The organism is Kluyvera chengduensis (assembly GCF_044197065.1).
GTDB lineage: Bacteria > Pseudomonadota > Gammaproteobacteria > Enterobacterales > Enterobacteriaceae > Kluyvera > Kluyvera ascorbata_C.
Genome location: NZ_JBIQOI010000001.1, coordinates 1,031,657 through 1,145,374 on the forward strand (window position 1 = coordinate 1,031,657; position 113,718 = coordinate 1,145,374).

Annotated in this window: 107 protein-coding genes, 1 tRNA gene and 2 pseudogenes (1 of these 110 running past the window's edge); 65 read left to right on the plus strand and 45 right to left on the minus strand. The window is 53.9% G+C overall.

Annotation, left to right across the window (positions count from 1 at the left end):
• Positions 1–113: 113 nt before the first annotated feature.
• Positions 114–998, minus strand: a complete 885-nt coding sequence (locus ACH1XZ_RS04770; RefSeq protein WP_395594531.1) for a LysR family transcriptional regulator — start codon at positions 996–998, stop codon at positions 114–116.
• A 99-nt stretch (positions 999–1,097) separates the two neighbouring features.
• Between ACH1XZ_RS04770 and ACH1XZ_RS04775 the strand changes: the two genes are divergently transcribed.
• Positions 1,098–1,823 (plus strand): SDR family oxidoreductase, encoded by a 726-nt coding sequence (locus ACH1XZ_RS04775; protein WP_395594532.1) that lies wholly within the window; start codon positions 1,098–1,100, stop codon positions 1,821–1,823.
• Between the two features lie 249 nt (positions 1,824–2,072).
• On the opposite strand, the gene ACH1XZ_RS04780 is transcribed toward ACH1XZ_RS04775, so the two are convergent.
• The gene (locus ACH1XZ_RS04780) at positions 2,073–2,789 is read right to left on the minus strand and encodes a YebC/PmpR family DNA-binding transcriptional regulator (RefSeq protein ID WP_395594533.1); all 717 of its coding nucleotides are present in this window, start codon (positions 2,787–2,789) and stop codon (positions 2,073–2,075) included.
• Between the two features lie 385 nt (positions 2,790–3,174).
• Here ACH1XZ_RS04780 and ACH1XZ_RS04785 point away from each other — a divergent pair, with 385 nt between their 5' ends.
• Positions 3,175–3,942 (plus strand): AraC family transcriptional regulator, encoded by a 768-nt coding sequence (locus ACH1XZ_RS04785; RefSeq protein WP_395594534.1) that lies wholly within the window; start codon positions 3,175–3,177, stop codon positions 3,940–3,942.
• Here the strand turns inward: ACH1XZ_RS04785 and leuA are convergent.
• On the minus strand, positions 3,927–5,597 hold the full coding sequence (leuA, locus tag ACH1XZ_RS04790) for a 2-isopropylmalate synthase (RefSeq protein ID WP_395594535.1): 1,671 nt from the start codon (positions 5,595–5,597) through the stop codon (positions 3,927–3,929). The genes ACH1XZ_RS04785 and leuA overlap by 16 nt on opposite strands.
• A gap of 336 nt (positions 5,598–5,933) precedes the next feature.
• Between leuA and ACH1XZ_RS04795 the strand changes: the two genes are divergently transcribed.
• Positions 5,934–6,644 (plus strand): YnfC family lipoprotein, encoded by a 711-nt coding sequence (locus ACH1XZ_RS04795; protein WP_395594536.1) that lies wholly within the window; start codon positions 5,934–5,936, stop codon positions 6,642–6,644.
• 52 nt (positions 6,645–6,696) lie between these two features.
• Here the strand turns inward: ACH1XZ_RS04795 and ACH1XZ_RS04800 are convergent, their stop codons facing one another.
• Positions 6,697–7,035 carry a DUF1283 family protein gene (locus ACH1XZ_RS04800; protein WP_395594537.1) on the minus strand — a complete coding sequence of 113 codons (339 nt, stop codon included), beginning with the start codon at positions 7,033–7,035 and terminating at the stop codon, positions 6,697–6,699.
• Between the two features lie 149 nt (positions 7,036–7,184).
• Between ACH1XZ_RS04800 and ACH1XZ_RS04805 the strand changes: the two genes are divergently transcribed.
• From ACH1XZ_RS04805 to ACH1XZ_RS04845, 9 genes are all read left to right on the plus strand, one after another.
• Positions 7,185–7,511 (plus strand): YnfA family protein, encoded by a 327-nt coding sequence (locus ACH1XZ_RS04805; protein WP_395594538.1) that lies wholly within the window; start codon positions 7,185–7,187, stop codon positions 7,509–7,511.
• 184 nt (positions 7,512–7,695) lie between these two features.
• Complete coding sequence (gene rspA / locus ACH1XZ_RS04810) at positions 7,696–8,910, plus strand: starvation-sensing protein RspA (protein WP_035894546.1); 1,215 nt, start codon at positions 7,696–7,698, stop codon at positions 8,908–8,910.
• 13 nt (positions 8,911–8,923) lie between these two features.
• The gene (locus ACH1XZ_RS04815) at positions 8,924–9,943 is read left to right on the plus strand and encodes a Zn-dependent oxidoreductase (RefSeq protein ID WP_395594539.1); all 1,020 of its coding nucleotides are present in this window, start codon (positions 8,924–8,926) and stop codon (positions 9,941–9,943) included.
• Positions 9,944–9,993: 50 nt separating this feature from the next.
• Positions 9,994–11,370 carry an MFS transporter gene (locus ACH1XZ_RS04820; RefSeq protein ID WP_395594540.1) on the plus strand — a complete coding sequence of 459 codons (1,377 nt, stop codon included), beginning with the start codon at positions 9,994–9,996 and terminating at the stop codon, positions 11,368–11,370.
• Between the two features lie 85 nt (positions 11,371–11,455).
• Positions 11,456–12,862: a glucuronate isomerase gene (gene uxaC, locus ACH1XZ_RS04825; protein WP_395594541.1), complete on the plus strand. Its 1,407-nt coding sequence runs from the start codon at positions 11,456–11,458 to the stop codon at positions 12,860–12,862.
• 26 nt (positions 12,863–12,888) lie between these two features.
• A complete protein-coding gene (locus ACH1XZ_RS04830) occupies positions 12,889–14,430 on the plus strand; it encodes an MFS transporter (protein ID WP_395594542.1) in 1,542 nt (513 codons plus the stop codon).
• Between the two features lie 170 nt (positions 14,431–14,600).
• Complete coding sequence (locus tag ACH1XZ_RS04835; protein ID WP_395594543.1) at positions 14,601–16,058, plus strand: mannitol dehydrogenase family protein; 1,458 nt, start codon at positions 14,601–14,603, stop codon at positions 16,056–16,058.
• A gap of 213 nt (positions 16,059–16,271) precedes the next feature.
• Positions 16,272–17,297, plus strand: coding sequence for a 3-dehydro-L-gulonate 2-dehydrogenase (gene yiaK / locus ACH1XZ_RS04840; RefSeq protein ID WP_395594544.1), 1,026 nt, complete (start codon positions 16,272–16,274; stop codon positions 17,295–17,297).
• Between the two features lie 256 nt (positions 17,298–17,553).
• The gene (locus ACH1XZ_RS04845) at positions 17,554–17,982 is read left to right on the plus strand and encodes a universal stress protein (RefSeq protein WP_395594545.1); all 429 of its coding nucleotides are present in this window, start codon (positions 17,554–17,556) and stop codon (positions 17,980–17,982) included.
• Between the two features lie 34 nt (positions 17,983–18,016).
• On the opposite strand, the gene ACH1XZ_RS04850 is transcribed toward ACH1XZ_RS04845, so the two are convergent.
• On the minus strand, positions 18,017–18,703 hold the full coding sequence (locus ACH1XZ_RS04850; RefSeq protein WP_035897123.1) for a GntR family transcriptional regulator: 687 nt from the start codon (positions 18,701–18,703) through the stop codon (positions 18,017–18,019).
• A 92-nt stretch (positions 18,704–18,795) separates the two neighbouring features.
• Positions 18,796–19,545: a bifunctional NADP-dependent 3-hydroxy acid dehydrogenase/3-hydroxypropionate dehydrogenase YdfG gene (ydfG, locus tag ACH1XZ_RS04855; RefSeq protein ID WP_035897125.1), complete on the minus strand. Its 750-nt coding sequence runs from the start codon at positions 19,543–19,545 to the stop codon at positions 18,796–18,798.
• Positions 19,546–20,073: 528 nt separating this feature from the next.
• Here ydfG and ACH1XZ_RS04860 point away from each other — a divergent pair.
• From ACH1XZ_RS04860 to ACH1XZ_RS04875, 4 genes are all read left to right on the plus strand, one after another.
• Positions 20,074–20,149, plus strand: a tRNA-Thr gene (locus tag ACH1XZ_RS04860).
• 425 nt (positions 20,150–20,574) lie between these two features.
• Entirely contained in the window at positions 20,575–21,075 is a 501-nt protein-coding gene (locus ACH1XZ_RS04865) for a C40 family peptidase (protein WP_395594703.1), read from the plus strand.
• 1,024 nt (positions 21,076–22,099) lie between these two features.
• The gene (dcp, locus tag ACH1XZ_RS04870; protein WP_395594546.1) at positions 22,100–24,145 is read left to right on the plus strand and encodes a peptidyl-dipeptidase Dcp; all 2,046 of its coding nucleotides are present in this window, start codon (positions 22,100–22,102) and stop codon (positions 24,143–24,145) included.
• Positions 24,146–24,491: 346 nt separating this feature from the next.
• A complete protein-coding gene (locus ACH1XZ_RS04875) occupies positions 24,492–24,662 on the plus strand; it encodes a hypothetical protein (RefSeq protein WP_395594547.1) in 171 nt (56 codons plus the stop codon).
• Positions 24,663–24,799: 137 nt separating this feature from the next.
• Here ACH1XZ_RS04875 and mgtS read toward each other — a convergent pair whose 3' ends face one another.
• Together mgtS and ftrA are read right to left on the minus strand one after the other, a co-directional pair.
• Positions 24,800–24,895 carry a protein MgtS gene (mgtS, locus tag ACH1XZ_RS04880; protein WP_147281533.1) on the minus strand — a complete coding sequence of 32 codons (96 nt, stop codon included), beginning with the start codon at positions 24,893–24,895 and terminating at the stop codon, positions 24,800–24,802.
• An 83-nt stretch (positions 24,896–24,978) separates the two neighbouring features.
• Complete coding sequence (gene ftrA / locus ACH1XZ_RS04885; protein WP_395594704.1) at positions 24,979–25,968, minus strand: transcriptional regulator FtrA; 990 nt, start codon at positions 25,966–25,968, stop codon at positions 24,979–24,981.
• An 85-nt stretch (positions 25,969–26,053) separates the two neighbouring features.
• Here ftrA and ACH1XZ_RS04890 point away from each other — a divergent pair, with 85 nt between their 5' ends.
• Together ACH1XZ_RS04890 and ACH1XZ_RS04895 are read left to right on the plus strand one after the other, a co-directional pair.
• A complete protein-coding gene (locus tag ACH1XZ_RS04890; protein WP_395594548.1) occupies positions 26,054–26,452 on the plus strand; it encodes a rhodanese-like domain-containing protein in 399 nt (132 codons plus the stop codon).
• Positions 26,453–26,603: 151 nt separating this feature from the next.
• Entirely contained in the window at positions 26,604–27,707 is a 1,104-nt protein-coding gene (locus ACH1XZ_RS04895) for a cobalamin-independent methionine synthase II family protein (protein ID WP_395594549.1), read from the plus strand.
• Between the two features lie 79 nt (positions 27,708–27,786).
• Here ACH1XZ_RS04895 and ydeE read toward each other — a convergent pair whose 3' ends face one another.
• Complete coding sequence (gene ydeE / locus ACH1XZ_RS04900) at positions 27,787–28,977, minus strand: efflux MFS transporter YdeE (protein ID WP_395594550.1); 1,191 nt, start codon at positions 28,975–28,977, stop codon at positions 27,787–27,789.
• Between the two features lie 195 nt (positions 28,978–29,172).
• Here ydeE and eamA point away from each other — a divergent pair, with 195 nt between their 5' ends.
• Complete coding sequence (eamA, locus tag ACH1XZ_RS04905; RefSeq protein ID WP_395594551.1) at positions 29,173–30,075, plus strand: O-acetylserine/cysteine exporter; 903 nt, start codon at positions 29,173–29,175, stop codon at positions 30,073–30,075.
• A 39-nt stretch (positions 30,076–30,114) separates the two neighbouring features.
• On the opposite strand, the gene marB is transcribed toward eamA, so the two are convergent.
• From marB to marR, 3 genes are read right to left on the minus strand one after another with little or no spacing between them, the layout of a single operon-like run.
• Entirely contained in the window at positions 30,115–30,327 is a 213-nt protein-coding gene (marB, locus tag ACH1XZ_RS04910) for a multiple antibiotic resistance protein MarB (protein WP_395594552.1), read from the minus strand.
• Positions 30,328–30,357: 30 nt separating this feature from the next.
• Complete coding sequence (gene marA / locus ACH1XZ_RS04915) at positions 30,358–30,741, minus strand: MDR efflux pump AcrAB transcriptional activator MarA (protein ID WP_395594553.1); 384 nt, start codon at positions 30,739–30,741, stop codon at positions 30,358–30,360.
• Positions 30,742–30,761: 20 nt separating this feature from the next.
• Complete coding sequence (gene marR, locus ACH1XZ_RS04920; protein WP_035895735.1) at positions 30,762–31,196, minus strand: multiple antibiotic resistance transcriptional regulator MarR; 435 nt, start codon at positions 31,194–31,196, stop codon at positions 30,762–30,764.
• A gap of 229 nt (positions 31,197–31,425) precedes the next feature.
• On the opposite strand from marR, the gene ACH1XZ_RS04925 reads away from it, so the two are divergent.
• On the plus strand, positions 31,426–32,094 hold the full coding sequence (locus ACH1XZ_RS04925) for a MarC family NAAT transporter (protein WP_395594554.1): 669 nt from the start codon (positions 31,426–31,428) through the stop codon (positions 32,092–32,094).
• 53 nt (positions 32,095–32,147) lie between these two features.
• Here ACH1XZ_RS04925 and ACH1XZ_RS04930 read toward each other — a convergent pair whose 3' ends face one another.
• The gene (locus ACH1XZ_RS04930; protein ID WP_395594555.1) at positions 32,148–33,347 is read right to left on the minus strand and encodes a sugar transporter; all 1,200 of its coding nucleotides are present in this window, start codon (positions 33,345–33,347) and stop codon (positions 32,148–32,150) included.
• 200 nt (positions 33,348–33,547) lie between these two features.
• On the opposite strand from ACH1XZ_RS04930, the gene ACH1XZ_RS04935 reads away from it, so the two are divergent.
• Positions 33,548–34,336, plus strand: a complete 789-nt coding sequence (locus tag ACH1XZ_RS04935; RefSeq protein ID WP_395594556.1) for a PhzF family phenazine biosynthesis protein — start codon at positions 33,548–33,550, stop codon at positions 34,334–34,336.
• A gap of 68 nt (positions 34,337–34,404) precedes the next feature.
• On the opposite strand, the gene ACH1XZ_RS04940 is transcribed toward ACH1XZ_RS04935, so the two are convergent.
• The 5 genes from ACH1XZ_RS04940 to ACH1XZ_RS04960 all read right to left on the minus strand — a co-directional run bounded on the left by ACH1XZ_RS04940 (position 34,405) and on the right by ACH1XZ_RS04960 (position 44,785).
• A complete protein-coding gene (locus ACH1XZ_RS04940) occupies positions 34,405–35,838 on the minus strand; it encodes an aldehyde dehydrogenase (protein ID WP_395594557.1) in 1,434 nt (477 codons plus the stop codon).
• 132 nt (positions 35,839–35,970) lie between these two features.
• A complete protein-coding gene (locus tag ACH1XZ_RS04945) occupies positions 35,971–38,094 on the minus strand; it encodes a virulence factor SrfC family protein (protein WP_395594558.1) in 2,124 nt (707 codons plus the stop codon).
• Entirely contained in the window at positions 38,091–41,072 is a 2,982-nt protein-coding gene (locus ACH1XZ_RS04950) for a virulence factor SrfB (RefSeq protein ID WP_395594559.1), read from the minus strand. Before ACH1XZ_RS04950 ends, ACH1XZ_RS04945 begins: the two co-directional genes overlap by 4 nt.
• 3 nt (positions 41,073–41,075) lie before the next feature.
• Positions 41,076–42,404 carry an SrfA family protein gene (locus ACH1XZ_RS04955; RefSeq protein ID WP_395594560.1) on the minus strand — a complete coding sequence of 443 codons (1,329 nt, stop codon included), beginning with the start codon at positions 42,402–42,404 and terminating at the stop codon, positions 41,076–41,078.
• A 404-nt stretch (positions 42,405–42,808) separates the two neighbouring features.
• On the minus strand, positions 42,809–44,785 hold the full coding sequence (locus ACH1XZ_RS04960; protein ID WP_395594561.1) for an alkyl/aryl-sulfatase: 1,977 nt from the start codon (positions 44,783–44,785) through the stop codon (positions 42,809–42,811).
• 862 nt (positions 44,786–45,647) lie between these two features.
• Here ACH1XZ_RS04960 and ACH1XZ_RS04965 point away from each other — a divergent pair.
• Together ACH1XZ_RS04965 and ACH1XZ_RS04970 are read left to right on the plus strand one after the other, a co-directional pair.
• Positions 45,648–47,255, plus strand: a complete 1,608-nt coding sequence (locus tag ACH1XZ_RS04965; protein WP_395594562.1) for an ABC transporter substrate-binding protein — start codon at positions 45,648–45,650, stop codon at positions 47,253–47,255.
• A gap of 9 nt (positions 47,256–47,264) precedes the next feature.
• Positions 47,265–47,498 carry a DUF2526 family protein gene (locus ACH1XZ_RS04970; protein ID WP_395594563.1) on the plus strand — a complete coding sequence of 78 codons (234 nt, stop codon included), beginning with the start codon at positions 47,265–47,267 and terminating at the stop codon, positions 47,496–47,498.
• Positions 47,499–47,900: 402 nt separating this feature from the next.
• Here the strand turns inward: ACH1XZ_RS04970 and ACH1XZ_RS04975 are convergent, their stop codons facing one another.
• Positions 47,901–48,350: a DMT family transporter gene (locus tag ACH1XZ_RS04975; protein ID WP_395594564.1), complete on the minus strand. Its 450-nt coding sequence runs from the start codon at positions 48,348–48,350 to the stop codon at positions 47,901–47,903.
• Positions 48,347–48,865, minus strand: a complete 519-nt coding sequence (locus ACH1XZ_RS04980) for a GNAT family N-acetyltransferase (RefSeq protein WP_395594565.1) — start codon at positions 48,863–48,865, stop codon at positions 48,347–48,349. The genes ACH1XZ_RS04975 and ACH1XZ_RS04980 overlap by 4 nt, the downstream gene beginning before the upstream one ends.
• A gap of 40 nt (positions 48,866–48,905) precedes the next feature.
• Between ACH1XZ_RS04980 and ACH1XZ_RS04985 the strand changes: the two genes are divergently transcribed.
• On the plus strand, positions 48,906–49,478 hold the full coding sequence (locus ACH1XZ_RS04985; protein ID WP_395594566.1) for a helix-turn-helix domain-containing protein: 573 nt from the start codon (positions 48,906–48,908) through the stop codon (positions 49,476–49,478).
• 172 nt (positions 49,479–49,650) lie between these two features.
• Positions 49,651–50,310 (plus strand): GntR family transcriptional regulator, encoded by a 660-nt coding sequence (locus ACH1XZ_RS04990; protein WP_395594567.1) that lies wholly within the window; start codon positions 49,651–49,653, stop codon positions 50,308–50,310.
• A 51-nt stretch (positions 50,311–50,361) separates the two neighbouring features.
• On the opposite strand, the gene pqqU is transcribed toward ACH1XZ_RS04990, so the two are convergent.
• Positions 50,362–52,473 carry a TonB-dependent receptor PqqU gene (gene pqqU / locus ACH1XZ_RS04995; protein ID WP_395594568.1) on the minus strand — a complete coding sequence of 704 codons (2,112 nt, stop codon included), beginning with the start codon at positions 52,471–52,473 and terminating at the stop codon, positions 50,362–50,364.
• Positions 52,474–52,730: 257 nt separating this feature from the next.
• Between pqqU and yncE the strand changes: the two genes are divergently transcribed.
• Together yncE and ACH1XZ_RS05005 are read left to right on the plus strand one after the other, a co-directional pair.
• Positions 52,731–53,795 carry a 7-bladed beta-propeller protein YncE gene (gene yncE / locus ACH1XZ_RS05000; RefSeq protein ID WP_395594569.1) on the plus strand — a complete coding sequence of 355 codons (1,065 nt, stop codon included), beginning with the start codon at positions 52,731–52,733 and terminating at the stop codon, positions 53,793–53,795.
• A 144-nt stretch (positions 53,796–53,939) separates the two neighbouring features.
• Complete coding sequence (locus ACH1XZ_RS05005) at positions 53,940–54,161, plus strand: YgdI/YgdR family lipoprotein (RefSeq protein WP_035897298.1); 222 nt, start codon at positions 53,940–53,942, stop codon at positions 54,159–54,161.
• A gap of 12 nt (positions 54,162–54,173) precedes the next feature.
• Here the strand turns inward: ACH1XZ_RS05005 and feaR are convergent, their stop codons facing one another.
• Positions 54,174–55,082, minus strand: coding sequence for a transcriptional regulator FeaR (gene feaR / locus ACH1XZ_RS05010; RefSeq protein ID WP_395594570.1), 909 nt, complete (start codon positions 55,080–55,082; stop codon positions 54,174–54,176).
• 233 nt (positions 55,083–55,315) lie between these two features.
• Here feaR and ACH1XZ_RS05015 point away from each other — a divergent pair, with 233 nt between their 5' ends.
• On the plus strand, positions 55,316–56,815 hold the full coding sequence (locus tag ACH1XZ_RS05015; RefSeq protein ID WP_395594571.1) for an aldehyde dehydrogenase family protein: 1,500 nt from the start codon (positions 55,316–55,318) through the stop codon (positions 56,813–56,815).
• Between the two features lie 49 nt (positions 56,816–56,864).
• Here the strand turns inward: ACH1XZ_RS05015 and ACH1XZ_RS05020 are convergent, their stop codons facing one another.
• Entirely contained in the window at positions 56,865–57,782 is a 918-nt protein-coding gene (locus ACH1XZ_RS05020) for an alpha/beta hydrolase (protein ID WP_395594572.1), read from the minus strand.
• A 158-nt stretch (positions 57,783–57,940) separates the two neighbouring features.
• Here ACH1XZ_RS05020 and ACH1XZ_RS05025 point away from each other — a divergent pair.
• A pseudogene (locus ACH1XZ_RS05025) lies at positions 57,941–58,031 on the plus strand (cysteine hydrolase); the annotation flags it as partial.
• An 85-nt stretch (positions 58,032–58,116) separates the two neighbouring features.
• On the opposite strand, the gene ACH1XZ_RS05030 reads toward ACH1XZ_RS05025, so the two are convergent.
• Both ACH1XZ_RS05030 and ACH1XZ_RS05035 read right to left on the minus strand, forming a co-directional pair.
• On the minus strand, positions 58,117–58,704 hold the full coding sequence (locus tag ACH1XZ_RS05030) for an isochorismatase family protein (RefSeq protein WP_395594573.1): 588 nt from the start codon (positions 58,702–58,704) through the stop codon (positions 58,117–58,119).
• 63 nt (positions 58,705–58,767) lie between these two features.
• Complete coding sequence (locus ACH1XZ_RS05035; RefSeq protein ID WP_395594574.1) at positions 58,768–59,619, minus strand: aldo/keto reductase; 852 nt, start codon at positions 59,617–59,619, stop codon at positions 58,768–58,770.
• A 117-nt stretch (positions 59,620–59,736) separates the two neighbouring features.
• On the opposite strand from ACH1XZ_RS05035, the gene ACH1XZ_RS05040 reads away from it, so the two are divergent.
• Complete coding sequence (locus ACH1XZ_RS05040) at positions 59,737–60,648, plus strand: AraC family transcriptional regulator (RefSeq protein ID WP_395594575.1); 912 nt, start codon at positions 59,737–59,739, stop codon at positions 60,646–60,648.
• On the opposite strand, the gene ACH1XZ_RS05045 is transcribed toward ACH1XZ_RS05040, so the two are convergent.
• Positions 60,643–61,608 carry a LysR family transcriptional regulator gene (locus tag ACH1XZ_RS05045; protein ID WP_395594576.1) on the minus strand — a complete coding sequence of 322 codons (966 nt, stop codon included), beginning with the start codon at positions 61,606–61,608 and terminating at the stop codon, positions 60,643–60,645. The two genes, ACH1XZ_RS05040 and ACH1XZ_RS05045, sit on opposite strands and share 6 nt — an antisense overlap.
• Positions 61,609–61,785: 177 nt before the next feature.
• Here ACH1XZ_RS05045 and ACH1XZ_RS05050 point away from each other — a divergent pair, with 177 nt between their 5' ends.
• Positions 61,786–62,097: a DUF1330 domain-containing protein gene (locus tag ACH1XZ_RS05050; protein WP_395594577.1), complete on the plus strand. Its 312-nt coding sequence runs from the start codon at positions 61,786–61,788 to the stop codon at positions 62,095–62,097.
• Positions 62,098–62,109: 12 nt separating this feature from the next.
• Positions 62,110–63,024: an aldo/keto reductase family protein gene (locus ACH1XZ_RS05055; RefSeq protein WP_395594578.1), complete on the plus strand. Its 915-nt coding sequence runs from the start codon at positions 62,110–62,112 to the stop codon at positions 63,022–63,024.
• A 227-nt stretch (positions 63,025–63,251) separates the two neighbouring features.
• Here ACH1XZ_RS05055 and ACH1XZ_RS05060 read toward each other — a convergent pair whose 3' ends face one another.
• Positions 63,252–64,586, minus strand: a complete 1,335-nt coding sequence (locus tag ACH1XZ_RS05060; RefSeq protein WP_395594705.1) for an aminotransferase-like domain-containing protein — start codon at positions 64,584–64,586, stop codon at positions 63,252–63,254.
• A gap of 104 nt (positions 64,587–64,690) precedes the next feature.
• Between ACH1XZ_RS05060 and ACH1XZ_RS05065 the strand changes: the two genes are divergently transcribed.
• Complete coding sequence (locus ACH1XZ_RS05065; protein WP_395594706.1) at positions 64,691–65,581, plus strand: DMT family transporter; 891 nt, start codon at positions 64,691–64,693, stop codon at positions 65,579–65,581.
• Between the two features lie 132 nt (positions 65,582–65,713).
• Here ACH1XZ_RS05065 and ACH1XZ_RS05070 read toward each other — a convergent pair whose 3' ends face one another.
• From ACH1XZ_RS05070 to fecI, 8 genes are all read right to left on the minus strand, one after another.
• Positions 65,714–66,031 (minus strand): YebG family protein, encoded by a 318-nt coding sequence (locus ACH1XZ_RS05070; RefSeq protein ID WP_395594579.1) that lies wholly within the window; start codon positions 66,029–66,031, stop codon positions 65,714–65,716.
• A 259-nt stretch (positions 66,032–66,290) separates the two neighbouring features.
• Entirely contained in the window at positions 66,291–67,058 is a 768-nt protein-coding gene (gene fecE, locus ACH1XZ_RS05075; protein WP_395594580.1) for a Fe(3+) dicitrate ABC transporter ATP-binding protein FecE, read from the minus strand.
• On the minus strand, positions 67,059–68,015 hold the full coding sequence (fecD, locus tag ACH1XZ_RS05080) for a Fe(3+) dicitrate ABC transporter permease subunit FecD (protein WP_395594581.1): 957 nt from the start codon (positions 68,013–68,015) through the stop codon (positions 67,059–67,061). It abuts the gene before it with no gap.
• A complete protein-coding gene (gene fecC, locus ACH1XZ_RS05085) occupies positions 68,012–69,010 on the minus strand; it encodes an iron-dicitrate ABC transporter permease FecC (protein ID WP_395594582.1) in 999 nt (332 codons plus the stop codon). Before fecC ends, fecD begins: the two co-directional genes overlap by 4 nt.
• Complete coding sequence (locus ACH1XZ_RS05090) at positions 69,007–69,909, minus strand: Fe(3+) dicitrate ABC transporter substrate-binding protein FecB (RefSeq protein WP_395594583.1); 903 nt, start codon at positions 69,907–69,909, stop codon at positions 69,007–69,009. The genes fecC and ACH1XZ_RS05090 overlap by 4 nt, the downstream gene beginning before the upstream one ends.
• 74 nt (positions 69,910–69,983) lie before the next feature.
• Entirely contained in the window at positions 69,984–72,308 is a 2,325-nt protein-coding gene (gene fecA, locus ACH1XZ_RS05095) for a TonB-dependent Fe(3+) dicitrate receptor FecA (RefSeq protein WP_395594584.1), read from the minus strand.
• An 86-nt stretch (positions 72,309–72,394) separates the two neighbouring features.
• On the minus strand, positions 72,395–73,348 hold the full coding sequence (gene fecR / locus ACH1XZ_RS05100) for a ferric citrate uptake sigma factor regulator FecR (protein WP_395594585.1): 954 nt from the start codon (positions 73,346–73,348) through the stop codon (positions 72,395–72,397).
• Positions 73,345–73,866, minus strand: coding sequence for a ferric citrate uptake sigma factor FecI (gene fecI / locus ACH1XZ_RS05105; RefSeq protein ID WP_395594586.1), 522 nt, complete (start codon positions 73,864–73,866; stop codon positions 73,345–73,347). Before fecI ends, fecR begins: the two co-directional genes overlap by 4 nt.
• Before the next feature lie 384 nt (positions 73,867–74,250).
• On the opposite strand from fecI, the gene ACH1XZ_RS05110 reads away from it, so the two are divergent.
• Both ACH1XZ_RS05110 and ACH1XZ_RS05115 read left to right on the plus strand, forming a co-directional pair.
• A complete protein-coding gene (locus ACH1XZ_RS05110; RefSeq protein ID WP_395594587.1) occupies positions 74,251–74,697 on the plus strand; it encodes a DUF3290 domain-containing protein in 447 nt (148 codons plus the stop codon).
• Between the two features lie 9 nt (positions 74,698–74,706).
• Positions 74,707–75,342, plus strand: coding sequence for a DUF421 domain-containing protein (locus ACH1XZ_RS05115; RefSeq protein WP_395594588.1), 636 nt, complete (start codon positions 74,707–74,709; stop codon positions 75,340–75,342).
• 205 nt (positions 75,343–75,547) lie between these two features.
• On the opposite strand, the gene ACH1XZ_RS05120 is transcribed toward ACH1XZ_RS05115, so the two are convergent.
• Genes ACH1XZ_RS05120 through ACH1XZ_RS05135 form a run of 4 tightly spaced genes read right to left on the minus strand, consistent with a single transcriptional unit; the run spans position 75,548 to position 79,559 of the window.
• Entirely contained in the window at positions 75,548–76,279 is a 732-nt protein-coding gene (locus ACH1XZ_RS05120) for a class II aldolase and adducin N-terminal domain-containing protein (RefSeq protein ID WP_395594589.1), read from the minus strand.
• Between the two features lie 5 nt (positions 76,280–76,284).
• Positions 76,285–77,115, minus strand: coding sequence for an ABC transporter substrate-binding protein (locus ACH1XZ_RS05125; RefSeq protein ID WP_395594590.1), 831 nt, complete (start codon positions 77,113–77,115; stop codon positions 76,285–76,287).
• 24 nt (positions 77,116–77,139) lie between these two features.
• On the minus strand, positions 77,140–78,012 hold the full coding sequence (locus ACH1XZ_RS05130; protein WP_395594591.1) for a phytanoyl-CoA dioxygenase family protein: 873 nt from the start codon (positions 78,010–78,012) through the stop codon (positions 77,140–77,142).
• Positions 78,013–78,038: 26 nt separating this feature from the next.
• Entirely contained in the window at positions 78,039–79,559 is a 1,521-nt protein-coding gene (locus tag ACH1XZ_RS05135; protein ID WP_395594592.1) for an amino acid ABC transporter permease/ATP-binding protein, read from the minus strand.
• 486 nt (positions 79,560–80,045) lie between these two features.
• Between ACH1XZ_RS05135 and ACH1XZ_RS05140 the strand changes: the two genes are divergently transcribed.
• The 6 genes from ACH1XZ_RS05140 (at position 80,046) to ACH1XZ_RS05165 (ending at position 85,518) form a co-directional block, all read left to right on the plus strand.
• On the plus strand, positions 80,046–80,960 hold the full coding sequence (locus tag ACH1XZ_RS05140; protein WP_395594593.1) for a LysR substrate-binding domain-containing protein: 915 nt from the start codon (positions 80,046–80,048) through the stop codon (positions 80,958–80,960).
• A 169-nt stretch (positions 80,961–81,129) separates the two neighbouring features.
• Positions 81,130–82,386 carry a flavin-containing monooxygenase gene (locus tag ACH1XZ_RS05145; RefSeq protein WP_395594594.1) on the plus strand — a complete coding sequence of 419 codons (1,257 nt, stop codon included), beginning with the start codon at positions 81,130–81,132 and terminating at the stop codon, positions 82,384–82,386.
• Between the two features lie 26 nt (positions 82,387–82,412).
• Entirely contained in the window at positions 82,413–82,844 is a 432-nt protein-coding gene (locus ACH1XZ_RS05150) for a RidA family protein (protein WP_185666251.1), read from the plus strand.
• Positions 82,844–83,518 (plus strand): DUF1028 domain-containing protein, encoded by a 675-nt coding sequence (locus ACH1XZ_RS05155; RefSeq protein WP_395594595.1) that lies wholly within the window; start codon positions 82,844–82,846, stop codon positions 83,516–83,518. Before ACH1XZ_RS05150 ends, ACH1XZ_RS05155 begins: the two co-directional genes overlap by 1 nt.
• The gene (gene argE / locus ACH1XZ_RS05160) at positions 83,511–84,656 is read left to right on the plus strand and encodes an acetylornithine deacetylase (protein ID WP_395594596.1); all 1,146 of its coding nucleotides are present in this window, start codon (positions 83,511–83,513) and stop codon (positions 84,654–84,656) included. Before ACH1XZ_RS05155 ends, argE begins: the two co-directional genes overlap by 8 nt.
• A 43-nt stretch (positions 84,657–84,699) precedes the next feature.
• Positions 84,700–85,518, plus strand: a complete 819-nt coding sequence (locus tag ACH1XZ_RS05165; protein ID WP_395594597.1) for a phytanoyl-CoA dioxygenase family protein — start codon at positions 84,700–84,702, stop codon at positions 85,516–85,518.
• 170 nt (positions 85,519–85,688) lie between these two features.
• Here ACH1XZ_RS05165 and ACH1XZ_RS05170 read toward each other — a convergent pair.
• Positions 85,689–85,940: pseudogene (locus tag ACH1XZ_RS05170) on the minus strand (SymE family type I addiction module toxin); the annotation flags it as partial.
• A gap of 505 nt (positions 85,941–86,445) precedes the next feature.
• Here ACH1XZ_RS05170 and ACH1XZ_RS05175 point away from each other — a divergent pair.
• The 5 genes from ACH1XZ_RS05175 (at position 86,446) to ACH1XZ_RS05195 (ending at position 90,409) form a co-directional block, all read left to right on the plus strand.
• Complete coding sequence (locus tag ACH1XZ_RS05175; RefSeq protein WP_395594598.1) at positions 86,446–87,741, plus strand: AAA family ATPase; 1,296 nt, start codon at positions 86,446–86,448, stop codon at positions 87,739–87,741.
• On the plus strand, positions 87,734–88,453 hold the full coding sequence (locus ACH1XZ_RS05180; protein WP_395594599.1) for an HNH endonuclease: 720 nt from the start codon (positions 87,734–87,736) through the stop codon (positions 88,451–88,453). Before ACH1XZ_RS05175 ends, ACH1XZ_RS05180 begins: the two co-directional genes overlap by 8 nt.
• A gap of 440 nt (positions 88,454–88,893) precedes the next feature.
• A complete protein-coding gene (locus tag ACH1XZ_RS05185; RefSeq protein ID WP_395594600.1) occupies positions 88,894–89,934 on the plus strand; it encodes a DUF6883 domain-containing protein in 1,041 nt (346 codons plus the stop codon).
• An 8-nt stretch (positions 89,935–89,942) separates the two neighbouring features.
• Positions 89,943–90,158, plus strand: a complete 216-nt coding sequence (locus ACH1XZ_RS05190) for a DUF4926 domain-containing protein (protein WP_395594601.1) — start codon at positions 89,943–89,945, stop codon at positions 90,156–90,158.
• A gap of 50 nt (positions 90,159–90,208) precedes the next feature.
• Positions 90,209–90,409, plus strand: coding sequence for a DUF4926 domain-containing protein (locus ACH1XZ_RS05195; RefSeq protein ID WP_395594602.1), 201 nt, complete (start codon positions 90,209–90,211; stop codon positions 90,407–90,409).
• 212 nt (positions 90,410–90,621) lie between these two features.
• Here the strand turns inward: ACH1XZ_RS05195 and ACH1XZ_RS05200 are convergent, their stop codons facing one another.
• The 3 genes from ACH1XZ_RS05200 to paaZ form a co-directional block, all read right to left on the minus strand.
• Complete coding sequence (locus tag ACH1XZ_RS05200) at positions 90,622–91,203, minus strand: VOC family protein (RefSeq protein WP_395594603.1); 582 nt, start codon at positions 91,201–91,203, stop codon at positions 90,622–90,624.
• Positions 91,204–91,245: 42 nt separating this feature from the next.
• Positions 91,246–93,513 (minus strand): primary-amine oxidase, encoded by a 2,268-nt coding sequence (tynA, locus tag ACH1XZ_RS05205; protein WP_395594604.1) that lies wholly within the window; start codon positions 93,511–93,513, stop codon positions 91,246–91,248.
• Between the two features lie 248 nt (positions 93,514–93,761).
• Positions 93,762–95,807: a phenylacetic acid degradation bifunctional protein PaaZ gene (gene paaZ, locus ACH1XZ_RS05210; protein WP_395594605.1), complete on the minus strand. Its 2,046-nt coding sequence runs from the start codon at positions 95,805–95,807 to the stop codon at positions 93,762–93,764.
• 285 nt (positions 95,808–96,092) lie between these two features.
• On the opposite strand from paaZ, the gene paaA reads away from it, so the two are divergent.
• The 13 genes from paaA to paaY all read left to right on the plus strand — a co-directional run bounded on the left by paaA (position 96,093) and on the right by paaY (position 107,288).
• Entirely contained in the window at positions 96,093–97,025 is a 933-nt protein-coding gene (gene paaA / locus ACH1XZ_RS05215; protein WP_395594606.1) for a 1,2-phenylacetyl-CoA epoxidase subunit PaaA, read from the plus strand.
• Positions 97,026–97,036: 11 nt separating this feature from the next.
• The gene (paaB, locus tag ACH1XZ_RS05220) at positions 97,037–97,324 is read left to right on the plus strand and encodes a 1,2-phenylacetyl-CoA epoxidase subunit PaaB (protein WP_032943000.1); all 288 of its coding nucleotides are present in this window, start codon (positions 97,037–97,039) and stop codon (positions 97,322–97,324) included.
• A 7-nt stretch (positions 97,325–97,331) separates the two neighbouring features.
• A complete protein-coding gene (paaC, locus tag ACH1XZ_RS05225; protein ID WP_395594607.1) occupies positions 97,332–98,087 on the plus strand; it encodes a 1,2-phenylacetyl-CoA epoxidase subunit PaaC in 756 nt (251 codons plus the stop codon).
• Positions 98,088–98,099: 12 nt separating this feature from the next.
• Complete coding sequence (paaD, locus tag ACH1XZ_RS05230) at positions 98,100–98,600, plus strand: 1,2-phenylacetyl-CoA epoxidase subunit PaaD (RefSeq protein WP_185666263.1); 501 nt, start codon at positions 98,100–98,102, stop codon at positions 98,598–98,600.
• Between the two features lie 7 nt (positions 98,601–98,607).
• Positions 98,608–99,678 (plus strand): 1,2-phenylacetyl-CoA epoxidase subunit PaaE, encoded by a 1,071-nt coding sequence (gene paaE / locus ACH1XZ_RS05235; RefSeq protein ID WP_395594608.1) that lies wholly within the window; start codon positions 98,608–98,610, stop codon positions 99,676–99,678.
• A complete protein-coding gene (paaF, locus tag ACH1XZ_RS05240; RefSeq protein ID WP_395594609.1) occupies positions 99,675–100,442 on the plus strand; it encodes a 2,3-dehydroadipyl-CoA hydratase PaaF in 768 nt (255 codons plus the stop codon). Before paaE ends, paaF begins: the two co-directional genes overlap by 4 nt.
• A 2-nt stretch (positions 100,443–100,444) precedes the next feature.
• Positions 100,445–101,233 carry a 2-(1,2-epoxy-1,2-dihydrophenyl)acetyl-CoA isomerase PaaG gene (paaG, locus tag ACH1XZ_RS05245; RefSeq protein WP_185666266.1) on the plus strand — a complete coding sequence of 263 codons (789 nt, stop codon included), beginning with the start codon at positions 100,445–100,447 and terminating at the stop codon, positions 101,231–101,233.
• 3 nt (positions 101,234–101,236) lie between these two features.
• Positions 101,237–102,655 (plus strand): 3-hydroxyacyl-CoA dehydrogenase, encoded by a 1,419-nt coding sequence (locus tag ACH1XZ_RS05250; RefSeq protein ID WP_395594610.1) that lies wholly within the window; start codon positions 101,237–101,239, stop codon positions 102,653–102,655.
• Positions 102,648–103,070: a hydroxyphenylacetyl-CoA thioesterase PaaI gene (gene paaI, locus ACH1XZ_RS05255; RefSeq protein ID WP_065356988.1), complete on the plus strand. Its 423-nt coding sequence runs from the start codon at positions 102,648–102,650 to the stop codon at positions 103,068–103,070. Before ACH1XZ_RS05250 ends, paaI begins: the two co-directional genes overlap by 8 nt.
• Positions 103,070–104,275: a 3-oxoadipyl-CoA thiolase gene (pcaF, locus tag ACH1XZ_RS05260; RefSeq protein WP_395594611.1), complete on the plus strand. Its 1,206-nt coding sequence runs from the start codon at positions 103,070–103,072 to the stop codon at positions 104,273–104,275. The genes paaI and pcaF overlap by 1 nt, the downstream gene beginning before the upstream one ends.
• Before the next feature lie 28 nt (positions 104,276–104,303).
• Entirely contained in the window at positions 104,304–105,620 is a 1,317-nt protein-coding gene (gene paaK, locus ACH1XZ_RS05265; RefSeq protein WP_395594612.1) for a phenylacetate--CoA ligase PaaK, read from the plus strand.
• A 133-nt stretch (positions 105,621–105,753) separates the two neighbouring features.
• On the plus strand, positions 105,754–106,680 hold the full coding sequence (paaX, locus tag ACH1XZ_RS05270; RefSeq protein ID WP_395594613.1) for a phenylacetic acid degradation operon negative regulatory protein PaaX: 927 nt from the start codon (positions 105,754–105,756) through the stop codon (positions 106,678–106,680).
• Positions 106,681–106,691: 11 nt separating this feature from the next.
• Positions 106,692–107,288: a phenylacetic acid degradation protein PaaY gene (paaY, locus tag ACH1XZ_RS05275; RefSeq protein ID WP_395594614.1), complete on the plus strand. Its 597-nt coding sequence runs from the start codon at positions 106,692–106,694 to the stop codon at positions 107,286–107,288.
• An 83-nt stretch (positions 107,289–107,371) separates the two neighbouring features.
• Here the strand turns inward: paaY and ACH1XZ_RS05280 are convergent, their stop codons facing one another.
• A complete protein-coding gene (locus tag ACH1XZ_RS05280) occupies positions 107,372–108,262 on the minus strand; it encodes a LysR family transcriptional regulator (RefSeq protein ID WP_395594615.1) in 891 nt (296 codons plus the stop codon).
• A 102-nt stretch (positions 108,263–108,364) separates the two neighbouring features.
• Here ACH1XZ_RS05280 and ACH1XZ_RS05285 point away from each other — a divergent pair, with 102 nt between their 5' ends.
• Together ACH1XZ_RS05285 and pptA are read left to right on the plus strand one after the other, a co-directional pair.
• The gene (locus ACH1XZ_RS05285; RefSeq protein WP_395594616.1) at positions 108,365–108,907 is read left to right on the plus strand and encodes an AAA family ATPase; all 543 of its coding nucleotides are present in this window, start codon (positions 108,365–108,367) and stop codon (positions 108,905–108,907) included.
• A 71-nt stretch (positions 108,908–108,978) separates the two neighbouring features.
• Positions 108,979–109,206, plus strand: a complete 228-nt coding sequence (gene pptA / locus ACH1XZ_RS05290) for a tautomerase PptA (protein WP_395594617.1) — start codon at positions 108,979–108,981, stop codon at positions 109,204–109,206.
• 89 nt (positions 109,207–109,295) lie between these two features.
• Here pptA and ACH1XZ_RS05295 read toward each other — a convergent pair whose 3' ends face one another.
• The gene (locus ACH1XZ_RS05295) at positions 109,296–109,877 is read right to left on the minus strand and encodes a flavin reductase family protein (RefSeq protein ID WP_395594618.1); all 582 of its coding nucleotides are present in this window, start codon (positions 109,875–109,877) and stop codon (positions 109,296–109,298) included.
• A 213-nt stretch (positions 109,878–110,090) separates the two neighbouring features.
• Between ACH1XZ_RS05295 and ACH1XZ_RS05300 the strand changes: the two genes are divergently transcribed.
• The 4 genes from ACH1XZ_RS05300 to nhoA all read left to right on the plus strand — a co-directional run.
• Positions 110,091–110,792, plus strand: a complete 702-nt coding sequence (locus ACH1XZ_RS05300; protein ID WP_123651900.1) for an ABC transporter ATP-binding protein — start codon at positions 110,091–110,093, stop codon at positions 110,790–110,792.
• Positions 110,789–111,748 (plus strand): ABC transporter substrate-binding protein, encoded by a 960-nt coding sequence (locus ACH1XZ_RS05305; protein WP_395594619.1) that lies wholly within the window; start codon positions 110,789–110,791, stop codon positions 111,746–111,748. Before ACH1XZ_RS05300 ends, ACH1XZ_RS05305 begins: the two co-directional genes overlap by 4 nt.
• Before the next feature lie 98 nt (positions 111,749–111,846).
• Positions 111,847–113,499, plus strand: coding sequence for an ABC transporter permease (locus ACH1XZ_RS05310; RefSeq protein WP_395594620.1), 1,653 nt, complete (start codon positions 111,847–111,849; stop codon positions 113,497–113,499).
• A 78-nt stretch (positions 113,500–113,577) separates the two neighbouring features.
• Positions 113,578–113,718, plus strand: the start of a protein-coding gene (nhoA, locus tag ACH1XZ_RS05315; RefSeq protein WP_395594621.1) for an N-hydroxyarylamine O-acetyltransferase. It continues 705 nt past the right edge of the window; the window shows 141 of its 846 coding nt (coding positions 1–141); it begins with the start codon at positions 113,578–113,580; its stop codon lies off the right edge, out of view.

The following is a 113,718-nucleotide window of genomic DNA, read 5'->3' on the forward strand; positions in this document are numbered from 1 at the left end:
GTTGTGCATGCACAACTGCAAGAACATATCATCCGTTTCAGCTCAGAGAAGTACGACATCGCCGGGTAGGCACCAGAGCCCTCGATGTCTGATGTCCTGCTACAATAGTCATCTTATATTCTGACATGATCGATAAAGGCTCTGACTTTTGGCGCCAGATGCTTCCTGCTGGAAAAATAGAGATAAAAACCGGGGAATGTCGGTAACCATGTATCCAACAGCGATACAAGTTCTCCACGTTCGATGAATGGATGAAAGGTTTCTGCCATGCCAAAACTTATTCCACCACCCGCGCATACGGTCCGGATCATCACTCCCATATCGTTGGTTGTGAGCTGTGGATTGACGTTGACGTCGAAATCACGTCCCTTTTCAGCAAATTCCCAACGATAAGGTGCGGCATCAGGTGATTTTCGCCAACCGATGCAACGATGGTTAATCAATTCATGAGGATGCTGAGGAATGCCATACTGTGAAAGATAGCGGGGAGAGGCGACAACGACTTGTCGCTGTGGGGCTGAAACTGGCACGGCAATCATATCTTGTGCGATGACTTCTCCGAGCCTGACGCCTGCATCGTAGCCTTGCGCCACAATATCAAATTCATCATCGGTAACGGTAATATCCAGTTCGATATGTGGGTAAGCGGCGATAAAATTCGCCAGCAATTTACCATCAATTATCCTTTCAGCAATTGAAGAAACCGCGAGCCGCAGTTGGCCCCGAGGTTCTCCAATACGGTCAATGGTATCAGCCAATGCGTTATTCAATTGTTCCATAGCGGGTGCAATCTCAACATAGAGCTGCTTGCCAGCTTCGGTAAGATGAATACTTCGCGTTGTCCGTAGCATCAGTGAAACACTCATTCGCTCCTCCAATCGGCGAAGTGTCTGACTAATGGCCGAACGAGTTACCCCCAACCGTTCTGCCGCGATACGAAAGTTGCGGGTTTGAGCCACGAGAACAAACACTTCGAGCGCATTTTTATCAATTGTCATTGGTTAGCCTTGGTAACTAGTCTGTTAAGTCGTGGGTGGATTATCTTTATAATTGGGCCCGCGTAAGATCACCAGTATGACGTAAACAGGAGAAGTTATATGAGCCAGAAAGTGATCTTAATTACTGGGGCATCGAGTGGTATTGGTGCAGGAATCGCGCGGGAACTTTCAAAAACAAAGTCTATTTTGTTGTTAGGTGCTCGACGTGAGGAACGTTTAGCTCTTCTGGTAGAGGAGTTACGTTTCAATGGCGTAGAAGCTGATTTCCATGTGTTGGATGTTACGAGCCAAAAATCAGTACAACAGTTTATTGACTATGCGCTGGGTAAATGGGGACGGGTTGATGTGATTATCAATAACGCCGGTATCATGCCTCTATCACTGATGGCGTCAGGTAAAGTCGATGAGTGGGACCGAATGGTCGATGTTAATATTAAGGGTGTCCTGTACGGTATTGCTGCGGTATTGCCATCAATGCTGGAGCGGGCATCGGGACATATCATTAATATTGCATCAATTGGTGCATTAACCGTATCGCCAACCGCAGCGGTTTACTGCGCGACAAAATTTGCTGTGAGGGCTATTTCTGATGGGTTACGTCAGGAAAATAGCCAGCTCAGGGTGACATGTATCCATCCTGGTGTCGTCGAAAGTGAACTTGCTAATACCATCACTGACCTTACCGCTGCGGATGCGATGAAAAGCTATCGTGCCATTGCTTTGCAGCCTGATGCCATTGGTCGGGCAGTGCGGTACGCGATTGAGCAACCAGATAATGTGGATGTTAATGAAATAGTGATCAGACCGACGCAGACACAAATGTAATTTTGGTAATGGCTGACGGTAATACGTCAGCTATTACGATTGTCTGAAGATGTCTGCGGTGTCATTGCCAATATTGAATGCGTTGAGGCGTATTCCATAAAAGAAGTCGCGTCCCCATATAATCAATAGCGACTAAAGAACAAAGCTTTAAATAAGTATAATTAATTTTTGCTAAGTGCGTTTTATTTATGATAACACTACTATAAGATAAAGAAATCTGCCATAACGACAGATTTCTTCAAATGAAAATTAGAGATTCGCAACGTTATGATATACTTTCTGTACATCATCGTCAGCTTCAAGGCCATCAACAAGCCCTTCAAAGATTGCTAAATCTTCTGGTGAAAGCTCAATTTCTGATTGTGCAATTAATTCTAATTCTGTAGTTGAGAATTCGGTAATACCAGCAGCTTTTAGCGCTGCAATGCCTTTATGCAGGTCTGTGGCTTCAGTATAAACAACGATGTTGCCTTCTTCTTCAGTGACATCGCGAACATCAACTTCAGCTTCAAGCATGATTTCAAAAATGCGATCAGGGTCTGTTCCTTTAAAAACAATCACCCCAGTGTTATCAAACATATAGCTGACAGAACCAGCCGCTCCGATATTGCCGCCTTTTTTATTGAAAATGTTGCGGACGTTAGCAATCGTACGGTTAACGTTCGAGGTCAGCGTTTCAGCGATAATCATTGAGCCACTTGGACCAAAGCCTTCATAACGACCTGGGACGAACGTCTCATCGCCGCCGCCTTTGGCTTTATCAATCGCTTTATCAATAACGTGCTTAGGGACCTGTGCTTGTTTTGCTCGTTCAATAACGAACTTTAATGCTGAGTTTGATTCTGGGTCTGGTTCGCCTTGCTTAGCCGCAGCATAGATTTCTACACCGAATTTTGCATAAACATTAGACGTTGCACCGTCTTTAGCCGTTTTTTTAGCAACAATATTGGCCCATTTACGTCCCACTGGAATGCTCTCCTCGAAAATTTATTTACATTTTTGACAGGATATTAACCTGTATATTCTTCTTTGATATTATATCATAACATGTAAAATCTCGTCTATGAAAAAAGAAAATAGAACAGTTTTACGACGTGCTACTTTAATTCAATCAAGAGTTAATATAGTGGGTGACTTATTTAATTGTTTTGTTCTGCTCTTCTGCTTTAATTATTAGCAACTGAATCGCTGTAGCAATAATATATGGGAAAAGAAGCGAAAATGGGGTGCCGATGAATATATCTGCGTTCAACGCTACTGTGATTCATTTTGCCGCGCCCGGCCGCCGACATCATACTTCCTTACATTACATTTTCTATGCTACTTTCATTTCTTTTTCAGAAATAAAGCGATGACGACGAGCCTTCAATTTAACTTCTCTACCCGGCCACTGGTTCCTTTTGCCCATGATTACCCTCACGGCGCGACGGAGCCCTGGCATAGTCACGATTGCGCGCAGTTACTGCATACGCTGAGCGGTGTCGTCAGGGTTGAAACGGAGCAGGGGTACTGGATCGTCCCACCGAGTCGGGGGGTATGGTTGCCAGCAGGGACACATCATTGCCTAAAGATTACTGGTAATGTTGCGGCTAGAACGTTGTTTATCGACCCTTTTGCCCGGGCTGACTTACCTTCAGTTTGTCAGGTCGTTCAGATTTCAGATTTGCTGCGAGAATTAATCATTAATTCGTTGTCGCTGCCCTCACACTACGCAGCCGGAAGCCGGGAAGAGAGAATCTACGAACTGATTCTGGATGAGATACGCGTAATGAACGTGCTGCCGTTTAATCTTCCTGAACCGAAAACAGCCGCATTACAGATGCTGTGTCAGCAGATCCAGAACGAACCCGGTAAATCCTGGACCGCTGCAATGGCCGCGGCCCAGCTCAACATGAGTGAAAGAACGTTGTTACGGCATTTCCAAAAACAAACGGGGCTGTCATTCAGTGAGTGGGTGCGGCGCGCAAAAGTGATGATTGCCCTCAATTATCTTGCCCAGGGGCAATCGGTTTTACGCGTGGCCCTGGAGCTCGGGTATGAAAGCCACAGCGCATTCAGTGCCATGTTCCGCCGTATTCTGGGGGCATCCCCAAGTGATTACTTTCAGTTACGCGGATAAAGTGACAATGCATTGAGCAATGCCTGCAATGACGCTCGCGCCACGTCGTTGTTAATGCACACTCCCCAACGGCTTTCGCCATCAGCAAACGTACAGCAAATATAGGCCGCAGACCGGCTCTCGTTGTGTCTGCCAAGCGTATGCTCGTGATAGTCTTCAATCGCGAAGGCTAATGTAAACTCCGATTTCAGCGCATCGGCGGCAGCGGAAAGCAACCCATTTCCTTTTCCCTTTAACGGTATGATGCCATTTGCGGTTTGAATTCGCGCGCGAAGCGAAGTTCCACCGTCCTCCAGGCTTTCACTCTGGTATTCCAGCAATTGCCACTCGGCTGCTTGAAAGCGAATATAAAGCTTACGGAATAAGTGCCAGATATCTGCCAGCGTCATTTCGCGACCATCGCTGTCAGTCTGTTTCTGAACATGATGACTAAAGTCTTGCTGCAGGCGCCGCGGGAGTTTGAGGCCGTGATTTTGCTCTAATATCCATGCCGCACCGCTTTTCCCTGACTGGCTGTTGACGCGAATCACCGCTTCGTAGCTGCAGCCAATATCGTTCGGGTCGACGGGTAGGTATGGCATTTCCCAGCGCTCACTGGCGGATTGTCCCCGAGCGGTGAATCCCTTTTTGATAGCGTCCTGGTGCGAACCCGAAAAGGCAGTAAAGGCGAGTTTACCCGCATAGGGGTGACGCGGATGGACCGGCAACTGGTTACATTGTTCGACCGCTTCGACAACATGTTTCATATCGCTAAAATCAAGTTTTGGCGAAATCCCCTGGCTGTAGAGATTCATCGCCAGCGTAACCAGACACACGTTCCCGGTACGTTCACCATTACCAAACAAGCAGCCCTCTACGCGGTCGGCGCCTGCGAGTATTGCCAGCTCCGCGCTGGCGACACCGCTTCCGCGGTCATTATGCGGATGCACGCTGATACATACAGCATTACGTCGTGAAAAATGGCGGCAAAAATACTCAATCTGATCGGCGTACACATTAGGGGTATTCACTTCAACGGTGGCAGGCAGATTAATGATCATTTGCCTTTCAGCAGAGGGCTCCCAGACATCGGCGACCGCTTCACAAATCTGCAGGGCAAAATCAGGCTCGGTAAAACAAAAGGTTTCCGGTGAGTATTCATAGCTCCAGTGGGTCTGCGGATTAGCTTCACACAATGCACGAATTTTTTGCGTTGCGCTGACGGCCAACTGAATGATCTCTTCTTTGCTTTGACGGAACACCAGTTCACGGAAAAGTGGCGCAGTGGCGTTGTACAGATGCACCGTCGCACTAGCCGCGCCATCCAGTGCCGCGAAGGTGCGTTCAATCAGATCGGTACGCGCCTGAGTGAGCACCTGAATGGTGACATCTTTTGGTATCAGATTGTCTTCAATCAGTTGGCGAACAAATTGGAAATCCGTCTCTGATGCGGCGGGAAAGGCCACTTCAATCTCCTTGAAGCCACATTTAAGCAACAGTTCCCAAAAACGTAATTTGCGGACCGAATCCATCGGTTCCGCCAACGCCTGATTACCGTCGCGCAGGTCGGTGGAAAGCCAGCGTGGAGCGTGAGCCAGCTGTTTATTCGGCCACTGGCGGTCTGGCAGAGCAATGGGAATATGAGGGGAATATTTCTGCGATGGTTCTTGTAACATGGTGACTCTCCTTTGCGTTCGACTCCCTTTATCCTGCTCAATCAGCAGTCGGATTACCGACGCAAAGGTGACAACCTATGTAGCGAAACCGCCAGGTTGCAGGTAGACCAAACTAACATACTGATTATTTCTGCCCCAGGTCCACGCGTAGGTGAAGTAATGGGGAACATCCCGGTAACAGCTATGCTACGATATTGATTAATATAGCCATACTATAAATACACTCATGCCTGACACCAGGAGAAAGAGTGCCCACGAGATAGCGTGCTGGTTAAGGTGCGAATTGCTATTAACGTGCTAATAGAATTGGAAAAAATTCTGAAACAGGATTGTGACGTGAAGAAACTGATCTTACTGGCCTGCGTGATGACCGTACTCGCCGGCTGTGATAACAATAATTCCCCTGCGGCATTCACCCCAGAAATGGCGAGTTTTTCTAATGAGTTTGATTTTGACCCGCTGCGCGGCCCGGTTAAGGATTTCAGCCAGACGTTGCTCAATGAGAAAGGCGAGGTGGCGAAGCGCGTGAGTGCGCAGTTGTCACAGGAAGGGTGTTTCGACCTGCTGGAGTTTCATGATATTGAGCAGGATACCGGCGCGCTGCTGGTGCTGAACGCTAACTATTACCTCGATGGCGTCACCCATGAAAAACGTGTCCTTCTCCAGGGGAAATGCCAACTGGCTGAGTTTCCGTCAGCGGGCGTCAAATGGGAGACCGATGACAATGGTTTCGTGGTGAAAGCGCTCGGTAAGGACGGCGAGGTGGACTACCATTACGATAGCGAGGGTTATCCGCTGGGTAAGGTGTCGACGCAAAAAGGCATCACGCTGTCGGTTATCTCAACGCCGTCGCAGGACGCTCGTAAAAAACTCGACTACACCGCGGTGAGCCTGCTCAACAAGAAGCCCGCAGGGAATGTGACCCAGAGCTGCGACTATGATAGACACGACAACCCGGTGAGCTGCGACCTGACCATTGTTGACCAGAGTGTGACCCCATCGGTCACTGAGCATTACACCATTAAGAACTCGATTCAGTATTATTAAACGGATGATGTTGAATAGAAAAGGGCGCTAAACAGCGCCCTTTTTAATGTGGTTATCTGATGCTTCGTCCGGTTGAACGGTCAAGGCAGCGTAGGGTATTCGGTTCCCAGTACGCGTTCACGTTGGTGCTTTTCAGACAGTTGTCACGGGCGTCAAAAGCAACATCTTCTTTATCCCACTCTTTTTCAACGCGTTTGTTAACTTTCTGACGCAGCTGACGGGTGTCGTTCCATTGCTCTTTATCCATCGCCGCATTCTGGCGACTCTGCGCGCTATCGCCAGATTCAATAACCAGTTTGTTGGTTTCAGCGGAAGCCGAGGCGGTGTACACAAAGGCACCCAGCGTCAGCATAGCCGTCAGGCACAGGCGTTTGCTAAGTGTAATTTTCATCGATGAGTTCCTTTAACGTAGTGAAAACGATGACTCCTGAATTCAGTCTACTACAACTCTCCCCACCGGCATACCCGTGAAAATAGCGTGGTCGAATGTGCTTGATATTTGGGTATGATAGGCAATTCGTATGTTGATGATGAATAACGATGTTAAAGACCTCTCTACTCTTTTTTGCCACCGCGCTGTGTGAAATTATTGGCTGTTATCTGCCATGGCTTTGGTTGAAGCGGGGCGCGACACCTTTGCTGCTGGCCCCTGCGGGGCTTGCACTGGCTATGTTTGTCTGGCTTTTAACGCTGCATCCTGCTGCCAGCGGCCGTGTGTATGCGGCCTACGGCGGCGTTTATATCTTCACCGCGCTGCTGTGGTTACGTGTTGTCGAAGGTGAAAAGCTCACCGCTTACGACTGGCTCGGTGCCGCGGTAGCGCTGTGCGGAATGCTGATCATCGTCGCCGGTTGGGGACGTAGCTAATACGCGGCCTGAATGGGCCGCTCTGACTCATTTCTCTTCGTAATTCCTCATCATTTACCTCGCCGCTAACCGCTGAATTTTTGTGATCTTCACCAGTAATTTTCGATCTTTATACTTGTATGGTAGTCGACTGAGGCGTAAGTTCGCCGCACTAACCGATAAGATGTGAATTTAAGGATTGAAGATGAAAATTGTGGGTGCTGAGGTTTTTGTAACCTGTCCTGGACGTAACTTCGTCACGCTGAAAATTACCACCGATAGCGGCCTGGTCGGCTACGGTGATGCAACCTTAAATGGTCGCGAACTGCCCGTTGCCTCCTACCTGAAGGATCATCTGTGCCCGCAGTTGGTGGGGCGCGATGCGCACCGCATCGAAGACATCTGGCAGTTCTTCTATAAAGGCGCTTACTGGCGTCGCGGGCCGGTGACAATGTCCGCTATCTCGGCGGTTGATATGGCGCTGTGGGACATTAAAGCCAAAGCCGCCAACATGCCGCTGTACCAGTTGCTGGGTGGCGCCTCCCGCGAAGGCGTGATGGTTTACTGCCACACCACCGGTCGTACCATTGATGAGGTACTGGAAGATTACGCGCGTCATAAAGAGATGGGTTTCAAAGCCATTCGCGTGCAGTGCGGCGTACCGGGTATGAAAACCACCTATGGCATGTCCAAAGGTAAAGGTCTGGCCTACGAACCAGCCACCAAAGGGCAGTGGCCGGAAGAACAACTGTGGTCGACCGAGAAGTATCTCGACTTCACGCCGAAACTTTTTGATGCCGTACGTAGCGAATTTGGTTTTGACGAACACCTGCTGCACGACATGCACCATCGCCTGACCCCAATTGAAGCGGCGCGTTTTGGTAAGAGCATCGAAGATTACCGCCTGTTCTGGATGGAAGACCCTACGCCAGCCGAGAACCAGGAGTGCTTCCGCCTTATTCGCCAGCACACCGTGACCCCGATTGCGGTTGGTGAAGTGTTCAACAGCATCTGGGATTGTAAACAGCTGATTGAAGAACAGCTGATTGACTATATCCGCACCACCATTACGCACGCGGGCGGCATCACCGGTATGCGCCGCATTGCCGACTTTGCCTCGCTCTATCAGGTACGTACGGGTTCTCATGGTCCATCGGATCTCTCTCCGGTTTGCATGGCGGCTGCGCTGCACTTTGACCTGTGGGTACCAAACTTCGGCGTGCAGGAATACATGGGTTATTCCGAGCAGATGCTGGAAGTCTTCCCGCATAGCTGGACCTTCGATAATGGCTATATGCACCCTGGCGACAAACCGGGATTAGGCATCGAGTTTGATGAAAAACTGGCAGCAAAATATCCGTATGAGCCTGCCTATCTGCCGGTAGCACGCCTGGAAGATGGCACATTGTGGAACTGGTAATAAGGAATCCAGAATGAAAAGCATTGTGATTAAAGAGCCAAACACGCTCGTGATTGAAGACAGGGAGCGGGCAGAGCCGGGAATCGGGGAAGTGCGCGTAAAAGTAAAAATGGCGGGTATCTGCGGTTCTGATAGCCATATTTACCGCGGCCACAACCCGTTTGCGCGTTACCCACGCGTTATCGGACACGAATTCTTCGGCGTGATTGATGCGGTCGGTGAAGGTGTTACCGATAAGAAAATCGGCCAGCGTGTCTGTGTCGACCCGGTTATTAGCTGTGGTCATTGCTACCCGTGCTCGGTGGGAAAACCTAACGTATGTACTTCGTTGGTGGTGCTCGGTGTCCATCGTGATGGCGGTTTTAGTGAATATGCGGTGGTTCCGGCAAAAAATGCCTGGTTGGTCGCCGACAATATTGCCGACCACCACGCGGTGATGGTTGAGCCTTTTACCATCGCGGCTAACGTGACCGGGCAGGTTAAGCCAACGGAAGCGGACGTAGCCTTAATTTACGGCGCGGGCCCAATGGGTTTAACGACCTTGCAGGCGCTGAAAGGGGTCTATCACGTTAAACAAGTGATTGTTGCCGACAGAATAAATGAACGGCTGGCGATGGCAGAACGTTGTGGCGCCGATTGGGTTATCAACAATGGCGACAAACCGCTGGCGGATTGGCTGGAAGAGAAGGGCATTAAACCGACGCTTATTGTCGATGCCGCCTGCCATCCAGCGATTCTACAGGAGGCCATTACGCTGGCTTCCCCGGCCGCGCGTATTGTGTTGATGGGCTTCTCAAGCGATCCCTCAACAATTACCCAGCAGGGGATTACCGGCAAAGAGCTGTCCATTTTCTCTTCACGCCTGAACGCGAATAAATTCCCGGTAGTTCTGGAATGGCTGGAAAAAGGGTTAATTGATCCCGACAAATTAATTACGCATTACTTCAATTATCACCATGTAATTGATGCAATCGAACTGTTTGAAAAAGACCAAAAGTCTTGCTGTAAGGTCCTGCTTACGTTCGATAAATAAAACAAAATAATGCGATTAAGCTGTTCGCATCTTACCTAGAGATGACTGCAATGACGCAATTAACACATGAAAGAACGACATCTGATTTAGTAAGAGCCGCTGTTTCTGGTTGGCTTGGAACTGCATTGGAGTTTATGGATTTTCAACTCTATTCCTTAGGTGCGGCATTAGTTTTCCATGAGATATTTTTCCCTGAACAGTCTGCGGCAATGGCCTTAATTCTGGCGATGGGAACCTACGGCGCGGGATATATCGCACGCATTATTGGCGCCGTTATTTTCGGCAAAATGGGGGACCGTGTAGGACGTAAAAAGGTGCTGTTTATTACCATCACCATGATGGGAATATGTACTACCTTGATTGGCGTGTTACCCACCTACGCACAGATTGGCATTTTTGCGCCTGTACTGTTGGTGACATTACGCGTTATTCAAGGGTTAGGAGCCGGGGCTGAAATTTCAGGCGCAGGCACGATGCTGGCGGAATATGCCCCTAAAGGCAAACGTGGGTTAATTTCATCTTTAGTGGCGATGGGCACAAACTGCGGAACGCTGACCGCGACCGCTATCTGGGCCGTGATGTTCTTCCTGCTCGATCGTGAAGCGCTGGTGGCATGGGGCTGGCGCGTGCCTTTCCTGGCAAGCGTTGTGGTGATGATCTTTGCTATCTGGCTGCGTCTGAATCTGAAAGAGAGCCCGGTGTTTGAGAAAGTCAGCGAAGGAGAGGCATTGGTGAGCCACGCTTCGGCCTGTGACAACAGCATTGGCGCGATGTTTCGCAGTAAATCTTTCTGGCTGGCAACGGGACTTCGATTTGGTCAGGCGGGGAACTCAGGGTTAATTCAGACCTTCCTTGCAGGGTATCTTGTACAGACGCTGCTGTTTGATAAAAAGATCCCAACGGATGCGCTAATGATTAGCTCGATTATCGGCTTCCTGACGATTCCACTACTTGGCTGGTTGTCGGATAAATATGGTCGACGTCTGCCTTATATCTTACTCAGCATTTCAGCCATTATTCTCGCGTACCCGATGCTGGCTATTATCGTGGATAAAACCTACAGCGCCAGCGTGATAATGCTGTCTATTATCATTGTCCATAACTTCGCGGTGCTGGGACTGTTTGCGTTGGAGAATATTACGATGGCCGAAATGTTTGGCTCTCGTAATCGTTTTACTCGCATGGCTATCTCGAAAGAGGCGGGTGGTCTGGTAGCCGTTGGTTTTGGACCGGTGCTTGCAGGTGTTTTCTGTAACATGACGGGTTCCTGGTATCCGATTGTCATCATGCTGGTTTGCTATTCGCTGATTGGCCTTATTTCTGCATTGATGATGCCGGAAGTTTGCGACCGAGACCTAAGCCTTGCCGCAGATGCAGCCGATATGCAGCCTGCAGAAGAGAAAAAAACCAACCAACAATATGCTTGATAATCTGCCCATCGCCGCAGGGTGATGGGTATTTAATTATAGAAATGACATCCTCAACCCATACAAATTAGGTTAATAAAATATTATGAGCTTTATTAACGATCGATTCATGATCGAGAGTGAAGTTGGTGCTCGGTTATATAAAGATGTAGCCGCTCAATTACCAATTATCGACTATCACTGTCACCTTGATGCAAAAGAGATCTACGAAAATAAGAACTTCGATAATATCACTCAGCTATGGCTGGCAGGAGACCATTATAAATGGCGCGCAATGCGTGCTAACGGTATTGCCGAACATTATATTACCGGGACGGCTACGGCGGAGGAGAAATTTAAAGCCTGGGCTGAAACCGTAGAAGCGGCTTTTGGTAATCCGCTGTATCACTGGACCCATCTGGAGCTGAATAAATATTTCGGCTGTAATGACATGTTGAGCAGTGAAAACTGGCAGCAGGTAATGCAGCACTGTAATGAACAAATTACCACGGATGATTTTAAACCCCGCCGCCTGATTGAACGTTCAAACGTGGCCGTCATTTGTACCACCGATGCACCGTTGGACTCGCTGGAATATCATCGTCTGCTCAAGCAGGATACCACCTTCAAAACGCAGGTGCTGCCAACGTTCCGACCGGATGACCTGTTTATCGAAGATGCGCAGGCCTTCGCTCAGTTTGCCGACAAACTCGCGCAGATAACGGGAGCGGAGATCCATGCTTTTGGCGATTTCTCGGCGGCATTGGCTAAGAGAATTGACCATTTCCATGAAACGGGGTGCCGTATCTCGGATCATGGCCCGGTCACCGTAGAGTATCAGCCAGCGGATGACGCCTGCCTCGACGCCTTGTTCAGCAAGAAGCGTCACGGTGAATCGTTGACCGATCACGAGACCGCGCAGCTCAATAGCGCTCTGTTTGTCATGCTGGCCCGCGAATATAAAAAGCGCGGCTGGGCGATGCAAATCCATTTTGGCGCCATCCGTAGTAATAACACGCAGATGCTGCACAAACTGGGAATCAATACCGGTTTTGACTCCATTGCCGATCAAACCCATTTGGCTGCGGGCTTGAACCGCCTGCTGGACGCCATGGCGCAGAATAACGGTCTGCCGAAGACCATTCTTTATAACCTGAACGCCAGCTACAACGACGTAGTCGCGACCACTATTGCCAACTTCCAGTCCGGTGAAGACGGCGTGAAATCGCCAATCCAATTCGGCTCTGGCTGGTGGTTTAACGATACCCGTCGCGGCATGGAAAATCAGCTCAACAGCCTGGCTGACCAGGGCTTATTAATGCACTTTGTCGGCATGCTGACGGATTCCCGTAGCCTGGTGTCCTACACCCGCCATGATTATTTCCGCCGTATTCTTTGCAACGTAATTGGTGGTTGGGTTGACCGTGGAGAGGTTCCTGATAATGAGAGGATCTTAACGCGGATGATTAAAAATATTTGTCACGATAACGCCGTTAATTATTTCAGATTCTAACGTCCTTCCTTACTTGAGGGTAGAACATGTCTCGTACTAATAGAAAAATAACAATCCCTGTCAGTATTGGCTATGGCTTAACAGATATTATGGGCGGCGGTGCGTTTACCGTTATCGGTGCCTGGCTTTTATTCTTTTACACGACATTTGTAGGTTTATCGCCGGTTGAAGCCGCTTCCATCGTCGCGATTGCTCGTATTGTCGATGCGGTCGTCAGTCTGTTTATGGGGAGCTTTACCGATCACTTTTATAAAAACCCACTGGGTAAGCGTTTTGGCCGTCGCCGTTTCTTCCTGTTGATCGGTGCGCCGTTGATGCTGGTTTATATTCTGCTATGGGTCACCGGAATGAGCTTCTGGTTCTACCTGTCGGTCTACCTGGCCTTTGAAATCATTGCGGCCATTGTATTGATCCCGTGGGAGACGTTACCGTCTGAAATGACAAAGGATTTCAACTCACGAACCAAGCTCTCTACCTGCCGTATGTTCCTGTCGGCATCCGGGACCTTCCTCGCCACCTTTATTCCGGGTTTATTGATCAACCATTTTGGCGAACACGATCCGCACGCCTACTTTATTAACGGTGTGGTCTTCGCGGTACTGTTCATGTTCTGCGTGTTTATTTCCTGGAAAGTCACCTGGGAGCGCGAGTTAACGCCAGAGATGCTGGCTGAGCTGGAATGCGCTCGTCAACCGCGCTCATTCACGGAAAAACTCGCCGCAGTTGGCAACCTGTTTAAAGAGTATTTCTCAACGCTGAAGGTTCGTGCGTTCAGGAAACATCTGGCTATCTATCTGTTCTCATTTACGGCGAAAGATGTTTATAACACGGTATTTGTCTTCTTCTGTGTCTACTGCCTGAACGTGTCGCCATCGCTGTCCGGGACGCTGCTGTCGATGAGTATTGTCGGTCTGCCGGTAACGCTGTTGGCTGGGGTGGCCATCATTAAATTTGGCCCATCGCGTCTGTACGTCTTCGCCTATACCCTGATGATGCTGTGCCTGGTCGGGCTGTTTATGGTTTACCAGTTCCCGACCGATAACAAAATCACCATTCTGGTCGTGCTGGCGGCATTGTATCAGGTGGGCCGCTGTGTTCTGGAGTTCACGCCGTGGAACGTATTCCCGTTCATCCCGGATATTGATGAGATGATCACTCGTCAACGCCGTGAAGGCTTGTTTGCCGCGGTAATGACGTTCTCCCGTAAAACGACGGTAGCGATCGCCACCTTTATTGTGGGGGTGATGCTGCAAGAAGGGGGCTTTGTGAAGGGAAGTCAAGTACAGCCTGAAAGCGCGGTCAATACCATTGCGATGCTGCTGTTCATTGGGACGGCGGGTCTGCTGCTGATTGCGCTGTGGCAGGCGGTGACTTTCCGACTCAATAAACGCACGCACAAGATCTTTGTTGATGAAGTAGAGCGTCTGAAAGCGAAAGGTTCGAAACACGATGTGACGCCAGAAACCCGCCATATTGTTGAAGACCTGACCGGATACTCTTATGACGATCTGTGGAACGAGCCACAGCAAGCGGGCAGCAAGCTGAGCCGTCCTGCGCAGGTCAACTAACGTCCTGCCGTGACAGCATGGGTATGAAGCGATGACTTTTGCCTATGCTGTCACACAACTTAAAAATCATGTCATACCAATCGCCAATATATTAACGCAAATCAAAATCTCCTCAGATGAACTCGTTAATCTAGTATGGCAATCAACATTCTCTACAGTGAGTCAAAAAGATGCAGAATACGCTATTAACCGCTAAGGCAACTCTCCCGACCTACGATCGCAGCAAACTGGTGTCACGCATCGTGCACCTGGGCTTTGGAGCATTCCACCGCGCCCATCAGGCTGTTTACGCCGATATCCTCGCCTCAGAACACGGCAGCGATTGGGGTTATACCGAAGTTAACCTGATCGGCGGTGAGCAGCAGATTGCCGACCTGAATCATCAGGACAATTTATACACCGTGGCAGAAATGTCCGCGGATGCATGGACTGCCCGCGTGGTGGGCGTCGTCAAAGAAGCGCTGCATGCCCAGGTCGATGGTCTGGAAACCGTGCTGGCAAAAATGTGTGAGCCGCAGGTCGCAATCGTCTCTCTGACCATCACCGAAAAAGGCTATTGCCATTCTCCGGCGACCGGCCAACTGATGCTCGATCACCCATTTATCGTGGCTGACCTGCAAAACCCGCATCAGCCGAAATCCGCCCCTGGCGTGGTTGTTGAAGCGCTGGCGCGTCGTAAAGCGGCAGGTCTGCCGGCATTCAGCGTGATGTCATGCGACAACATGCCAGAAAACGGTCATGTAATGCGTAACGTTGTCTGCGCCTATGCGCGCGCTGTCGATGCGGGTCTGGCCGATTGGATTGAGTCGCACGTGACGTTCCCATCTACCATGGTTGACCGTATCGTTCCTGCCGTCACCCCAGATACACTGGACAAAATTGAACAACTGACCGGCGTTCGCGATCCGGCTGGCGTTGCATGTGAACCGTTCCGTCAGTGGGTTATCGAAGATAATTTCGTGGCAGGTCGCCCGGCGTGGGAAAAGGCGGGTGCTGAGCTGGTTAGCGATGTCATTCCGTTTGAAGAGATGAAGCTGCGTATGCTGAACGGCAGCCACTCATTCCTGGCATATCTGGGCTATCTGGCGGGCTACCAGCATATCAACGACTGCATGGGGGACGAAAATTACCGTCGCGCGGCGCATGATCTGATGCTGAAAGAACAGGCGCCAACGCTGAAAGTGCAGAACGTCGATCTGGCGCGCTATGCTGACCTGCTTATTGAGCGCTATACCAACCCGGCCCTGCGCCACCGTACCTGGCAAATTGCGATGGACGGTAGTCAGAAGTTGCCTCAGCGTATGCTGGATTCCGTGCGCTGGCATCTGGCGGATAACAGCAGCTTCGCGCTGCTGGCGCTGGGCGTAGCGGGCTGGATGCGCTATGTCGGCGGTGTTGATGAGCAAGGTAACGCCATCGAAGTGTGCGATCCGCTGCTGCCAGTGATTCAGGCGGCGGTACAGCAGAGCGAAGAGGGTGAACCTCGCGTGAAAGCTCTGCTGGCAATCGAAGCTATCTTCGGCAAAGATCTGCCGCAGGTAGGGCAGTTTGTGGACCAGGTGACGACTGCCTATCTGTCGCTGTTGAGCAAAGGTGCCAAAGCGACCGTCGCTGCTATCGCTCAGTAAATGCTTTTCGTGCCGCCGTTCTGGCGGCACGCTTTCCTTTATTCTCCAGGTATTGCCTCTCATCGTTATTTCCCCTACGGATTATGCGTTATCGCTTTTTACCGTCATTAGCGGTCGTTTTGTGACCGTGATAGGTTTTTTTATTTACTCATACTTGTATGGTAGTTACTGTAATGATTTATCCTGATGACTTATTGGACTGGAGATTAAACCATGACAAAAATTTCATTTAGTGAAATGAAGCGTACGGTTAAACAAGCATTTCTCAATGTTGGACTCAGTGAGACGCAGGCAGATATTTGTGCTCAGATTCATACTGAAACCAGCTGTGATGGAATTTTCTCTCATGGGCTTAATCGCGTGGCGCGGTTTGTTGATTACGTTAATAAAGGCTGGGTCGATATTCACGCGGAACCTGAGTTAATTAAATCGCTGGCTTCCATGGAAATTTATGATGGCGGCCGCGGTATTGGCATTACTAACGCGTTATTTGCCACTGAGCGCGCCATGGCGTTAGCAAAAGAATACGGCGTTGGCATTGTCGGCATGCGTAATACCACCCACTGGATGCGTGGGGGAACATATGGATGGAAAGCCGCCCAGCAGGGATATGCAGCAATGTGCTGGACGAATACGGAATCCTGTATGCCTGCCTGGGGAGCCAAAAACACGCGCTTGGGGAATAATCCGTTTGTCATGGCGGTTCCTATGGAAGAGGGAGCGCTGGTCCTCGATATGGCCATGTCGCAATATGCCTATGGCAAACTGCAAGTCACGCGGCTGAAAGGTGAAAAACTGCCATACCCCGGCGGTTACGATAAAGAGGGGAATTTGACCGATGAACCGGGGCCAATCGAAGAGTCGATGCGCATTCTGCCAACAGGCTACTGGAAAGGGTCGGGTATGGCGATTCTGCTTGATGCGATGGCGGCATTTCTGACTGCCGGCTCGCCAACCAATGAGATTGATAAGGTTCAGCAGGGTAGTTGCACCGGGGCAAGTCAGGTCTATATGGTCTTTGATCCGGCGCATTTCGGCGGCACTGAATGGAGTGACTCGATGGCCAAAAGCGTGGCTGACTACGTTAAAACCTCAACACCGGCTGAAGGTTGTCACGAAGTCTTCTATCCTGGGGAAATGGAAATGCGTAACCGCGCCAACTTTATGCGTTCCGGGATCCCCGTTGACGATGGTGTATGGACAGAAGTTCAGCAGCTAGCGGAACGTAAGGGATCATGATCGACGGTAGGCCGGATAAGCGAAGCGCCATCCGGCAAATCTCGCGCGCATTGCCGGATGGCGCTTCGCTTATCCGGCCTACAACAAAATAGCAGGATGACGCTTCTCTATGTTCCTTTAAGTAATTTGAAATAATGGACGGTTATTTTCACACTGAAACTATCATTTTGGTGAATTAATGCTATCGGCATAGCCATAAATATGTCATGGTTATGGCGAAAGAATAATGGAACCTCTGGAATAAGGAGCTCGGGCTATGTACAAAAAAATTCTTATGCCTGTAGATGTTTTTGAAATGGATTTAAGCGATAAAGCGATTCGTCATGCTGTTTACCTGGCGGGCGAGGCGGGTGAAATTACGTTATTAAATGTATTACCCAACAGCAACCGTTCTATTTTAAGAGGCTTCGCAGCGGATATTAAAAAGTTCGAAGATTATATGCAGGCGGAATCCGTCAAGAAGATGAAAAATCTGCAGCGTCTCTTTGATATGCCCGCAGAGCGCCTGCACACCGACGTGAGATTTGGCAATATCCGTGATGAAGTCATTGCATTGAGCAAAACCGGTGAGTACGACGCTATCGTCATCGGCTCTCGTCAGCGTGGTATTTCGACGCATCTGTTAGGCTCGAACGCCGAATCTATTCTGCGCTACGCGAATATCCCAACCATGGTGATTCGATAAAAATAAGGCCTTCATTCTTGAAGGCCTTAAGCAATTAATCTTCACTAAACCAATCACTGTTTTCCTGACGAATCAACAATACGGATTCGCCAATCTCCTGCAGGTGCTGAGTCATCGCTTTATCTACTCTTGCGACATCGCGTTTTTCCAGTGCATCAAAGATTTCATGATGCTGCTTTAATAGCATTTCCGGAGAGGATACGTGGTCGAGACTCATATAACGCACGCGGTCGATGGCGGCTTTGATATTTTCGATAGTGTCCCAGGCTAGCTGGCAATCAGCGATATTTGACAGTAACTGGTGAAATTCATCGTCGAGCAGGAAGAAATCATTTAATTGCTGACGGTCAATGGCAATGCGCTGCTGATGCAGATTCTGCTCAAGCTGATAGCTTTGCGCATCGGTGATCATGGTGGCGGCCCGGCGCGCTACGGCGCATTCGATGGCTTGGCGGACAAAACAACCGTTACGCACCTGAGACAGTGAAATCTTGTTCACATAGCTGCCGCGCTGCGGGCGAATCTGAATCAGGCCGTTTTCCGCGAGTTTAATAAACGCTTCGCGTACCGGCTGGCGGGAAACGTCAAACCGCAACGAAACCTCTTTCTCTGAAAGCGGGGTGCCTGGCGGAATAAGGCAGTGCACGATATCGCGACGCAGAATGCGATAAATTTGTTGGTTAACAGGTTGTGTTGGGTTCAGTTGGGTTTCGGCGGCCATTGAGTCGTTCTTATCAGCTGATTAAGCTGTTATTTTACGCTTTTTTTGCCGCCGAGCCCATACCCGACCGGTGGTCGGGTTAAGTTAAAATGCTAACTTTGGCGATGAACGCTCAGGCCTGCGTAAGTCTGGCTGACCGGCATCATCTCAACGGTGTTGATGTTGACGTGTTTTGGCAACGTCGCGACCCACCATACCGCTTCCGTCACGTCTTCTGGCGTCAGCGCGTTGGCGTTTTCGTAGGTTTTACCGGCTTTGCTGTCATCACCTTTAAAGCGGACGTTGGAGAACTCGGTTCCCCCGACAAGACCCGGCTCAATATCGGTCACGCGAACGGCAGTGCCGTGCAGATCGGTACGAAGGTTCAGGCTGAACTGGCGAACAAAGGCTTTCGTGGCGCCATAAACGTTACCGCCCGCATAAGGCCAGCTACCCGCAGTAGAACCGATATTAATCACGTGCCCGCGGTTGCGCTCGACCATGCCAGGCAGTACGGCACGAGTCATATACACCAGACCTTTATTGTTGGTGTCGATCATGTCTTCCCAGTCTTCAACGCTTGCGCGGTGCGCAGGCTCCAGACCCAGCGCCAGCCCGGCGTTGTTAACCAGAATATCGATATCACGCCATTCCGCAGGCAGGTTAGCGATGGTTTCCTCAATGGCCGCGCGATTGCGCACGTCCAACTGCACGGTCAGGACGCTATCGCCTAACTCATCTTTCAGCGCTTTTAAACGTTCATTGCGACGGCCAGTGGCAATCACTTTGTGCCCGTTGGCAATAAAACGGCGCGTAATGCTTTCGCCAAAACCCGCCGTTGCTCCGGTTACCAGTACGATCATCTCTCTGTTCCTTCAACGCGTTAGTGTGAGTATTACGATAGCAGAACACACCGTTTTCAATCATCTGTTTTGTAATGACGGCGGCTTTCTATCCCATTTTAGGTCAGACTGTGCTTCGAAGCCCTCGATGGTAAAAGAGCGATAGAAAGCGAGAAGCAGATCTGCATCGAGATACTGCTGGTCGCGAGCTTTATTGAGGGTTGTTTGTCTATGCTCGATATCCGGCTGAAAATGGAGCTACTGGCGGAAGTCGAAAATTATCAAAAACACGCAAGCGCGGTCCGCAATTTTTAATATAACGTGTTAACCGTGATTGCTTAGACACAAGACTTAAACCTCGCTTTGGCGTGGTTTTCGCGTTTCTGGGCCCCCAAAAACGATAAGTGGTGTTCTTTTTAGTACACAAAATGTACTTGAGAGGGATGGGGTACAACCACTAATATGCGCCCCGCTAGGTAGCACTGTGCTTGATTTTTTGGGGTTGGCCCGTTGATATTCGGGTTTTTTGAAGGTTAATGAAATAGCACCGCCGACTTAGCTCAGTAGGTAGAGCAACTGACTTGTAATCAGTAGGTCACCAGTTCGATTCCGGTAGTCGGCACCATCAAAAGTCATACAGCCTTCGAGCAAGGAGAAATCCAGAGTGACTCGGAGGCACAACAATAATGAGTGCCGGTGGCACCCTCTGGCGGGGGACTGCAGGCTGCTAGTACTCATTCCTGTTGTGGTGAATCCCCCTAAGCGGAGGGGCCAATCAGCAAAAGGATCCGACATGAGCAGTGCGAGTCATGGTGTGCTGGCCGACGACTCACCGGGAGGCACCCGGCACCACAACGTTAAAATTTTTGCATGGGTATTGCTGATTTGTTCTTTGTTGGGTGTGCTTTGAATCCGTTAAAGCCTAGCCAAGCATATCTTTAAACCGATGAGGTTCAGCTATCTTAATTGGCAACATAATAATTAATAGTTTGTTTGTATTTCGTGCGCAAATAGTAGGGAATTAAATAACCATCAATTATGTCATAAGTGATGATTCGACTATTTTGCTTTATTGTTGTTTTTTTATTTTCTTCTACCTCGTTTGCTTTTAATAATATGAATCGCGATGAGTGGGGCTTTAGTTCTACGCTGACAACGGCATCGACAGATGAACAAAGTACAGGATTAAGACATCGCATAATGGACGAGTATTCTCTATGGAAAGGAACTCGATATTTATGGGGTGGAGATAGTAGGGAAGGTATCGATTGTTCCGCGTTTACTCGAAGAATTCTCGGTAAAACCTTGCATAGGCATCTACCCCGGACCGCAATTGAACAAAGCCATATAGGGCATTTTGTTAATGAAGGTCAGCTCAAGGCTGGTGATTTGGTGTTTTTTATGACCAAGCCAGATGTGCGGCATGTCGGGGTTTATGTTGGTAAGGGACGCTTCATTCATGCTTCTAGTTCGCATGGTGTTATGGTTTCTTATCTTTCGAACAACTATTGGCAAGATCATTTTCTCACTGCCCGTAGAATTAGTGTTTAAACCGTTTTAGGTGAATTGCAGTCCTCTGAGACAAGCCGAAGATCAGCACCGGCCACCAACTATAGAAGCCCTGGCATATGCCGGGGCTTTTGCATTTCTGAAGGTTCGAAAAATGAGGCAGTAACGCAGCCTGGTGGGGCGCCAAAAGTATGTATGAACATCGTGGTTAGGCGGCGGAAACTTTGCATTTTCCGCTGTTAAAACGATGCCTTTTAACGCACGGCAAAACAATGTCTTTTAGGGGATTGATGTCGCAGGCAAAAAAAAAAGCACCTATCCAGGTGCTTTAGCCAGTATGGCAAGAATGAAGTTCTTACTTTCACGTTTACATGCGGAGGAGCGCCTTCCGCGATCTGACTATCCTCCCCGATACAGCCTGTATCAATGTCCTACATAGGAGGTTTAAAAATTAGAGGGTAATCTGGGGAGGCAAAATAAAAAAGGCGCCAGGCATGGCGCCAAAATGCTTCAAAAATTTTACGATAGTGCAGAAAGGACTGACTCCTCTGCGGGGTGGATTTTGCGTTAAAAGGGGGGGATGCAGCAATGTCCTATTGAAGGCAGTTAAGTTGATATCATGTAATGAGATTTTTTCTCTCAACAAAAATCCAGCAAAATCTGCCGCTTTACCTGTCTGCTCTTCGGCTTGAGACGATTAACCCGCTATATCCTATACTCTCTAGAGTGACGTTTGCTGGAGGTTCAACATGTACACTCCAATTGTTGCAGTCATGTTCGTCTTATTGGTTACGCAGGCGCTGGTTGAGATTGGCGTGCTGAAACCATGAACGACGACAGCATCTGGTGAGTCAGTTGTTCCACTGGAAACGGCAGATACCCATAGAAGCTAAACGATCTTCCACTAGCGACTGTTCCTGCGGCTGGCGCTCTGCCTGCCTGTCCCTTTAACTTCCTCGACGCACTATTGTTACCATAGGGAAAAACAGCCGTTTTTTCGGGTAAAACCATTGCGGTCTATCAGGGGCTTGTTACTCTGAAGCCCTGTTATTATCAGGAGCACAAGATGTCGGCCATGAATCCATTTTTTGCCAGCAGTACGTTACCTTACCAGGCACCGCAGTTTGATGCGATTAACGACAGCCACTATCGCCCGGCTTTTGATGAAGCGCTCAAGCGCAAGCGTCAGGAGATAGCCGACATTGCCAGTAACCCCGCGGCAGCAACCTTCGACAACACTTTTGTGGCGCTCGAAAAAAGCGGCGAGATGCTCTCACGCGTGAATGCGGTCTTCTTTGCGATGGCGGCGTCGCATAGCAACGATGAAATACAACGTCTTGACGAAGCGTTTTCGGCGGAACTGGCCGGGCTGGCTAACGACATCTACCTGAATGATGCGCTGTTCGAGCGTATTGAAAGCGTGTGGCAGCAGCGTAATTCACTCGGGCTGGATGCCGAATCGCAGCGTCTGGTTGAGGTGATTTATCAACGCTTTATTCAGGCCGGGGCCAAGCTTGGCCAGGCTGAGAAAGCAGAATTGAAAATCCTCAACACGGAAGCGGCAACCCTCAGCAGCCAGTTCCATCAGTGTCTGCTTGGTGCAGCGAAAAATGGTGGTTTGGTGGTCGAAAGCCCGGACGAGTTGCTGGGGTTCAGCGATGATGAAATCGCCGCGGCGGCGAGTGCCGCTGAAGATCGCGGGTTAACCGGGCGTTGGCTTATCCCGCTGGTTAATACCACGCAGCAGCCCGCGCTGGCGGCATTGCAGCGACGTGAAACGCGTGAAAAATTATTTAAAGCGGCCTGGGAACGTAATCAGCAAGGAGACAGCAATGACACCCGCGAAAAACTGCTGAGACTGGTGGCCCTCCGTGCACGCCAGGCGGCATTGCTGGGTTATGACGACTACGCCAGCTGGAGTATGGCTGACCAAATGGCGAAAACGCCAAAAGCGGCCTTTGATTTTATGCGTGAGATTGCGCCAGCGGCGCGGGCGCGCGCGGAAAGTGAACTTGCGGATATTCAGGCGCTGATCGATAGCAACACCACTCCATTTAAGGCGCAAGCGTGGGACTGGTTGTTTTATTCAGAGCAGGTTCGTCGGGATAAATATGCTATCGATGAAGCCCAGATTAAACCCTGGTTTGCCCTTGAGCGCGTACTGATTGACGGCGTTTTCTGGTCTGCGAGTCAGTTGTTCGGTATTCAATTTGTCGAACGCTTTGACCTGCCTGTGTATCACCCTGATGTCCGCGTCTGGGAGATTTTCGACACCAATGGTGAGGGGATGGCGCTGTTCTACGGTGACTTCTTCGCGCGAGATAGCAAAAGCGGCGGGGCGTGGATGGACAATTTTGTCCCGCAGTCCACTTTGCTGGGAACGCGTCCGGTTATCTATAACGTCTGCAACTATCAGAAGCCAGCCGCCGGTAAAAGCGCGCTAATCTCCTGGGACGATGTTGTCACGCTGTTCCATGAATTTGGCCATGCGCTGCATGGGCTGTTTGCGAATCAACGTTATGCCACGCTCTCCGGCACCAGCACGCCACGTGACTTTGTCGAGTTCCCGTCGCAAATCAACGAACACTGGGCGAGCCATCCTGATGTCTTCGCCCACTATGCCCGTCACTATGAAACCGGCGAGCCGATGCCAGAGGCGCTGCGTCAGAGCCTTTTCCGGGCTTCAAACTTTAATAAAGGCTACGACATGACGGAGCTGTTGAGCGCGGCGCTGCTGGATATGAACTGGCACAGCCTTCGCGTCGATACCCCGGTGCAAAATGTTGAGCAGTTTGAAGCGCAGGCTTTAGTTAAAGAGAACTTGGATCTTGCCGCGGTGCCACCACGCTATCGCAGTAGCTATTTCTCGCATATTTTCGGCGGTGGCTATGCCGCGGGATACTATGCCTATTTATGGACGCAAATGCTGGCAGATGACGGTTATCAATGGTTTGTTGAGCAGGGTGGATTGAATCGCGAAAATGGTCAGCGTTTCCGTGAGGCTATTTTATCTCGCGGTAACAGTAGCGATTTAGAAACGCTTTATCGTGATTGGCGCGGCCACGATCCGCTTATTGCGGCGATGTTGAAAAACCGTGGTCTAAGTGAATAAACGTCGTTGTTAAATCAATACCTGGCACCGAACCGGGTGCCAGGTACCATCAAATAGATATAAAAAAAACCCGCACACAGGGCTGGCGGGTTAAGTACGTCAAAATAGAGCATTCTTGCTATCATTCCTGGAGGAAGGACAACGGCTCTATTTTTACGAAATGTTAACAGTTACACAACCTGACATATTCGGTAGGGTGAAAAGGTAAATTGAGTATTGCAATGGGCGGCGCACTCTTTACAAATGCGTGAGGTTATTGACGAAACTCGCCATTCGGCCTGCTATTATCGCTGTGTAAATCGTTGAGTTAATGGATTTAATTTCGACATTCAGCCCGGAGGTAATCATGAAAACATCCCCGCTCAAACCGCGTCGCGAGTCTATCTGGTCGAATCGGCCTGAACATCAGGACCTACAGGAATCCCGCTCTGGCAGACCTTGGGCAGGCCGTCAGGCGAGCTGCCGGAGTAAAAAAGCGTGGAAGCAATCAGGGCTGAATAATGTACTTATCGTTTAGCATTAGTTGAATAAAGCGGTGCTAGAGTATTGCCCAGCAACGGTTATCTAATCAGGAAGAGCGGATGACTGTAGAAACAAAAAATCTATCCATGCAAGCATTTATACCGCCAGTATTACTGGCGGTTTTTTTTGCCGTTAATCATTCCATCTTCCGCTAAAATAGGCAGTCAGGAAACCGGAAAGCAGAATGAGCCCCATTCCAACCAGAAACACTTGCATATTATCCAGCATGATGACCTCCTCTTTAACGATTCTCATCACGAGCACCTACAAGCCTACTGATTTAAACTTAGACTAACGCCACCGTTTGTTAATTAATTATTTGTTGCAGTAAATTTTTTTCTGTATGCCAGCGGACTTATTGCAAAATGTTGCTGGAAACGAAAACGCAGATTTTTCGCATTGCCGAAGCCGCTGAGTTCCGCCACTTTTTCGACGCTATCACGGCTGTTGGTCAGACGGTGCTGGGCGTGCTGCAGTCGTTCGTCCAGCAGCCAGCGGGCAGGGGTTTTCCCGGTGGCATCCTGAAAGCGCCGCAGGAACGTCCGCTCGCTCATGCCCACACGCTTCGCGAGCGAACTCACGCTATGGCTTTCCGCCAGATGCAGGTAAAGATAATCAAATAGCATCCCAAGACGCAGGCTTTCACGATCCCTCGCGACCGGTTGTTTGACCTGCTGCTTCTGTGCGCCGTCACGATGCGGTTGAATCACCAACCGCCGCGCCACCAGATTGGCCGCCTCGAGGCCATAGTCTAACCGTACAACGTGCAGACAGAGGTCGATGCCTGCCGCGCTGCCCGCAGAGGTCAGCACGTTTCCGTCGGCGATATACAGCACATCCTCAACCACATCGATAGCCGGATAGCGCGCCTGAAGTTGTTCAACGTAGCGCCAGTGGGTGGTGGCGCGTCTGCCATCAAGCAGACCGGCTGCCGCCAGTACAAAAACGCCGGAACAAATAGATAGCACCCGACAGCCTCGCTCGTGGGCTTGTCTGAGTGCCAGACAAAGTGCTGGCGGTACCTCAGCATCCATTCCACGCCAGCCGGGAACGACAATGGCGTCAGCCTTCTCCAGCAGGCTTAAATCGCCGTCAGCCATCACCCGCACGCCGCCCGTTGCCCGCAGTTCACCGCTATCCACGGCGGCCACGGAAAAGCGGTACCAGCCATCGCCCATTTCAGGTCTCGGCAGGCCAAAAATTTCTACCGCCACGCCGAATTCAAAGGTGCACAGCCCATCATAGGCAAGTACGACCACCAGCGGGGCGTAGTTTGTCATTTTCTGGCTGTTTTCTGTCATATCTGCGGGCGGTTGTTGCATGGGGAGCCTGTTTATACTCATTCGGTCGTTGCCATAGTGGTAACACAGAACCGGAGAATAAACGATGAGTTACGTGACTGATTATCCTGCTGCCAGCCCCGCAGATGCCCTGGCGTATTTCCGCCAACGACTGAGCTTTGAAACCGACTGCGCGGATGTCCATGCGGCGATGCAACAGCCAGACGTTGATTTCGTGTTGCTGCACGTTGTCGGGAATGCGGAAGCGTTCGAGCGTCGCCATATTCCCGGAGCCGTTCACCTGCGTCACGCGGATATTACCGCTGAGCGGATGCAGGCCTGGCCTGATGATACGCTGTTTGTGGCTTACTGCGCGGGGCCGCACTGCAACGGTGCCGATCAGGCAGCCTGGAAACTGGCCGCGCTGGGGCGCTCGGTGAAAATTATGATTGGTGGCATCACCGGCTGGCAGGATGAAGGATTTGCTTTTCAATCGGGATCATGAAGATTTTTCAATAGCCATGAAGAATTCTCGTTTGCCTGAGTGACAGCCAAATGACACTATCTGGACATATAGCCATCCAGAAGTCCAAATGGTTCAAATAATAAATTATCACTCAGGGCAACGAGTTTGCCTGATGGAGTAAGGAGATCGCATGACACATCAACACGCCCCTTATCGCGCCGACATCGTTGGCAGTTTTTTACGCCCTCTGGCGATTAAAGAAGCCCGCCAGCAGTTGGCCAACGGTGAAATCAACGCGCAGCAACTTCGCGCCGTTGAGGATGCCGAGATTCGGCGCGTGGTGGAGCATCAGTGCGACTGCGGCCTGCATGTGGTCACTGACGGTGAATTCCGTCGCGCCTGGTGGCACTTTGATTTCTTTGATGGTCTGCAGGGTGTAGAGCGTTACGACTCCGATAAAGGCATCCAGTTTAACGGCGTACAGACGCGTGCTCACGGCATTCGAGTGACCGGCAAGCTGGGCTTTGGCGAGCACCCGATGCTCGAAGATTTCCGCTTCCTCAAGAGCATCAGCGGAGATGCGACGCCAAAAATGACCATCCCAAGCCCGAGCGTGCTGCATTTCCGCGGTGGTCGTAAAGATATCGATGCCAACGTATACCCGGATCTGACCGATTACTTTAACGATCTGGCGGATACCTGGCGCGACGCTATCCGCGCATTTTATGACGCGGGTTGCCGCTATCTTCAACTCGACGATACCGTATGGGCGTATCTGTGCTCTGACGATCAACGCCGCCAGGTGCGTGAACGCGGTGACGATCCGGATAAGCTGGCGGCTATCTATGCCGACGTGCTGAACCGTGCGCTGGAAGGCAAACCGGACGACCTGATTGTTGGCCTGCACGTGTGTCGCGGTAACTTCCGTTCCACCTGGATTTCCGAAGGTGGCTACGAGCCGGTGGCGGAGATCCTGTTTGGTCGCGTGAACGTCGATGCATTCTTCCTCGAGTATGACAACGACCGTTCCGGTGATTTTGCGCCACTGCGCTTTATTCGTCCTGGGCATCAGAAAGCCGTGCTGGGGCTTATCACCACCAAAAACGGTGAACTGGAAAACCCACAGGGTGTGAAAGCGCGCGTAGAAGAAGCATCGCAGTATGTCGCGCTGGATCAGATCTGCCTGAGCCCGCAGTGTGGTTTTGCCTCAACGGAAGAGGGGAACAGCCTGAGCGAGCAGCAGCAGTGGGATAAAGTGCGTCTTGTGACCGGAATTGCGGCCGATATCTGGTAATTCCCCCACGTCGGCGTTTCGCCTTGGCCGGGCTACCTATCCTGTAGCCCGGCCAAGCGCAGCGCCGCCGGGAAACCCTTCACGCGACGCTAACCGTCGCTCCCCAGGTACTGGCCTTAATGCCGCGAATAATCAGCCACCACGCCAGCACGATAACCACCATCATGATAGGGAACAGTGCGTAAGGCGCGAAATGCGTCAGGATTTGCCCGGTCAACAGCGGGTTCAGCGCAGCACCAAGCCAGCCCAGCGCCTGTGCGGAGAAGTAGCTGGCCTTCATACCCGGTGGGGCAATGTTATCAATCAGCATGTATTCACCAGGAGCGTAGATAACCTCGCCCAGCGTAAAGACCGCCGCTGCCAGCCCCCAGAACAGCAGGTTGCTTCCCGATACCATAAAACCGGCCAGACCCAGCACATAACACAGGGTGCCGAAGGTCATCAGCGGTTTCAGGTTACTGGCCGTTAAGCGGCGGCCGATGGCGTACTGCAAGGTCACCACCACCGCGGCGTTCACCGGCAGGATCACCGCCACCACCTTCTCGGCAAAGGTACTATCGCCAATCGTCAGCACGTACTGCGACATACAGGAGGCGAATGAGCCGCCAACGAACGAGGCCAGCAGACCGGAGAGGGTAAACCACAGCAGCGCTCGGTCGTGCAACAGCACGGAAGGCGACCAGGCCATCGGCGTCTCGGCCATTTCCGCGGAATTAATACGCACCACATAGCGCTGGATAAACAGCAGCGGAAACGCTGCGCAAATCGCCGCCAGCCAGAACGGCAGGTTAATGCTGTGCATCACCAGCAGCGTGCCAATCGGCGGGCCAATGGTCCAGCCGATATTGAGGAAGGTGTAGTTAAGCGAAAAGATGCGCGCTTTGGTTGTTGCCGTCAGTGTATCGGAGAAATATGCCTTCAGAACGGTTGAGAAAACCGAATACGAACAGTTGATCAGCGAGAAAAAGAACACCACCAGCGGCACGCTGTTTACCAGCGGGATGGCGACAAAGCCGGCGATAAAAAACGTCACCGCGATCAGCATATAGCGTTTTTTATCAAACTTGTCGGCCAGAATGCCGAAACCGAGGCTGAAGATGACGCCGACCACCAGGGCGATGGACATGGCATAACCGATGGTATCTACCGTCATGGCGTACTGCCGGGTGAGGTAGATGGTCATAAAGGGAAGTGTGGCACCGCGCCCGATGGTTAACAGTAACGACGATGCCAGCAGCGCAATCGTAGATCGTCTGGTTGTTGGTTTCATTTTCCTGCCTGAGAGATATGGTTGTGCATTTTTTTGTTATCACTTTCACAAATATCACGCCATAGGAAGCTTGTATAGATAAGTCCGTGTCGGGAAGTGCGATCGCGGCCTGCCAGAAATAATGATCTATTCCTGGACTGAATTTTTCGTTACTTTGAATGTGTTTACATAAATTTAAAAAACGGTGGAGCGTGTATGACGCGTAAAGATGGGCTACTAGCGCTGCTGGTAGTGGTGGTATGGGGACTGAATTTCGTGGTTATCAAAGTTGGGCTGCATGGTATGCCGCCGCTGCTGCTGGCAGGACTTCGCTTCCTGTTTGTTGCCTTTCCTGCGCTGTTCTTTGTGCCGCGCCCCCGCGTACCGCTTCCGTTGCTGCTGGGCTACGCGCTGACCATCAGCTTTGGTCAGTTTGCCTTCTTGTTCTGCGCCATTAACTTCGGCATGCCCGCTGGGCTGGCGTCGCTGGTCCTGCAAGCACAGGCCTTCTTTACCATTATTCTTGGGGCATTTGTCTTTGGCGAGCGGCTGCAGCGCAAACAGCTGGTGGGCATCTCGCTGGCGGTGTTTGGCGTACTGGTGCTGATTGAAACCAGCATGACCGGGCAGCATGTGCAGCTGCTGGGCTTTATGCTGACGCTGGGCGCCGCGCTCTGTTGGGCCTGCGGTAATATCTTTAATAAAAAAATCATGCTGCACCCGTCGAAAACCGGCGTGATGTCGCTGGTGGTATGGAGCGCGTTAATCCCGATTGGACCGTTTATGCTGAGCTCGTGGATATTCGAAGGCCCGCACCTGATGGCGCAAAGCGTCATTCATATCAATCTCACTACCGTGCTGTCGCTGGCCTATCTTTCCTTTATTGCCAGCATTGTTGGCTATGGGATATGGGGCTCGCTGCTGGGTCGCTATGAAACCTGGCGCGTGGCGCCGCTGTCGCTATTGGTACCGGTTGTTGGGCTGGCGAGTGCAGCGCTGCTGTTGGGTGAGACGCTCACGGCCATGCAATTGGTGGGTGCACTGCTGATTATGGCTGGGCTGCTAATTAACGTCTTTGGCCTGAAGATCCCGGGATTTCGTCGGACGGTGAAGGGATAACAGCATAAAAAAAGCCCCGCCGGAGCGGGGCAATAACGTTTAGCGATTGTTGTCGTTGTAATACGGTACGCCCAGTTCATCTGACTTATCGCTACCGGCGCCCATATGATTAAAATCAAACGGCGACTGGTTGCTGGCAGAAGGCATCAGCATGGTCTGATGGGCGTTATTTTGTGCCGGTAGTTGTTCCGCATAGCTTACGCTTGCGGCCATCGTCAGGGTGACGAGAGCAACGGCAGCGAACAGTTTCATTATTTCCTCGATACGTCTTATTGCAGGCGATTAACAGACACAGTGATTAATAGGGAACAGGTAGCGAGCATCTTCACGCATATTTGTTACGCGGTACTTGTGCGGTGGCACATCAAAGTAGTTTTTAAACGTTCGCGTCAGCGTCTGCTGCGATTCAAAACCGTAACGTTCGGCCAGATAGAGAATGGGCTCATTGCCTTCTTTTAACTTCTGGGCGATTTCCGTCAGCTTACGGGTGCGAATGTACTGACCTAATGAATGACCGGTCTCTTTTTTGAACATCCGCTGCAGGTGCCATTTTGAGTAACCAGAACGCTCTGACACTTTTTCCAGTGACAGCGGGGATTCCAGGTTATCTTCGATCCAGTCCAAAATGCTATGAATAGTAATAGCGTCAGTGTTACGTCTGGACATCGTCATACCTCTTCTTCTGTTTACGGCAATATTTTTTTAAGGAGAAGTTCGAGCGTCGCAACTTCATTTGCCGTTAAGTTTTTTGTTAATTCCTGGTGCAGGTTTTGCCCAACGAGCTGGTGGCATTGTTCACAAATGGTGGCGCCTTCTGGCGTCAACTGAATCAATACACCCCGCTTGTCATTTGGATTAGGTAACCGGGCTATCCAGCCCCGACACAGCAAACGATCAAGCATGCGGGTGAGTGCGCCCAGATCCACCGACAGGGTCTTTTTCAACTCCACGGGGGTGATACTGCCTTTACAGCGAATAGAGCAAAGCACTCTGAACTGCGAAGCAGTAATGTCTTCTGGCGATAAATGCTCGTTGAGTAAGCGATCTTTTTTCTGGTTAACCATGTGAATCAGATGCCCAAGTGGAATCATTTCATTGAAGAGATCGCTTGTGCTGTTCACAATGGTTGCCCTGGCAAGTACTTTAGTTGCGGTGGATATTATTTCTCACGCAACCATAAGTCAACTGAATGAATGGTGCGATGCCACGAATTGCTAAAACGCTTCACGTACTTATAAATAGGGTATCCTGTACTTAGCCTCCTCGCAGACAGATGTGCTGCGCTTATGGGGAATGGCCTTGTGTACAGCATGCATTTTTTCGTTAAACAGACAGGATTTTGGGACGCATATGAAGGAACTTTTTCAGGCAATTGGGCTTGGGCTGGTGGTACTGCTGCCGCTGGCGAACCCTTTAACGACCGTAGCGCTGTTCCTTGGGCTCTCGGGCAATATGAACAGCGCAGAGCGCAACCGGCAATCGCTGATGGCCTCGGTGTATGTCTTCGCTATCATGATGGTGGCCTATTATGCGGGTCAGGTGGTGATGAATACATTCGGGATATCAATACCTGGGCTGCGTATCGCCGGGGGGCTGATTGTGGCCTTTATCGGTTTCCGCATGCTGTTCCCGCAGCAGAAGGCACATGACTCGCCGGAGGCGCGCAGCAAATCAGAAGAGCTGGAGGATGAACCCACCGCGAATATCGCGTTTGTGCCGCTCGCCATGCCAAGCACTGCCGGTCCAGGAACGATTGCCATGATCATCAGTTCCGCCTCGACGGTAAAACATGGCGCCAACTTCCCGGATTGGGTGATTCTGGTGGCTCCGCCGATTATCTTTGCGCTGGTGGGGGTTATTCTGTGGGGATGCTTACGCAGTTCAGGGGCGATTATGCGTCTGGTCGGGAAAGGGGGCATTGAAGCCATTTCCCGCCTGATGGGCTTCCTGCTGGTGTGTATGGGCGTGCAGTTTATTATTAACGGCGTGCTGGAGATTATTACGACGTATCACGCGTAGGTTTTTCCCGGCGTCGCGTTGCTCGGCCGGGCTACGCGACGCCGGGAAGCGCATCAATGCTGATGCGCCTGTTCCTCTAACGATGCCGCTGGCCAGCGGCGGAAAATCACCACCGACCAGATAAGCGCCGCCAGTGCCGGTACGGCGCCTACATAGCCAATGGACGACATCGACAGATGGGTACTGATCTGGCTTCCCAGCAGCGCGCCAGCGCCAATCCCAAGGTTGAAAATCCCGGAAAATAGCGACATCGCCACGTCGGTAGCGTCCGGCGCCAGCGCCAGTACTTTCACCTGCATACCGAGACCGATAACCATAATGGCGATGCCCCAGAAGATGCTTAACACCGCCAGGTGCGAAGCATCCTGCGATGCGGGAAGCAACAGCAGCAGGCAGGCAAGCAGTAAGCCAATCGCGCTGCTGATTAACCCCGATGCGTGCAGATTGCCCAGTTTGCCAAAAATCACGCTGCCAATAATCCCTGCGCCGCCAAGCACCAGCAGCAGGACGGTGGCAAAGTTGCCGCTAAGCCCGGCGACGGTCTGGACAAAGGGTTCGATATAGCTGTAGGCGGTGTAATGCGCGGTCACCACCACCACGGTGAGCAGATAAATGCTCATCAGCGCCGGACGACGGAACAACAGCGGCAGACTTTTCAGTGAGCCTGAGTGCTCGCTTGGCAGGCGTGGCAGCAGTTTAATCAGCGCCAGCATGGTTATCAGCGCGCCCACGCCAATAGCGAAGAAGGTGGTTCGCCAACCGAAGTACTGACCGACGATACGACCAAGCGGGATGCCAAATACCATCGCCAGCGCCGTACCGGTGGCCAGCAGGCTCAGCGCCTGAGCACGTTTACCGGCCGGTGCCATACGAATGGCTAAAGAGGCGGTAATTGACCAGAACACCGCGTGGGCAAAGGCAATACCGATACGGCTGATAACCAGCACGGTAAAATTCCACGCAAGGAACGACAGCACGTGGCTGGCAATAAATAAGACAAACAAGCCAATCAACAACTTACGGCGTTCGATCTGGCTGGTAAGCAGCATAAAAGGCAGCGACATGAGCGCCACGACCCAGGCGTAGATGGTCAGCATAATGCCCACCTGCGCCGTTTCCATACCGAAGCTGCTGGCAATATCGGACAGCAGGCCAACCGGCACAAATTCAGTGGTATTAAAGATAAAAGCAGCGATAGCCAGCGTGACTACCCGAAGCCACGCGATCCGACGAGAGACCGTGTTTGTTGTCATAAAAATGCACCGGGAGCGTTAGAGAAAAGAAGAGACGTACGATCTTAAAGCGAATATTGCGGCAAACACAATCGTTTTGTGACTTACCTCTCATTATTGTATTTGTGTGACATTGTCACTTTTTGCGAAAGCAAAGAGACTTGTCGATGTTATTTTTTTGTGTCAGTTTGCTATGACGCACTGATGACGAGGGAAAACGCATGCACGAGATTGATTTTTATATGGTTGATGCCTTCAGCGATCGGGCTTTTGGCGGCAACGCGGCGGCAGTCTGTCTGCTGGATGACTGGCTACCGGATGAAACGCTATTGAAGATGGCCCAGCAACATAATCAATCGGAAACGGCGTTTATCGTGAAACAACGCAGCGGTTTCGCCCTGCGCTGGTTTACGACCCAAAATGAGGTCAACCTCTGTGGTCATGCCACGCTCGCCAGTGCCCATGTGGTCTTTCAGCACCTTCATTATCCTGATGAACGGGTACACTTCGAGACGCTCTCCGGGCGCTTAACCGTCTCACGTCGCGATAAATGGCTAACGCTGGATTTCCCGGCCTGCCCAACCCACGACGCCGTGCCGCCAGCAGAAATGCTGCAAGCGCTGGGTATTCGCCACTATGTTAATGCGCGTAAAGGCCGCGCCTGGGTCATCGAGCTTGAGAACCGCCAGCAGGTTGAAGCGTTGAAACCCAATATCAGCGCGATGATCCCGGGTGAACATAAGGTCTCCGTTACGGCGCCGGGCGACGGTGAATACGATTTTGTCAGCCGATTTTTCTCCCCTGGTGAAGCGGTGTGGGAAGACCCGGTTACCGGTTCTGCGCATACCATGCTCATCCCATACTGGGGTGAAAAACTCGGTAAAATGCAGATGCTGGCACGACAAGTTTCTGCGCGCGGCGGCGATATCCGCTGCGAATGGGTGGGAGAACGCGTGTTGATGAGCGGCGTGGCGCGAACTTATTTACAAGGCAAGGTTCTGTTGGATTAACGTTAACTACAGGCCAATAAACCGCGTAACACGGCTTATTGGCCACTTTCACAAATGCCCAAAAATCACTAGAACGGTAGTTTTCTCGGCTGCGTCTGCATTGTCACCCAGCGCAGTTCCGTAAACTCATGAATTCCCGCTCGACCACCAAAACGCCCGTAGCCTGAATCTTTGGTGCCGCCAAACGGCATCTGTGCTTCATCGTGTACCGTCGGGCCATTGATGTGGCAAATCCCGGTTTGCAGATTCTGCGCCACGTTCCATGCGCGGGCGGTATCCCGGCTGTAGACGGCGGATGAAAGCCCATAAGCGCTGTCGTTGGCAACCCGCACGGCATCCTGCTCGTCAATCGCGCGGATCACGGCTTTCACCGGACCAAACGACTCTTCGTGCCAGATTCGCATGGCCGGTGTGACGCCATCCAGCAGCGTGGCGGACATGAATGTCGACGTCGCTTTCCCGCCGGTCAATAGCGTCGCGCCAAGAGTCAGTGCGTCATCAATCAGCGCATTACAGCGCTCCACGGTTTTCTTATCCACGACGGAGCCAAGTATCCCATTCGGCAGTGCATTCACCCGCTTAATGAGCGCCTGAATAAACGGCTCGGCAATTGCCTGCTCAACGATAATGCGCTCGGTCGACATGCAGATCTGCCCGGCGTTAGCAAACGCCCCGAAGCACGCGCCAGCGGCAGCCTGGTCGGTATCCGCGTCATTCAGCACCAGCAACGGCGCTTTACCGCCGAGTTCAAGCACCACCGGTTTAAGGTATTTAGCACAGGTCTGAGCAATGATTCGCCCAACTTGCGTAGAGCCGGTGAAGTTAATGCGCCGTACGCCGGGGTGAGCAATTAAGGTCTCAACCAGCGCGGGGGCATCCTGCGGCGCGCAGGTAAGGTAGTTCACCACGCCTGCCGGGAAGCCCGCCGCTGCCAGCGAGGCGATAATCAACCCTTGTGTCGCCGGTGACAGTTCGGAGCCTTTAAGGATAACCGTATTGCCGCAGGCAAGCGGCGTGGCGATGGCGCGTACCGCCAGAATAATCGGCGCATTCCACGGCGCCATACCGAGCACGACGCCCGCGCCCTGACGGGTAGCCATCGCCAGATTGCCTGGAATATTTGACGGGATCACCTGACCGTCAATCTGCGTGGTCAACGCCGCGGCTTCGCGCAGAATATCGGCTCCAAGGTGTACGTTGAACCCCGCCCAGTGAGGCGTCGCGCCGGTTTCGGCGTTCATGATGGCGACAAACTGCTCGCTGCGTTTTTCCAGCTCATCGGCGGCGGCCAGCAGCAGACGGCGACGTTCACCCGCAGAGGTATCACGCCACTGTGGAAAAGCGGCTGCGGCAGCATCGGCTGTGCGGGTCGCATCTTTCAGGGTGGCGGCAGGCGCAATGCTCGCAGTCTCTTGGGTGACCGGATTCTGGCGTGTGAAGGTGGCGGCGTTTTGCGCGGCGCAGGTTTCGCCGTGAATAAACAGGGTACAGGTGATGGTCATGGTGGCCTCTTATCGACTCGGGTTATTTATCGAGTGTAAAGAGGCGCCCGTGGCTTGAATATCCATGGTGCGGATTTCGCACGTTTTTTTTCAGCTTTTGAAAGCGGTTCACATCCTTGTGCCGCCGAGGGTTTACCGGAGAATCGTTTGTAGCGTTTGCTGCGCGTCACGGTCTAATGCCAGCAGGTTGATGGCCTCGCCGGGTTCGGTACTGCGGGCATAAAGCGCAACCAGCCAGTCATAAACATAGCGCGTCGCGGCATGGACCGGCTGATCGCCAAGCTGGGTAAGACGTGTGCGGGATGGCGCTGCGGGCAGGGCGAAAATGGCTTCACCTTTGGCGACGCGGCTTGCCGGGCGTTCCGACGCCGGCTGCTCTGCGTAGCCCAACCAGTTAATGAAGTTGCCAATAATGGCGCGAAGCTGCGCAGCACCGGCCTGCTGTCCGGCGCTGGCGCGCCGTAGCTGCTGCGCAAGCGCCAGACGTTGGCTGGCAACCAGAAGCGACAAGGCGAGCTGCTGCTGTGAATCGGCGCTGAGCAGCGCATGCGGCTGACGGCTCCATTGGCGCAAATGTTTACACCACAGCGCATAGGCCAGTGAGCCATGATCCTGATGCACCAGCGTATTTTCCGCCACTGTTTCAGGTGTGGCAAACAGGTCGACCGCATCATTAAACAGGCCGCTAACTTTCTCTTCGCGCTGTTGCTGAACCTGGCACAGGGCATCGAACGCCGCAAGGTCAGGGAGTAAGCTTTCCAGCAGTTCGCCATGGCGTGCGGCGTGCGTCTGTAGTTCGCGGATCATCGCTTCGACTTTGGCAGTATCCGGCTGTGCTGGTGCCAGCAACGGCCGACACAGCGTGCGTAACTGTTGCTGACGGGCAGTCGCCATCGCGGCGAAACGACGCTGACGTAATTCTGACTGCGAAGCCTGAGATAGCCACTCAATCAGGCGCTGTAAGCTGCTGTGATCGAGCGCTTGCAGAGTTCCCCAATGTTGGCCGGGCTTGCCTACCAACTGTTGAATCGCCTCATCAAAATGACGTTTATGCACGAAGCGGTCGTCTTCCGGGGTAATCGCCCACACCAGGCCTGGCAGTTTATTCTCCTGCACGGGCTGCGTTTCGGTTACCCAGCGCAACAGCGTTTTTGCCGTGTCCGGAATCGCCGTGCGCTGCGCGGTGGCGTTGCAGGTGAGCAGGATGTCCGGCTGCTGTTGCTGGCGGTAGTGATCCAGCAGCCAGCGGCATTTACAGGCCCACAGTGGGGACGTTTCATCCCGTGGTGGCACGGGAATATCGATAATATCGACGTTATCCAGCACGCCGTGTTCGGTGCTGAGCACCAGTTCCAGCGTGAGCTCTGCAAGCGTGGTGACCGGCACGCTGACGGCGTTCTGGTAGCCGTCGCGGGTTAACGGATGCACCAGAACGGCGTCGTCGGTTTCGCCACCTGGCGTTAAGAAGGCATCCATCGGCAGGGCGAAAGCATCAACCAGCAGGCTCAGCGGTGCCATGACTTCCCGGCGATTGCCCAACTGATGCAGCGTATGGGCAAGGGTTAACCACTGTTGGGTCAGTTCCTGCTGTTCGCCCCACAGCAACGACCAGGCGCGGGCACGGGCGCTGAGATCCAACGACGGCAGCAGGTGCGCAAACTGATACCACAGCGCATCATCAATCTGCTGATAGGCCGTTGGCAGAGTGTCGCGCCAGAAACGGCTGATGGTGGCAACGTCCGTTGCCGTCAGGCCGGGAACCGGCTGCGGCTGACGCAAACTTTGCCAGCCGCGCAGGCGTTGGGCGATAACGCTGCTGTCCGGAGGACGAACATCGCCGCGCTGCCAGGCGTGGGTGATAAATAGCTGAACCAGCTCCGCTTCGCTAATCAGTTTCAGGCGCAGCGGGAACGCATCGTCCGGCGTGGACTGGTCGCGGCTAAAGCGCAGCGCCATTTGCGTCAGGCTATGGCCCGGATTGATGTGGCTGAAGTAGTCGAGCGTTTTGCTACCGCATTGCACTGTCAAACGGCCTTCGCCGCTGCCGCATAGCGTACGGAGAAGATGCGCTTTCGACGGCTGCGAATGGCCGAACAGCGCGATGCTGGCGCGACGCGTTATCGCCTGTTGGTGCGTTTGCTGCTGCGCATCAAGGGACAGCAGTCGAATAAGCAGGGCATCCGCATCATCATCCAGCGCCGGGTGCGCGTGTCGCTCGGTGGCGAGCCAGTCCATTACTGCGTGTACGGTGGTCATTTCAGGAATACGCTCCCGCTATCAATCCAGTAGTGGCTGCCGCTATGACGGCGGTCGGCCAACGTATTTAGCTTCAGGGTCAGGGCATCCGGTGAGACCGGCGTGCCGTCCTGTAACCACGCATCGCTAAGCACGAATGCCTGCGGCGCTTCGTTTTTGCTCCCGCCCTGAAGTTTCAGTCGTACCTGCAGCACGCCATCACCGGCAATGGCCCGGGCCAGCTCCGGTGAGTTGATGCTCAGGGTGTAGAGCGGCGTGGCAGGCCAGCGGGTATTCGCCAATTGACGGAAGCCGAGGGTGACATTGCCGCGCAGCGGGAAGTGCAGGCGGGCGTCGAGCTTCGCGCCGGGCTTGTCGAGGTCGAGATCCTGATACCAGATATTCTCATCGCGTAGCGTATTGACGGTTTTATCCAGCACGCCCAGATAACGCACGGTGGAGTAAGCGCCAATATCTGCCGCTTTAAAGTTAAAGTGCGGCAGGCGAAGATCCAGCGCCAGGCTGCACAGCATCGCGCCGACGGCAGCGGTGGATTTCGGGTTACCAATGCGCCCTTGCTGGCTGAACGGATACCATTCGTGAACGTGGTATTTATCCAGCCAGACCATGCGGTTGACCGGTACCGGCTGGAGGTAGCGAATCAGCGCCTGAACGCCCGGCAGACAGCCTGGACGACCGGTGACCAGCAGCACGTCGCAGCGGTAATGGGAAATGGCTTCACACAGCGCGTGCAGCGGGCCCGCAAGAGTAAACTCGCCTACCAGCATGGCTGACTGAAGGGCGCTGAAGGTGACCTCCAGCGGCACGGCAAGCAGGTCAAACGGCGCGCTTCCGGCAGGCAGAGCGTGTTCGATGGCCTGACCGACGTAGTTCATGACATTACGGGTTGGCGTTTGCGTTAGCAATTCACCGAAGGTGGCGTGCAGCCCGGCCAACGGGTCCTGAACATCGCTCTGTTCCCATGCCGCGAGAATCGCGTGACCAATCGGCATAAACAGTTGCAAGGTGGTCTGCTGGCGCAGCACCGCCTGGGTGTCTAAGCGGCCCGAATCACCAAACAGGGTGGCCATGAGCGCTTGCGCATCGGCGACGCCCGATTTTTGCAGTTGGGTTTGCAGCGCGGGCAGGACGCAACGCTGAATAATATCCAGCAGCACGTCGTCACCGGCAATTTTAAACCCCTCGCGGAACAGCAACTGCGGGGTGATTTTGACGTTGCCGCCGATACCGTCATCTAACTGGTATTCGGCAATGGCCATATCGGTGGTGCCACCCCCAAGGTCCAGCGAGGCAATGCGCAGCGAGCGGCCAGGCGCTTCACCCGCTTCAGGTTGGCGGTCCGGGCGGGCCATCGCGGTGAAGAGCGCTTCGGTCTGTCCGGCAAAATGAGAGATGGCTTCGTTGTATAGCCACACCAGTTGACCGCAGCTAGCTTCATCCCATTCCATATGGATTTTCGGGATTGGCACGACGCTCTTTTCCTGCAGACGAACGTTAGCAAAATCGTCGTCCTGCGGGTGCCAGCCCATGGCTTTCCAGACCAGCGCAATGGCTTCAAACATGCGGCGACGGAAGATCTCGCGCTCCTGCTTTGGCATCGCCGACGGCAGGGTGAGGATTAGCGTACGGAGCTGACGCGGCGAAGCCGGGAAGCCTAGACGCAGACGCGTCGCCACGCTGTTAATTTGTCCTAGCGCCTGCGCCAGCAGCTCGCAGAGCATATGGGTCATCAGGGTGCTGCGGCTGTACTGCGGCGAGAAGACCGGCATGCGCTCGTCCGGCGGCAGGGTAAACAGCGGCTGGCCTTCATCGTTCATCAGGTTCATCAGCGGGAAGGCGGTTGCCAGCGGTTCGCGCTGGGTTTTGCCGTTCATCTGGCTAAAGCGCCAGTCCTGGACCGTTGGGGTTTCATCCCACAGGTAGCGGCGCGGGCTGGAGATGCCGCTGTAGCCTTCGGTACCGGAGCGCTGCATCGCCAGCTTGCGGGCTTCATCGCCCACGCGCACCAGCGATGGCCAGATAAAGGCGTCTTCGCGCCCGCTTTCGACGGAGAAGTGCTGCTTGCCAAAACGGGATTCGGAGAACTCAACCCGGCTGGTAAACAGCGGTTCGTTCAGGTACTGCGGCTCGCTGAGTGAGCGCACCTGTAGCTCGGCGGTCTGGCGCAGGCCGTCGTTGGCATCGCCGTGGTCTTCAATGATCACGCCGCAGGTGTGGGTGTTGCCGACATCGAGAATTAAGTCCACCGGAATCGCTGGCGTGCTGAGGGTGGCGGTGACCATTTTAATTTCCGGCACCGTCAGCTGTTCGCCGAGCAGCGCCAGAATGTTCATCCAGTGGCCCTGATATTCAAAGCTGCGCAGCGCCTGGGCAATATCGCGTTCGCTTCGGGCTTCATAGGCGGTGGTGGTCTGCTGGAACACTTCGCGCAGCCAGCCGTCAATCCAGGTCTGGTCGAGGAAGTCGGCAATTTCATTATCGCGCCAGGCCAGCGCAAAGCGGGTGCCGTTCAGCAGATCGCCGGCGACCGGGGAGAGCGACATCGCATCGTCCTGGCTTATTTGGCTGTCGAACGCCAGCGTCACGCGGTGGGTGTTGCCTGCGCTATCCGGTTCGGCGAGCTTTCTTATCTGTACGCGCGCCCAGTTATCCGGCCCTTCAACGAAGGTACGCGGTGGGTTAAAGCGTAGGAACGGCAGCGGCAGCCAGACGCCGTCGAGCAGCGTCAGCGAGTGGTGCAGGGCAAGCGTGGATTCGGGCTTAACCACTTCAGGCGCGCGACCGGGCTCACCCGGCAGCGTATAGCGCTGGTTAACCATGTCATAATCGAGGCGCAACAGGGGGCCGTTGGCGGTTTTGCGCACGAAGCGCCCGTGCTGCAACGACTCTTGTGGGCTCAGGCCGAAATCAAGGAACTGTACGCCGCTGTTGGCAATCAGCGTAACGCTTTGTTTGTAATCGCAAAGGGTGACCAACATGACTTAGGCTCCCGTCTTTTTAAAGGTCAACGGCACAACGGTCTTAGCATCAAACCGTGCGGTGCAGACGGCGACGTTGCTGTTGCCAGGCTTACAGCTAATTTCCGGCAGCGGATAGCGCGCGCCGTCGCTGCACTGCGCGTTTCCACGGCTCTTTATCATCAGCTCGCCGTTTTGATGCAGGCCAGAGAAGACTGCCGCTTTACAGACGATACTGCCTTCACGCACCACGCGAGCGGTGCCTTTGTTGTTCTGAATCTGATAACGCACGCTCGGCGCCTTGCCACTGTGGGCGTCGCTGACGTCCATCTGAGCGCGCCAGGTGCCGTTCAGGAAGCGGGTGGTCCCGGCGCGAAGCTGGTCGGCATCCATCACCATCGCATCTTTAGGAATGACGGCGATCACTACTGGTTTCTCTTCTGGCACCACAACCGGTTCTGGCTTGACGCTCGCCTGATGCAGCGGCAAATCGCTAATCAGCATCGGCATGTCGGGGGCTTTTGGCATGGCTGGCGCAGGCGCTGGTTCAACCTGGGCGACGGGTTCAGACTCAGCCTGCGTGGTGGGGATCATCAACGGAACGGCAATGGCTACGGCGGCAACCGCGGCGGCCAGCGGCAGCCCCCAGACCCAGCGCGGACGGCGTGTTTTTGGCGCAGCGATAACCGGGGTGCCCGGTGCCTGCGGCTCTTCGGCGTCTTCCACTGGTAACGTATAAGCGTTGATTAGCGGTTCATTGGCGGAGATTAGCGGCGCGTCGGCTTCGCTAAACGTGACCAGAACCTCTTCAGGCTCTTCCACCTCAGGCACATCGGCGATAACCGGCTCTTCTTCGACGATGATTTCCGGCTCGACGTAGCGCAGGCAATCAAGCGCATCTTCACGCGCGCTTTCATTTAGATTCACGAAGCCCCAGAAGCTGATAACCGGTTTACCCGCTACCAGGAACAGGTGGTTTTCACCGGGAAACTGCAGCGATTTTTCCAGCAGCGCGCCAAAAAGCTGCTGCGCGGTTTTGTCTGATTGCAGGCATTTTTTACTGAGCGCGCGGGCGCTTTCCTGCAAACTTTCTAAATAATGCAGCGCGCGGGTGCGCTCGGCTTCGTCGGCTGCTTTCCAGCCAATAATTTCGCCATCGACCGGAGAGTACCAGTCAACGCGGTCGCCTTCATCATTCAACTGCGGTATCGCCAGGCAGTCGGCCAGCGCCAGCTGTTTGCGTAAACGCAGCGTTTCGCGCACCTGAAGCGCAGAATGAAATACGGTTTGCCCGCCGCCGCCTACGGCCTGGAAGTCATCAAGACTGCCACTGCGTAAAAGAGTTTTTGCCACGTTCCTTTCCCATAGACTTCTTCACGGGATTACTTTACCCAAAGCAAAAAGCAACAAACGGCGAAAGAAAGGGGTAAATAGGGTAATTCTCGCGGCATTGAATGGCTGGACTTAAGTAAAATCAAAAAAAAGGCGCCAGACAAGGCGCCTAAGAATGCACAAACGCAGTTGGAACGATGAGGTCTCGTCGCTCTCTTCACGTACTATGCGCGCTGATGAGAACCGTATCAACTGACGCCATTGTCCTGTTCTGGACGCATCGCAAAATGGGTTACTCAGACATAAAACTGAAATACCAGAATGGCTAGCTGGCCATTAATAGCGATAGCGTATCCTTTCGTTCATGAATCCGAGATACGAATAAAAAAAGCTGCCCTAAGGCAGCTTTCACGTAATTGCAGGTATTACGGCGTGACGATATTGAACCAGAATTCAAATTTGTCCATATAGCCCAGCATTTCTTCGAGCTTCGCACCGTCGCCTGAAATCTTAACTTCCCCTTTATCCTGCGCCTGTTTCAGCGTCTCTTCTTTCAGGATAATTTTGTTCAGGGTCGCACGATCCAGAGAAATGGTGGCATCAGCATCTTTTGCTTCTGCATTGGCGGTGTGGTTCAGAACACCGTTTTCCAGCTCCAGCTTGTATTTACCACCGTCGTTACCGAGGTCGATGTTAAAGACGGCTTTCGCGTTGCCCGCTTTCTCCCCGTTGATATGAACCGCCAGGTAGTCAAAGAACATTTCTGGGGTCATCGCACGCACCGTATCCGGGCTTGCCGTGTTCGGGGTCGGCCCCTTCAGCACGCCGTTACGAAGCTCTTGTGCGCCAGTCAGATAGAAGTTACGCCATGGGCCAGACTCTGCCTGATAGCCCAGCTGTTCCAGCGCATCGGCTTCAAGATTACGCGCTTCCTGGTTTTTAGGGTCCGCAAAGACAATCTTGCTGACGACCTGAGCAACCCAACGGTAGTTCCCTTGATCAAAGTCTTCTTTAGCTTTCTTCATGATGGCATCCGGGCCACCCATGTAGTCAACGAACTTCTTAGCCGCTTCTTCAGGCGGCAGTTCGTCCAGGGTGGCCGGGTTGCCGTCGAACCAGCCGAGGTACAGGACGTAGGTTGCCTTCACGTCGTGACTGACGGAGCCGTAGTAACCGCGGTTCGCCCAGGTATGCGCCAGGCTATCCGGCAGCTTGAAGTTTGCCGCGATTTCATCACGGGTCAGACCTTCGTTCGCCATACGCAGGGTCTGGTCGTTAATGTAGCGATAGAGGTCACGCTGGCTCTTCAGCAGGTTGACCACATTTTCGTTACCCCAGGTTGGCCAGTGGTGCTGCGCCATGATGATTTCAGCTTTATCACCCCAACGCACGATGGCTTCGTTGATGTACTTCGACCACGGCAGCGGTTCACGAATCTTCGCGCCACGCAGGGAATAGGTGTTGTGCAGGGTATGGGTGACGTCTTCAGCAGACTCGATGAGTTTTTTCTCTTCGATATACCACAGCATTTCAGATGGGGCTTCTGACCCTGGAGCCAGCATAAAGTCGTAGGTCAGGCCATCGATCACTTCTTTCTGACCGTCTTTTTCAATGATGTTGGTTGGGGCAATCAGCGTAACGGTACCGGCTGATGTGGTGGTCCCAAGGCCTGCGCCAACCTGGCCTTTAGCATCAGGTTTTAGCAGGTTGCCGTACATGTAGCTGGCGCGACGGCTCATGACGTTGCCGGCCATGATGTTTTCTGCAACCGCGGCTTCCATAAAGCCAGCCGGTGCGTAGACCTTCACTTTACCGGATTTAACATCCGCTTCATCGACAACGCCGCGCACGCCGCCGTAGTGGTCAACGTGGCTGTGGGTGTAAATAATCGCGACAACCGGTTTTTTACCGCGATTTTTATAGTAGAGATCCATCCCGACTTTGGCGGTTTCAGCAGACACCAGTGGGTCGACGACCGTAATCCCTTCTTTACCTTCAATGATGGTCATGTTGGAAAGGTCGAGGTTACGAATCTGATAAACCCCGTCGGTCACTTCAAACAGGCCGCTGATGTTAATCAGCTGAGACTGGCGCCACAGGCTTGGGTTGACGGTAGAAGGGGCCTTTTCACCCTCTTTAATAAAGGCATACTGTTGAGGATCCCAGACAACGTTACCTTGTTCACCTTTGATAACGTCTGTCGGCAGAGCCGCAATGAAACCTTTGTGAGCATTGGTAAAGTCGGTATTGTCAGAAAAAGGCAGCTGGTTATAAAGTGCGTCGTTGGCTTTTTTGGTAGTTTCGGTTGCGTCCTTCTGAGATATAGCGGCATAGGCAGGAAGGATAACCGTTGACATCAGACCGGCGAGTGCCAGGCTTTTGACAATAGGCTTTAGTTTCATTGTGACCTCTTTGACTGGTATGAGATTTATAACAATTAAGATGAGCCTTTTTTTACGCCTACAAATACACGGTAGACGTTGATTTTTAAAAGATAACCTATTTTTTACATTTGGCAATATTACAATCACAAAACCATTACTAAATTTCATAAAGGTATTTATTTTTTAACGTGAAATTACATGTTTTTTCTTATCTTGTTGAATTTAAGAGGTTTAGTTATTTTTTATGTTTTCTTTTTAAATTTGACTTAATACGATTTGTCGACTATTTAATAAATTGATTAATAGCTCGGAATTAATGAAACGATTCATCAAATACTTCGGAAGGAATGACTGGTTAGAAAATCATTAAACTTTTCAAGTTGGTTGATTAAATCATATCTGGAAAAGATATGCGCTTCAGCGTTATCCCCCACAGAGATTATTAATAAACCGTTTAATTACGTGTGCGCATTATTTAAATTAGAATAGATAGCTGTCGTTCACGTTCGCAAACTACAGCCAGATGTTATCTGATATTACACACCCGTCGCGAAACGCCATTGTTCATCCGCTTGGCACCACACGCCGACAGTCATATGCAAGGTATCCTTCACGCGGTAGGCCCAGTTGCGCATTTTTTGGTTTATTGAAATCCGCTGGCTGGAAAAAGTTGACTCCAGTGCGGCGCAGGTTATCCCTATCTCCTTGTATTTATAGTAAATAGCTCGGTGTGGAAGAAGAGGGGAAACTCACTGTAGATTAATTAACCTACTGAAAATAAAGCGTTTAATATGATTTATGCCATTTGGTTATTTGCCAGTTATCGGCCCCTGTGCTGTTATTAAGCGGTCCATATAATAAAATCGAAAGGCTTATAACCATGATCACAGGGAACACTACAGGGAAAACGCTCCTCGCGCTGGCCTTCAGTGCGCTGTTACCGGCAAGCGCTTATGCGGCAAACACCGACACGCTGGTTTACTGTTCAGAAGCATCGCCAGAATCCTTCAACCCGCAGATTGCCAGCTCCGGCCCGTCGTTCGTGGCCAGCTCGCAGGTGCTGTATAACCGCTTGATCAACTTTGATCCGGTGAAAAATACCCCGGTGCCTTCACTGGCAACGGACTGGACCATCTCTCCGGATGGCCTGACCTATACCTTCACGCTGCGTCAGGGCGTGAAGTTCAACAGCAACAAATTCTTCAAGCCGACGCGTGATTTTAACGCCGATGACGTGATTTTCTCCGTCATGCGCCAGAAAGACGTCAATCACCCGTATCACAAAGTGTCGCAGGGCAACTACGAGTACTTCAGCGATGTCGGTCTCGATAAGCTCATCAAAGAGGTGAAAAAGGTCGATGACTATCATGTCCAGTTCGTGCTGAGCGAGCCGAATGCCGCTTTCCTCGCCGACTGGGGGATGGACTTCGCGTCGATTCTTTCGGCGGAATATGCCGACCAGATGATGAAAAAAGGCACGCCGGAGAACGTCGATAACTGGCCAATTGGCACCGGCCCGTACGTCCTGCAACAGTACAAGGTGGATTCACAGATTCGTTATCTGGCAAACCCGAACTATTGGGACGGCGCGGTACCGACTAAGCATCTGATCTTCTCCATCACCCCGAACGTGGAAACGCGTCTGGCGAAACTGCAAACCAACGAATGCCAGATAATTCCGGCACCGTCACCGGTTCAGTTTGACGTCATTAAGGGCAATAAAGATCTGGCGCTGCACGCGGTTGAAGCGCTGAACGTCGGCTATCTGGCGTTTAACACCGAGAAAAAACCGTTTGATAACGTGCTGGTGCGTCAGGCGCTGAACTATGCCACCGACAAGCAGGCTATCGTTAACGCGGTGTTTATGGGCTCCGGCACCGTGGCGAAATCGCCGATCCCACCGAACATGATGGGTTACAGCAAAGATTTGAAAGACTACGGTTACGATCCGGAAAAAGCGAAAGCATTGTTGAAACAGGCAGGGCTTGAGAAGGGCGCGGAAGTGACCCTGTGGTCGATGCCGGTACAGCGTCCGTATAACCCGAACTCGCGCCGTATTGCGGAGATGATCCAGAACGACTGGGCGAAAGTCGGCATCAAAGCGAAGATCGTTAGCTATGAGTGGGGCGAATACCTCACCGGTATCCGTAAAGGCGAACATGACAGCGCGCTGTACGGTTGGATGTCGGACAACGGCGATCCGGATAACTTTGCCAATACGCTGCTCGGCTGCGACAGCATTAAAACCGGCTCTAACGCCGCGCGCTGGTGCAATAAAGAGTATGATGGACTGGTGAAAAAGGCGCTGGTAGTGAGCGACCCGGCGAAGCGTGCCGCGCTCTACGGCCAGGCGCAGGAAATCTTCTACCAACAGGCACCGTGGATTGCGCTGGCAAACGGCAAAACCTTCTACGCGACGCGCAGCAACATTACGGGCTACAGCGTCAGCCTGATGGGCAGCGATTTCTCGAAAGTGAAAATCAATTAAGGAGTGAATATGTCACATCTGGATGAGGTCATTGCGCGCGTGGACGCCGCGGTGCAGGAAAGCGTGATTACGCATATGAATGAATTGCTGGTGGTGTTAAGCGACGACCCGGAACTGAGTCGTGAGGATCGTTTCACCCAGCAGCAGCGCCTGCGTGTGGCGATTTCACATCATGGTCAACACCTGCGCGAGCAGGAAGAGACGCGTAAAGAGCAGCTCACTTCAGGTGGCACCATTCTTTAAGTCCGGTATTGTCCCGGCGGCGCTCCGCCTGGCCGGGCCACAATGCTGGTTTTGTAGGCCTGATAAGCGTAGCGCCATCAGGCCGTCCGACACAGGTTGCCGGATGGCGGCGTTGCCTTATCCGGCCTACAGCTTTACGCATCAAAACTGGCGCTTCGCTGGCCGGGCTACAATACAGGTTTTGTAGGCCTGATAAGCGTAGCGCCATCAGGCAGTCCGACGCAGGTTGCCGGATGGCGGCGTTGCCTTATCCGGCCTACAGCTTTACGCATCAAAACTGGCGATCCGCTTGGCCGGGCCACAATGCCGGTTTTGTAGGCCTGATAAGCGTAGCGCCATCAGGCAGTCCGGCGAACGTTGCCGGATGGCGGCGTTGCCTTATCCGGCCTACAGCTTTATGCATCAAAACTGGCGCTTCGCCACCAGCCATGCACCCACAATCAACATCACCGCGCCACATACCGGCCCGAGGAGCGCTCGCCAGGGCACGCCGTGGCTTCTGACCACGTCCATCACCAGCCCGCCAATCAGTTGACTGGCGACCAGTACGGCAATAGTCGTTGCCGCCCCCACGTACTGATAACCGCTGATGCTGGCAAACACGAAGAACGACCCAAGCAGGCCTGGAATCAACGTCCACCATTTAATGGTCGCTACCAGCTCGCTTACGCCCGCGAGCCCGTGTTTAATCAGCAAAATGCTGACAAACAGCACGATGCCTACCAGTGAGTTCAGCAGCATCGCCACCAGAATGGTGGAGGCCGACTGAGTAATGCGTACCATCAGCGTGTTCTGGATAACCAGCCCAATCCCGGCGGCTATCAGGAACGTCAGCGTGAGGGACTGATTCATGCCTGCCCATCCGGGTCGCTGCGGTTATCGAGCTGTAGCTGCATGAAGGTGAGATCCAGCCAGCGACCAAACTTAGTCCCCACCTGCGGCATCTGCCCGGTGGTGACAAAACCGTGCTTCTCGTGCAGATGCAACGACGCGTGGTTCTGTGATTCAATACCCGCCACCATCACGTGCTTACCGCGACGGCGGGCTTCTTCAATCAGCGCACCGAGCAGAATATTACCGAGCCCTTTGCCCTGGTGTTCCGGATGAACATAGACGGAATGTTCAACGGTATGGCGGAAGCCGTCAAAGTTACGCCAGTCGCCGTAGGAGGCGTAGCCGGTCACCATGCCGTTCTCTTCGCTTACCAGCACCGGGAAATGGCCGATCTGGCGTGCTTCAAACCAGGCAATACGGTTATCGGTATCGACGGTTTTGTCGTTCCAGATAGCGGCGGTATGGACAACCGCGTGGTTATAGATTGCCGCAATAGCGGCGCAGTCTTCTTTTGTTGCGAAACGAATAGCCATAGAGTTGCACCCTGAGTGTTGTTCACTATATTATTACGATATGAATACTATTGAAGACAACTTAAATCAACGGATCGGGGCAAGAATTCGCATTGAGCGTGAGTCGCGCAGCTGGTCGCTGAGCGAATTGGCCGAGCGTGCGGGCGTCTCCCGGGCGATGATCCACAAAATTGAACGCGGCGAGAGCAGCCCGACAGCGGCGCTGCTGGCGCGGCTTTCGGGTGCTTTCAGTATCAGTATGTCGACGCTGATTGCCCGTGCGGAGATGCAGGAAGGGAAATTGCTGCGGTTTGCCGACCAGCCGGTCTGGCACGATCCGCAGACCCACTATCTGCGCCGCCACGTATCTCCACGCGGCGAGCTACCGATTGATCTGGTGCAAATTGAGCTACCGGCGGGCAGCGATATCCCGATGCCCGCGTCGGCCTACGCCATGGCGCGACAGCTTATCTGGGTGCAAGAGGGCGAGCTGCTGTTTATGGAAGGTGATACGGCGCATCGAATGCAAACCGGTGACTGCCTCGAACTGGGCCCGCCTAACGACTGCCGTTTTATTAACGACAGCGGTCAATCCTGCACGTATTTGATAGTCCGACTGAACGTTCCGTTGTAGTTAACGATTCAGCAGCCAGATTGCATAGTTTACGCATGATTAATGTTCTATTAATTGTGCTTAAATCTAATTTTGATAAAAATATATATCGTATTTTCTTCGCAAAAAATAAAACCCCAGCTATTAATTATAAATACGTCTGGGTAAATAAATACGCGGAGTTATAATAATTATGCTGGATTTTGCTAAAGCACAACGTATCAGTTTGACACAGCAAGTAGAAAATAATATCAAGAATGCGCTCGTCATGGGGGCGTTAAAACCCGGTGAGCGATTAGTCACCAGAGAAATTGCCGTAAACCAAGGCATCAGTATTACGCCAGTGCGCGAAGCGCTGCTGCGTCTGGTTTCATTCGGTGCGCTTCAGGCGGCACCTGCACAGGCCTTTATGGTGCCAGCGCTAACCAGTTCAGCTTATCTTGAGATTAATCGGATTCGAAAAAACCTTGAAGGGATGGCTACAGCAGCGGCCTCCGAAAAAATAACCGCAGATAAAATGAGGGAGCTAAGGTCCCTCTCAGAAGCCTTCCATGAGGCAAAATCTGTCGGTGATATCCCGCGAATGCTGGAAACAAATTATCAATTTCGTTTCCAGATATACACCTATGCTGAAATGCCAACCTTAATGGCAATGATTGAACAATTATGGGTGCGAACAGGGCCAAGCCTGCATTTTTTATATTTAAATTCTATGGAACCGTTTCAGCATCAAAATGTGTATCAGCCGTTGTTGGATGCGCTGGAAAAAAGGGATTCAGCAGAAAGTTATTCGGCGATATGTCAAATTATTGATGAATCAACATCGTATTTGAAACAGCAGTATCGGCATTAATTTAAGTTTGGGAAATACGTTTCCGGGCAACCCCGGAAACGTCGTCATGTATTATTCAAAACGCCACGCCACATTGACACCTACGCCGTAGTTACGACCTGGTGCCGGTTCGTAGTATCGTCCGTTAGACTCATTCACGATAACCGAGCCCACATATTCGCGGTCAAACAGGTTATCGACGCGGCCGAAGACATCCAGCGTCCAGTTGCTGAGGTTGAACTTGTAGCCGGTGTTCAGGCCAACCACGGTCCAGGACGGCGCGCGGGCGGTGTTGGCATCGTTGGCCATAATATCGCCCATGTAATGCACGTCCGCACCGGCGTACCAGCCGCTTTCCGGTTCATAGCCTAGCGAAGCGAAGCCCATATTGCGCGCGATGCCGGGAATACGGTTACCGTTACAGCTGCCGTTGCCGCAGACATCGGTGCGGTAGGTAGCGTTAAGCCAGGTCCAGGCCGCTTTGGCGCGCCAGTTTTCGGCGAACTGCTGGTCAATCGCCAGTTCAGCGCCCTGGCGACGGGTTTTACCGGCATTTTTATAGCTGGCGCGGCTGTCGGTATTACTGTCGGTGACTATCTCGTTGGTGGTATTGGTCTGGAACAGCGCGGCGCTGAGCAGGCCGTTGCCAATGCGGGTTTTGCTACCGATCTCATAGGTCTCGTTGGTGGCTGGTTTGAGATCCAGATTCAGCCCATTCGCCGTACCGGAACGGTAGGAGAGTTCGCTGATGGTGGGGGTTTCAAAGCCGCGACCAACGCTGGCATAGACGTTCCACGCATCGGTAATGGCGTATTTTAACGAGCCCGCCGGCAGCCATTCGTGATAGCTGGTATCACCGCTGCTGTCGCCGTTACCCGTGGTGACGTAGTGATCGTTGGAGTCAAACCACACTGAGCTATAACGCACGCCCGCGTCCAGGGTCAGTTTATCGGTTAGCTGCCACTGAGTTTGCAGATACGGGTCGAGATTCCACATCAGGTTGCGTTCGTTGCGGCGTAAGTTACCTTTTTCGCCAAACTCCGGCGTCGAGCCATTCATGACGTAGTTTTCGTAGCCCCGGCGCTTTTCATTCATGTTTTCGTAGTTAAGTCCGGTGGTGAACGTCACCGGAATCAACAGTTCGCCGCGATGCGTCCAGCGGGTATCGATGCCCTGATAGTGACGATCGAGGTCGATCACGCCGCCAGAGTGGCTTGGTTTCTGCTGTGGCGCATAGGGAATCGACTGATACTGCGTGGTCTGACGTTCCCCGGCGTACATCATCACGCTCAGGTCGTCCTGCGCGCTCAGTTGACGTTCGTAACGCAGGCCCGCCTGGGTCTGCTTAACGCTTTTACGCGTATTGTACTGGTCACCGCGCGGCGACTGCTGGCGGTCAGCGTCCATCTCGCTCTTGGTCAGCCCGCCCGGATCGTTAGCGTTAATATCGACAGTGTTAAACAGCAGCGTCACCTTGCTGACGTCGTTAATCCGTACGCCGAGTTTGGCGTTGGCGAGGTTTTTGCGCGCGGCGCTGTGATCGCGATAGCCGTGGGTGGTGAATCGATTCGTCGACACCGTGTAATCAACGTCGCCCGCGTGGGTACCGTCGCCCACGGCGCCGCTGGCTTTCATGCCGTAATGCCAGGTGCCGTAACTGCCGTAGTAGCTGTTGGCTTCAATGGTAGTGGGCTGCTTCCCGGTCTGGGTGGTGACGTTGACCACGCCGCCAGAGGCGTTACCGTACAGGGCAGAGAAGGGGCCGCGCAGCACGTCAACGTTCTCGATACTGCCGATGTCGATGTTCGAGGTTTGCCCCTGACCGTCTGGCATGGTAGCCGGAATACCGTCAACGTACAGACGGATACCGCGCACGCCGAAGGTTGAACGGGAGCCAAAACCACGAATAGAAAGCTGAAGATCCTGCGCATAGTTCTGACGGTTCTGCACCTGCAAACCCGGCACCGCACCCAGCGATTCTGAAAGGTTAACCTGTGGTGCGGCGTGACGCATATCTTCGCCGTCGACGACGCTGACGGCGGCAGGGGTATCCAGCTCAGAAACGGCCTGCGGTGCGGCGGTGACGATTAACGTTTGTTCATCATTGGCCCAGGAAAAAGGAGAAAAAACAAGCGGCAACAGCAGCGCAGGCAGCGCTACAGAGCGTACGGTTATGATTTTCATGAAAAACTCGCAAAATGTACCAAATGGAACAGACCCCAATAGGTTAATACTTTTGTAAATGTATTGAAAACTTTAGCAGCATAAATCGTTAATTTCCGGTGATGAAATAGAAACTATTTGGTTGCTGGAGGTAATAAAAGCTCCACTTTACATAAATTAATGATTACTATTCGCATCTACTAAACGTTGCGCTATGACGCTGCGAAGAAAGAAGCGATGTGAAGCAGAAATCATTACGTTCATCAAAGGGAGTCGTCATGTCATTACGTCAATTGTCCGCGCCGCGTCTGCGCCGTTCTCTGTTGTTGAGTGCTTTCCTGCTGGCGGGAAGCTTTAGCGCGCATGCCGCAGATGAAATGCTGCGTAAAGCGGTCGGCAAAGGGGCATATGAAATGGCCTACAGCCAGCAGGAAAATGCGCTGTGGCTGGCCACATCACAAAGCCGTAAAACCGATAAAGGCGGGATTGTTTATCGCCTTGACCCGGTCACGCTGGAAGTGACGCAGGTTATTCATAACGATCTCAAACCGTTTGGCGCGACGCTAAATAACCAGACCCAGACCCTGTGGTTTGGCAACACCATCAACGGTGCGGTGACCGCGATTGACGCCAAAACCGGCGACGTGAAGGGACGTCTGGTGCTGGACGGCCGTGAGCGCAGCGAAACGGTTAAGCCATTGCAGCCGCGTGAACTGGCGGTGGATGAGAAAACCAACACCGTATACATCACCGGCATTGGCAAAGACGGCAGCTCCGTCTGGGTGGTTGATGGCGACAAGCTGACGCTGAAAACCACCATCACCGGTACCGGTACCTTCGGCACGGGCCTGGCGGTCGACTCGGATAAACAGCGTCTGTACGTCACCAACGGCGACGGCGAACTGGTCACCATCGATACCGCGAGCAACAAAATTCTGACCCGTCAGAAGCTGCTGGATGATGGCAAAGAACACTTCTATATCAATATCAGCCTGGATAAAGCCGGTCAGCGTGCCTTTATCACTGATTCCAAACAGCCGGAACTGCTGGTGGTCAATCTGAAAGATGGCAAAGTGCTGTCGAAGGTCGATACTCAGGAAGGGCTGGCGGTGCTGTTTAACCCGGTGCGTAACGAAGTTTACGTGACCCAGCGTAAAGCGGGCACCGTGACGGTGATTGATGCGAAAGACTATAAAGTCACCAAAACCATCAAAACCCCAACCTTCCCGAACAGCCTGACGCTCTCCGCTGACGGTAAAACGCTGTACGTCAGCGTGAAACAGGAATCTACACGTCAGAAAGAGGCCACTGCGCCTGACGATGTGATTCGTATCGCGCTGTAAGTCGTATGCCGGGAGGTCATTTGACCTCCCGGAAATCATCACGTTAACTTCTGTTACATCCCACCGATACCCCAATTATCCGTATCCGGCATACAATACGCCGACTTAACCTTGCCGTTGGCGGGGACAATGAACGGAGAGATGATGAAAAAGCCTTTATATTTCCTGTGCGCGGGAGCAATGCTGCTGGCGCTGGCGGGCTGTACGACGAACTATGTGATGACCACCAAAAGCGGCCAGACGATTGTGACGCAGGGTAAACCGCAGCTCGATAAAGAGACCGGCATGACCAGCTACACCGATCAGAACGGCAACGCGCGCGAAATCAACAGCAATGACGTGTCGCAGCTGGTTGAAGATAATTGATGTGAGTTTTGTTTAGCGACCACGCTTGCGGTATTCGCCCGGCGAAATACCGAACCGCTGCTTGAAGGCGGTGGAGAAGTGGCTGTGGTCGCTGAACCCCCAGCGATAGCCGATACCGGCGAGCTTTTCGTCGTCCGGTGCACGCTGTAGCGCTTGCGCGCAGAGGTCAAGACGACGGTTCTTGATATACTGCGCCACCACTAATCCTTTATCGGCAAACAGTCGGTACAGACTTCTTACCGACATGCCGGTCTCATCGGCGAGCCACTCCGGGCGCAGATGCTCTTCCTGAATCGCATCGTCAATCAGCGTCATGATCTTCTGAAACTGCTTTTCGCGCCGTGAAGGGGCAATCTCCTGTTGATGCAGCATCGGGCGCAGCAGGCACACCATCGCATCCAGCGCCGCTTCGCTCTCGCTTGCCGAAAGCTGTGGGCTGCTCATGCTCTCATGCAGCAGGCGCTGGCTAAGCTGAACCATCGGCAGGGATTTATCTAAACGGGTGGCGACGCTAATCCCGCTGCCGCGCAGCTGGTTTTCCAGCAGTTGACGCGGTAGCAGCAGTGAGACCTGACGCGAGGTTTGCTGCCAGAGAATAGAGCAGGGGCGCGAGGCGTCAATCAGCGTCATGTCGCCGGTTTGCAGCTTCACCTGGCGATCGTCCTGCTCAATATCCACCTGACCGGCAAGTTGAAACACGGTGTAGAACCACGCATCGTTGCCGCTGCGGATCTCCTGGTGGGTGCGGAACAGATTGATGTTGCGAGTGGTTACGGTGCTGAGCTTGAGGCTGCCCGCATAGCTGGTATCTATCTCACCATGAAAGTCGCCATCTAACGGACGCGCGGCGAAATGCCCGCACACCTGATTGATTTTCGCCAGCCACGCCTGATATGTCTCACCGCCATTTACCGCTGCCATACGCCATCTCTGCAATGAAAATGTTTTTGCATTGTTGCATTTATGTTGCCTTTAACAAGGGTTCGCGGGGGAATATATGAAAGAACTATTACCTGTTGCACATTTCTGCCAGAGCAACCTGTTGAATTGCGGCGTCTGTCACAGCGGCACAAGCGAATGTCACAGAGACAAAAGCGCGATCTCCAGACCCGCCGTAGACTGAAATAACTAACCGCGAAGAATAAGGAGACGATATGTCCTCATCACAGGTAGCACTGCTCCCGAGCGTGCAGCAGTTTTTAGACCGTCAGCATGGCCTGTTTATTGATGGTGCGCAGCAGGCGGCGCAGAGTGAAAAACGTCTCACCGTCTGGGACCCGGCAACGGGCAAGGCGATTGCTACCACCGCGGATGCTAATGCGGCTGACGTTGACCGCGCGGTGATGTCCGCCTGGCGCACGTTTGTCTCCCGCAGCTGGGCCGGGCGCACGCCTGCCGAACGCGAACGTATTCTGCTGCGCTTTGCTGATCTCGTTGAGCAGAACGGTGAGGAACTCGCCCAACTGGAAACGCTGGAGCAGGGCAAATCCATCAACATCTCCCGCGCCTTTGAAGTGGGCTGCACCCTGAACTGGATGCGCTATACCGCCGGGCTGACCACTAAAATTAGCGGCCGCACGCTGGATGTTTCCATCCCATTCCCGCAGGGCGCGCGCTATCAGGCGTGGACCAAAAAAGAGCCGGTTGGCGTCGTCGCCGGTATCGTGCCGTGGAACTTCCCGCTGATGATTGGCATGTGGAAGGTGATGCCCGCGCTGGCGGCAGGCTGTTCTATCGTTATTAAACCGTCGGAGACCACGCCGCTGACGCTGTTGCGTGTAGCCGAAATGGCTATCGAAGCGGGCGTACCGGAAGGCGTATTTAACGTGGTCACCGGCAGCGGCGCCGAGTGCGGCGCGGCGTTAACTTCGCATCCTCATGTGGCAAAAGTGAGCTTTACCGGCTCTACCGCCACCGGCAAACAAATTGCTCGCGTGGCCGCCGACAGACTCACCCGCGTCACGCTGGAGCTGGGCGGTAAAAACCCGGCGATTGTGCTGAAAGACGCCGACCCGGCCTGGGTTATCGAAGGGCTGATGACCGGCAGCTTCCTTAACCAGGGGCAGGTGTGCGCCGCCAGTTCACGTATCTATATTGAAGCGCCGCTGTTCGATACGCTGGTCAGCGGCTTTGAGCAGGCGGTGAAGTCGCTACAGGTGGGGCCTGGTATGCTGGAAACCACGCAGATTAACCCGGTGGTGTCGCAGGCGCACTGTGCCAAAGTGGCGGCTTATCTCGACGATGCGCGTAAACACAACGCCGAGCTGATTAGCGGCAACGTTGGCCCGGACGCACAGGGCTTCTATATTCCGCCAACCCTGGTTATCAACCCGGAGGCCAACCTGCGCTTAACCCGCGAAGAGGTGTTTGGCCCGGTGGTGAACCTGGTACGCGTCGCCGACGGCGAAGAGGCACTGCGCCTTGCTAACGACAGCGACTTCGGCCTGACCGCCAGCGTCTGGACTCGTGACCTGACTCAAGCGCTGAACTACACCGACCGCCTGCAGGCCGGTACGGTATGGGTCAACAGCCACACGCTAATTGACGCCAACCTGCCGTTCGGCGGTATGAAACAGTCGGGCACCGGGCGTGATTTTGGCCCGGATTGGTTGAACGACTGGTGTGAAACAAAGTCGGTGTGCGTGCGCTACTAATTTGCACTCTCTGTTCCCTCTCCCGGTGGGGGGAGGGTGAGAGCAGCCGTTACTTTTCGGGAAAAGGTGAATTCTGGAGCAGGAAATGCGCAATCGAGTCAATTAAACCGGGAGCTAAGGGGCGAGTTGGTTCAGCGTATGAAGCGATATTCACCAGGCGATCGTCCGAAGTCATCTCCTTCAATATATGATTCATATTGGGCAGGATAACCAGGGATGCTCGAGGATTCGCGGCCTGAAGCAGTCTTGCGTCTGTTTCGTTAACCTGGAGATCGCGTTGCCCTTGCAGCAATAACACGGGTTTGAAAATGGTCGAAATGAGATGACCAGGATCATATGAAAACGCATTTATCAAAAATCCCTGAACCGCAGGATTAAAGAGATTTTGTAGTGCTGGAGGTATATCGGTGATATCGACCCGCCGCCGATGCTCAAGCGCATTAATTATCGGCAGCGCCTGCTCTAATATCATTTCGTTTTCCGGATTAGCATGAAGTTGCTTCCTTAACACCTCGCCCATGGGCCTTCCGGGTGTTGCGATAAGAACCACGCCGCACACACCCTCTTCTTGAGCCGAGGCCAGGGCGACTAAGCCTCCTTCACTGTGTCCTAAAATCCAAATACAGGATGTGTGCATGTGACGTTTAAGCACTTTTACCCAGGAACGAATGTCGTCAACATAGTCAGTAATCGTCACCGCATTGGCATCCTCTACGGCCAGTGCGCTAGCGAACATTCCACGTTTGTCGATACGAAGCGTTGCAAAGCCTTTTGCAGCCAGGCCTTCAGCAAGAAGTCGATAAGGTGATGCATTCACACCAAGCGGGTTGTTTCCATCCCGATCGGTCGGACCGGAGCCAGGAACGATAAGAACCACAGCCGTTGGTTTTGAATTTGGGGTGAGTAACGTACCTTTCAAAGGGCCTTGTGGCCCTGCGGTATCCAGGATGGTTTCGAAAAAGGTCACCGTTTCGCCGCCTGACACACAAATGGGCAAGCGCTCAAAAGGGCAATGGAGGCAGTAATGTTCATCGGTGATGTTCCTGTAAAACTCAGCGTACCTGTCAATTTATATTATAAATATGGCCTGCTCTCCATTGATTATTACATTAACGGCGTTAGAACAATTTGTTTTTGCTTGAAAAAATCCTACCTCAACATGCCTTTGTTACCCATTCAACCGAAATATCAAAAGCCTGGGCATAAAAATATCTGATGTCGAAATACCCATTGTTTGGATTTACCGTTAGTTAGGGCATAAGCACGAACCGTGCGCTGGTTGTCCTCATATTATTATCCTGTCAGCATTTGATATTTGAGATGACAGACAACATTGTCCTACCCGGCTCTTTGGAAAAGTCCGGAGCCAGTTGCGCCGCCAGTGTTGCAAGAGATGTTATTACCGCACCAGTCTTTTCAGCCTGTTTAAGTACCGCCGTTTCAGTTCTCAGTGACTGGCTACCAACACAATCAACCGGAATAAATACGCTATACCCCTGGCGAAGGCCGCCAAGTGCAGTCAGCAACACTCCAACCTCTGCGCTATACCCGCATATAATCAATGTGTTACGCGCTAAACTATCCAGTGCGCTGGTGATTGAATTGACCAGGAACGGATCGGCGATGACGCGATAAAAGGTATTACTTTCATTTGCATATCCCTGGAGTTTTGGCAGTGGCTCACCTTCCTTAGCCTCCTGAGGAACGGTGAAAAAAAGAGTAGGGGCACTGATTGTATAGGCGACCTGAGCCAAACCTGCCGCGTTTGAGGACAGTGCTTCAGGCTCCATTGTTTTACTCTTTCGTATCAGACCTTCCTGAAGGTCGACAAAAATAAATACAACATCATCCCTGTCGATTGCACAAAATTCTTTGTCTCTGTTACTCATATGCCCCGTACTCGAAAGATGCCTAATGTAGTCGGTTTATTGTTGATTCAAGTCAGCCTGGTGTCAGGTATTGAATTTTCGGGTTGCCACGGTTCTGATACGCTCAGGGTCGGTATGCTCTGTAAAGAGTGTTTTTCCCGTGTCGAGAGACTGAATTGAACGCATTTCTTCATCACTCAAAGAAAAATTGAAAACATCGAAGTTTTCACTCATACGCTCGGGCTTTACTGACTTAGGTATGACCACTATTTCGCGCTGAATTAACCAGCGAAGCACAACCTGAGCGACACTTTTGTTGTGCGCGTGGGCGATAGGCAGCAGAACAGGATGGGTGAATATGTGATTTTTACCTTCCGCAAAAGGCGCCCACGATTCTGGCTGAACGCCACACGCTTTCATAAATTCAGCATGATTAATTTGTTGATGGAATGGGTGTGTCTCGACCTGATTGACCGCGGGAACAATACGGCTGAAGGTTATTAAGTCGGTGAGTCGGTCGGGAGCGAAATTACTCACGCCAATAGCACGAATTAAACCTTCTTCATAAAGTTCCTCCATTGCACGCCAGGAGCCAAATACATCTGAATAGGGCTGATGAATCAGGTAAAGATCCAGATACTCGAGTTTGAGCCTTTCAAGGGAGCGGAAAAATGCTTTGCGCGTATTTTCGTAACCCGCATCCTGCACCCACACTTTGGTTGTTATAAATAACGCTTCACGTGGGACGTCACTGCGAGCAATTGCCGCGCCAACGGCCTCCTCGTTTTCATAGGCCGCAGCCGTATCAATAAGTCGATAACCGGCTTTTATGGCATTAAAAACAGCGGCTTCGCATTCGTTCAGGTCGACCATCTGGTAGACGCCAAAGCCGAGTAAAGGCATTTTAACGCTGTTGTTGAGAGTGGTGTAGAGCATCAATATTCTCCTTAATGGGGAGGAACGCGGTGTGTGTCACATCAATGGCAGCTATTGTAATGTACCTTTTTTGGCTTAATAATAATGTAAAGTCTATTCTTCTTTACTGAGAGTCCAATGGATCCCTTTTCTGATATCTTAAACCTGCTCTCCGCTACCAGTTATACAACCGCCGGTCTTTCTACAGGAAAGCACTGGGCAATGACATTTCCGGGATTTCATGGGTTCAAATTTATCGTTGTCAGAAAAGGATCTTTTTTGTTTCGACTCGAGAATGAACTGACATGGCGGACATTAGATGTTGGTGAAGGGGTCATTCTCACCAGAAAAATGAGATTTGTGATGGCAACCGACCGGGAATGCGTGCCATTAGAATCTACCGAAGAGAAAAGACCCCGCGTTCGCGAAACCGTCAATTACGGCGGAGATGACAATATTCTGATCGCTGGAAAAATGGAGATCGATCTCGTTTCCTCTGAGCTTTTACTACAAGAATTGCCTGAAACAATCTTCTTTCGAACCCAGCCTGATGAGCCTACCGGGCTAAGCCCGCTGATGAAGTTGTTATTTATGGAAAAGCTTTCAAACCGACCAGGTGCCTCTCAGGCATGTAATCATCTGATGCATCTGATTATGATTGAAGCGCTGCGCGCCTGGTATGAAAGCAGTTCCACTTCTCATAAGGGAATTCTCAAAGCATATAAAGATCCGCGGATTGTTGCAGCGCTGAATGCCATACATAACGAACCAGAAAAAAACTGGCGGCTGCATGAATTAGCGTCCACAGCCGGTATGTCGAGAGCGGGATTTAGCAAAACCTTTAGCGACCTGACCGGGCATAGCCCAATAGGGTATGTCACCCACTGGCGCATGTTAATTGCCAGTAAACTGCTCCGCGCTGGAGACAAAAGCGTCAAAGAGATCGGTTTTAGCTTAGGTTATCAGTCGGAAAGTATTTTTAGCTCAGCCTTCAAACGCATCTATGGACTATCACCCAAAACGTATAGAGCGACCATGCGGGGCCTATAAACTCAGCTTCGCAGTATTTATCTGCGGGATGTCACAAGCAAACGCAACGCTCAGGTCATTCACCCAGGTGAGCTTTTCAAGTAATGATGAAATGGCTGCGCGTAACTTGAGGGGCTGATATTTAGCCGAAGGCCACACTGCATAGGTTTCAAACTCAATCAACGGATAGTCCTTCATCAGTTGAACTAATGTACCCTCACTAAGTTGTTTTCTGATTAACCAGTCGGGAAGACAGGCAATACCTAAACCGGAAGTGACCACATCGGCGATAACATCATAGCTGTTAAATTGCATCCGGTAGGTGAGAGGAGCAACCGATTGGGAGCCATCTTTATTACAAAACGTCCACGGATAGAGTTGCCCCTTGTAACAGAATACAAGCGAAGCATGATTCTGAAGTTCACCAGGGCTATCTGGATACCCGTATCGTTTCAGGTATGAAGGCGCAGCACAAATCACCTTGCGTTGCGTTACCAGCTTAATTGACTCCAGTGCTGTACCCGACCCAGGCCTGTGATTTCGAATCGCCAGATCAAATCCCTGATCGATAATATCGACCGTATGATCGCTGAAATGTAAATCGAGTTCTAATCCCTCATATTGTTTCGCCAGTTCCAGCAAAACCGGGGCAACGCAATATCGACCGAAAAGTAGCGGCATTGTCACCCTCAGGCGGCCGTTGACCTCATGCCGGGCATTATCCAGCAATGCTTCGGCCTCCCGGAGTTCGTTCAGCGCTTTGGTGCAACGCTCATAATAAATTTCACCCTCTTCGGTAAGACTTTGGCTTCGTGTGGTCCGGTGAAAAAGACGCACACCCAGGCGCTCCTCGAGCCTGGCAACCGTTTTGCCGACGGCAGAGCGACTTAATGCCAGTTGCTCCGCCGCTTTGGCGAAACTACCTGCTTCAGCCGCCGCCACAAAGACGGCAATACCTTCAACGCTATCTCTAATATTCATCAATATTGTCGCCCTATGGGAGTCAATGTGTGGCGAAATCATCCGCACTGAATCTTTTATTCTACATTATGATGAAACCAGCCATAAGTTCATCTGTGCTTAAAATGCCCAAATCACCGACCGGTTAATTGATATTGGTTACAACCCGGTCAAGTCTGGCTTAAATGGAGTAAGGCAATGCCTAATCAGCAACCCGCATATCTTGTCGGAAATTTCACCGTTAACGATCCGCTTTTGATGGAAGAGTATGTCCGCAAAGCGGGCCCACTTGTTTTACAACATGGTGGGAAAATGATGTTGTCAGCAGAGGCCGTCACACCGGTGGAAGGTCACTCGGAGCCCGTTCTGGTCATTATCCAGTTTCCTGATATGGCAAAGGCAAACGCGTTTTACCATTCCGAGGAATATGCCCCCCTTAAACAGATCCGTATTCAAGCAACCACTGGGGGATTCCTTATTTTAACCCAGGGTTTATCCGCAGACCTTTAATCTGGAGGCCAGATGAGCATGTCGCATTTAACATTCCCCGTGAATTCCACGACTCAGCTACCCGCCGTTGGCTTCGGGACTTATCTCATCGAGCAGGATGACGCCGCACAGGCGGTTCAGGCTGCAATAAGCGCTGGTTACCGCCACATCGACACGGCGGCGGTATACAACAATGAGCAAGGCGTTGGTGAGGGGATCAGGCAGGGACTGGCTTCAAATGGCCTTAGCCGTAACAGTCTCTTCGTGACCACGAAATTATGGCCAGGCGCGGCAGAGTGGGGTGAAAAACCTAAAACCTTCGAGCAGACCCTGGAGGCCTGCGAGAACAGTCTGCATCTGTTGGGGCTGGATTATATCGATCTTTATCTTATTCATTCACCTCACGGCGGCTCGCAGCGTCTGAACGAGTGGAAAGCGCTGCTGGAACTGCAAAAAATGGGTAAAGCCAGAAGTATTGGCGTCAGCAACTATTCGCAGATCCACCTTGATGAGATTGAAGCGGCGGGGCTTCCCATGCCGGATGTGAACCAGATTGAACTGCATCCCTGGTCTCAGAAATCCGACCTTATTCAATATATGCGTGACAGAAATATTACCCCGATTGCTTACAGTAGCCTCGCCCCCCTTTCTACATGGCGCACGGGTGCCGGTCAGGACAGTGCCAAGCCTGATGAACTTAAAGCAGGAGATACCGTGTTCGCTGAAATGGCGGCCAGCTATGGTGTGACGGAAGCACAATTTCTGCTGCGCTGGGGGATACAAAATGGCTACGCCGTCCTGCCCAAAAGCCTCAACCCAGTTCGCATGCGCCAGAATTTAGATCTGGCTGGTTTTGACATTAAGCCTGCTGATATGGATCTTATTCGATATATGGACCGTGGTGCCGGAATCGCATGGTCTATGGGCGACCCGACCAAAGTGTCTTAATTCGCGCCTTTCACGAAAGGATGAACAAAAATACCTAATGTTCCAGAATGTGGCAAAAGCATTGGAACAGTTGAACGAATTTGAAATGCACCATAAGGGATAGCGTTTATCCTGGCTTGCTGAGTTGGAGCGAATTTGACTATCTCAAAAAATAATGTCCGCTTGCACAAAACGTACAAGCAAACTGAGCGAAACCTCTGCTAAGGGCGAAAGTCGAAAATAACTGACTAGCGAGATTGTTCGTACTTAACCGCTTCACGAACTTTAACCAGTGCGGCATATAAATCCTCCATGGCGATTGACCCAAGAGCAACCCGAAGCGCCTGAGGAACAACCAGTGAAGTACAGAAAGGCTCTGCGGTTGAGACGGAAATATTGCTGTCCATCAGAACCCGGGCAACCCTGTCTGCTCTTGCCTCGTCCGGCAGAGGGATCCAGGCAAAATAGGAGCCCGGATGTGTAATACAGGAAATATCGCCAAGCGCCGCTTTTAACACCGCCTGTCGCTGGTGGGCATCACGTCGTTTCAGCGTTTCAAAACGGGCCACCGTACCATCCTCTATCCAGTTACAGACCAGTGCGGTCATCAATGAAGGCGTATTCCATGTGGTTGCCCTGACGGCTCTTTCCAGCAAGGGGCGGAACGAGGCGGGGCAGACGACGGCGCCGACTCTTAGGCCCGTCGCCACGTTCTTTGAGAACCCGGTGATATACACCGTTCGCTCTGGGGCATAAATCGCAACAGGTGGGGGTGGCCTACGGACGAGATAGCCATAAGCAGTGTCCTCAATCACGAGAAGATCATAGGTTCGTGCAATAGCGGCCAGGCTTTTTCGCTGACTACGGCTGAGCACCCAGCCAAGGGGATTATGCAACGTCGGCATGGTATAGAGCGCCCTGACATGCCTTTTCTGGCATAGCGCTTCCAGTGCCGATAAATCCGGTCCATCGGCCAGAACGGGTATGGCAATCAGTTCCAGATGGTACAGTTCAGCCAGCACTTTAAAACCGGGATAGGTGAGGGCATCAACGGCCACAACATCTCCCGGGCGTAGCAAACCCATCACCGTGATGGTCAATCCGTGCTGCGCACCGTTCACTATCACCACATTGTCGGCTTCAGGCTGGAATTCCGCACCTGCAATGTAAGTCGCGATAATTTCCCTCTCAGTCATCCTGCCTGCATGTGGCTGGTAGCGCAGATGAGATTCAATATCCCCGGATACCGCGACCTGTCGTAGCGCCTCACGTAGAATCTCCCCCTGTCCTGGGAGTGACGGATAGTTAAAATTCAGGTCAAGCACATCGGTTGCCACCGCATGCTGGTCAATCCCGTGGCCGAAGGGCAACGCTATCTCCCTGACAAACGTGCCTCTCCCGGTTTCACCGCTGACCAGACCCATCGCTTCCAGCTCACTGTAGACCCGGGTTGCGGTCGCCAGAGAAATATGTTCCTGGGTTGAGAGGGCTCTGTGCGTCGGTAAACGTGTACCGGCAGGGATCTCCCCGCTGCGGATGCGGTCAGCGAAGCTATCCACGATGGATTTATAGCGGGCTTTCATCAAATGTATCCATGACAATAATTTGATTGTATTGAATCATCGAGCGTACCATCCGCCTCACAGACGCTCAAGCCTACGAGCGATTTATAAAAAGTGAGGTGGCAGTGGTGAATACGGCGATAGATAAAACCGATCCGAACCCCGTTTCCGGATGGATAAACGGGCTGCTGGGGGTGATCATTTTTAGTGGTTCGCTACCGGCTACACGCGTTGCGGTCCTCGATATGGATCCCTTTTTTCTGACGTTTCTGAGAGCGTCAGTAGCCGGTGTGCTGGCCTTGATGCTGATTTACGGCTTTCGTGAAAAACGTCCGCAGGCCTCGCAGATTGTGCCGCTCATGATTGTCTCCCTGGGCGTCATTATCGGATTTCCGCTGCTGACGGCGATGGCGTTACAGCATGTGACCTCCGCCCACTCCATCGTTTTTCTGGGGCTTCTGCCGCTCAGCACCGCGATTTTTGGCGTACTGCGTGGTGGTGAACGTCCCAGAATGGCCTTCTGGATTTTCTCTGTGCTTGGCAGCCTGCTTGTGATGGGATTTGCTCTCTCGCAAAGCGTAGCCATCTCACTCACCGGCGATGTTCTCATGCTTGCCGCGGTGGTGGTTTGCGGTCTGGGTTATGCCGAAGGCGCAAAACTGACTCGCGTGCTGGGGGGATGGCAGGTTATCAGTTGGGCGTTGATCCTCTCACTGCCATTTATGCTTATCGCTTTATTGATAACCATGCCTGTTACCTTTACCGGCATCGGTATATCTGCCTGGGTAGCCCTGGGTTATGTCTCGCTGTTCAGCATGCTGATTGGTTTTATTTTCTGGTACAAGGGGCTTGCTGTGGGAGGGATTGCTGCCGTCGGTCAGCTACAGCTTCTTCAGCCTTTCTTCGGGCTGGGCCTGTCAGCCACGCTGCTGCATGAAGCCGTGAGTCCGCTTATGGTGTTCATTACGTTCGGCGTTATCCTGTGCGTCATGGGCTCTCGTCAATTCTCCCGATAACGCTTATGTCTGGTTGGCGCTGGTTGGCTTGTTTCGATTCCCGGCGTCGCGTCGCTCGGCCGGGCAACGCAAAAAAGCCGCAAGCAGAGGACGGCTTGCGGCTTCAGGATGAGCGATACGGCAGGGGGGTATTTACGCTGCTTTAACGGCTCTAATTTTTTTACTGCCAGCGGTATCTGACTCCGCGGTATCGGTTTCTGCTGGGGTACCGGGTTTAGGAAGCTTGCTGGTACGCAGAACATGCTGGACGGCCATTTTCTGCTCGGCGAGATACAGCCCAAGATCCTCGGCCAGCGTTTCATCCATCGGCTTGCCGCTCTGCAACAGCAAATCGGTGAACGCTTCTGCCATATCGAGTAGTCTGTCGTAAGCGTCAGCCTCTTTCTTACTGGCAAATGTCATTTTCTCTTCACCTTTTCTTACGACAACAAATTTTGTTTCAACGGCCATTATTTGCCCCTTGCACTGTGATTATATCCAGTGTATCAGTTATGGGGCTGTTTTGCAGGGAAAATGTGCACAGATTCCGCGTAAAAATCATGGTGGGATTTTATTTTTATTGAGGAGTGGCCTATAGATGTAGGCCTGATAAGCGTAGCGCCATCAGGCATCTCATGCACTATCTCCGCAAATCCCGGCGTCGCTCCGTTCGCCGGGCTACGAAAATGGCTTAATTGCGCAGTTAGCGTTTTCTCTGATCTTTTTCAGGCTATCTCACCACACACATCGGCCTGCCTGATATCGGCTCTGGGTGTATCTCCGTTTCTACGCTGAATACGGTCTTCAGTAATCCAGGGGTCATTACCTCTTCCGGTGTACCTTGCGCCATAACGTGCCCGTTCTCCATGACGACCAGATGGTCGCAGTACCGGCTGGCCTGATTAAGGTCGTGTAGTACGGCGACTACCGTTTTCCCTTGGGCCTGGAGTTCGCCCATTAGCCGCATCAGTTCCACCTGGTGATTGATATCGAGATAGGTGGTTGGCTCATCGAGGAGGACAACGGGCGTATTCTGCGCCAGGACCATCGACAGAAATGCACGCTGGCGCTGACCGCCGGAAAGATCGGTTAACCGCCGGTCGGCAAGGTGTTGGACTCGGGTCTGGCTCATCGCGTCATTCACCCGCGCATTGTCTTCAGCAGAGAGACGTCCCCAGAGTGATAACCACGGATTTCGACCGTACGACACCAGCTCCTGCACGGTGATCCCCTCGGGCGTTAAATGGTGCTGCGGCAGCAGCGCCAGCCTGCGCGCCAACTGCCGTGATGAGAGCGAGTTGATAGGATTATCGCCAAGAAATACGCGACCGGACTGCGGCGTTAACAGCCGCGAAAAACAGTGTAGCAACGTCGATTTCCCGCAGCCGTTAGGGCCGAGCAGGGCGGTGGTTTTCCCTGTTGGCAGCGCAAGTGAAACGCCGTCAAGCACCTTGTTTGTACCGTAACAGAGCGTCAGATTTTCAGTTCGTAATGTCATTTATCGCATTCTCACAAGCAGCCAGACAAACCACGGCGCACCGATAATGGCGGTCAACACCCCAGCCGGAAGCTCCAACGGGGGATGAGTAATTCGCGCCAGCAGGTCGGCAATCACCAGCAGCAACGCCCCTGTCATGGCCGAAACGGGCAGCAGCCAGCGGTGACGTCCACCGGTAATGCTGCGCACCATATGCGGTACCACGAGTCCAATAAAGCTAATCGGGCCGCAGACGGCCACGCCGGTTGACGTCATGGCGACAGCCAGCAGCAAAGCCTGGAACCGAATACGCGGCACCGACACACCGAGCGTGGCGGCACGCGCATCGCCCAATGCCAGGAGGTCGAGATCGCGGCAATAACGCAGGCTCAGCGGCAGAAATAAAATCAGCAGCGGGGCGGCTATTTTCACAAAGCTCCAGTCACGGCCCCATAAGCTGCCGGTCAGCCACAGCAGGGCGCTGTTCACATCCTGCGGACGCGAGAGCATCAGATAATCCGTCAGGCTGGCCCAGCAGGCAGAGAGCGCGACGCCCGTGAGCGCGAGCTTCATCGGCTGGCTGGTGTTCGCCAGCATTCTCAGCAGGATCAGGCCCACCATGCCACCGGCAAAGGCCAGCAGCGGCAGTGCAACCACCGGTAGTGACGGTAAGAGAAGCAGCGCGCCCACAGAGGCGAGGCTGGCGGCATGGTTTACGCCGAGAATATCCGGTGAAGCCAGTGGGTTACGCACGATCCCCTGCACCAGAACGCCGGCCACCGCGAGAGCGGCACCGACAAGCAGCGCCAGCAGCAGTCGCGGCAGACGATACGCCGTTAACACGTAATGATACTCGCGCCCGGTCTGCCAGTCGGTCAGTAGGGCACGCCAGGGAACGGCGATCACCCCCATTTGTAACGACAGAACCGAAAACCCTGCCAATGCGAAGGCGATGAAAATGACGAGCGTAATTTTCATCCGCGCCTCCTGACCAGCCAGACAAAGCAGGGCGCGCCAATCAGCGCCACCACTGCTCCTGCGGGCAATTCACCAGGGAAGGCCAACGCTCGGGCCAGAACATCGGCCAGCAGTAGTAGCGTAGCGCCCATCAGCATGCTCATTGGCAGGACTTTGCGCTGATCGAATCCCACCCAGAAGCGAGCCAGATGCGGCGTCAGTAGGCCGATAAACGCCACCGGGCCGGCCACGCTGACGCAGGCACCGACCAAAAGCAGCACCAGAATGTTGATGGCTAAACGTAGCTTCGGCAGATTCACCCCCAGCGTGCGGGCGGTGCTGTCGCTGACGTTCAGCAGGTTCAGTTGATTAGCCAGCAGCAACACCACCGGTACAGCAACGGCCACCATCGGGAAAAGCTGCCAGAACTCCTGCCAACGCGCATGGGAAACGCCTCCGGCGAGCCAGTATAAAATGCCGTAGGCGTGATCTTCGGTCAGCAACAGAGTGATGCGGGTCAGGGCCATGCAAAACGCCGAGGACGCAATGCCTGCGAGGATCAGCTTGTTTCGGTCCTGGGTGTGATGAAATCCACCGCCAGCGGTCATCACCAGCAACCAGCTTACGCCGCCACCGCAGGCGGCGATAATGGCGATGGAGTAACCCGCAACGGGCACAGGGCTGACGGCGCTGGTAAGCGCCATCGCCAGCGCCGCGCCGCTGTTAATGCCGAGCAGCGAAGGGGAAGCCATGGCATTATGCGTCAGGGTTTGCAGCAGCGTTCCCGCGAGTGCCAGGCTTGCGCCAATCAGCATGGCGACCAGGCTTCTCGGCAAACGAAGGTTTTGCACCAGCGCTTGTGGAAGCGTCGGCGTATGGCCCGGCAGCAGGGCGTGAATGGCGTCAACGCCAGAAACAGGAATGGCCGAGTAGCAAAACAGACTCAGCCAGAAGATAGCGATAAGCGCGACAAGGGGAAGCCCCCACAGCAGCGCTGGATGTCTAAGAACCGTCATTTCACATCAGATAAGGGCTGGTGATGGAAGATTTTTACCGTGTCGCTGGCAATGCGTTCGGCCGCGAAAATGCCGCGCATCCGCGCCCAGGCGTTACTGTCGACCGACGCCGTCTGCTGTTTTTGCGCCGCAGTTAACATCTGCCACAGCGGGTCTTGCTGCCAGCGTTTCACGATGCTCTCTTCGCGATAATGTGCGACCAGCAGCCATTCAGGATTAAGCGCCAGCAGCTGTTCCAGGCCGATGGATGGCATAGATGCCCCCGCCATTTTCGCCGGCACCGTCAGCCCCAGCGCGGTCAATACGCTTCCGGTATAGGTCTCCTGTGTGTGCAGGTTGAACTGTTGCTCACGTGACGTACCAAACAACACCAGCGTGCCCTTTGGCAACTGGCTGGCCCACGCTGACATCTGTTGCTTATGTTGCGCCAGGCGAGACTGCATCTGTGCCTTTTTGCCCACGACTTCGCCGATGATGGACGCAGATTGCAGGTTTTCAGCGTAAGTTTCATTGCGAGACTTAAGCAGCAGTACCGGTGCGATTTGCTGTAAGGCGCCGTAGATACCTGCATGGCGACTGCTGTCGGCAATGATCAGATCCGGTTTCAGCGCGCTGATGGCTTCTAAACTCGGCTGCGCGCGCGTGCCGACAGACTGCCAGGGTTTCAGATGAGCACGAACCTCTGGAAGAATGCGCGTGGCATCGTTGTCGTCGGCAATACCGACCGGACTGACATCGACGGCGGCCAGTGCGTCCGCGAACGACAGTTCCAGCACCACTATCCGCTGTGGCGTTTTATCAAGCGTAAAGGAGCCATGTTCGTCATGAACCGTGGCGGAAAAGGCGTGGCTGGTTACCAGCAGCAGAACGGCGAAAAGCGTACGTAATGGTGTGAACATATGAATTGCCTGTGTCGTGTGGCGCTTCGCTTACCCGACCTACAGAAACAGTATGCAGGCCGGGTAAACGGGGTTTAGAACTTCAACGAACCCTGCATATACAGCGTGCGCGGTTGGCCTGCGTAGATGCCTTTATTGTTGTCGTCGTAAGAGCGGGTGAAATACGCCTGATCGAAGATATTTTTCACGCCGAATGCCAGGTTCAGGTCTGCCATCTGTGGGCCAAAGTCATAGGCGACGCGAGCGCCCCAGAGCATAAAGCCGGGAATGCGACCGGTACTGCCGTCGGCGCTCTCTTTCACGGTGTTGGCGTTATCCGCATACTGACTGGACTGGAAATCGCTGTTCAGGTTGAAAGTCCAGTTGCCCGGCTTATAGTCCACGCCCAATGTGCCTTTGTGTTTCGGCGAGAACGGTACCTGGTTGCCGTAGGTGTCGCCTTTTTCACGAATCTCAGCATCCACATACGCATAGCTGGCGTAAATGGAAACGTTGTCGAGGGTTGGCGTCAGCGTGCCGAGATCATAACGGGCCTGGGTTTCCAGTCCGGAATGGCGCGTTTTACCGCGCGCGGTCACGGTGTCGTTGGTCTGGTTGGAGTCGTACTGATTATTAAAATTAATCAGGAACAGCCCCATTTCCGCCGTCAGCGCACCATCGTCGTATCGGGTACCGAGCTCCCAGGTTCGCGCTTTTTCCGGTTCCACATTGCCGCTTTGCACAGCCTTGCCAATTTGGCTGTACTGTACGGTGCCGAACGAGCCTTCGGTGTTTGCATAAAGATTCCAGCTGTCAGTCAGGTGATAAAGCACGTTTAGCGCCGGAAGCGGGGCGTTATAGCTCACTTCCTCATGTGTGCGTTTGATGGCGTTGTTCTGGTATGACTCGATATGTTCAAAGCGCATACCCGGTGTGACCGTCCAGTTGCCAATATCGATTTTGTCATCCAGATACCAGGCGTGCGCTTCGGTACCGGAACGGGTGTCACGATCGTAAGGGCTAGCGCTGGACGGCAGTTGTCCGCTGCTGGTGGCCGTGTAGTAACGCATTTCATGCGTCGACTCGCTCACATAGCGGTATCCCACGCCCACTTCGTGCGCGGAAGGGCCCACCATAAAGCTCTGACTGTAGCGTGGTTCAATGCCGCGCACCCAGTAGTTACGCGGTGAAAGCGTAGTGCGTTTACCCTGCTCCAGGTAGCCGCTGCGCAGGGTTTCGGTATAGAAGCCCTGAATATTGAATTTATGCTGGCTGTCCGGCTGGAACTGATAGCCGAGGCTTGCCAGCTTGCGACGCCCCCAGAAACGATCGTTAGGGCGAGTGGACTGCCAGCGGTCTGCGTTATAATCCGCGCGGGATAGACCGCCGGGCATATCAGCTTCACCGTCGTAGTATTGCAGCAGGCTGTTGAAGGTATGCACGTCGTTCGGCGCATATTTGCTTTTCAGCAGCAGGTCGTCGATACGCGTCGCGCTGTGCTCGCGCCAGTCGCTGCCGCGTGTGCCGGAGTAAAGCAGGGCGGTACCAAAACCGTTATCCGCCGTGCCGCCCACCATCAGGTTGTGCGTCTCTTTTGGGTTATTCTGTGAGGATGTTGGGCTGAGTTGGCCCTCCACGCCGGCTTCGATACCGAAGTCTTGCGGAATGGCGCGGGTGACAAAGTTCACCACGCCGCCCACGCTCTGCGGCCCGTAACGCACTGCGCCACCGCCGCGTACCACATCGATGGCGTCCATATTGCCGAGCGAAACGGGCGCGAGTGAAAGCTGCGGCTGGCCGTAAGGGGCAAAGGGTACCGGAATACCGTCCATCAGTACCGTTGAACGGCTGGCGAGGCGCGGGTTCAGGCCACGAATACCAAAGTTCATCGCCAGATCGTGGCTACCGGTGCCGTTGTTTTCCGGGGCGGTGACGCCAGGAATGCGGTTCAGCACCTCGCGCATGGTGGTCGCGCCGGTTTTCGCGAAATCTGCACGGCGGATAACGTCACGCGCGCCAGCATGTTCGAATACGTCGTTTTCACGCGCATCTCCCAGCCAGTCGCCCACCACGGTCAGGGCATCTTCTTGCGGAGTTGGCGCGTGTTCCAGCGTCCAGCTGTTATTACCGAGCGGCTTCACCTGCAGGCCGCTACCGTTCAGCAGGTGTTGCAGCCCGGTTTCGACGTCGTAGTCACCGTGAAGACCGTTACTCTGCTTGCCGCGCGTCAGGCTGGCGTCGACCGACAGGGTAATTCCGCTGAGTGCGGCATACTGGTTAAGGGCTTTGTCGAGCGAACCCGGTGCGATATCAACCTGTGCTGCGAAGGCGGATAACGATAATCCGGCCAGCGGCAGCAGGCTCAGGCGAATGGCGTTAACCAAAGGTGTCGTTTTGCGAAAAACGCGTAAAGGCGTCATACCTTCTCCATCATCATTTTTGTTGTGTTCAGCTATGAGTCGAATGAGAAGGGGAAAAAGGACAATCGAAATGAGAATTATTTTTCTTACAGCGGCGAAATGTTTACCCAGTACCGCGTAACCGATTGAATTTTAACTGGAAGCGTCTTAGCGATAATATCCAGAATGGCATCGGTATTTTTTAGCGGGAACGTCCCACTCAGGCGCAGCCCGGCCACAGCCGGATCGCAGCGCAGTACGCCGTTACGATAACGGCCGAGCGTGGCAATCACTTCACCCAGCGGTTTATCGCTGAAGCTCAGAACCCCCTGCGTCCAGGCGTCGCTTTCATCATCTGCTGATGCTATGGCACCAAATTCAGACGCGCTAAATAGCAGGCTTTCGCCAGCATTTACGATGCGTTTTTCCTGCGGACGGTTTGCCAGTATGACTTCGACAGCATGTTGTTGAACGGTAACGCGCGTGGCGTTGTCCTGCTGATAGACGGTAAATTCTGTGCCTAACGCGGTGAGCTGTCCCTGGCGAGTCATTACGCGGAAAGGTCTTTGCTGTGCGTCTTTTGCGGTAGTAATCGCAATTTCGCCGTACCAGAGATGAACTGCGCGCTGACGCGTATCAAAACGAACGTCTGCGGCGCTTTGCGTGTTGAGCATCAACAGCGAGCCATCGTCCAGCCGCTGATGACTGACCGCGCCTTTGGCGGTGCGGTAGTCCGCGCGCAGACCTTCACCGGCTTCAGATTGCCAGAGCTGCCAGCCGCCGCCCACGCCGAGCAGCAACAAGAGCCCTTTCATGACATGACGACGGGTTAGGTGGGTATCACGCAGCGCCCGGCTGGCGACATCGCCCGGCACATGGCTGAGCTGGCTGCGCAGATTTTCAACCTGTTGCCAGGCCCACTGATGATCCTTGTCCTCTTCATACCATTGTTGCCAGCGCGCTTCCTGCTGCGGGCTGACGCGTTCGCCGCTTAATACGGCATACCAGTGTGACGCCGAGCGCAGTGCCTGGCGGCGAGAGTCGGTGATAGAGGCGCTCACAGGCCATGCTCCAGACGAAAAAGCAGACAATGTTCGATAGCTTTTGCCATATATTTTTTCACTGAACTGACAGAAACACCGAGCTTTAGCGCTATTTCGCTGTACGTCATGCCATCCAGTTGCGAAAGCAAAAACGCTTCGCGTGTTTTTCCGCTCAGCCCGTCAAGCATACTGTCGATGAGCTGCAGAGTTTCGAGCTGGCTCTCGCGTTCCTCGGGCGAAGGCGCGAGATTTTCCGGCATCAGCGCCAGCATCTCCAGATAGGCTTTTTCCAGCGCGTTTCGGCGAAACAGGTCGACCATCACCCGTTTGGCGATAGTGCACAGAAAGGAGCGCGGATCGCGGATCGTTGAGAGCGTGTCGCTGCCCATTACCCGTATAAACGTGTCCTGGGCAATGTCATCGGCGTCAAAGGCCGACTGGAGTTTGCGCGTCAGCCAGCCCTTCAGCCAACCGTGATGGGTGCCATAAAGCGACTCGAGCGTTAAGGAAGCAGTGGTAGTGGCGTGGTCAGACATGCGCAGTACATCAAAAGTTAATTATCACGCGGTCATATTAATATGAGAATGGTTATCATTACAATTAGAAATAAAATGCCACCACGCTGGTACCATTAACGTGTTGTTTTTTATGAAAATATCAAAGGGTGGTATTGGATGTGGAGTTGGCATTTAAAAATAGAATCGTGAAAAAGCATCGCTGTATGAATAATGCCGTGTACGCAGCGATGTATTTTTTGGTTCATAGGAGCGCTGCCATCAGGCATCACATGCACTACCTCCGCGAATCTTGGCTGGTTGCATGGCCGATTCATCGATTACCGTGCGTCTTATCAGAGCAGAAAGAGACTATGTGTTACTATAATGAAAACGGGGTCTTGAGGGTTTAGGGATTATAAATTTATGAGATTTTATGGTATCGATTATCTACAAATGCAGTCTAGCATCAATGATTATTTAAAATACATCATTATATTTAGTGCGTTATTTATCCTGATTGTGGTTTTTAGCCTGTATATGCGCCATCGTCTGCAAACGAAATACCGCGATTTAACGATTATCGTCTTCTTATTCTTGCTCTTCATTTCTGGTGTTCAGTATGCTGATTATACTGATAGCCAAAATATACACTCCCAGTCATCACAAATGGTTAACTTCATTAGGTTGTTATCAAAAGAAAAAGCAGTGAGTGTTAATTCTATATTTTCCAGTTCAGTGCAACTGTCGGATGGTATTATCGTTAAGATTAACGATCTTTATTATCGCATTAACTTAAGCCCGGACCAAAAAACATACAGCTTAGTGGCGGTTTCGTTAGTAAATCCAGAAATAGAAATCATAAAAAACTGAGGGTTTTAAATGCTAATTTATACACCTATTATTATAAAGCTGGGGCTAGGAATACTGTGTTTAATTATACAAATAAACCTCATGGGGAAAGGGAATCTGGCGCCGTCATCCGCAATGGATCAGGTTCAAAACTATGTACTTGGTGGGATTATCGGTGGCGTAATTTACAATGAGTCGATAACAGTACTACAGTTCGTTCTCGTGTTAATTATATGGACATTTCTCGTCTTTGTTCTTAAGTTTTTGAAAGAGAATAATCGGTTAGTTAAAAGAATCATCGATGGTAAACCTATTACTTTGGTACATAATGGCAGTATTGATGTTAAAGAGTGTTTACGCAATGGTGTTTCAGCAAATGACTTGATGTTCAAACTAAGAGCAAATGGCATTTATGAAATAGAACAATTAAAGCGTGTTGTTCTCGAGCAGAATGGGCAGTTAACTATTATACAAAGTGGTGATGAGAATATACGTTACCCTATTATAGTGGATGGTTTGGCAAACCATGATTTACTTGAAATCCTTAATAAGGACAGTGATTGGTTAGAACGAGAAGTTATAAAGCAAGGCTTCAATAAAATCAGTGAGGTTTATTTGGGTGAGTATTTGTCGGGTAGGATTAATTTATACGGATATGAAAAATAATATCCAAAGCGCACTCCTTTTTTCTCTACAGAATTGATGATATTTATTTTTTGTAGAGAGATAAGCATCAAGCGACTGCCATTGCTGGGGCTATGTCTCAACACACTGGCATCAACATTTGGTCCTGGTACAAAACAGGCTCACAAACCCGCGCTAAACCCCTTCTGAAGAAAGCATTCGGCCCAGTTTCCCGGGCCGCATTTTCTCAATCCAACACCGACCGATCCCCCTCAATCACCATCTCCTTCATCTCCTCAAAATGCCGTCTCGAAAAGTCCGCAATCTTCTCCCAATCCAGCGCCGTCTTCTCCGCCACCTCGTCGGAAAGTATCTTCAGCGGCTGCCCGGTTGACCATGCAGTGATCAAAATCTGGCAGGCGCGTTCGAGCGTCCAGATATCATCAAACGCTTCGCCGATATTCGGTGCCGTCACCAGCACCCCATGGTTGCCCATCAGCAGGCGGCGTTTATCCGCCAACAACCCCGCTAGCCGCGCGCCTTCGGCGGTGGTGTCCGCCATACCGCCGTACAGCGTGTCGACGGCGACGCGGTTAAAATAGCGAGCAGTGTTCTGGTCAACCGGCAAGATCTGCGGCGCTGCCAGACAGGCGAGGCTGGTGGTGTAGACCGGGTGCAGATGAAGCACCACTCGCACGTCCGGCAGGCGCTGATGGATCTGCCCGTGGATCGCCCACGCCGTGGCATCAACGTCCGGGCGCGCCGCACAGCTTTCATCGTCGGCATTCAGCAACAGCAGGTCGCTGGCGCGAATGCGCGAGAAGTGTTTCCACTTCGGATTCAGCAGAAACGTTTTTCCGTCGGGAGAGAGCGCCGCGCTGAAATGGTTGGCGACCGCCTCATGCATCCCAAGCTGGGCGATGATGCGAAAGGTCACCGCGAGATCGATACGGGTTTGCTCTTCGTGCGAGTAGCGCATAGTGATTACTCCGCTTTTGGCATCAGGGTTTGCAGGTCCTCAGCGCTCGGTGCCTGGAAATTGTATTTCTTCAGCAGCGCAGCGTATTCCGGCGTGGCGCTGAATTTCTTCAGACCTTCCTCAAGAGCGGTTTTCACCTCGGTATTGCCTTTCTTCACGCCATAGCCGTTCAGCACCGGGTAGATAAGCGTCTCGGAGGAGATAACCACGCGGTCGCCGAGCTTCTCAACCACCCCGCGGGCAACCGCCGCATCGGTGATCTGTGCTTCCACCGCACGGGAGAGCATCGCCTGAGTGGTTTGCGGGTCGGTGGTGTATTCGCTCAGTTGAATCGGCTTAAGACCTTTTTTCACGCAGTAGTCGACGGAGAGCTTCTGTAGCTGCGCCAGCCAGGAGGTTGCGCCCATCGAGCCAATTTTATGGCCGCAGAACTCCTCCGGGGTTTTGGGTTGATAGTCGCTGCCTTTCAGCGACAGAATCGCTTCGCCGCTTTTCAGGTACGGCACCATATCAATCACCTTCAGACGCTCGGCGGTGATGTACATTGATGAGTTGGTAATATCGAAGCGACCGCCCTGCAAGCCGGGGATCAGGTTCGGGAAGCGGGTATCGATGTTGACCGCTTCACGGCCCATGCTTTTTGCAAGGCCCGCGAGAAACTCGATATCGAACCCAGCTGGTTTGTTGTTCTCCATATATTCATACGGGAAAAAGGTCATGTCCGAGCCGGCGGTAAGTTTGCCGTCGTGCTGGAAGGCCAGCGCGCTAAAGGACGTCAGCGTGCCAGCGGCGCAAAGAAGCAGGGCAACAGGGCGCAGTGCGGTAGAACGTGTCATAAAACCTCCAGGAAAATGAGCAAATTACATGCTGGCGCTGTCGACACCGGCCTGTTGAACGAAGAAGGATGCGCCGCGCGGTTTCTGCGGCAGACGAAGCTGGTTCACGGTGCTGCGTACGAGACCGCTCTCGGTACCGGCGACCAGTTGCCCGGCGTGGGCGCTCGGCAGTGGGTTTTCACCAAACGGCAGTGCGTCTTCGGCGGCATACACGCTGATGAACAGCGTACGCGGCAGCGCGGTCTCGTTAGGGCTAGAGGCGTGCAGCAGGCGCGTGTGCATAAAGCAGACGGAGCCCGAAGGGCCAAAGCAGGCCTGCGGCTGCTGGCAGTGGGTGTCGACCACATCGGTATCCACCGAACCGGTAAAGCGCTCGTCCTGCCAGTGCGACCACAGCGGCCCTTTATGGCTGGCGGGGACCACGTTCAGCGGGCCGTTCTCCGGGGTGACATCGCTCACCATCAGCAGCGCGGTGATGATGTCGTCGTTGCTATGCGGGGTGAACAGAAAATCCTGATGCCATTTCACCTGCGTAGCGGTGTGTGGCAGCTTGGAGTTAATTTTGCTGTGATGAAAACGGGTGCCGCTGCCGCCGATAAGCTGGGCGGCGATGGTCGCCATCCGCGAGTTCAGCGCTGCGTGATGATAGGCGGCGGAGATCTCGGTCGGTGAGGTGACGCGGCGCAAAGAAGGGTGCTCCGGCGAATGATCCTGCTCGAGATCAAAGCGCGGGCGGCCGTCCTGCGTCTCGCCCCACACCGCGTCGTGGGCGCGGCTTTCTTCCACCCAGCCGTCGAAATCGGTCTGCAATGCGGCGATTTCATCGCTGGAAAGCACCCCTTCGACAACCAGATAACCCTGCTGATGAAACTGCTCGATTTGCCATTGCGCGATCATAGTGGTTCCTCTTCAAGTACGAATGATTAAGCCAAAGAGACATCTTTCAGGAAGGCGTCGACGCGCGGGTGTTGTCCGTTGCGCATGGCCTGCGGCGTGTCGTCGCAGACCACCCGGCCTTTTTCCATAAACACAATTCGGTCAGAGACTTTGAAGGCGAAGTTCATCTCGTGGGTGACGATGACCATGGTGATGCCTTCATGAGCCAGGGATTCAATCACCTGCAGCACTTCGTTGACTTTTTCCGGGTCGAGCGCCGAGGTCGGTTCATCAAACAGCATGATCTGCGGGCGCATCATCAGCGCACGGGCAATTGCCACACGCTGCTGCTGGCCACCGGAAAGCTGGTGCGGGTACTTCCACGCATGCTCCAGCATGCCGACCTTATGCAGCAGCTCGCAGGCGTGTTGGCGCAACTCGCCGTCACTCGCCAGGCGGTGGTAGCGCGGGGCGAGCAGCAGGTTGCCGAGCACGGTGAGGTGCGGGAACAGGTTGAAGCTCTGGAACACCATGCCGATATTCAGGCGATGCTTAGCGTCTTCCATAAAGCGCGGCTTCTGCTGGCCCTGACGCTCAAGGTGAATAAATGGCTGGCCGTTGATGCTGATTTCGCCGTTATCAATCTGCTCCAGGCCGTTCAACAGGCGGATGAGCGTGGTTTTCCCGGAGCCGGATGGGCCAATGACCGAGACCACTTCCCCTGGCTGGATCTTGAGACTCACCGCGCCGAGCACTTCGACATTGTTATAGGCTTTGTGCAGCTTCGAGGCCTGTAGCGCAGGCTCTTCAGCGGTGGCTACGCTACGCGCCATCGCCGGGCGCTGCGCGGTGGCCAGCTTCTGCATTTCAGCATCAACCTGGCGGGTCGTTTTACGTTGGGTAACGTCGAGGTATTTCTCCAGCCACTTGAGCAGGAAGTCGAATACCGTGACGATCAGGATGTAGTAGAAGGCGACCGCCGCCATCGTCTCCATCACGAGGAAGTTCTGCGAATAAAGGCGCTGGCCAACCATCAGAATTTCGGTGAGTGAGATAACTGACACCAGCGAACTCAGCTTCACAATGGCGATGTATTCGTTGGCAAGTGACGGCAGTGCGACGCGCAGCGCCTGAGGAATAATGACCCGCCACTGAATGCCGGCGTAACGTAAGCCCAGTGCACGCGCGGCTTCGCTTTGCCCACGGGGAATAGAGAGCAGCCCGCCGCGGTGAATTTCCGCAATATAGGCGGCCTCGCTTAATACCATTGCTATCAGCCCGGCCCAGAAGGGGTCGTTAAGCAATGGCGCAACCGACGGCAGCGCCTGCGGCATGTTGTAGACAAAAATCAACAGCACCAGCAGCGGCATACTGCGAAATAGCCAGATATAAAGTCGGGCGGGCGCGCTCAACCAGGCTCGTGGCGATTGTTTAGCCAGCGCCAGAATAAACCCCAGCACAATACTGCAGCCCCAGGTCAGCAGACTTAATTTAATGACGGTCCAGGTGGCCTGCCAAAAATCAACATCGCTAAGCAGGCTTAACATGTAGTTCCAGTTAAACGTCATAGGCTATTTACTCGCCATAATTAACAGAAATGGAAGCGACGCAATGGTGCATTAATCTGACGTCGCCGATATTCATCGTGCAATAACACTATGCTGGCAGGACCTAGAACGAGGCAATTAGTAAATTTTTGGTCTTTAAGTTTAAAAAAACTATGCAACGGTATTAACGTTATGGAATGTAAAGTGATTATCGCGATACTAAACTGAAACAATTAAAAAACAATTGTTGAAATTGAATAACGCTATTTAAGGCGGGGAGTGATATTTGCACGTTATCGGGGCAGACATTGCGTGATAATAGTGCAGCATGGTTCGCCATGGTGCAATAAGTTATTTTTGATATTTAAAAAATAACCGTAGATAAATATCAGAACTCCGTATCAGGGATGAGTACCTCTTTTTTGGTAAATGGCATGCAGATTGCAACGTCATAGCAGGAAACTATTCCCGACAGGCGATGAACAATATTTTATCAATGGTGACACGATGAACCGATTTACACTCAAACAGCTGAAGTACTTTGTGACGGTCGTGGAGACGGAAAGTATCGCCGAAGCTTCTCGTCAACTGCATATTGCACAGCCATCAATTTCGATTGCGATAAAAAACCTGGAAAGCACCTTTGACCAACAGCTGTTTATTCGCCACCATGCACAGGGGGTGTCGCTCACCTCCAGCGGCCGCCGTATCTACGACAAAGCCAAAGACCTGCTGCGCCTGTCATGGGAGTTTGAGCAGAACTCTCGGGCCGATAAAGAGCTGGTTTCCGGCATGATATCAGTGGGTTGCTTTGAGTCTGTAGCCCCGCTATATATGCCAAAACTGGTGGCTGGGTTTAAAAAACTGTACCCGGAAATCACCCTGCATTTATATGACGGCGAGCAGCATGAATTAATGCACGGCCTGCATCGTGGGCGGTTTGATTTAGCGCTGGTTTACGATCTCGAACTGGGGCATTCGATTAACAAAGAGCGCCTGAACGCGCCGCATAAACCCTATGCGTTATTGCCTGCCTCGCATCCGTTAGCGCAAAAACCGGCGGTGACGTTACAGGAATTAAGCCGCGAACCGATGATTCTGCTGGATGCCGTCCCGAGTAAAAACTATTTTATCTCGATATTTAAAGAAAAAGGCTATCACCCGGAAGTGGCCTACAGCTCGCCATCTATTGAAATGGTCCGCTGTATGGTGGGGCAAGGATTAGGCTTTTCGGTATTGGTGACGCGCCCATGTTGCGATATGACCTACGACGGTGAAAGGGTGGTGCAGCGAGATATTATCGATGAAATGCCCGCATCAACATTAATTATGGCGCATCTGGCGAATAATGAACCAACGCGACCCACGCAGCTATTTATGGATTACTGTCGCAGTATTGAATTAACCCCTTCTCGCGCTTGAAATAATGCCTGCATAACCTGCGGGCTTATTTTATAGCATTACGGCTACCCTCATAAAATTCTATTCAGACGATCGTTTTATAATATTTTACGATTTCCTCACAGTTACATAACCTGAGTTCTGTCAATTCCGTCGATATCGTCGGCAACCGTGCTTGAAGGACAGAAAAATGACAGAACATATTACCGAAATCGATACCCTTGTGGTTGGCGCGGGGCAGGCGGGCGTCGCCATGAGCGAACATCTGACGACGCTTGATATTCCCCATCTGGTGCTGGAAAAACAGGGCATCGCCCAGGCATGGCGTACCGGCCGCTGGGACTCGCTGGTTGCCAACGGCCCGGCCTGGCACGACCGCTTCCCCGGCATGATGTTTCCGGACTGCGACGCCGACGGCTTTGTCGCCAAAGAGCAGATTGCGGACTATTTCGCGGCCTACGCCCGTAGCTTTAACGCGCCCATCCGTACTGGCGTTGAGGTCTATAGCGCTGAACGCCTGAAGGGCCGTCCGGGTTTTCGCGTGGAAACCTCACAAGGGGTGATTGAAGCGCAGCGTATCGTCGCCGCCACCGGCCCGTTCCAGCGCCCGACGATCCCGGCGATCGCCCCGCAGGTTGATGCCATCAGTCAAATCCACTCCGCGCAGTATTACAACCCGCAGCAACTCGCTGACGGCGGTGTGCTGGTGGTTGGTGCAGGTTCTTCCGGCGTACAAATTGCCGATGAATTACAGCGTGCAGGTCGTAACGTATGGCTCTCCGTTGGCGCCCACGACCGCCCACCGCGCCGCTATCGTGAGCGTGATTTCTGCTGGTGGCTTGGGGTGCTCGGGCTGTGGGATGCGGCGGCAAATCAGCCGGGCAAAGAGCACGTCACCATTGCGGTGAGCGGCGCACGCGGCGGCCATACCGTGGATTTCCGCCAGCTTGCCCATCAGGGCGTCACGCTGGTCGGTCAAACCCAATCGTTTGACGGCGCAACCGCCACTTTCCACAACGATCTGGCCGACAACATTCAGCGCGGTGACGACTCTTACCTGGCGCTGCTCGATGCGGCGGACGCCTACGTTGCTCGCAACGGTCTCTCTCTTCCTGAAGAGCCCGCGGCCCGCGAGTTCCTGCTAGACCCGGCGTGCGTGACTGAACCGCTGTTAAGTCTTGATCTGATGCAGGCGGGGATCACCACCATTATCTGGGCTACCGGCTACACCACCGATTACCGCTGGCTGAAGGTTAACGCCTTTAACGACGCGCAGCGCCCGCAGCATCATCGCGGCGTCTCTAGCGAGCCGGGCGTCTATTTTCTGGGGCTGCCGTGGCTCTCGCGCCGCGGCTCGACCTTTATCTGGGGCGTATGGCACGACGCGAAATACATCGCCGACCAGATTGCCATCCAGCGCCAATACCAGCACTACCAGCCATCCTGATAACCCGTGAATTGAGGAATACAACGATGCCAACCCATACCCGTATTCGCATGTTTAACACCAAAGAGACCTACCCGAACCAGTCGCTGAACAACGATTTATGTCAGGCGGTGCGCGCGGGCAACACCGTGTACGTACGCGGGCAGGTCGGTACCGACTTTGACGGCAATCTAATTGGCCTTGGCGACCCGCGCGCGCAGGCCGAGCAGGCGATGAAGAACGTGGCGCAGTTGCTGAAAGAAGCGGGCAGCGACCTGACGCATATCGTGAAAACCACCACCTACCTTATCGACCCGCGCTACCGCGAGCCGGTATATCAGGAAGTGGGCAAGTGGTTGAAAGGTGTTTTCCCTATCTCGACCGGCGTGGTGGTCTCGGCGCTGGCGCAGCCGCAGTGGTTGATGGAGATTGACGTGACGGCGGTAATCCCTGACGACTGGAACAGCGAGGTGGCGTAATGACAATTTCAATTGCAGCATTGTGCCCGGAATCCGGGCAGCTAGGCATTGCGATTAGCTCTTCGAGCATTGCCGTAGGCGCGCGTTGCCCGTGGCTGCTAGCCGGGGTGGGCGCGGTCTCCAGCCAGAATATTACGCTGCCGTCGCTGGGGCCGCATATTCTCGGCGGTCTGGAGGCGGGCAATTCGGTCGAACAGGCGCTCAACCGCGCGCTGGCGGAGGATCGCTTTAGTGAATACCGCCAGGTGACGGTGATTGATGCCAGCGGCGACGTTGCCACTTTTAGCGGCGAACACACGCTGGGCATTGGCGAAACGCTGGCGGGCGAAAACTGTGTGGCGGCGGGGAATATGCTGGCGGACCGGGGGGTGATTGCCGCGATGGTCGAAGCCTTTGAAAACGCCACCGGAGAACTGGCGAGCCGACTGATAGCCGGGTTACGCGCCGGCATTACCGCCGGTGGCGAAGCCGGGCCGGTACATTCAGCGGCGGTGAAAGTAGTGGAAGATTACGCCTGGCCGGTGGTCGATCTTCGCGTCGACTGGGCAGATGACGATCCGATTGCCAAGCTGGAGCAGCTGTGGCTCGCCTATGAACCGCAGATGGAAGCCTATATTACCCGCGCGCTGGACCCGCGCGATGCCCCGTCTTACGGCGTACCGGGCGATGAATAACACCGCGCGCGATATTCTCGCCGTACTGCTGGCCTTTGATACTACCAGCCGCGAGTCCAATCTTGCGCTGATTGACTGGATTGCCGATTTTCTGGCCGCGCGCGGCATTGTATCCCAGCGTTTTTATAATGAAGACGGTGGCAAGGCCAATCTCTACGCCCGCCTTGGCCCATCCGGGCCGGGCGGGGTGATGCTCTCCGGTCATACCGATGTGGTGCCGGTCGACGGGCAGAACTGGAGCGTGCCGCCGTTTGCCTTAACCGAACGCGACGGATGTTACTACGGACGCGGCAGCGCCGACATGAAAGGCTTTATCGCCTGCGTGCTGGCCTCTGTCGAGGCGTTTCTGGACGCTCCGCTGCGGATGCCGCTGCATCTGGCGTTCTCCTACGACGAGGAGGTAGGCTGCCTCGGCGTGCGCAGCCTGGTGGCGCATCTCGAAGCCTCGCCGGAAAAACCGGCGCTGTGCCTTATTGGCGAACCGACGGAGATGCAGCCGGTCTACGGCCATAAAGGCAAGCTGGCGATGCGCTGCTGCGTGGAAGGACAGGCCTGCCATTCCGCCTATGCGCCGCAGGGCGTTAACGCTATCAACTATGCCGCGAAGCTGATTAACCGACTGGATGTGCTGGGTGAGACGCTGGCACACCATGAAGACCCGCGCTTTTCGCCCGCCTTCAGCACGCTACAGGTGGGAACGATTCACGGCGGCGCGGCGCTGAACATTGTGCCGCAGTCCTGCTGGTTTGATTTTGAGATTCGCTATCTGCCCGGTGTGGATCCCGAAACGGTCACCGCGTCGCTGGCGGAATATGCAGAGCAGTTGCTGCCGCAGATGCGCCGGGTAGCGGCACGCAGCGATATCCAGTTTCAGCCGTTAAGCCATTATCCGGGCCTGCTCAGCGACCCGCAGTCAGACTTCGCCCGTGGGCTGGCCCAGTGGTGCGGCAGCGATAATTTCTCGACCGTGGCGTTTGGCACCGAAGGCGGATTATTTGATGAGGTGGGCGTCGCCACGCTGATTTGCGGGCCGGGCAGTATGGCGCAAGGTCACAAGCTTGATGAGTACATCAGCATTGCGCAGATCGAACGCTGCATGCAGATGCTGGAGAACCTGTGCGCCTGGATGCGCGACTAACCGTAGTTTCCTCAACCGAACACTCAACACAGGATCGTAAGCGATGCAAAATGAACGCGCTGCACGTATTGATCAACACACTATCGACCGCTGGCAGGCCGATGGCGTGGTGTTATTAAAAGGCGCATTTACGCCGTGGATTGAACGACTCTCCAGCGGCGTAGCGGCGCTGATGGCCAACCCCAGCGAATATGGCCATGCGCGCACGGTGATCCCTAAAGACGGGTCTGCGCCATTTTTCCAGGACTACTGTAACTGGTCGCGAATCCCGGAGTTTGAGGATTTTGTCTTTGAGTCGGCGGCGGCAGAGATTGCCGCTACGCTGATGCAGTCGCAGACGGCGAAGTTTTTTCACGAACACACGCTGGTGAAGCAGCCGGGTGGCAGCACGGTGACACCATGGCATCACGACCAGCCTTATTACTGCGTTTCTGGACGGCAGAACGTCAGTTTCTGGATCCCGCTGGATCCGGTCGCACAGGCGACGTCGCTGCGTTGTATTCGCGGCTCACACCTATGGGAGGCTGAATTCAGCCCAACCCGCTTCAACGGTACCAAACTTTACGACCACGCGCGTTTTCGTTCGCTGCCGGATATCGACGCGCACGAAGCGGATTACGATATTGTCAGTTGGGATCTGGAGCCGGGAGATGCCGTGGCGTTTCATTTTCGCACCGTTCATGGCGCGCGAGGAAATCATACCGCGCATTCACGACGCGTTTTTTCCGCCCGCTGGGTGGGTGATGACGCCTCCTTTGCCGACCGCGGTGGCGTGACCTCGCCACCGTTTCCTGAACTGACGCTGCGCGACGGTGAACCGCTCGACTCTCCGCTGTTTCCGCAGATCTGGCCGAGAGGCTAGCCGTTGATGCCGGGTAGCGGCCAATCCTGAACGTCTGGGCGTCGGTCTCATCCCGGCGTCGCGTTGCTCGGCCGGGCTACGGCTATATCGCCCGGGCTACCGCTCCCGTAGCCCGGCCAAGCGCAGCGCCGCCGGGAACAGCTCCGAGCTCGACCGGACTACGATCGTTGTCAGAATTTCCCGCCCGTTCTACTCCGCTTAATCGCTGGAATATCCCCGCTATCGTTCAACGCGCCCGGGAAGGTTTTCAGCCAGGCTTTCACTTTGCGCTGGTTGATATTCGCCACGCTCATGCCTTCAATGCAGCCCCATAGCTCGCGGGTATTCTGCGGGGTAATCACAATACAATCTTTCATCACGCGGACTTTAACGGGCATGCCGTCGATAAATCCGGCCTGAGAGAGCCAATCACCGCCGAGGTGAACGGCGCGGCCTTCAACGAAGGAGTAAAACTCGCAGTGGGTGAAATCGGGTACGGTAGTTGGGGTGAGGGGTGTTGCCATGGGGGCAGCCTCCGATAAGTGATTTTTCTCTCTCATTGGCGGCTAAATCAGACGGTCTTAAAACGACCGACTCATCGATACCGGTGCATCTTTCGATGCCTCGCTGGCCTACCATTGAGATGGTAACTGTGCGAACGACATACGCACGTTTCTCCGATGAAGTTAGGTCAGGAGGCTAATCCCGGTACCTGATTTTGCTGGTACAACAACAGGATACAGCGGTTAGAGGGAGTGGGCAATAGTGGGAGCTGGAAGGAGGATCGCAGAAATGAAAACGGTAATGGTGCCGTAGGGGGATGGGGAGAGCGATGATTTACCAGTTAATGACCGCTATGAGCGAGGAGCGGACATTACAGCTTCAAAACTGGCAACCAATACAGATTGAAAATAAATGAATTTCATAGTGTAATGACATTAATGCTTTATGGTGCCGGGAAAAAATTTAATATCTTTTAAAGATCTTGGTATAATTAACCATAACGGCATTGAAATGCCATATATTTTAACTATTAAAAGCTGGGATAATAGTATGAAGATAGATAGTATAAAAATAATGAATGTTGGTGGGATTTCAAATCTTGTATTGGAAGATTTAAATCAGCAGATAAATATAATTTGTGGAGAGAATGGTGTTGGGAAAACAAATGTGTTGGACTCTATAGCATCGTGCTTTAGTGAGTTCGACAAAAACATCATTAGCAAAAAATCTGGAAGTGAAAACGGTTTAATTGAAATAAACATCACTCAAGATGTTGTCCCTAAAACTTCCACGCTCAAGGTCCAAATAAAAAAATTCGAACCAAGTGCAAACGATCAATACATTACAAATAATTCATATGAAGCAAATAAAAACAAGCTTCTATATCTTAGGACCAATAGAGACATTAACTACAAAAAGGTTAGCTCAATAAAATCCGACCCAGAAATTGAGAACCGTTCTCGTTATAGCACTTCGGGTATTAATAATGAAGACATCAAGGATTGGTTTTTAAACAGGGTATTACATAGCAAGCATGAAAATCACTTATCAAATACTCAGTTAGAAAATTTAGAGCTTTCAAAAAGATGCTTTAGCATATTAAACTCAACTTATTCATTCAATCGCCTTGATACAAAAAATGAGATTTTTTTGACGACACCTACTGGCGAAATATATCTTGAATATCTATCCTCAGGTTTTAAGTCGACAATATTTATTCTTTTAGGATTGATTAAAGAAATTGATTATCGTTTTGAGAAAGACAAAATATCAGCTTCATGTTATGAAGGTATAATTTTAATTGATGAAATTGAACTTCATCTTCATCCAGAATGGCAAGGGAAAATATGTGGTATTTTGAAAGTTATCTTTCCTAAAGCTCAAATCTTCATTACAACACATAGTCCTCATGTTGTTCAAACTGCTGCATATGGAGAGGTTATAGCTCTTGAAAGGAGTATTGATGGAATCGTTAGCCAAAGACCTCTCCCAAGCTCAAATTATGGTTATCAAGGATGGACGATTGAAGAGATACTTGAAGACATCATGGGCATGCCAGATTTAAGGACTATAAAATATAACCAGATTAAGAGAAGATTTGATATTGCACTTGATAAGGAAGATAAAAAAGAGGCACTATCGGCTTTCCAAGAACTGGACAAAATGCTACATCCTCAATATCCACTTCGTCCCGTATTCAAAATGCAATTAGATCAAATCCGGGATGGTGAAAATGATTAAGCTAAAACGGGCATTGAAGCCTAATTATCTCACTGACTCTAAAGTGAAAGAATTAACTGAAGAGTTTAAAAAAGATAAATCAAAAGTTATCTGGAAAACAAAATCAATTGGAGACGCTCTGTTAAAGAGCAGTTCGTATAAGTGTGCATATTGTGAATGTGAATTGCAAAAAGAAGATTCATATATGCAGGTTGAGCATTTCAAAGATAAAGATAAATACCCGGATGATGTAGTAAAATGGGAGAATTTGCTTCCTTCATGCGGACGATGCAACCGTAAGAAATGGACTTTAGATGTCAATTTAACACCAATAATTAACCCATATGATGATGATCCTAGACTCCATTTAAAGCAGCAAGCGTTCAGACTATATAGTAAAGATCTTAAAGGGGAAAATACCATAGAGAAACTTTACCTTAATGATGACACTCGTGTTGTATATTCAAGATTTGCGGCTTCAAATGAAATAAACAAGCAATTATCTGATTTGAAAAAAACATCATCTAATTTAGATCAATTAAGAAATGGCATGACTAAGTTATTACAAGCCTGTCAATCCGATCGCCCTTACTCAGCCTTTACCTCGTATACTTTGCATTCAAATGAAGATTATGTAAAATTAAAAGAATTACTGTTCAAGAATAGCTTGTGGGATGCAGATCTTATTGAGTTGCATAATAATTCATTTTATCTTCAATTGGATTCAAGATAGTTTTAGTTGCATTCTTGATGCCAAATGAAATGTAAAAAATGAAACTCTGCATTGTATTGATATTACTTGATTTTTATATTCATGCCTATGAGTCGAATAAGTGCAAATATGAAGATTAGCATTATCTTAGAAAATTACTTCAACATTTCAATGTCCGCTTCTGGCACGGAGCGGTCATTGGCAAGGACCTACTTACTTCATGGCGGTTTGAGTAGCAATAGTGCGCCGGGAAGATGGTTATTCTCCCGCTAGCAAACTCAAAATAGTTCAACCACAAAACCAATCCGTTTGATTTTTCACCGCTTCAACGAGAGAATCCTTATCGAAAACATGGAAAAGGAAGAAACGGAATGTTCACGCTTTACATGAGGTGGGACGCCGAGCGGTAACTGGCTCCAGGAGATATTCAGTTCATTTTGTCACCTCGGGATGCCCTGGATATGGCGAGCATCTTTTACGAACTGGATTACCTGGAGTACGACCAGCGAGGTCGTATTCTGCCTCACAGCCTTCCGAAGCGACGAAGAGGGGTTTACCACCGATTCACGGCTCAACCCTATAAACGCAAGCGACTTACTGAATACGACGGGCTCTACGATGACGTGAAATGGAATCTGGATCACGGCTGGATGGTAGGCGTAGACACCCAGGAAAAATGGGACCACTTCCGTAATCCATTCTATTTCGATGATGACATTAATCTGATTTATGACTGCTTCATGGATACCTATAGCGAGGGTTTTCAGCAGGCAGTGCGTCAAATCTATGAATATAGCCTCAGCGAGCATCAGGGAAGAAAGCCGTCTCCGACCATTAAACATCACTATTCCGATGTTCCGATACAGCATGCCCAAGCTGGTAAAACTATCAACAGCAAAGCAGCTGGACGTCTTCTGGCTGCGGGTGGTATCTACAACGGTAACATTGAGGGATTCAACCAGACCGCACAGCAGCTCGGTGGCGATGCGCCAGCAGGTTATGACCAGGTCATGGACAACAAGGGATTATTGATTACCGCAGCGTCTGTCGCCGCCGGGCTGGCGATGGGAAGAATTAACGTAGCTGGAGAATTAGAAGAGTTATCGACATTCAGCAAAATCCCCACGTTTGAATCGCCAGCTTTAAGGGGATTTATCTCTGAGTCAGGAACATTACTAAATGCCGAACATGCTGTTGTCGATTACAGAAAGCTATCTACTTATTCTTTAAACCCTACTCATCCAACTGGAGGGCATAAAGCGAGGGTGTTCCAGTCAGCGCTGGGTTATAGCCCAACGAATGCTGACGTTTTAGGTCTACGAGTTCAGGAGGGGATATTGTCGGCACCAGCGAAGATGCTAGACCCAATAAATTTTGGGCAAAAAATGTCTGTAGACATCCCCATTTTGGGGGTAAATGGCGAAACAGCGATAGTTCGAACGGGCTGGATCTATGAAACAGATTCGTTAGTACCAAGGCTAACCACTATTTTTGTGAAATGAGAGTGCTAATGATGAAACGAGCCGAATTTGATGTCGTAATTTTAGCTGAGGATTTGCCTGAGGAAGGTTTAGCAAAAGGGATGATCGGGACGATAGTCGTGGTATTTGAAAACCCTACACTTGCTTATCTCGTTGAGTTCTGTGATGAAGAAGGCCGAACAATTGCTCTGCCCGCATTGTTACCAGACCAAATGAGTGATTATCTTCCTCCAGAGAGAACCTGATACTGCCGTTCCACGTATGACAACGATTTTCGTTAAGTGAGATGTAATCCATGAGAAGAGAAGAGTTTGAGGTGGTTGTGTTAGCAGAAGATTTGCCGGATATAGGGTTAACTAAAGGCATGCTGGGTGCCATCGTATTCATACATGAAAAACCATATCTGGCTTACATGGTTGAATTTGTTGATGAAGAAGGCCGAACAATTGCTCTGCCTGATCTTTTGCCTGAGCAAATAGCGGATTACAGCCTCTAAAACGATGCAAATCAAATTAAGCAGAAATGTGGAATGCCGGCCTCTGGAACAGGGCTGCTATTGCAGCCCTGAAAACATTAAGCTTCATGCCCTGGCAACGGACTGTGCTTTCCTGTTTCTTATGGTCCAACAGAAGTTGAATAATCCGGAGATTTATTGGATTTGTTGTAAATAGCGGGCGCTGCTTCGCTCAGCCGAGCTACCTACAACCGTTATTCCCCAATAATCTGCCCAACATCAATCCGGTTCCCATCCGGGTCAGCGAACACAAAAGCGCGAATACCGTAATCCTTATCCTGAATCCCTTTGACGATCCTTGCCCCTAACGCCTGACAACGGTCGAATAGGGCGCTAGCGTCATCAACAAGCAGGTGCGCGATAGGAAAGACAGCCGCTTTATGCTGCGGCTGGAGCGTCAAATGCAGTTCCGCCGCTTCGCGCTTCAATATCACAAACCCCACCGGATCGCCGTTTTCAAAAACGATTTCAAAATTGAGTCCATCAACGTAGAACGCTTTGGCGAGCTGGATATCTTTAACGGGGATCACGGCCGCGATACGGCCAAATCTGACATGCTGTTGCATGACTAACCTCGTGGGTATAAGCAAGGGGTCCATAGCGCAGGGCGGTGCCGTTGCTATACGGCTGGGCGGTGCCAGATTGAGGATGACGATAGCGTATTTTAGAACGGCGGGAAAACAAAAGTTTAACGGGTTGATATTGGGGGCGGTCCCGGCGGCGCTGCGCTTGGCCGGGCTACCCGTCGGATGTAATCCGGACCCTGCTTCGAGCACAAAAAAACGGCCTCATCGCTGAGGCCGTCTTAACATCACAACTTACTTCTTCTTCTCACCCAATGTCGGGGTCTCGTCAAAGAAGTTCCATGGCTTCAGCAGCGCGTGGGCCCACTCGGTTGGCATAATCGGCCACTCTTCGGCGCGCGCCACGTGGGTGGTGCCGGTGGTGATCCACACCACATCATCGTGGTTGGTCAGCGACTCGTCATCCTTCGCGTACTGGCCGAGGCCGGTATCGTGAACGGAACGGTTCGGGTATTTCCCTTCCGGATAGCGCTCTTCCTGATGATAACGGGTCACCCACAGCTGCTTATCCATAAAGCTCAGGCGGTGGTAAATCCACTCGTCCGGGGCAAACTTCGCGCCGGTCGCCGCTGGGTGTGTACCACCAGCGTAAGGGATAATCTGGTACGACACCGGGTTACCCATGCGGTTTTCTTTGGTGGTGTTGCTCAGCAGACGAATCGTACCCGGGTCAAATTTCTGCGCCGCTTTCTGCTCGCTGTCGATGGTGTATTGGTTCACCTGCATGGTACTGGTACGCGGGCCGCCCGCGGTGTTCGGCTTCACTTCCGGGTCCATCGCCACCAGGCTGTTATTTTCGCCGTCCACGTCGAGGTCGAGGCGGAAGTTGTAAATATGCTGGTGGGTGGTGCCGACGATATTATGGTCGATCAGCGTGCCGTAACGGGTATCGTCTTTGGCGCTTGGGTCGTGCATGGTCTTCGCCTTCACGCCCTTAACCGCTTCAATGCCGGTCGCCCCGGCATCGATGCCGATGGTGCCGTTTTCGTGGAATACCCAGTCGAAGATGTAGTCGTAGTTGCCTACGGTACTGATCCAGCGCACCACCAGTTCACGGCGCTCGGTGCTGACGTTCGGCTGGCCCATCTCCTGGTGCTTATATTCCGGTCCGGCGTAGCGTTCGAATACCGCCACGGCGCGAGGAATAGTGGTTGGCGTGCCGGTGTAGTCGGCAATGGTCTCATCCAGCAGTACGGCGTTGTTCGGCGCGTCTTTACCGCGCGCGATTGGCGAGGTCAGGGTGCCCATGCCGTAGTCGCCTGAATCGAGATACGCTTTGAAGTACCAGCCCACGTCCGGGTCACCGTAAGGCACGATCATCCCGCCCAGCGAGCCTTCGTACATCACCTGGCGCTTGGTGCCGTTATCGTTATAGGTCACGGTGGAGAGAATCGGCCCCACGCGGGAGTTCAGGCGCAGGTGGAAGTCCCAGTTCTGCCAGTGGATCATATCGCCGGTGATGGTGTAGTTCTTGCCTTCCGGCTCGATGATATCCAGCGGTTTCACTGATTTAGCGACGCGGTCGCGGCCATCAAACGGACGGGATTCCATCGGCACCGGAATCACCGGGCCTTCTTCAATCTTGATGATTTTCTTCTGCTCAAGGTCAACCACCGCCACCAGGTTTTCGATCGGGTGCGCCCAGTAGTTGCCGTCGCCGGTATCCAGATAGCTCACCACTTTCAACAGGCGCGCGTCCTGCTTCAGGCCGTCTTTGCCGTCGAAGTAACCGACGGTCAGCGGGGTGGTGATCACTTTGGTGGTGTCTTTGATACCGTGTTTTTTCAGCACGTCAGCGAATTCGGTGCTGGCGTTAATGATGTTCTGCACGCTGACAAAGTCGTCAATCAGCACCATGCCGTGCGCGTCTTTAATCGGTTTCCAGGAGAGGACTTTCTTGTTCTGCAGGTCAACCACGGCTTCAATTACGTGTTTGCCATCCAGCATCACCACGTCGGCGGTGCGCGGGGCATTAACCGGGGTGCCTTTTAAAGCAAATGCCCATACGGCCTGTTTGTCAGGTTCGTGGAGGGAAATTTCGGTAAAACGGGTGTTCGGCTGGAATTCTGGTGCCGCTTTCACAATGGTGACCGCTTCGCTGATTTCAGCGGAAGAGAGCGAGTTCAGCGGGTGCGGCACTTTCTCAACCTGGAAGGTTTGGTCGAGGCCAGACTGGAAAACGTCGTTGATAAAGGTATCGGAAACCCACGCTTTACCGTCTTTCATCACCACTGGCACCTGCAGGTTCAGGGTTTTGCCGTTGACGATGGCGGTTTTCGCGCCCGGTTTTACCTTCACGAACGCGCCGTCTTTCATCAGCGTGTACATCTGCGCGTAATCATCCCACTGTACGTCCGCGCCGAAATCTTGCAGGGTTTTGTCCATTGGAACCATATGCGCTTCGCCGCCGTGGGCGAATGCCGGAGCTTGCCAGGCGCAGAACAGGGCGACGGCCAGCGCCAGCGCTGTTTTACGGTTTGAACGAATCGAGCCTGTTGACATTGTGACCTCATTTTATCGTTATGTTGTGCCTTGCCGCTGCTACTTCGGCTTCAGTCTCTTAAGCTAACAGCGGAACGTCACGCAGCGTTTGCTTGCGCTTGCCAGGTTGTTTGTCAGTTTTGCCAGTTACAAAAAATGCCTCCGCAGAGGCATTGGGTTTTAATGTGGTGCATTCCCGGCGTCGCGTCGCTCGGCCGGGCTACGAGTTCATTTTGTAGCCCGGCCGAGGCGCAGCCGACGCCGGGGTCTTACGCCGGGAAATCCCCGTGCTGACGCGCAACCAGCGTCAAAATGGAATACAGCGCTACTGCCTGCTGATGCTGATTAAAAATCTCCACCGACCATTCCACCACACCGGTGGCTTTCTCTTCCGCGTTGCGCTGGCGCTTGACCGTTTTACGCTTGCAGGTCAGGCGCACCTGAATGGTATCGCCCGGCTTAACCGGCTCGATAAAGCGCAGGTTTTCCATACCGTAGTTGGCGATAACCGGGCCGACGCCCGCGTCAACAAACAGACCCGCCGCAGCAGAAATCAGGAAGTAACCGTGTACCACGCGCTCGCCAAAAATAGAGTCGGCTGCGGCAATCTTGTCCATATGGGCATAGAAGTGGTCGCCGCTGAGGCAGGCGAAGTTGACGATGTCCGCCTCGGTCAGGGTACGGCGCGGGGTCAGCAGGCTATCGCCCGGCTGGATCTCTTCGAAGTACTTACGGAACGGGTGAATACGGTCTTCCACAACCTGCGCGCCGCGTACCCATTGCTGGCTTACCGCCGCCAGCATGGTTGGGCTGCCCTGAATGGCAGTGCGCTGCATGTAATGTTTCACCGCGCGCAGGCCGCCCAGCTCTTCACCGCCGCCCGCACGCCCCGGGCCGCCGTGTACCAGTTGCGGCAGCGGGGAGCCGTGGCCGGTGGACTCCGCCGAGGACTCTTCGTTTAACACCTGAATACGCCCATGCGCACGGGCCGCACCGAGGATAAATTCGCGTGCCAGTTCGCCGCTTGCCGTTACCAGCGTGCCTGCCAAGCTGCCTTCGCCCGCGCGGGCCAGCGTCATGGCGTGTTCGGTATTCTGATACGGCATCAGGGTGGCAACCGGGCCAAAGGCTTCAATCGCATGTACCGCTGAAACCTCATCCGGCTGCGGGCAGAACAGCAGCGTTGGCGGGAAGAATGCCCCGGCCGCGCTGAGATCCGCTTTGCCACCCAGCAGCACTTCACATCCCGCTTCCACCAGACGGTTAACGTTATCCTGCACGTCCTGACGCTGTTCGCTATTGACCAGCGAGCCCATCTTCACGCTTTCCTGCGCCGGGTCGCCGACCACCACTTTTTGCAGACGGGCGATCAGCGCGTCGCTCACCGCTTTAACCTGTGCCTGCGGCACGATAATGCGGCGGATAGCGGTACATTTCTGCCCGGCCTTGGTGGTCATCTCACGCACCACTTCACGGATAAACAGCGCAAATTCCGGCTGTTCTGGCGTGACATCGTCGCCCAGCACGCAGCAGTTCAGCGAGTCCGCTTCCATGGTGAAGGGGACAGACTTCGCCACCAGATTCGGATGCACGCGCAGCTGTTGCCCGGTATGCGCCGAGCCGGTAAAGGTCACCACGTCCTGGCTGTCGAGGTGGTCGAGCAGGTCGCCCGCGCCGCCGCAGATAAGGCTAATGGCACCGTTCGGCACCAGACCGCTGTCGATAATCGCTTTCACCATCGCCTGCGTCAGTTGAGCGGTCGCGGTCGCCGGTTTGATGATCGCCGGCATCCCGGCAAGCCAGGTGGGTGCCAGCTTCTCTAACATGCCCCAGCAAGGGAAGTTAAAGGCGTTGATGTGCACCGCGACGCCGGACTTTGACGTCAGCACGTGGCGAGCGGCAAAGCCCCCCTGTTTGGACAGCGGGATCAGCTCGTCTTCCGGCCACAGCACATCGTCCGGCAGCTCGCGGCCGCCCAGGCTCGCATAGGTGAAGAGGGTGCCGATACCGCCTTCGATATCCACCCAGCTATCGCCGCGCGTCGCGCCGGTCTCGGCGGAGATGGCGTAGAAGTCGGCCTTCAGATCCATCAGATGTTTAGCGACCGCTTTCAGCATCGCACTGCGTTCAATAAAGGTCATCGCCTGAAGCGCTTTGCCGCCGTGCTCAATCGCGAAGCGACGCGCCTGCGCCATATCCAACCCTTCACTTGTCACGTCCCACAGCGGTTCGCCGCTGATGGCGTGATGAATGGTGCGGGCGCGGCCCCGGCCGGTTTGCCAGGTGCCGGACAAATAGCTGGCTAACTGCTGCATGGTGTTTCTCCAGATATGTTACGTAAACCTGCCTTTAATAGTTCTTTTCTGAATCATGAAAAGCAAGTCTGATTTTAATAATTTATTAACAATGCGATCGCAGACACTTTACGTGTATTGATTATGATTCGGTTTCATCGGGATAAATCAACGGGGATTGCGGTGCACATCACAAAATGCACAAACAAAATTTGTGGTTTTATTTAACTAAGATGTAACTTTTATAAAACAAAGTGATTCACAAAAATTGATTTGTTGAATTTATCGGAATCATAAGGTGATGACGTGACAACAGAAGAACAACGCTTTGACCAGCGCATCGCGCAGGATACCGCCATCGAACCGCAGGACTGGATGCCGGACGCGTACCGCAAGACGCTGATCCGCCAGATTGGCCAGCACGCGCACTCGGAAATCGTCGGTATGCTGCCGGAAGGCAACTGGATCACCCGCGCCCCAACGCTTCGCCGTAAAGCGATTCTGCTGGCGAAGGTGCAGGACGAAGCCGGGCATGGCCTCTACCTCTATAGCGCGGCGGAAACTCTCGGCTGCGCCCGTGAAGATATCTACCAGAAGATGCTCGACGGGCAGATGAAGTACTCCTCCATCTTTAACTACCCGACGCTGACCTGGGCGGATATCGGCGTGATCGGCTGGCTGGTTGATGGCGCGGCGATCGTCAATCAGGTGGCGCTGTGCCGTACCTCCTACGGCCCGTATGCCCGTGCGATGGTCAAAATCTGCAAAGAAGAGAGCTTCCACCAGCGTCAGGGCTTTGAAGCCTGTATGGCGCTGGCGGCAGGAAGTGAAGAACAGCGTCAGATGCTGCAGGACGCCATCAACCGCTTCTGGTGGCCAGCATTAATGATGTTCGGGCCGAGCGATGACAACTCACCAAACAGCGCCCGCAGCATGGCGTGGAAGATCAAACTGCATTCCAACGATGAACTACGCCAGCGCTTTGTCGACAACACCGTCCCGCAGGTCGACATCCTCGGCATGAAGGTGCCGGATGCCGACCTCTATCTGGACGAGGCCACCGGTCACTATCGCTACGGCGAAATCGACTGGCAGGAACTCAATGAAGTCATCAACGGGCGTGGCATCTGTAACCACGAACGTCTGGGCGCCAAGCGCAAAGCCTGGGAAGAGGGGGCATGGGTGCGCGAAGCCGCGCTGGCTCATGCCGAAAAACAACGCGCTCGCGATGCCGCCTGAGGAGAAAAAGAATGAGCAAAACATACTGGCCGTTATATGAAGTGTTTGTCCGCAGCAAACAGGGTCTGTCGCACCGTCACGTGGGCAGCCTGCACGCCGCCGACGATCAGATGGCGCTGGAAAACGCGCGTGATGCCTACACCCGCCGCAGCGAAGGCTGCTCCATCTGGGTGGTGAAGGCGAGCGAAATCGTCGCCTCGCAGCCGGAAGAGCGCGGTGAGTTTTTCGACCCGGCCGAGAGCAAGGTCTACCGTCATCCGACCTTCTACACCGTGCCAGACGGCATGGAACATATGTGAGGCAACGATGAACACGCAAAACCCTGTTGCAACCTATGCACTGCGTCTTGGCGATAACGGCCTGGTGCTGGCCCAGCGTTTAGGTGCCTGGTGCGGTCACGCGCCGGAGCTGGAAATTGACCTCGCGCTGGCCAACATCGGCCTCGACCTGCTGGGTCAGGCGCGCAATTTCCTGAGCTACGCCGCCGAACTGAACGGCAGCGGCGACGAAGACACCCTGGCCTTTGGCCGCGACGAACGCCAGTTCAGCAACGTGCTGCTGGTCGAGCAGCCGAACGGCAACTTCGCCGACACCATCGCCCGTCAGTTCTTTATGGATGTCTGGCACGTGGCGCTGTTCAGCCGCCTGGTCAACAGCCGCGATGCGCAGATTGCCGCCATCGCCGCCAAAGGGCTGAAAGAGGTGCGTTATCACCTGCGCTTTAGCCGCGGTTGGCTGGAGCGTCTGGGCAACGGCACGGACTACTCCACGCAGCTGATGCAGCAGGCGGTGAACAACCTGTGGCGCTTCACCGGCGAGCTGTTTATGGCCGACGAGCTGGATATCAGTCTGAGCGAGCAGGGCATCGCCGTTGACCCACGCGAATTAGCGGCCGAATGGCAGGCGACGGTGCACACCGCGCTGCTCGACGCCGGTTTGCAGATCCCTGAAGAAGCGGCGTTCCGTCGCGGCGGCAAGCAGGGTCTGCATAGCGAACATCTCGGGCCGATGCTGGCAGAGATGCAGTATTTACAGCGGTCGTATCCCGGCCAGCAGTGGTAGCAGGAGGTGGCTATGCAACGTCTCGCCGCAATTGCGCCCCCGGAGGTTCGCACCGTCTGGGGATTATTAAGCGCCATTCCAGACCCGGAAGTCCCGGTGCTGACCATTACCGACCTCGGCATGGTGCGCCGCGTTGAGCGTCACGGCGACGGCTGGGTGATTGGCTTTACGCCAACCTACTCGGGTTGCCCGGCCACCGAACATCTGCTGGGTGAAATTCGCACGGTGATGGCGGAGCACGGCTATACGCCGGTGCATATCGTGCTGCAGCTCGACCCGCCGTGGACCACCGACTGGATGAGCCCGGATGCTCGCGAGCGTCTGCGCCAGTACGGTATCAGCCCACCGCAGGCTCACGCCTGCCATGCCGACGAGATGCCGAAGGATGTGGTCTGCCCGCGCTGCGGCAGCACCCACACGTCGCTGATTAGTGAATTCGGTTCCACGGCCTGTAAAGCGCTGTATCGCTGCGACAGCTGCCGTGAACCCTTTGATTACTTTAAATGTATTTGAGGCTGCGATGACAACATTTCATTCGCTTACCGTGGCAAAGGTCGAACCGGAAACCCGTGATTCGGTCACCATCACTTTTGCCATTCCCGACGCGCTGCGTAGCGTTTACGCCTTCCGTCCGGGCCAGCATCTGACGCTGAAAACCCGTCTCGGCGGGGAAGAATTACGCCGCTGCTACTCCATTTGCCGCAGCCGTTCGCCGTCTGAAATCAGCGTGGCGGTCAAAGCCATCGATGGCGGCCGTTTCTCCCGCTATGCCCAGAACGATATCCAGCAGGGCATGGCGCTTGAAGTGATGGTGCCGCAAGGCCACTTTGGCTACCAGCCGCAGGCCGAGCGCGAGGCTGAATATCTGGCAATTGCTGCCGGTTCCGGCATTACGCCGATGATGGCGATTATTGAAGCGACGCTCGCCACCGAACCGGCCAGCCAGTTCACGCTGATTTACGGCAACCGCAGTAGCCACAGCATGATGTTCCGCCAGGCGCTTGCCGACCTGAAAGACCGCTACCCGCAGCGTTTGCAGGTGGTGCATCTGTTCAGCCAGGAGTCGATGGACAGCGATCTGTTACAAGGGCGTATCGACGGCGAAAAACTGCATGCGCTCGGCAAAACCCTGCTCGATTTCAGCCGCTTTGACGATGCCTTTATCTGCGGCCCGTCGGCGATGATGGACGAAGCCGAAGTGGCGCTACGCGAACTGGGCGTGCCGGAAAAATCCATTCATCTCGAACGCTTCAATACGCCGGGCACCAGCGTGAAACGCGCCACCGGCGTGCAGGCGGAAGGCCGCACGGTCACCATTCGTCAGGACGGACGCGATCGCCTGATTTCGCTGAACGCCGAAGATGACAGCATTCTCGATGCCGCGCTGCGTCAGGGCGCTGACCTGCCGTTCGCCTGTAAAGGCGGCGTCTGCGCCACCTGCAAATGCAAGGTGGTGAGCGGTGAAGTGGCGATGGCCGCCAACTACAGCCTCGAAGCCGATGAAGTAGCGGCGGGCTATGTACTGAGCTGCCAGGCGCTGCCAACCAGCGGTGACGTGGTGGTCGACTTTGACGCGCGGGGGATGGCATGAGCGAACTGCTGATTACCCGTCACGACCGCGTACTGCAACTGACGCTGAACCGCCCACAGGCGCGTAACGCCCTGAACAATGCGCTGCTGACACAGATTGCGGATGCGCTCGAAAGCGCGGCGGCGGACGCCAGCATCAGCGTGTGTGTGATTAGCGGCAACCCGCGCTATTTCGCTGCTGGTGCCGACCTCAACGAGATGGCGGAAAAAGACTTGCCCGCCACCTTCGACGATATTCGTCCGCGTCTGTGGGCGCGCATCGATGCCTTCAACAAGCCGCTGCTGGCGGTGGTGAACGGCTACGCGCTGGGCGCGGGCTGTGAGCTGGCGCTGCTGTGCGACCTGGTGATTGCTGGCGATAACGCCCGATTTGGCCTGCCGGAAATTACCCTCGGCACCATGCCAGGTGCGGGCGGTACGCAGCGCCTTATTCGCAGCGTCGGCAAAGCGCTGGCCAGCCGTATGGTGCTGAGCGGCGAAAGCATTGATGCCGAACGCGCACAGCAGGCCGGGCTGGTGAGCGATATTCACCCAGCGAACCTCTCCGATGAATACGCGCTGAAGCTGGCGGCGACCATCGCCAGCCGCTCACCGCTGGCGCTGCGGGCGGCAAAACAGTCGCTGCGTCTTGCGCACGAGGTGGGTTTGCAGGCTGGTCTGGTGCAGGAACGTCAGCTGTTTACGCTGCTGAGCGGTACCGAAGACCGTCGTGAAGGCGTGAGCGCCTTTTTAGAAAAACGCACACCAGAATTCAAAGGACGCTAATCGTGGACGCATTCATTCTCAGCGAAGTGGAACAGGGCGTAATGACCATTACCCTGAACCGCCCGGACCGACTCAACAGCTTTAACGACGTGATGCACCAGCAGCTTGCCGACTGCCTGAAACAGGCCGAACGCGACGACACCATTCGTTGCCTGCTGATTACCGGTGCCGGACGTGGTTTTTGCGCCGGACAGGATCTGAACGACCGTAACGTTGACCCGAGCGGCCCCGCGCCGGATCTGGGCATGTCGGTAGAACGCTTTTACAACCCGCTGGTGCGCCGCTTAGCCGCGCTGCCAAAGCCGGTTATCTGCGCCGTGAACGGCGTTGCTGCCGGTGCCGGTGCCACGCTGGCGATGGGCTGTGACATCGTGATTGCCGCACGTTCGGCGAAGTTTGTCATGGCCTTCAGCAAGCTCGGCCTGGTGCCGGACTGCGGCGGAAGCTGGGTGCTGCCGCGCGTTGCCGGTCGCGCTCGCGCCGTTGGCCTGCTGATGCTCGGCGATAACCTCAGCGCCGAACAGGCCGCGCAGTGGGGGATGATCTGGCAGGTGGTTGACGATGCCGAGCTGAAAGATACCGCGCTGACCATGGCGCGCCATTTCGCCACCCAGCCGACCTACGGTCTGGGGCTGATCAAGAAAGCGTTACAGCTTTCCGAAACCAACTCGCTGGATGAGCAGCTTGAGCTTGAGCGCGACTACCAGCGCATGGCCGGTCGCAGCGACGACTATCGCGAAGGCGTCAGCGCCTTCCTCGCCAAACGTCCACCACAGTTCAGCGGGAAATAAGCCATGAGCCAGACTCTTCACACCGTCGCCGTGATAGGCGGCGGCACCATGGGCGCGGGGATTGTTGAGGTAGCGGCCAGCGCCGGACATGCGGTGTTGCTGTACGACATTTCCGCCGAGACGATGACTCGCGCCATCGACGGCATTGCCCAGCGCCTGAACGCCCGCGTTAGCCGCGGCAAAGTCAGCGCCGAGCAGGCACAGGCGCTGCTGGCGCGTATTGCCCCAGCAACCGAATTAGCGCAGCTTGCCGACGCGCAACTGGTGATTGAAGCCGCCTCCGAGCGGCTGGAGATAAAAAAGGCGCTGTTCAGCGAGCTGGCGGAGATTTGCTCCCCCTCAACGCTGCTGACCAGCAACACCTCGTCCATCTCGATTACCGCCATTGCGGCGGGCATCAAGCACCCGGAACGCGTAGCGGGGCTGCACTTCTTTAACCCGGCACCGGTCATGAAACTGGTGGAAGTGGTGAGCGGGCTTGCCACCTCTACGGAAGTGGTCGAGCAGCTTTGCCAGTGCGTGACCGCCTGGGGCAAACAGCCGGTGCGCTGCCGCTCTACGCCGGGCTTTATCGTGAACCGTGTGGCGCGTCCTTATTACGCCGAAGCCTGGCGCGCGCTGGAAGAGCAGGTGGCGTCTGCGGAAGTGATTGATGCCGCACTGCGCGACGGCGGCGGCTTCCCGATGGGGCCGCTGGCGCTGACCGACCTTATCGGCCAGGACGTGAACTTTGCCGTGACCTGTTCGGTATTTAACGCCTTCTGGCAGGACCGCCGTTTTCTGCCATCGCTGCTGCAACAGGAGCTGGCGCTGGCGGGGCGTCTGGGCAAGAAGAGCGGTCACGGCGTCTATCGCTGGCCGGTAGAAAACCAGCCCGAATTGGCGTTGGCTGCGGTTTCTGCTGACCGCGCGGCGAAGATCGTTAAAAGTGACGTTGTCACCGAATTAGACGATGTGCTGCTGCTGGAAACCACCGGGGAAACCGCGCTGGCCTTAAGCGTGCAGCATCAGCGCCCGGTGGTGGTGTATGACCATGCGGCAGGCGATACCGTGGTGCTGGCAGGTGCGCCGACCAACCCGGATTTCGCCACCGACAAAGCGGTGTACTACTTCCAGCAGCAGGGCAAAAAGGTGCTGCGTATTGCCGACTACCCTGGGCTTTTGGTGTGGCGCACGGTGGCCATGCTGGCGAACGAAGCGCTGGATGCGGTGCAAAAAGGCGTCGCTAACGCGGACGATATCGATACCGCGATGCGCTTAGGAGTGAACTACCCGCGCGGTCCGCTGGCCTGGGGTGAATCCCTCGGTTGGAGGCGCGTGCTGCGTCTACTGGAAAACCTACAACAGCACTACGGCGAAGAACGCTATCGCCCCAGTGCGCTGCTGCGCCAGAAAGCGCTGATGGAGATGCGTCATGAGTAATGAAGCCTGGCGCAACGCCCGCGCCATGTACGAAAAAGACACCTGCGCGCAGGCGCTGGGGATTGACATTATTGAGATGGACGACGGCTACGCGCAGATGACGATGACCGTATCGCCCTCGCAGCTAAACGGCCATCAGACCTGCCACGGCGGCCAGCTTTTCACCCTGGCGGATACCGCTTTTGCCTACGCCTGCAACAGCCAGGGGCTGGCGGCGGTGGCCTCGGCGGCCAGCATCGATTTTCTGCGTCCGGCTTTTGCGGGCGAGAAATTAACCGCCACCGCCCGGGTGAAGCAGCAGGGCAAACTGACCGGCGTGTATGACATTGAAATCGTCAACCCGCAGCAAAAAACCGTGGCGCTGTTTCGCGGCAAATCGCACCGCATCGGCGGCACTATTACAGGAGAAGTCTAATGCGTGATGCCTTTATTTGTGACGGTATTCGTACCCCGATTGGCCGCTATGCGGGTGGTCTGGCCGGGGTTCGCGCCGACGATCTGGCGGCGATCCCGTTGCGTGAGCTGTTAAGCCGTAATCCGAAGTTAGATCCAACCTGTATTGATGATGTGATTTTCGGCTGCGCAAACCAGGCCGGGGAAGATAACCGTAACGTCGCACATATGGCAACGTTGCTGGCGGGCTATCCGTACGGCGTTTCCGGCACCACCATTAACCGTCTGTGCGGCTCTGGCCTCGACGCGATTGGCTTCGCCGCGCGGGCTATTAAAGCGGGCGATGCGGACCTGATGATTGCCGGTGGCGTAGAGTCGATGTCCCGCGCACCGTTTGTGATGGGCAAGGCGACCACGCCGTACCAGCGTCAGGCCGAGATGTTCGATACCACTATCGGCTGGCGTTTTGTGAACCCGCTCATGCAGCAACAATTTGGTACTGACAGCATGCCGGAAACGGCAGAGAATGTAGCGGAATTGTTAAACATCAGCCGGGAAGATCAGGACGCCTTTGCTTACCGTAGCCAGCAGCGTACCGCCAAAGCGCAGCGCGACGGCATTCTGGCGCAGGAAATTGTGCCGGTGCAGATTATCGGTAAGAAGGGCACGGTCAGCGCGGTGCGTGAAGATGAGCATCCGCGCGCGGAAACCACACTTGAACAACTGGCCTCGCTGAAAACCCCGTTCCGTAAGGGCGGCGTGGTGACGGCGGGCAACGCGTCCGGCGTGAACGACGGTGCGGCAGCGCTGATTATCGCAAGCCAGCAGCAGGCCGCCGCGCAGGGCTTAACGCCGCGTGCGCGTATTGTCGCCATGGCGACCGCGGGCGTTGAACCGAAGTACATGGGTCTTGGGCCGGTTCCGGCGGTGCGTAAAGTGCTGGAGCGCGCGAGGCTGAATATTAACGATATGGACGTGATTGAGCTGAACGAAGCTTTTGCCGCTCAGGCGCTGGGCGTGCTCAGACAGCTGGGGCTGGCGGACGACGCGGCGCACGTGAATCCCAACGGTGGCGCCATCGCCTTAGGCCATCCGTTAGGTATGAGCGGCGCGCGGCTGGCGCTGGCCGCGACGCTGGAGCTGGAACGACGCAATGGACGCTATGCGCTGTGTACGATGTGTATTGGCGTGGGTCAGGGCATTGCCATGATCCTCGAGCGAGTGTGAGCTAATTGACCTGCGAGTACCCTACAAAATGACAACTACAACAACATTAGATCCGATTGAAACCGCATCGCGTGACGAGTTACAGGCTCTGCAAACCGAGCGCCTGAAGTGGACGCTGAAACACGCCTACGAAAATGTCCCGATGTACCGTCGTAAGTTTGACGCGGCGGGCGTACACCCTGACGATTTTCATGAGCTGAGCGATCTCGCCAAATTTCCCTGCACCACCAAGCAGGATCTGCGCGACAACTATCCGTTCGATACCTTCGCGGTACCGATGGAGCAGGTAGTGCGCATTCACGCGTCGTCCGGGACCACCGGCAAGCCAACCGTCGTTGGCTATACGCAGAACGATATCGATACCTGGGCGAACATCGTCGCCCGTTCGCTGCGCGCTGCGGGCGGCTCGGCGAAGGATAAAATTCACGTGGCCTACGGCTATGGCCTGTTTACCGGCGGCCTGGGCGCGCACTACGGTGCCGAACGCTTAGGGGCGACGGTGATCCCGATGTCCGGCGGCCAGACTGAGAAACAGGCGCAGCTGATCCGTGATTTCAAACCCGATATGATCATGGTGACGCCGTCTTACTGTCTGAACCTGATTGAAGAGCTGGAACGCCAGATGGGCGGCGACGCGCGTGGCTGTTCGCTGCGTACCGGAGTGTTCGGCGCGGAACCGTGGACCACCGGTATGAAGGCGGAGATTGAACGCCGCCTGGGTATTACTGCGCTGGATATCTACGGTCTGTCCGAAGTGATGGGGCCGGGCGTGGCGATGGAATGTATTGAAACCGCCGACGGCCCAACCATCTGGGAAGACCATTTCTTCCCGGAAGTGGTCAACCCGGAAGACGGTACGCCGCTGGCCGACGGCGAACATGGCGAACTGCTGTTCACCACGCTGACCAAAGAAGCGCTGCCGGTGATCCGCTACCGCACCCGCGACCTGACGCGTCTGCTGCCGGGCACCGCCCGCACCATGCGCCGTATGGATCGCATCAGTGGGCGCAGCGACGACATGCTGATTATTCGTGGGGTGAACGTTTTCCCATCGCAGGTGGAAGAAGAGATCCTCAAGATTGAACATCTGGCGCCGCACTACCAGCTGGAAGTCGATCGTCGTGGGCATCTTGATTCACTGTCGATTCGTGTTGAGCTGAAAGAGAGTAGTCTGGTGCTGAGCCACGAGCAGCGCTGCCAGATTTGCCACCACCTGCGTCATCGTATTAAGTCGATGGTCGGCATTTCTACCGACGTCAGCATCGTCAACTGCGGCAGCATTCCACGCTCCGAAGGCAAGGCGTGCCGCGTGTTTGACCTGCGTAAAGCCGCCGCCAACGGTTAAGCAATGTAGCCCGGCCGAGCAACGCGACGCCGGGTTTTTGCATCGCGCCCCCCCGGCGTCACTTCGTTCGGCCGGGCTACAAATTCCTGTGCTATGATTCAAAAAGGACAAAAACAACAACACTATGAATCATATGGAAAAACTCGATAGCTTTATTCAGCAGGCGGTCACCGCGATGCCGATCAGCGGTACCTCGCTGATTGCCTCACTATACGGTGACTGTTTATCTCAGCGTGGCGGGGAAGTCTGGCTTGGCAGCGTGGCGGCGCTGCTGGAAGGGCTGGGCTTTGGTGAACGCTTTGTGCGTACCGCGCTGTTCCGCCTCAACAAAGAAGAGTGGCTGGACGTGGTACGCATCGGCCGCCGCAGTTTCTATCGCCTGAGCGACAAAGGGCTACGCTTGACGCGCCGCGCCGAGAGCAAAATCTATCGCGCCAACGCCCCGGAATGGGACGGCACCTGGCTGCTGCTACTGTCCGAAGGGCTAGAAAAAAACACCCTCGCCGAAGTGAAAAAACAACTTATCTGGCAGGGCTTTGGCGTGCTGGCCCCGAGCCTTTTGGCCTCGCCGTCGCAAAAGCTGGCCGATGTACAGTCACTGCTGCATGAAGCGGGCGTGGCGGAGAACGTTATCTTCTTCGAAGCCCATTCGCCGCTGGCGCTCTCCCGCGCCGCGCTGCGCGAGCGGGTAGAGGAGTGCTGGCATCTAACTGAACAGAACGCCATGTACGAGGCGTTTATCATGCTGTTCCGCCCTTTATTACCGCTGCTGCGCGATGCTGAGGCCGATGAGCTTACGCCGGAACGCTGCTTCCAGATTCGTCTGCTGCTGATCCACTTCTACCGCCGCGTGGTGCTGAAAGATCCGCTGTTGCCGGAAGAGTTGCTGCCCGCCCATTGGCTCGGCCAGACCGCACGCCAGCTCTGTATCAACATCTATCAACGCGTGGCCCCAGGGGCGCAGGCTTTCGTCAGTGAAAAAGGCGAAAGCTCGGTGGGCGAACTGCCCGCGCCGGGGCCGCTCTATTATCAGCGTTTTGGGGGATTACCCGAAGCGTAACAGGAGAAGCCATGCCGATTTATCAGATGGACGGGATGACCCCGGTGGTTCCGACGGAAAGCTACGTTCACCCGACCGCCGTACTCATAGGCGACGTGATCCTTGGCAAAGGGGTTTACGTTGGGCCAAATGCCAGCCTGCGCGGTGATTTTGGGCGCATCGTCGTCAAAGATGGCGCGAATATCCAGGATAACTGCGTGATGCACGGCTTTCCCGGCCAGGATACGGTAGTGGAAGAAAACGGGCATATCGGCCACGGTGCGATCCTTCACGGCTGCGTGATTGGCCGTAATGCGCTGGTCGGCATGAGCGCGGTGATTATCGACGGTGCCACCATTGGTGAGAACAGCATTGTGGGGGCGTGCGCTTTCGTGAAGGCGCGGGCGGAAATGCCCGCCAACCATCTGATTATCGGCAGCCCGGCGAAGGCGATTCGCAGCTTAACCGAGCAAGAGCTTGAGTGGAAAAAGCAGGGCACCCGTGAGTATCAGGTGCTGGTTGAGCGATGCCAGAAGACGCTGGTTGCGGTTGAACCGTTAACTGAAGCCGAGCCGGACAGAAAGCGCCTTGAGTTTGACGAAAACCTGCAGCCTAAATCCGCTATTTAGGCCTGATAAGGCGAAGCCGCCATCAGGCATTGGTGCACATTGCCGGATGGCGGCTTCGCCTTATCCGGCCTACAAGATCGTCGCTACGCGTAGCGCAGCGCTTCCACTAACAGCGCAAACGCAGTGGTGTGCTGGCGGCGGCTTGGGTAATACAGGTAATAACCCGCAAACGGTACACACCAATCGGCCAGCACGTGCTGCAAACGCCCGGCGGCGACGCCTTCGGCTATCGAATCTTCCGGTACGTAGGCAAGCCCTAACCCCGCTTCGACAGCCTCTATACGCTGGGGCAGACAGTTAAGCGTCAACTGCCCCTCAACCCGCACCCGCAGCGGTTCGCCGTCGTGTTCAAACTCCCACGCATAGAGCCCGCCTTTGGTCGGCAGACGTATGTTGATACAGCGGTGCTGCTGCAAATCGTGCGGCGTTTGCGGCACCCCATGACGAGCCAGATAGTCCGGTGAACCGACCACCGCCATGCGCATATCCGGACCGATGCGCACCGCAATCATATCCCGCGCCACCTGTTCCCCTAAGCGGATACCCGCATCAAAGCGCTCGTCGACAATATCCGTCAGCCCGTTATCGACGGTGACCTCAATATTGATATCCGGGTACTGCTGCATAAACGGCTTAATGCGCGGCCAGATAACGGTGTTCATCGAGTGCTCGCCCGCCGTGAGGCGGATATTGCCCGCCGGTCGTTCGCGAGAATCGCGCAGGGCGTCAATCTCTTGCGCAATCTCTTGTAAATGCGGGCTCAGCCGTTGATAGAGCCTTTCGCCCGCCTCGGTAGGCGATACGTTACGAGTGGTGCGCGTTAGCAAGCGCACATCGAGACGGCTTTCCAGATTACGCATCGCATGGCTAAGCGCCGACTGTGATACGCCCAACTGCGCCGCGGCGCGGGTAAAACTGCGCTCGCGCGGCACGACCATAAAAGAGATGAGATCGTTGATGTTGTCTTTAAGCATGGGATGTGGCCATTAATGAATCTGGTTCATAGCCCCAGAAGGATTTTTTTAGTTTAATGTTCGTTGCGTGATATGCAACCCGGGAATGTGAGTGAGAGACCAATGAAAATCAACGTGGTAGGCACTAGCGGCGTAGGTAAGTCGACGCTGGCAAAGCGTCTGGCGACGCTGTTTTCCGTGCCCTATATCGAAATGGATACGCTTTATTGGCGGCGAGACTGGCAGGGCGTAACCGATGAGGAACTCTTTGCCGCGCTGGCGAAAGCAACCGCTGCACCTGGCTGGGTACTGGACGGGAACTACAATCGTAGCCGTCCGGTAAAGTGGCGCGAGGTAGATCTGGTGGTGTGGGTGGACTACGGTTTCTGGCGCACTTTCCGTCAGGCTGTCTGGCGTGCCGCAGGCCGCGCGTGGCGGCAGCAGGAGCTGTGGCCGGGTACCGGAAACCGGGAGAGCTTCCGGCGTTCTTTCTTCAGCCGTGACTCCATCATCCTCTGGACGCTGAAAACCTGGCGGCCAAACCGCGAGCGTTATCTGCGTGATATGGCCGATCCCGCCTGGCAGCATATTCGCTTTGTGCGGCTGCGCAGTCAGCGCGAAACCGAAGCGTTTATCACGCAGTTGCTGGCGGAAAACGTCGCTTAAGCGCACGAAAAGGCAGTGGTTTACGCCTGGCTATGGTAGCTTTATGGCTCTAACCCTAAGGAGTCCTGCAGATGCCACACGTTGATATCAAATGTTTTCCCCGCGACCTGAATGAAGAACAAAAAGCCGCGCTGGCAGCGGACATCACCGAAGTATTAATTCGCCATCTGAACAGCAAAGAAGGTGCCGTTAGCGTTGCCCTGAATCAGGTACAACAGAGCGATTGGCAGCAGGTGTGGGACACCGAGATTGCCCCACATATGGATGAGCTGATTAAAAAACCCGGCTACAGCATGTAGGCCTTCGTAGCCCGGCCAAGCGAAGCGCCGCCGGGAATAGCGCCGAGCCTTCCCGGCGGCGCTTCGCTTGGCCGGGCTACCATTGCTGGTTACTCCTGGGGGGTGTTGGCGCGAATCTGTTTCCCGCTCGCCACAAACGTGCCCGCGCCGAGATGATGCAGCGTATTGCGCTTATCGTCGTCGAAATTCCAGCGTCCGGCAACGAACGCCTGTTCATCCGCCGCAGCACTGACCACTTCACCAAACAACGTATCATACTGCCCGGCGGCGGCCGTTGCTGGTAGCAGTCGGCACTCCATCCACGCCAGACATTTTTCTTCAATCACCGGCAATCCCAGCACCGGACCTTTCACCACCGGAATCCCGTAGGCGTTGAATTTATCCTCATCACGCCCGCTGATGCTGCCAACAGCATAGGTCCAACTGGCGGCGGCAACGCTCGGTACCACGATGCCGAAGGTACCGTTACGCTCAATAATCTCCCGTGACCAGGCGCTTTTATCCACCACGATGGCGATACGCGGCGGCTCAAACTCTACCGGCATTGACCAGGCAGCGGCCATCACGTTGCGGCGCTGTGAGTCGACGTCGAAGCTGGTGATGAGGATTGTGGGGCCGTGATTGAGCAGGCGGCTGGCGTGATGAAGTTCAACGGGGCGAAAACGGCTCATAGGGATTTCCTGAATAGTAGGATGCAATTTAGCTACACACTAAATCGCAATAAAAGCGTAATCAATACGTCATATCACCTGCCTATAGTCGCCAGCACTAAGTCCCAAAGAGGATAACAATATGTTGGCTCCCCTGATGTTTATGCAGGTGAGCGCGGCCCGTCGAATTTCGATCACGGGTGAAGCATCGCTTTCCATTTGGGGAGGGCGAAAATGCGCGCGCTAACTGGCATTCGGCTCGACGGCGTTTCCTTCGCTTTCGGCGCCACCACCGTTCTTAATCACATCAACCTGCAGATCGATGCGGGCAGCATCGTGGCATTGCTTGGGCCTTCCGGCTGCGGCAAAAGCACGTTACTGCGCCTGCTGGCAGGGCTCACCGTTCCCGCTGAAGGTGAAATCCATTTCGGCGACCGTCTGATTGCCAGACCCGGCTGGGGGCTACCGCCCGAGCAGCGGGATATCGGCATGGTATTCCAGGACTACGCGTTGTGGCCGCATATGACCGCCGCTGAAAACGTCGCCTTTCCGCTAAGAATGCGCGGCGTGGCCCGCGATGAGCGGACGCGTCGGGTCAACGATGCGCTGGCAATGGTCGGGCTTTCTGGCTTCGGCGAACGTAAGCCTTCCGGACTCTCCGGCGGACAGCAGCAGCGCGTGGCGCTGGCAAGGGCGATCGTCGCCGAACCACGGGTATTGCTGTTTGATGAACCGCTTTCCAACCTCGATAGCGAACTGCGTGAATCGTTATGTCTGGAGATGAGCCGGCTGCTGCGCCAGCTCGGTATCACCGCCGTCTACGTCACTCACGACCGCCGTGAGGCAGAGCTGTTGGCTGACCGAATTGTGCACCTTTCTGCGGGCAGCATTGCTGCTGTTCGCACCGTTGCTTCTACCTCAGGGGAACTTGTATGAAATCCGTTAAAAAAGGCGTTGCGCTCGCGATGATGTTATCCGCTTCGATGATTTCCAGCGCCCATGCGCTGACCGTATACACCGCAGGCCCTGGTTCGCTGGCAAAGAATCTGGCGAGCGGCTATGAAAAGAAAACCGGCGTGAAGGTGAATATCTTCCAGGCCACCACCGGCAAGGTGATGGCGCGTCTGGAGGCCGAGCAGGCTAACCCGCAGGCAGACGTGCTGATTTCCGCCTCGTGGGACACTGCTGAAGACTTGCACGGCCGCGGCTGGCTGCTGCCGTACCAGAGCGGGAATGCCGATAAGGTTCCCGCGGCGCTGAAATCTGCCGACTACGTGGCGCAGGGTATTTCAGCGTTGGGGATTGTCTGGAACACCAAAAGCGGTACCCCGGAGCCGAAAGAGTGGCGCGACCTGACCGAAGCGGCGTTTAAAGACAAAGTCACCACCCCGGACCCGGCGCTTTCCGGTGCTTCGCTTGATTTGCTGATCGGGTTAAAAAACGGCATGGGTGATAAAGCCTGGGCGCTGTTTGATGAACTGAAAAAGAACGGCATGGTGGTGAGCGGGCCGAACGCGCAGGCGGTAACACCGGTGATGCAGGGGGCGAAAGCAGCGGTATTTGGTGCAGTGGACTATGTCTCCTACGGCAATATCGACCAGGGTGAATCGTTGAAGGTGATTTTCCCGGCGAGCGGTACGGTGATTGCGCCGCGCCCGATGATGATCCTCAAATCGACCCAACATGCGGATGAGGCGAAAGCCTTTGTCGACTACGTATTGTCGCCGGAAGGTCAGGCAATGGTGGCCGATGCGTGGCTGATGCCCGCGCGAAGCGACGTTCCAGCGAAACGTCCGTTGCTGAACGACCTGAAGGTGCTGCCAACCACCAGCGACGGTAGCAGCGAGCGCAGCGCCGTTCTGGCTCGGTTTAACACGTTGTTCGGGCAGTAAATTTCCGTAGCCCGGCTGAGCGAAGCGACGCCGGGAGTTAGCATGGTGCACAATCCCGGCGGCGCTTCGCTTGGCCGGGCTACGATCTGGAACTTCGGGTGAAACAAAAATCCCTCTCCATAGTTACCCTCATCGCGCTGGTGGTGCTGGTGGCGTTACCGCTCTTTTTTATCCTGTTACAGGCTATTTTTCCACAGTTCAGCGCCGGTTCGCTGCAGAAGCCGTTTAGTGGAATCTCTGCTTTGCTAAGCGATCCGCAGCTGATGCCGATGCTGGGCGGTACTTTGTGGATTGCCTGCGGCGTGGCGCTGATGAGCGTGATTATCGGCCTGCCGCTCGGCGTGCTGCGCGGGCTGTTTAACCTGCCGCTGCCGAAGCTGTGGGATCTGCTGTTTTTAATTCCGTTTCTCACGCCGCCGTATATCGCCGCGCTGTCCTGGATGTTGGTACTCCAGCATAACGGTTACTTGCAGCAGCTAACCGGTTGGGATCTTAACGATCTGCTGTTTAGCCGCACCGGGATCGTACTGGTGATGACCCTGAATATCTTCCCGGTGGTCTATTTTGCCGTCTCACGCAGCCTGCTGGCGAGCGGGCAGCGGCTGGCTATCGTGGCGCGGGTTCATGGGGCGAGCGCTTGGCGGGCATTCTGGCACGTTACGCTGCCGATGCTTTCCCCGGCGTTGGCGGCGGGGATGCTGCTGGCCTTTACTCTGGCGATTGAAGAGTACGGCGTGCCCGCGGCGCTGGGCTCACGGGCGGGCGTGGTGATGCTGACCGTGGGTATTGAGAAAAAGCTCGCGGACTGGCCTATCGACCTCACCGGTGCGTCGCTGCTGTCGGTGCTACTGATTACCGTAGCGCTACTGGCCTGGTGGCTGCAAAAACGGCTGACGGGAACCACGGAGGTCACCAGCGTTACTGGAAAACCCGGTGAGAACAGCGGGGCGTCGCTCGGCGTTATGACGCTGCCCGCGCTGTTGATCATGGGAGGCGTAGGCGGGCTGGCGGTGCTGCTCCCCGGCGCGTCGATGGTCGCAACTAGCCTGATGGGGACGCTCTCCGGCGGGTTAAACATGAACAACTTTACGTTGAAGCATTTTAGCGCGCTGTTCGCGCAGCAGGGCGACGCGCTGTCGGCGCTGGGCACCAGTTTATCGCTGGCGCTGGCCTCGGCGCTGATTGTCGGCCTGCTCGGGCTGGTGGCGGCCTGGCTTGTGCTGGTACAAAAAATCAAAGGCAGCGCGCTGATTGATGCGCTCTCGCTGATGCCCGCCGCGCTGCCGGGAGTGGTGGTGGGCGTCGGGCTCATTCTGCTGTGGAATCAGCCGTTCTGGCCGGTCTCACCCTACAATACGTGGTTTATGCTGCTGCTCTCTTATTGCTGCCTGCTGCTGCCGTGGCCGGTGCGCTATGTCGGCAGCGCGCTGCGTCAGCTGGGGAATAACCTGGAACCGGCGGCACGCGTACACGGTGCGTCATCGTGGCAGGCGCTACGGCTGATTGTACTGCCGCTGGTGTTTCCGGCGCTGCTGGCGGCGATGCTGATGGTCTTTGCGGTGGCCTCCCGCGAGCTGGTGACTTCACTGCTGCTGGCACCCGCGGGAACGCAGACCGTGGCGGTGTTTATCTGGCGGCAGTTTGAGCAGGGTTCGGTCGGTCAGGGGATGGCGATGGCGAGCCTGACGCTGTTCGTCGGGCTGGCATTAATGCTGACCGCGCTGGGGTTAATGCAGCGAAGTACACGGTAGGTTAACCGATCGCACAAATCGGTCAGTGGACGGGACAAAATAGGTTATAAAGAACGGATACCAACGCTGGAGGCTTTTATGACCCCTTTTTTAAGCGCCTATTTTGCTCGTCTCGGTTGGACGGGAACCCCCGACGTATCGATTGAGACATTGCGCAGTTTGCATATCCACCACAACAGCGCCATTCCGTTCGAGAACCTTGACGTGCTGTTGCCGCGC

What these genes read in the sequence shown, in the direction of transcription:
- ACH1XZ_RS04830 (WP_395594542.1), top strand. Translation starts at nt 12,889, where the DNA reads ATGTCTCGTACTAATAGAAAAATAACAATCCCTGTCAGTATTGGCTAT.
- argE (WP_395594596.1), top strand. Translation starts at nt 83,511, where the DNA reads ATGAATAACACCGCGCGCGATATTCTCGCCGTACTGCTGGCCTTTGAT.
- paaD (WP_185666263.1), top strand. Translation starts at nt 98,100, where the DNA reads ATGCAACGTCTCGCCGCAATTGCGCCCCCGGAGGTTCGCACCGTCTGG.
- ACH1XZ_RS04990 (WP_395594567.1), top strand. Translation starts at nt 49,651, where the DNA reads ATGCTGGATTTTGCTAAAGCACAACGTATCAGTTTGACACAGCAAGTA.
- paaC (WP_395594607.1), top strand. Translation starts at nt 97,332, where the DNA reads ATGAACACGCAAAACCCTGTTGCAACCTATGCACTGCGTCTTGGCGAT.
- ACH1XZ_RS04770 (WP_395594531.1), bottom strand. Translation starts at nt 998, where the DNA reads ATGACAATTGATAAAAATGCGCTCGAAGTGTTTGTTCTCGTGGCTCAA.
- rspA (WP_035894546.1), top strand. Translation starts at nt 7,696, where the DNA reads ATGAAAATTGTGGGTGCTGAGGTTTTTGTAACCTGTCCTGGACGTAAC.
- mgtS (WP_147281533.1), bottom strand. Translation starts at nt 24,895, where the DNA reads ATGCTGGATAATATGCAAGTGTTTCTGGTTGGAATGGGGCTCATTCTG.
- ACH1XZ_RS05115 (WP_395594588.1), top strand. Translation starts at nt 74,707, where the DNA reads ATGCTAATTTATACACCTATTATTATAAAGCTGGGGCTAGGAATACTG.
- fecA (WP_395594584.1), bottom strand. Translation starts at nt 72,308, where the DNA reads ATGACGCCTTTACGCGTTTTTCGCAAAACGACACCTTTGGTTAACGCC.
- ACH1XZ_RS05285 (WP_395594616.1), top strand. Translation starts at nt 108,365, where the DNA reads ATGAAAATCAACGTGGTAGGCACTAGCGGCGTAGGTAAGTCGACGCTG.
- ACH1XZ_RS05015 (WP_395594571.1), top strand. Translation starts at nt 55,316, where the DNA reads ATGTCCTCATCACAGGTAGCACTGCTCCCGAGCGTGCAGCAGTTTTTA.
- fecD (WP_395594581.1), bottom strand. Translation starts at nt 68,015, where the DNA reads ATGAAAATTACGCTCGTCATTTTCATCGCCTTCGCATTGGCAGGGTTT.
- ACH1XZ_RS05150 (WP_185666251.1), top strand. Translation starts at nt 82,413, where the DNA reads ATGCCAACCCATACCCGTATTCGCATGTTTAACACCAAAGAGACCTAC.
- ACH1XZ_RS05175 (WP_395594598.1), top strand. Translation starts at nt 86,446, where the DNA reads ATGGTGCCGGGAAAAAATTTAATATCTTTTAAAGATCTTGGTATAATT.
- paaE (WP_395594608.1), top strand. Translation starts at nt 98,608, where the DNA reads ATGACAACATTTCATTCGCTTACCGTGGCAAAGGTCGAACCGGAAACC.
- paaX (WP_395594613.1), top strand. Translation starts at nt 105,754, where the DNA reads ATGGAAAAACTCGATAGCTTTATTCAGCAGGCGGTCACCGCGATGCCG.
- ydfG (WP_035897125.1), bottom strand. Translation starts at nt 19,545, where the DNA reads ATGATCGTACTGGTAACCGGAGCAACGGCGGGTTTTGGCGAAAGCATT.
- ACH1XZ_RS04950 (WP_395594559.1), bottom strand. Translation starts at nt 41,072, where the DNA reads ATGTTGGTCACCCTTTGCGATTACAAACAAAGCGTTACGCTGATTGCC.
- eamA (WP_395594551.1), top strand. Translation starts at nt 29,173, where the DNA reads ATGACGCGTAAAGATGGGCTACTAGCGCTGCTGGTAGTGGTGGTATGG.
- ACH1XZ_RS04820 (WP_395594540.1), top strand. Translation starts at nt 9,994, where the DNA reads ATGACGCAATTAACACATGAAAGAACGACATCTGATTTAGTAAGAGCC.
- marB (WP_395594552.1), bottom strand. Translation starts at nt 30,327, where the DNA reads ATGAAACTGTTCGCTGCCGTTGCTCTCGTCACCCTGACGATGGCCGCA.
- pptA (WP_395594617.1), top strand. Translation starts at nt 108,979, where the DNA reads ATGCCACACGTTGATATCAAATGTTTTCCCCGCGACCTGAATGAAGAA.
- ACH1XZ_RS05055 (WP_395594578.1), top strand. Translation starts at nt 62,110, where the DNA reads ATGAGCATGTCGCATTTAACATTCCCCGTGAATTCCACGACTCAGCTA.
- ACH1XZ_RS05040 (WP_395594575.1), top strand. Translation starts at nt 59,737, where the DNA reads ATGGATCCCTTTTCTGATATCTTAAACCTGCTCTCCGCTACCAGTTAT.
- ACH1XZ_RS04965 (WP_395594562.1), top strand. Translation starts at nt 45,648, where the DNA reads ATGATCACAGGGAACACTACAGGGAAAACGCTCCTCGCGCTGGCCTTC.
- ACH1XZ_RS04875 (WP_395594547.1), top strand. Translation starts at nt 24,492, where the DNA reads ATGAAAACATCCCCGCTCAAACCGCGTCGCGAGTCTATCTGGTCGAAT.
- fecE (WP_395594580.1), bottom strand. Translation starts at nt 67,058, where the DNA reads ATGACATTACGAACTGAAAATCTGACGCTCTGTTACGGTACAAACAAG.
- ACH1XZ_RS05070 (WP_395594579.1), bottom strand. Translation starts at nt 66,031, where the DNA reads ATGGCCGTTGAAACAAAATTTGTTGTCGTAAGAAAAGGTGAAGAGAAA.
- ACH1XZ_RS05305 (WP_395594619.1), top strand. Translation starts at nt 110,789, where the DNA reads ATGAAATCCGTTAAAAAAGGCGTTGCGCTCGCGATGATGTTATCCGCT.
- ACH1XZ_RS04960 (WP_395594561.1), bottom strand. Translation starts at nt 44,785, where the DNA reads ATGAAACTAAAGCCTATTGTCAAAAGCCTGGCACTCGCCGGTCTGATG.
- ACH1XZ_RS05005 (WP_035897298.1), top strand. Translation starts at nt 53,940, where the DNA reads ATGAAAAAGCCTTTATATTTCCTGTGCGCGGGAGCAATGCTGCTGGCG.
- ACH1XZ_RS05060 (WP_395594705.1), bottom strand. Translation starts at nt 64,586, where the DNA reads ATGAAAGCCCGCTATAAATCCATCGTGGATAGCTTCGCTGACCGCATC.
- ACH1XZ_RS05280 (WP_395594615.1), bottom strand. Translation starts at nt 108,262, where the DNA reads ATGCTTAAAGACAACATCAACGATCTCATCTCTTTTATGGTCGTGCCG.
- ACH1XZ_RS05090 (WP_395594583.1), bottom strand. Translation starts at nt 69,909, where the DNA reads ATGTTCACACCATTACGTACGCTTTTCGCCGTTCTGCTGCTGGTAACC.
- ACH1XZ_RS04785 (WP_395594534.1), top strand. Translation starts at nt 3,175, where the DNA reads ATGACGACGAGCCTTCAATTTAACTTCTCTACCCGGCCACTGGTTCCT.
- ACH1XZ_RS05195 (WP_395594602.1), top strand. Translation starts at nt 90,209, where the DNA reads ATGAGAAGAGAAGAGTTTGAGGTGGTTGTGTTAGCAGAAGATTTGCCG.
- ACH1XZ_RS04800 (WP_395594537.1), bottom strand. Translation starts at nt 7,035, where the DNA reads ATGAAAATTACACTTAGCAAACGCCTGTGCCTGACGGCTATGCTGACG.
- marA (WP_395594553.1), bottom strand. Translation starts at nt 30,741, where the DNA reads ATGTCCAGACGTAACACTGACGCTATTACTATTCATAGCATTTTGGAC.
- ACH1XZ_RS04775 (WP_395594532.1), top strand. Translation starts at nt 1,098, where the DNA reads ATGAGCCAGAAAGTGATCTTAATTACTGGGGCATCGAGTGGTATTGGT.
- fecC (WP_395594582.1), bottom strand. Translation starts at nt 69,010, where the DNA reads ATGACGGTTCTTAGACATCCAGCGCTGCTGTGGGGGCTTCCCCTTGTC.
- ACH1XZ_RS04845 (WP_395594545.1), top strand. Translation starts at nt 17,554, where the DNA reads ATGTACAAAAAAATTCTTATGCCTGTAGATGTTTTTGAAATGGATTTA.
- paaK (WP_395594612.1), top strand. Translation starts at nt 104,304, where the DNA reads ATGACAACTACAACAACATTAGATCCGATTGAAACCGCATCGCGTGAC.
- ACH1XZ_RS05045 (WP_395594576.1), bottom strand. Translation starts at nt 61,608, where the DNA reads ATGAATATTAGAGATAGCGTTGAAGGTATTGCCGTCTTTGTGGCGGCG.
- yncE (WP_395594569.1), top strand. Translation starts at nt 52,731, where the DNA reads ATGTCATTACGTCAATTGTCCGCGCCGCGTCTGCGCCGTTCTCTGTTG.
- paaZ (WP_395594605.1), bottom strand. Translation starts at nt 95,807, where the DNA reads ATGCAGCAGTTAGCCAGCTATTTGTCCGGCACCTGGCAAACCGGCCGG.
- ACH1XZ_RS05300 (WP_123651900.1), top strand. Translation starts at nt 110,091, where the DNA reads ATGCGCGCGCTAACTGGCATTCGGCTCGACGGCGTTTCCTTCGCTTTC.
- ACH1XZ_RS05135 (WP_395594592.1), bottom strand. Translation starts at nt 79,559, where the DNA reads ATGACGTTTAACTGGAACTACATGTTAAGCCTGCTTAGCGATGTTGAT.
- ACH1XZ_RS05130 (WP_395594591.1), bottom strand. Translation starts at nt 78,012, where the DNA reads ATGATCGCGCAATGGCAAATCGAGCAGTTTCATCAGCAGGGTTATCTG.
- ACH1XZ_RS04935 (WP_395594556.1), top strand. Translation starts at nt 33,548, where the DNA reads ATGCACGAGATTGATTTTTATATGGTTGATGCCTTCAGCGATCGGGCT.
- ACH1XZ_RS05035 (WP_395594574.1), bottom strand. Translation starts at nt 59,619, where the DNA reads ATGCTCTACACCACTCTCAACAACAGCGTTAAAATGCCTTTACTCGGC.
- uxaC (WP_395594541.1), top strand. Translation starts at nt 11,456, where the DNA reads ATGAGCTTTATTAACGATCGATTCATGATCGAGAGTGAAGTTGGTGCT.
- ACH1XZ_RS04865 (WP_395594703.1), top strand. Translation starts at nt 20,575, where the DNA reads ATGATTCGACTATTTTGCTTTATTGTTGTTTTTTTATTTTCTTCTACC.
- paaF (WP_395594609.1), top strand. Translation starts at nt 99,675, where the DNA reads ATGAGCGAACTGCTGATTACCCGTCACGACCGCGTACTGCAACTGACG.
- ACH1XZ_RS05140 (WP_395594593.1), top strand. Translation starts at nt 80,046, where the DNA reads ATGAACCGATTTACACTCAAACAGCTGAAGTACTTTGTGACGGTCGTG.
- paaY (WP_395594614.1), top strand. Translation starts at nt 106,692, where the DNA reads ATGCCGATTTATCAGATGGACGGGATGACCCCGGTGGTTCCGACGGAA.
- ACH1XZ_RS04945 (WP_395594558.1), bottom strand. Translation starts at nt 38,094, where the DNA reads ATGACCACCGTACACGCAGTAATGGACTGGCTCGCCACCGAGCGACAC.
- ACH1XZ_RS04850 (WP_035897123.1), bottom strand. Translation starts at nt 18,703, where the DNA reads ATGGCCGCCGAAACCCAACTGAACCCAACACAACCTGTTAACCAACAA.
- ACH1XZ_RS04985 (WP_395594566.1), top strand. Translation starts at nt 48,906, where the DNA reads ATGAATACTATTGAAGACAACTTAAATCAACGGATCGGGGCAAGAATT.
- ACH1XZ_RS05050 (WP_395594577.1), top strand. Translation starts at nt 61,786, where the DNA reads ATGCCTAATCAGCAACCCGCATATCTTGTCGGAAATTTCACCGTTAAC.
- ACH1XZ_RS05190 (WP_395594601.1), top strand. Translation starts at nt 89,943, where the DNA reads ATGATGAAACGAGCCGAATTTGATGTCGTAATTTTAGCTGAGGATTTG.
- ACH1XZ_RS05110 (WP_395594587.1), top strand. Translation starts at nt 74,251, where the DNA reads ATGAGATTTTATGGTATCGATTATCTACAAATGCAGTCTAGCATCAAT.
- ftrA (WP_395594704.1), bottom strand. Translation starts at nt 25,968, where the DNA reads ATGACAGAAAACAGCCAGAAAATGACAAACTACGCCCCGCTGGTGGTC.
- ACH1XZ_RS05165 (WP_395594597.1), top strand. Translation starts at nt 84,700, where the DNA reads ATGCAAAATGAACGCGCTGCACGTATTGATCAACACACTATCGACCGC.
- ACH1XZ_RS04815 (WP_395594539.1), top strand. Translation starts at nt 8,924, where the DNA reads ATGAAAAGCATTGTGATTAAAGAGCCAAACACGCTCGTGATTGAAGAC.
- ACH1XZ_RS05030 (WP_395594573.1), bottom strand. Translation starts at nt 58,704, where the DNA reads ATGAGTAACAGAGACAAAGAATTTTGTGCAATCGACAGGGATGATGTT.
- ACH1XZ_RS05155 (WP_395594595.1), top strand. Translation starts at nt 82,844, where the DNA reads ATGACAATTTCAATTGCAGCATTGTGCCCGGAATCCGGGCAGCTAGGC.
- paaI (WP_065356988.1), top strand. Translation starts at nt 102,648, where the DNA reads ATGAGTAATGAAGCCTGGCGCAACGCCCGCGCCATGTACGAAAAAGAC.
- ACH1XZ_RS04975 (WP_395594564.1), bottom strand. Translation starts at nt 48,350, where the DNA reads ATGAATCAGTCCCTCACGCTGACGTTCCTGATAGCCGCCGGGATTGGG.
- yiaK (WP_395594544.1), top strand. Translation starts at nt 16,272, where the DNA reads ATGACAAAAATTTCATTTAGTGAAATGAAGCGTACGGTTAAACAAGCA.
- fecI (WP_395594586.1), bottom strand. Translation starts at nt 73,866, where the DNA reads ATGTCTGACCACGCCACTACCACTGCTTCCTTAACGCTCGAGTCGCTT.
- leuA (WP_395594535.1), bottom strand. Translation starts at nt 5,597, where the DNA reads ATGTTACAAGAACCATCGCAGAAATATTCCCCTCATATTCCCATTGCT.
- ACH1XZ_RS04930 (WP_395594555.1), bottom strand. Translation starts at nt 33,347, where the DNA reads ATGACAACAAACACGGTCTCTCGTCGGATCGCGTGGCTTCGGGTAGTC.
- ACH1XZ_RS04925 (WP_395594554.1), top strand. Translation starts at nt 31,426, where the DNA reads ATGAAGGAACTTTTTCAGGCAATTGGGCTTGGGCTGGTGGTACTGCTG.
- ACH1XZ_RS04895 (WP_395594549.1), top strand. Translation starts at nt 26,604, where the DNA reads ATGACACATCAACACGCCCCTTATCGCGCCGACATCGTTGGCAGTTTT.
- ACH1XZ_RS04970 (WP_395594563.1), top strand. Translation starts at nt 47,265, where the DNA reads ATGTCACATCTGGATGAGGTCATTGCGCGCGTGGACGCCGCGGTGCAG.
- pqqU (WP_395594568.1), bottom strand. Translation starts at nt 52,473, where the DNA reads ATGAAAATCATAACCGTACGCTCTGTAGCGCTGCCTGCGCTGCTGTTG.
- ACH1XZ_RS04805 (WP_395594538.1), top strand. Translation starts at nt 7,185, where the DNA reads ATGTTAAAGACCTCTCTACTCTTTTTTGCCACCGCGCTGTGTGAAATT.
- pcaF (WP_395594611.1), top strand. Translation starts at nt 103,070, where the DNA reads ATGCGTGATGCCTTTATTTGTGACGGTATTCGTACCCCGATTGGCCGC.
- ACH1XZ_RS04835 (WP_395594543.1), top strand. Translation starts at nt 14,601, where the DNA reads ATGCAGAATACGCTATTAACCGCTAAGGCAACTCTCCCGACCTACGAT.
- ACH1XZ_RS04940 (WP_395594557.1), bottom strand. Translation starts at nt 35,838, where the DNA reads ATGACCATCACCTGTACCCTGTTTATTCACGGCGAAACCTGCGCCGCG.
- tynA (WP_395594604.1), bottom strand. Translation starts at nt 93,513, where the DNA reads ATGTCAACAGGCTCGATTCGTTCAAACCGTAAAACAGCGCTGGCGCTG.
- ACH1XZ_RS05295 (WP_395594618.1), bottom strand. Translation starts at nt 109,877, where the DNA reads ATGAGCCGTTTTCGCCCCGTTGAACTTCATCACGCCAGCCGCCTGCTC.
- ACH1XZ_RS04890 (WP_395594548.1), top strand. Translation starts at nt 26,054, where the DNA reads ATGAGTTACGTGACTGATTATCCTGCTGCCAGCCCCGCAGATGCCCTG.
- ACH1XZ_RS05185 (WP_395594600.1), top strand. Translation starts at nt 88,894, where the DNA reads ATGGCGAGCATCTTTTACGAACTGGATTACCTGGAGTACGACCAGCGA.
- paaB (WP_032943000.1), top strand. Translation starts at nt 97,037, where the DNA reads ATGAGCAAAACATACTGGCCGTTATATGAAGTGTTTGTCCGCAGCAAA.
- ACH1XZ_RS04980 (WP_395594565.1), bottom strand. Translation starts at nt 48,865, where the DNA reads ATGGCTATTCGTTTCGCAACAAAAGAAGACTGCGCCGCTATTGCGGCA.
- ACH1XZ_RS05180 (WP_395594599.1), top strand. Translation starts at nt 87,734, where the DNA reads ATGATTAAGCTAAAACGGGCATTGAAGCCTAATTATCTCACTGACTCT.
- ydeE (WP_395594550.1), bottom strand. Translation starts at nt 28,977, where the DNA reads ATGAAACCAACAACCAGACGATCTACGATTGCGCTGCTGGCATCGTCG.
- ACH1XZ_RS05250 (WP_395594610.1), top strand. Translation starts at nt 101,237, where the DNA reads ATGAGCCAGACTCTTCACACCGTCGCCGTGATAGGCGGCGGCACCATG.
- dcp (WP_395594546.1), top strand. Translation starts at nt 22,100, where the DNA reads ATGTCGGCCATGAATCCATTTTTTGCCAGCAGTACGTTACCTTACCAG.
- ACH1XZ_RS05125 (WP_395594590.1), bottom strand. Translation starts at nt 77,115, where the DNA reads ATGACACGTTCTACCGCACTGCGCCCTGTTGCCCTGCTTCTTTGCGCC.
- ACH1XZ_RS05145 (WP_395594594.1), top strand. Translation starts at nt 81,130, where the DNA reads ATGACAGAACATATTACCGAAATCGATACCCTTGTGGTTGGCGCGGGG.
- feaR (WP_395594570.1), bottom strand. Translation starts at nt 55,082, where the DNA reads ATGGCAGCGGTAAATGGCGGTGAGACATATCAGGCGTGGCTGGCGAAA.
- ACH1XZ_RS05120 (WP_395594589.1), bottom strand. Translation starts at nt 76,279, where the DNA reads ATGCGCTACTCGCACGAAGAGCAAACCCGTATCGATCTCGCGGTGACC.